A 115,343-nucleotide genomic window follows, 5' to 3' on the forward strand; every position below is an offset into this window, starting at 1 on the left:
CTCCCCCACCCTCCGCGCACAAGCCTGATTGACAGCACACATCCGCAGGTTTACGTTAACGTAAAGGTCATAGCCAATCCGCATAGAACCATCTCCAAGAATAAAACAGGAACGCTGCCCATGAGTTACCCCAGCCTGAACTTCGCCCTGGGCGAAACCATCGACATGCTGCGCGACCAGTTGCAATCCTTCGTCGCCGCAGAGCTTGCCCCTCGCGCTGCGCAGATCGACAAGGACAACCTGTTCCCCGCCGACATGTGGCGCAAATTCGGTGAGATGGGCGTGCTCGGCATCACGGTCAGCGAGGAATACGGTGGCGCAGGCCTGGGTTATCTGGCGCATGTCGTGGCGATGGAAGAAATCAGCCGTGGCTCGGCATCGGTGGCGCTCTCCTACGGCGCACACTCCAACCTGTGCGTGAATCAGATCAACCGCAATGGCAGCCCGGCACAGAAAGCCCGATACCTGCCCAAGCTGATCAGCGGCGAGCACGTTGGCGCGCTGGCCATGAGCGAACCCAATGCAGGCTCGGACGTGGTATCGATGAAGCTGCGCGCCGACAAGCGCGGCGATCACTACGTACTCAACGGCAGCAAGACCTGGATCACCAACGGGCCTGACGCCAACACCTATGTGATCTACGCCAAGACCGACCTGGAAAAGGCAGCCCATGGCATCAGCGCGTTTATCGTCGAACGCGATTGGAAGGGCTTCTCGCGCGGCAGCAAGTTCGACAAGCTGGGCATGCGCGGCTCAAATACCTGCGAGCTGTTTTTCGATGACGTCGAGGTGCCCGAAGAGAATCTGCTGGGCGTGCTTGATGGTGGTGTCAGGGTCCTGATGAGCGGCCTCGATTATGAACGCGTCGTGCTCTCTGGCGGGCCGACCGGAATCATGCAGGCCTGTATGGACGTGGTGGTGCCCTACATTCACGACCGCAAGCAGTTTGGCCAGAGCATCGGCGAGTTCCAGCTGATTCAGGGCAAGGTCGCAGACATGTATACCCAGCTCAACGCCAGCCGCGCCTACCTGTACGCCGTCGCCCAGGCCTGTGATCGTGGCGAGACCACGCGCAAGGACGCAGCGGGCGTGATCCTCTACAGCGCCGAACGCGCCACGCAGATGGCGCTGGATGCCATCCAGATTCTGGGCGGCAATGGCTACATCAACGAGTTCCCGGCCGGTCGATTGTTGCGCGACGCCAAACTCTACGAGATCGGTGCAGGCACCAGCGAGATCCGGCGCATGCTCATCGGTCGCGAACTGTTCAACGAAACCCGTTGATTGCGGAGCTACCATGACCATTCTGCAGACTCGCATCAACGCCCGCTCGCCGGAATTTGCCCTTAATCGCACCGCGCTGCTCAAGCAGGTCGAAGAGCTCCGTATGTTGCTGAGCATCGTTCGCCAAGGCGGCGGGCCCAAGGCCCAGGAGCGCCATACGTCACGAGGCAAGTTGCTGCCCCGCGAGCGTATCAACCGTTTACTGGACAGCGGATCACCGTTTCTGGAGATCGGCCAACTGGCCGCCCATGAGGTGTATGGCGAAGAGGTTCCGGCCGCCGGGGTAATTGCCGGTATCGGCCGGGTCGAGGGCGTCGAATGCATGATCATCGCCAACGACGCGACGGTCAAAGGTGGCTCCTATTACCCGCTGACCGTCAAAAAGCACCTGCGCGCGCAGACCATCGCCCAGCAAAACCGCCTGCCGTGCATTTACCTGGTGGACTCCGGTGGTGCCAACCTGCCGCGCCAGGACGAAGTGTTTCCGGACCGCGAACACTTCGGGCGCATCTTCTTCAATCAAGCCAACATGAGCGCACAAGGCATTCCCCAGATTGCCGTGGTCATGGGTTCCTGTACCGCAGGCGGGGCCTATGTTCCAGCCATGGCCGACGAAGCGATCATGGTGCGCCAGCAAGCCACCATCTTCCTCGCAGGCCCGCCACTGGTAAAAGCCGCCACCGGCGAAATAGTCAGCGCTGAAGACTTGGGCGGTGCGGATGTGCATTGCCGCACCTCCGGGGTGGCCGACCACTATGCCGACAGTGACGAGCACGCGCTGGCATTGGCGCGACGCAGCATTGCCAATCTGAACTGGCGCAAACAAGGCCAGTTGAACGCTGTCACGCCCATTGCACCGCTGTACGCCAGCGAGGACCTGTACGGCATCATCCCGGCCGACACAAAACAGCCGTTTGACGTACGCGAAGTCATCGCGCGGTTGGTGGATGGCTCGGTACTGGATGAATTCAAGGCGTTGTTTGGCACCACGCTGGTCTGCGGTTTCGCTCGCCTGCATGGCTACCCGATCGCGATTCTGGCCAACAATGGCATCCTGTTCGCAGAGGCCGCCCAGAAAGGCGCGCACTTTATCGAACTGGCCTGCCAGAGAGGAATTCCCCTGCTGTTTCTGCAAAACATCACCGGCTTCATGGTCGGTCAGAAGTATGAAGCCGGGGGTATCGCCAAGCATGGGGCCAAGCTGGTGACCGCCGTGGCTTGCGCGAAGGTGCCGAAGTTCACGGTCATTATCGGCGGCAGTTTCGGTGCAGGAAATTACGGCATGTGTGGCCGCGCCTACGACCCGCGCTTTCTATGGATGTGGCCCAACGCGCGAATCGGCGTGATGGGTGGCGAGCAGGCAGCGGGCGTGCTGGTGCAGGTCAAGTGCGAGCAGGCGGAACGTGCCGGCCAGGCCTTCAGCGCCGAACAGCAGGCCGAGCTCAAGCAGCCGATTCTCGATCAGTACGAGCATCAAGGCCACCCTTATTACTCCAGCGCCCGCCTGTGGGACGACGGAGTCATCGACCCGGCACAAACCCGCGACATTCTTGCGCTGGCCCTGTCCGCCTCGCTCAATGCGCCCATCGAATCTACTACCTTCGGCCTGTTCCGGATGTAAGACGGGAAATGACCATGACGTCGACCTCATTCGCAACCATAGAGTTGATCACCGACCCACGTGGTTTCGCCACGCTGTGGCTGAATCGACCGGACAAGAACAATGCCTTCAATGCGCAGATGATTCGCGAGCTGATCCTCGCACTGGACCAGGTACAAAGTGATGCCAGCCTGCGCTTCCTGCTGGTGCGCGGGCGTGGCAGGCATTTCAGCGCGGGTGCCGATCTGGCCTGGATGCAGCAGGCAGCAGAGCTGGACTACAACACCAATCTGGACGATGCCCGTGAACTGGCAGAGCTGATGTACAGCCTCGCAAAATTGAAAATTCCGACGCTTGCGGTGGTGCAAGGTGCAGCGTTCGGTGGCGCGCTGGGCCTGATCAGTTGCTGCGACATGGCCATTGCGGCAGCGGATGCGCAGTTCTGCCTGTCGGAAGTACGCATCGGCCTGGCTCCAGCGGTTATCAGTCCGTTTGTGGTGCAGGCCATCGGCGAACGTGCGGCGCGGCGCTACGCCCTGACCGCAGAGCGTTTCGATGGCCAGAGAGCGCAGCAGATGGGGCTGATAGCCGAGTGCTACCCGGCTGCCGACCTACAAGCCCGCACACAGGAGTGGGTCGACACCCTGCTGCTCAATAGCCCGCAGGCCATGCGGGTCAGCAAGGAGTTGCTACGCGAAGTCGGCAGCGGCGAACTCACACCTGCATTGCGCCGCTACTGTGAAAGCGCCATCGCGCGCATCCGTACCAGCGCCGAAGGCCAGGAAGGCCTGCGCGCCTTCCTGCAAAAACGCACACCCGGCTGGCAGCCAGACTGCGATCAATCGCCAGCAGCGCTTGCAGCCCGGCAAGAATCACAGAAGGACTCGCAATCATGAGCACTCCCGAGCTGACCACGCTGCTGATCGCCAACCGCGGTGAAATTGCCTGCCGCATCATGCGGACCGCGAAAACCATGGGGCTCTCCACAGTCGCCGTGCACAGTGCCATTGACCGTGACGCACGGCATAGCCATGAGGCTGATATCCGTGTGGATCTTGGAGGCAGCAAGGCAGCAGAAAGCTACCTGGCGATCGACAAGCTTATCGATGCGGCCAGGGCAAGCGGCGCGCAAGCGATTCACCCCGGTTATGGTTTTTTGTCCGAAAATGCCGACTTTGCCCGTGCCATTGAAGAGGCAGGGCTGATTTTCCTCGGCCCACCCGCCTCGGCCATCGACGCCATGGGCAGCAAATCTGCCGCCAAGTCGCTGATGGAGCAGGCTGGAGTGCCGTTGGTACCTGGCTATCACGGCGACGCACAGGACATCGAGACGTTCCGCAGCGCCGCTGAACGCATCGGTTACCCCGTGCTGTTGAAAGCCACGGCAGGCGGTGGCGGTAAAGGCATGAAGGTGGTGGAGCACAGCGGCAAACTGGCCGAAGCGCTGGCCTCCGCTCAACGCGAGGCGCTTTCTTCGTTCGGCGATGCGCGAATGCTGGTGGAGAAATACGTCCTCACTCCGCGCCACGTCGAGATTCAGGTGTTTGCCGACCGCCATGGTCACTGTCTCTACCTCAATGAGCGCGACTGCTCCATTCAGCGCCGACATCAGAAGGTCGTCGAAGAAGCACCTGCGCCCGGCCTGACACCCGAACTGCGCAAGGCCATGGGTGAAGCGGCGGTCAAGGCCGCACAGGCCATCGGTTACGTGGGCGCAGGCACGGTGGAATTCCTGCTGGACGCGCGCGGCGAGTTTTTCTTCATGGAGATGAATACCCGCCTGCAAGTCGAGCACCCGGTGACCGAATACATCACGGGCCTGGATCTGGTGGAATGGCAGATTCGGGTGGCCAGAGGCGAACCACTGCCCATTACTCAAGAACAAGTGCCATTGATCGGCCACGCCATTGAGGTCCGGCTATATGCCGAAGACCCGGCCAACGATTTTCTGCCTGCAACCGGCACGCTGGAGCTCTACAGAGAATCCGCGTCCGGCTCCGGCAGGCGCGTGGACAGCGGCGTTAGCGAGGGCGACAGCATTTCACCCTTCTACGACCCCATGCTCGGCAAGCTGATTGCCTGGGGCGAAAACCGTGAGCAGGCCCGTTTGCGCCTGCTCGGCATGCTGGATGAGTTCGCAGTGGGCGGTGTCAGAACCAACCTGGCATTTTTGCGCAGAATCATCGCCCATCCGGCGTTTGCCGCCGCTGAACTGGACACGGGCTTCATTCCCCGCCATCAGGATCAATTGCTGCCGCAAGCGGGTGAACTGTGTGAGGAACTCTGGCAGGCCGCCGCCGAGGCCTTCAACCAGAGCGAAACGGCACGCGTCGATCAAGCCGACCTGCACTCGCCCTGGGCGGCCAGCACAGGCTTTCGCGCTGGCCTGCCTGCAGAGACGGATCTGCGACTGAGCTGCAATGGTCAAACCCGAACCGTCTACCTGCGCAACAGCAGCGACTCACCGTTCAAACTCAGCAACGAGCATCTGACTGTCGAACATAACGGTGTGCGCCGCTCGCATCTGGCGATACGCCGTGGCAATGCGCTTTACCTCAAATGGCAAGGCGACCTACACACCATCACCCGGCATGACCCCATCGCGCAGGCCGATGCCAGTGATAGCCAGCATGGCGGCCTGACAGCCCCCATGAATGGCAGCATCGTGCGCGTGCTGGTTGAAGTGGGTCAGACGGTCGAGATCGGGGCGCAACTGGTGGTGCTGGAGGCCATGAAGATGGAACACAGCATCCGCGCTGCCAGTGCCGGCGTTGTCACAGCGCTTTACTGCCATGAGGGAGAGATGGTCAACGAAGGCGCAGTACTGGTGGAACTGACCTGACCACCAGCGACGGCCGCACACGAAAACGCCCTGAACAGTCAGGGCGTTTTACGCAGCAGAGAAAGGCTTAGTAGTAAGCGTTTTCTTTCTGCGTATGGTCGGTCACATCGCGAACACCCGACAGCTCGGGAATGCGCTCAAGCAACGTACGCTCGATACCTTCCTTCAACGTGACATCGGCCTGACCGCAACCCTGGCAACCGCCACCGAATTGCAGAACGGCAATGTTTTTCGCTTCTTCTTCAACCACATCGATCAGCGTGACCTGACCACCGTGACTGGCAAGGCCGGGATTGATCTCGGTTTGCAGATAATAATTGATGCGCTCGTTGATCGGGCTGTCGGCGTTGACCATCGGCACCTTGGCGTTTGGTGCCTTGATGGTCAACTGGCCGCCCATGCGATCAGTGGCGTAGTCAACCACGGCATCATCCAGAAACGCTTCGCTGAAACCATCGATCCAGGCGGTGAAGCTCTTCAGGCCGATAGCCTTGTCTTCCGGCTTTTCTTCACCCGGCTTGCAGTAGGCAATGCAGGTTTCAGCGTACTGAGTGCCGGGCTGGGTAATAAATACGCGGATGCCAATGCCCGGGGTGTTCTGCTTTTCCAGCAGATCGGCCAGATAATCGTGGGCGGCATCGGTAATAGTGATAGCGGTCATGAAAATTCCTCGCAGACGTGCCAGCAGTTTACGCCAATCGGCACCGTCACACAAAGTCCTAGTATTTTTGTCAGGTTAATGCCTGCGCCCGGCTGACCGCTCGGCGTCCATCCAGCCAGGCTTTCATCCGGCGGTAAAGGCCCTTCTCGATCCACTCATAACTGACCCAGGCACCGATGGCGATGATCGGCACGCAGAACGCGAACACCACATAGGGGCTGAGGCCAAAGCGTTGCGCCATCAGCAAGCCGCCGTACAGCACCAGAACGTGCAGCAGGTAGACCGAGTACGAGCAGTCGCCCAGTACCTTGAGCAGCCTGTTGCCTTGGAAATACGGTTCCAGCGAGATGCACGATAGTACGATCAAGGCACTCGGCAGGCCCCAGTTGAGCAGACGCTGCTCATTGGTCAGGTGATTGATCGCATACAGCCCTACCGCAATACCCGCCAGCGGCAGCCATAACGCCTGTTTGATCCAGTCACGGCGATAGAGGATGCCGATGCCGATACCCAGCAGGAATTCGTAAATGATGTCATTGCCGTAGAAGCGGCTGATCAGCCCGGTGCGGGCCAGAACCTCACTGACCGCAAACAGCGCTGCGGCAATGATCAGCGGCCGGTGACGCTGTTGAAAGAGGAATACCACCGAGAATAGCAGGTAGAAAAACATCTCATAATTGAGCGTCCAGCCGACGTTAAGCGTCGGGTAAAGGCCATAACCGCCGGGGTTTTCGGAAGGAATGAATACCAGTGACAAGAGGAAGTTCTGCCAGCCGATGACCTGATGCGGGAGCATCGGTGCTGCAATCAGCAACAACAACGCCATGGCGGCGGTATACAGCCAATAGGCCGGAACAATTCGAATCAGACGATGCAGAATGAAGCGCCGTGCAGGCATATCGCTGTTCTGCGTCGACAAAAAGATAACCAGACCACTGATGACAAAGAAGATATCAACGCCGACCGCGCCCTTCGACACAAAGAACTGTCCCACCGGGCCGCTGGCCTTGAAATCGAAAAAAATCTGCATGAAGTGATGACACACCACGACCCACGCTGCGAACGCACGTAGCGCCTGAACTGAAATCAACATCACAAAAAACCTCTACTGCCTGACTTTCAATCATGGGTCGTTTGATAAACCGGCCTATGACGCGCACCATTTCGGACCACCTTTTTGGAAAAAAGATCGCGCGAGATACATTTCGTTCAGGAAGTAAAGATGGCCGCAGGCCATGTTGCACAAGGGCCTGCGGCGTGAAGCCCCGGTTTTTCAGAGGTTCTCGTAGCGATTCATGTCCAGCACACCCGCTTCGCGTGGTTCAGTTTCCTGAACGTAGCGATTCAGATCGTGGAAGTAACTCCAGAACAGTGGATGAGTACGACGGATGCCCCAACGCTGGACGATTTGTTCGAAACTCGCCTGATCCTTGCTCTGCTGCATGGCATCGACAAAGGCCGGCACCTGTGCGACCGGAATATTGAAGATGAAATTCGGATAACTGCTGAGCACGCCCGGGTAGACGGTCAGTGTGTCCAGCCCCGGTATATAGCGATAAGACTCGCCCAGCAGAAACGCGACGTTACTGTGCGCACGGTTGCGCAGCATGCTGTAGATCATGCGTTTGCCGTCGCTGCCCTCGATGCGCAGCATGCTTGCTTCCGGCAATTGATCGATGACTTTCAGGCCCGCCGCCGGGCGTGAGGTCAAACGGCTCAGTGCCTGTTCCGCCTGGGCAAAACTGCTGTCGAGGTTTGGCCGAGAACAATACGCCCCGCTGCAGCGGTTGATCGGATCAGGCGCGGCATTCAGGCTGCCGGAACGCTCGATCAGCTTGAACGCAAAGTCGCGCTGCGCGGCCTTTTCATCGAGTTTGATACCGGTTGGCGTATCGTCGTCGATCTTCTGGTAATCCAGCCACATCTTGATCTTGCCGCCATCCTGATAAAGATCGCTGAGTATGTCTTCCCGGCGATCGGCAGGCATCAGGCGCAGGAAGTTGATTTCGGCACCGTTGCGGATCAAGTCGAAATACAGCCGGGTCTGTGCCTGATGTGAAACGTTGCCATAGACATCGAAGTTCACCGCCAACTGATAATAGGTGCGCTCCAGCAGCGGGTAGTCGAACAGCCACATGGAGTGCGGCACGTCGCCAATCAGCCCTTTATTGACCGACGCACTGTCGAAATGACGGAAAACGGTCAGCAAGGCATTGTCATTGCCTGCCCACAGCGTGCTCCAGCCCGGCGCTGGCATTTTCGCGTAACTGTCGCGGCGCAGGTCTTCATACTCATTGCGCCGGTCGCGGTAGGACAGCCACAGGCTCAGCACGCTGCCCACGTCATCGTTCTGCCCCGGCATGGCCAGCAATGGCGTAGCCTCCCCGCGATACGTCGCATCGTTGATGTAGCGATCGTGCGACGGGTCCTGGAACAGCACCCAGAACTGATCGCGAATCACATCGGTCGCGATCTGCCCGCGACAGACCGGCCCGCGAATGAAGGTGCGGACGAAATACTCGGCATTGTCGAGCATGAACTGATAACGCGCCGCTGCCGGGATCGCTTCAAAGGTCAGAAACGGATTGGCCCGATGGCCAGGGCCATAGCCAGGCAGTGCGTTGACCTTCCAGTCTTTACCATAGAACAACTGCCTGACCCGCATCAGTTTCTGTGGGCTCATGGCATAGGTAATGTGGGTCTTGTGAACGATCACGCCCTGCACAGGGATCAATCGATAATAGAAGTCACTGCCCGGATCATCGTCGGGGCGACGAGTAGCGATCAGGTCCACAGGCTTGCCGCTTGGAGTTCGCGAACGTACCCACTGAAAGAAGTGCCCCGCCTCACCGCCTTCGAAATAGATATGCGCCAGGAACAGGTGCTCGAACAGCCAGCGACCGACCAGCGCCTGATTCGCGCCAGGCTCGTTGAGCTGCGCCTCCCAGGCATTGATCTGCGCGGCCTCGGTGACACTCGGGGTAATGGTCTGCTGCTCCACCGGCGCACCGGCAGCCAGCCAGCGCTGCAGCGTCTGGTATTCGGCATCGGTCAGGCCAGCCACCGCCAGTGGCATGCCTTGTTGCGCATGAGCTGCGGCATAGGCGTTGAATTCGCCGGGCAGCGGGCACACATTTTCGCGATTGATGCCCAGCGCGATCTCGTCCGGAATTTTGCTGTTGGCCGGCAACGGCGCGCTGCGCCCCAGATCGAGCATGCGCGCCATCAGGGCAGCCTGACTGCCCTGGGCCTCCAGCACTGAGTAAAACCCCTTGCCGCGCCAAGCCTCGGTATCACGCGCATCATAAAACAGTCGGGTCGGCGCTACCGCTTCACTACGCTCGCCCTGGTAAACCGGGGTCTTGCTGGCACCACGGCTCACGCCTTCCCCGCTGCCCAGGTTCAACTGGCAGGGAGCATCGTTGCAGGCATGGCAGGCAACGCATTTCTCGGTAAGAATCGGCTGAATATCCTTTACGTAGGAAATAGCCGGGCTTGCGGGTGTGGCTGAGGGTGTCTGGGCCTGTGCAGCACAGCAGATAAAAAGCAAGGCGATGCTTGCCAACAAACGGTGCGGCATATCCCGTAGGCTCTGTCATTAAAAATGGAACAATTCTACTAGGCCGTAATTGCCTCCAACATGAATGATTTTCATGCAAAAGCCGCAGCACCACCAAAACCGTTCCGGTTTGCTATCATCCCGTCCTTTAAAGTATCGACCTTCTCAAGGTAGCCCCCATGTCTGACCGCAGCGCCCGCCATCAAGCCTTTCTTACTGCTCTGAAACAGAGGATTCTGATCCTCGATGGCGGCATGGGCACCATGATTCAGAGCTACAGGCTTGAAGAGCAGGATTATCGGGGCAAGCGCTTCGCCGATTGGCCAAGTGATGTAAAGGGCAACAACGACCTGTTGATCCTGACCCGACCTGACGTGATCGGCGCCATTGAGAAGGCTTATCTGGATGCCGGTGCCGACATCCTCGAAACCAATACCTTCAACGCCACTCAGGTCTCCCAGGCCGATTACGGCATGGAATCGATCGTCTACGAGCTGAACGTCGAAGGTGCACGCCTGGCGCGCAAGGTCGCAGACGCCAAGACACTGGAAACCCCGGACAAACCGCGTTTCGTGGCGGGCGTGCTGGGCCCTACCAGCCGCACCTGTTCGCTATCGCCGGACGTCAACAACCCCGGCTATCGCAATGTGACCTTCGACGAACTGGTCGAGAACTACACCGAAGCGACCAAAGGGCTGATCGAGGGCGGCGCCGACCTGATCCTGATCGAGACCATTTTCGACACCCTCAACGCCAAGGCGGCGATCTTTGCCGTGCAGGGCGTGTTCGAAGAAGTGGGCTTTGAACTGCCAATCATGATCTCCGGGACCATCACCGATGCCTCGGGGCGCACCCTGTCCGGCCAGACCACCGAAGCGTTCTGGAACTCGATCAGTCACGCCAAACCGATCTCGGTCGGCCTGAACTGCGCACTGGGTGCCAGCGAGCTGCGCCCTTACCTGCAAGAGCTGGCCAACAAGGCCAACACCCATGTATCTGCGCACCCCAACGCCGGTCTGCCCAACGCCTTTGGCGAATACGACGAGCTGCCGAGCCAGACGGCGAAGATCATCGAGGAGTTCGCGCAAAGCGGCTTCCTGAACATCGTCGGCGGTTGCTGCGGTACGACGCCAGCGCACATCAAGGCGATTGCCGAGGCTGTTTCGGGCTACGCGCCACGCGAAATTCCGGACATTCCAAAAGCCTGCCGCCTGTCGGGCCTCGAGCCGTTCACCATTGATCGTCAGTCGCTGTTCGTCAACGTCGGCGAGCGCACCAACATCACCGGCTCTGCCCGCTTTGCCCGTCTGATTCGTGAAGACAACTACACCGAAGCGCTGGAAGTCGCCCTGCAGCAGGTCGAAGCCGGTGCCCAGGTGATCGACATCAACATGGACGAAGGGATGCTCGACTCGAAGAAGGCCATGGTGACCTTCCTCAACCTGATCGCAGGCGAGCCGGACATTTCCCGCGTACCGATCATGATCGACTCCTCCAAGTGGGAAGTGATCGAGGCCGGCCTCAAGTGCATCCAGGGCAAGGGCATCGTCAACTCCATCAGCATGAAGGAAGGCGTCGAGCAGTTCATTCATCACGCGCGGCTGTGCAAGCGATACGGCGCGGCCGTGGTGGTCATGGCCTTCGACGAACAGGGTCAGGCCGATACCGAGGCGCGCAAGAAGGAAATCTGCAAGCGCTCCTACGACATTCTGGTCAACGAAGTGGGCTTCCCGCCGGAAGACATCATCTTCGACCCGAACATCTTCGCCATCGCTACCGGTATCGAAGAGCACAATAATTATGCCGTGGACTTCATCAACGCCTGCGCCTACATCCGTGACGAGCTGCCGTATGCCCTGACCTCGGGTGGGGTGTCCAACGTGTCGTTCTCGTTCCGTGGCAACAACCCGGTGCGTGAAGCGATCCACTCGGTGTTCCTGCTGCATGCGATCCGCAATGGCCTGAGTATGGGCATCGTTAACGCCGGGCAGCTGGAAATCTACGACCAGATTCCCGCTGAACTGCGTGACTGCGTCGAAGACGTAGTGCTCAACCGCAATCCCGAGGGCACGGATGCATTGCTGGCAATTGCCGACAAGTTCAAGGGTGATGGCAGCGTCAAGGAGGCCGAAACCGAGGAATGGCGCAGCTGGCCGGTCAATCAGCGTCTGGAACACGCGCTGGTCAAGGGCATCACCACGCACATCGTCCAGGACACCGAAGAGTCGCGCCTGGCATTCACCCGCCCTATCGAAGTGATCGAGGGCCCGCTGATGGCGGGCATGAACGTGGTCGGTGACCTGTTTGGCGCAGGCAAGATGTTCCTGCCTCAGGTGGTCAAGTCCGCGCGCGTGATGAAGCAGGCAGTGGCGCACCTGATTCCGTTCATCGAGCTGGAAAAGGGCGACAAGCCCGAAGCCAAGGGCAAAATCCTGATGGCGACGGTCAAGGGCGACGTACATGACATCGGCAAGAACATCGTCGGCGTAGTACTGGGCTGTAACGGCTACGACATTGTCGACCTGGGCGTGATGGTGCCTGCAGAGAAAATCCTGCAAGTGGCCCGCGACGAGAAATGCGACATCATCGGCCTGTCCGGCCTGATCACGCCGTCACTGGACGAAATGGTCCATGTCGCCAGAGAAATGCAGCGCCAGGACTTCCACCTGCCATTGATGATCGGCGGCGCGACCACATCCAAGGCGCACACGGCGGTGAAGATCGAGCCTAAATACAGCAATGACGCAGTCATCTACGTCACCGATGCTTCCCGAGCGGTCGGCGTCGCGACCCAGTTGCTGTCGAAAGAGCTGAAGCCGGCCTTTATTGAAAAGACCCGTCTGGAATACGTCGAAGTACGTGAGCGCACCTCGGCACGCAGCGCGCGCACCGAGCGTTTGAGTTATGGCGCGGCAGTGGCAAAAAAGCCGCAATTCGACTGGGAAAACTATACCCCTGCCCAGCCGACCTTCACCGGCACGCGGGTACTGCAGGACATCGACCTGAACGTGCTGGCCGAATACATCGACTGGACACCGTTCTTCATCTCCTGGGACCTGGCCGGTAAATACCCGCGCATCCTGACCGACGAAGTGGTCGGTGAAGCGGCCACCGCGCTGTATGCGGACGCCACCCAGATGCTGCGCAAGCTGATCGACGAGAAACTGATCAGCGCCCGTGCAGTATTCGGCTTCTGGCCAGCCAATCAGGTCAACGATGATGATCTGGAGGTCTATGGCGACGACGGCAAGCCGCTGGCGAAGCTGCATCACCTGCGCCAACAGACCATAAAGCCTGACGGCAAGCCGAACTTCTCGCTGGCCGACTTCGTCGCGCCGAAAGACAGTGGCCTGACCGACTACATCGGTGGCTTCATCACCACCGCCGGCATTGGTGCCGAAGAAGTTGCCAAGGCCTATCAGGACAAGGGCGACGACTACAACTCGATCATGGTCAAGGCACTCGCCGACCGTCTGGCCGAAGCCTGTGCCGAATGGCTGCACCAGCAGGTGCGCAAGGAATACTGGGGTTACGCCAAAGACGAGGCGCTGGACAACGAGGCGTTGATCAAGGAGCAGTACATGGGCATTCGTCCGGCTCCCGGCTACCCGGCCTGCCCCGATCACACCGAAAAAGGCACCCTGTTCGCCCTGCTCGACCCGCTGCCGGAAGGCACACCCGAACATACGCCCGGCAAAAGCGGCGTGTTCCTGACCGAGCACTACGCAATGTTCCCGGCTGCGGCCGTCAGCGGCTGGTACTTTGCCCATCCTCAGGCGCAGTACTTTGCGGTAGGCAAGGTGGATAAGGATCAGGTCGAAAGCTACACCGCCCGCAAAGGCCAGGACCTGAGCGTCACCGAGCGCTGGCTGGCACCCAACCTGGGCTACGACGAGTAACGCCTGACCGGTTATCTGCCGCCTGAGTGGTCAGGCGGCAACATGCCTTTCAGCGAAAATGGCGACGCTTCGCCAGAAGCTTCCATATTGAATGCCTGGATATCGAGCCGGTAATGCTCGTCCCGGGCGGCATCCAGAAAGCGCTGCGCATCCTGTGGCTCGACCACGTGAATCACATCAATGATTCGTGTGCCGATCTGTTGCCGGGCCTGCCATTGAGCAGTGTCATAGTGGTGCAAGAGAATGATGGCCCACCCGCCCAGGGTGAAATGCCCTGAAGCCACGACACTCAGGCTGCCATTGAGCTGAGCCCGCAGTGAAAGCGACGTGCCGTTGATCGCACTGAACAGCACGTCCTGCCCCGGCTTGCCGCCGCTCTCGCGCAATGCATCCATCGCACCGAACGCCATTTGCTCGTTGGCAGCCCACACCAGGCGTGTCTGCGGATAGCGATTGAACAGCACGCGCGCCTGCTCGAGCGCGCGATCACGGCGCCAGCCACCCAGCGCAATCTGCCGTAGATGCACCTCTGGGTGCTCTGACAGGGCACGCAGCATGCCTTTTTCACGCAACAGGGAAACGGGCGTGGTGTTGGTCCCGGAAAACGCGAGCATGTCGATGACCTGACCGTCTGCGCCAGGCGCCGCGAGACTGATAAGCCGCTTTGCCGTCAGATAGCCGCCCTGTTCATCGTTGCCCACCAGGCTGCCGATGAAGTCCGGATAACGCGATGGCAGATCACCGAGAATCCGAATCTGGTCCTCGGTCAGCGTATTGTTGACGGCAAACAGCTTGACCCCGCTGCCCACGGACATGCGCAGGACTTCAGGGGCGATATTCAACTCATTGGAAAACAACAGGTAATCCGGGCGCTCATCCCCTTGCAGCGCCGCTCGCGCCAGATCGAGCAACTTGCGGGTGTCGCGCTCGGTATAGAGTATTTTCAGTGACATGCCGGTGGTGTCGGCAGCCGTCTGCATGACCCGGGAGTAACTCTGCCAATAGCCATCGGATGGTGCGCCGGGGTTCAGAAATACCACCGAGGCGGCATGTGTCGCCCCGCCCCAGAGACAACTGCACAGTAACAGCCAGCCAGCATGTAACGCCTTCATATCAACGAACCTTGAAGCAGCAGGGATTTAGCACTACGAGCGTGTTATCGGCTGCGGCAGCAAGGTTCTGGAGACTCCGGCAGATTCTTTATCAGCCCTTCACTGGCTGCTGGCCCAGAACATCGCTGCGCCTACCGCCAGAATGACAATGAATAAAATGGCCCAGGTGTCCACGGATCTGCCTGGCTTGGCTACTTTCGGGTGCTTGCTCATCGCATCGCCTCTTGTCGGTCTTGTGGGTGATTGCACATGAATAGGAGTGTTCCGACACCTGCTCGGCATCGGTCAACGTTCAGTTAAGTCGAGTCTTGCCCACACGGCAAGCAGGGATATGCACGGACGGGGTTTTGCTTATCGCTTTTAGTGATTTGCATATATATAAACATCACTTTTATCGATATCTGCAAACTGCTATCGTCGCCTTCGCTCCCGACGGAGTGCGCGGCCGTGCGCGCAGAATTGACCAGATGAAGCAGGCTACCGCGAGTGACGGGCGTGTGCCCGGACTGACGCCACTGCCCTGCTTCATGACGAAGCCTGAGAACAGGACCTATATGTACGTATACGACGATTACGATCAGAAGATCATCGAGGACCGCGTCAAGCAGTTCCGGGATCAGACCCGACGCTACCTGGCCGGGGAACTGAGCGAAGAAGAGTTTCGACCGTTGCGCCTGCAAAACGGTCTTTATGTCCAGCGCTTCGCGCCCATGTTGCGTGTGGCGGTTCCATACGGCCAGCTGACCTCGCGTCAGGCGCGCATGATGGCCAAAATTGCCCGTGACTACGACAAGGGCTACGCGCATATCAGTACCCGCCAGAACGTACAGTTCAACTGGCCTGCGCTTGAAGATGTACCGGATATTCTCGCTGAACTGGCGACCGTGCAGATGCACGCTATCCAGACCAGTGGCAACTGCCTGCGCAACGTCACCACCGACCAGTTTGCCGGTGTGGCGGCAGACGAACTGGTAGATCCGCGCCCATGGTGCGAGATCGTCCGTCAGTGGACCACCTTCCACCCCGAATTCGCTTACCTGCCGCGCAAGTTCAAGATCGCAATCAACGGCTCGACCAGTGATCGCGCCGCCATCGAAGTGCATGACATCGGTCTTGAGCCGTTGCGCAATGAAGCCGGCGAGCTGGGTTTCCGCGTACTGGTGGGTGGCGGCCTTGGCCGTACGCCGGTTGTCGGTGCCTTCATCAATGAATTCCTGCCATGGCAGGACCTGCTGAGTTATCTCGACGCTATCCTGCGGGTCTACAACCGTTATGGCCGTCGCGACAACAAGTACAAGGCGCGGATCAAGATTCTGGTCAAGGCACTGACGCCTGAGGTTTTTGCCGCCAAGGTAGACGCCGAAATGGCTCACTTGCGTGGCGGTCAGACCACCCTGACCGAAGCCGAAGTGCAGCGCGTTTCCCGGCACTTCGTCGACCCGCAATACAAGGCTCTCAGCGACCAGCACGCCGAACTGGCAGCTCTGGACGCTCAGCACCCAGGCTTCGCTCGCTGGCGTCAACGCAATGTGCTGGCCCACAAAAAGCCTGGCTACATTGCTGTGACCCTGTCGCTCAAGCCAACCGGCGTTGCGCCGGGCGACGTGACCGACAAGCAGCTGGACGCCATCGCCGATCTGGCCGATCGCTACAGCTTTGGTCAACTGCGCACTTCCCACGAGCAGAACATCATCCTGGCTGACGTCGAGCAGGCCGAGCTGTTCAGCCTGTGGAACGAGCTGCGCGACAATGGTTTTGCCACACCGAACATTGGTCTTCTGACCGACATCATCTGCTGCCCTGGCGGTGATTTCTGCTCGCTGGCCAACGCCAAATCGATTCCGATTGCAGAATCCATCCAGCGCCGCTTCGACGATCTGGACTACCTGTTCGATATCGGCGAGCTGGACCTGAACATTTCCGGCTGCATGAACGCTTGCGGCCACCACCATGTCGGCCATATCGGCGTGCTGGGCGTGGATAAGAAAGGTGAAGAGTTCTACCAGGTCTCACTCGGCGGCAGTGCCAGCCGCGATGCGAGCCTCGGCAAGATCCTCGGCCCTTCCTTTGCCCAGGAGGCGATGCCGGACGTGATCGAGAAGCTGATTGACGTCTACGTTGAAAAACGTACCGAAGACGAGCGCTTTATCGACACCTACCAACGTATTGGCATTGACCCTTTCAAGGAGCGCGTCTATGCAGCGAATCATTAAGAACAACGAAGTCATTGATGAAACCTGGCACCTGTTGCCGAAGGAAACCACCTTTGACAGCCTGTCGAACGCTGATGACCTGATCGTGCCGCTGGCACTGTGGCGCGAACACGCGCATGCATTGAAGGCACGCGATGGCGGTTTGGGCGTATGGCTGGACAGTGATGAAGAAGCCGAAGAGATTGGCGCAGATGTGGACCAGTTTCAGGTCATCGCCCTGAACTTTCCGGCTTTCACTGACGGTCGTAGCTTCTCGAATGCGCGCCTGTTGCGTGATCGTTTTGGCTACAAGGGCGAATTGCGCGCCATCGGCGACGTGTTGCGCGATCAGTTGTTCTACATGCGCCGCTGTGGCTTCGATGCGTTCGCGGTACGTGCCGACAAGGATCCGTACGAGGCGCTGGAAGGCTTGAAGGACTTCTCGGTCACCTATCAGGCTGCAACCGACGAGCCGCTGCCGCTGTTCCGGCGCCGCTGATTCAGGTGACCTGCATTATCGTCTCTGTGCTCACTTGAGATGACTATCATGCCTGCGCTAAGCGTAGGCATGCAGTTCGTGGTTCTGTGGTGTCAGGTGATTGGCGTTCGGCTCAGATTCTCGTTCCCACGCTCCGCGTGGTAATGCCTTTCGTGACGCTCTGCGTCACACGCTTGTCCTGTGAGGTCAGGTGGATTGTGTTCGACTCAGGTCACCTTTGCGCCCTTACGGCGCCTCACTTTGAGGGACCAAAGTAAGCAAAGTCCTCGCTCCTGTTTCCGGCCCGACTTCGTCGGGTTCCTTCGCCCTGTCACTGATCCGGGGGCCGCCGCAACGGGCCATCCTTGGCCCGGTGCGGCTTGCTCGGCGTCCTGCCTCGCATCCCCCGGATCAGCGTCAGGACTCAGCCGTCACTAACGTCGCACTCTGCGTCGTCAGTGCCATCGCGGTTGAAAAGCACTTTAAAGCAGGTGGCTAAAGCACGAAAGCAGGTGGCTAAGACACGGCTTAGATACTAATGACGATCGTGCCGACGCTCCGCGTCGGCATGCAGTTCGTGACGCTTTGCGTCACACAGCGGTTCTGTGATATCGGGTAACTTGAGGCTCGACTCAGGCCACCTTGTCATTTACACCTACCAGAACCGCTGCTGAGTCAAACGTCCCCACCACTTAGCAGCCAGTTGATCCGCCGAGGTGGCTGCAGCCATCCCCATGCGTTCCTGAAGGCTTTTGCGTTGCACGTAGTGCAGGTGGAACACGTCTGCATCCTTGGCGCGCTCGGCCAGGTACTCGTCGCTGGTCTTTAGTTCATCGACCAGCAGCTTGTCGACCGCAGCCATGCCGAGCCATACCTCGCCCGTGGCCACTTCGTCGATGGACAATTGCGGGCGGTAGCTGGCAACGAAGTTCTTGAACAGGTCGTGGGTGATGTCCAGGTCCTGCTGGAATTTCTCGCGACCCTTCTCGGTGTTTTCGCCAAACACCGTCAGGGTGCGTTTGTATTCACCCGCGGTCAGCACTTCAAAATCGATGTCGTGCTTCTTCAGCAAGCGATTGACGTTGGGCAACTGCGCAACAACGCCGATGGACCCGAGAATGGCGAACGGTGCGCTGATGATCTTGTTGCCGATGCAGGCCATCATGTACCCGCCACTGGCCGCAACCTTGTCGATGCATACGGTCAGTGGAATACCGGCCTGCCGAATGCGTGCCAGTTGCGAGGACGCCAGACCATAGCTGTGCACCATGCCGCCACCGCTTTCCAGACGCAGGACCACTTCGTCCTTGTCGGTGGCCAGCGTCAGCAGAGCGGTAATTTCATGACGCATGCTTTCAGTAGCCGAGGCCTTGATGTCACCGTCGAAATCCAGCACATAGACACGGGCTTTTGGCTCTGCCTGCTTCTTTTCTTTTTTCAGGGCCTTGCCCTGCTCTTTGCGCAGTGCCTTGAGGCGCTCCTTGTCGAGCAAGGATTGCTCAAGCCGCTCACGCAGGCCTTTATAGAAGTCATTGAGCCGGGTGACCTGGAGCTGCCCCGCCATTTTGCGACGTCCCTTGCCACGCATGGACGCAATGGCAACCAGCACCACCACGATGGCGATTACCAGCGTCACGGTTTTAGCCAGAAAACTTGCGTAATCGACAACGAAATCCACGAATATCCCTCATTTGCGTCAGGCCCTTACCAATCAAGGGCCCCAATGAATGCAGCATACCGACGCCCTGTGCGACGCACCAGCTATCGAGCCGTTACAAACCATTAAAACGGTGATTTCAAACGAGCGTATGTTTTTTCATTGACAGTCGCCCGGCATCCCTCATAACCTCGACCCACCTTCAACGTACCGAGACGACACGGACGTGGGCAGCATCTACCTGATACGACATGGCCAGGCCTCATTTGGTGCAGACGATTACGACGTACTGTCGCCTATGGGTGTTCGTCAGTCACAGGTGCTGGGTGCTCACCTCGCGCAGTCGGGCATGACCTTTGACCGGTGTGTATCGGGTGAGCTTCTGCGCCAGAAAGACACCGCACAGCATGTGCTGGGCCAGTACACCGAAGCCGGTATCGAAACGCCTCCCGTGCAGCTCGACAGCGCTTTCGATGAATTCGACGCTGAAGGCGTGATAAGGGCGTTGATACCCGCGATGCTTGTCGATGAGCCGCAAGCGCTGGATATTCTGCGCGACGTCGCTGGCAATCCCGCAGGGTTTCACCGGTTGTTCAACCTGATCACCAAACGCTGGCTGAGTGGCGAGCACGACACGCCGGGGCTGCAAAGCTGGCAAGGTTTCGTGGACCGCGTCAAGGCAGGCCTGGACAGAATTCTTCTGGACGCAGGTCCACATGAGCGCATTGCCGTGTTCACGTCCGGCGGCACCATTACTGCCCTGCTCCACCTTGTTACCGGAATGCCTGCAGCAAAGGCACTGGAGCTGCACTGGCATATCGTCAACACTTCGCTGCATCAGCTCAAATTCAAAGGCAACGACGTTACCCTGGCTTCCTTCAACGGTTACACACACTTGCAACTGCTGAAGACGCCGGAGCTCATTACCTATCGCTGAGCCCGGCCAATCGCGTCCTTGCGGACGCAAGTACTCACCACAAAAGGATCAAGACATGACCTCAGTAGCAGACGCCGTACAAACCATGAAGAACAAGTTCAACCCGGCTGCTGCTGCCGGTCTGGACCTGGTCTTCGGTTTCAATATTACCGACGAAGACAAACACTACGCCCTGATCGTCAAGGACAGCACCTGCGAATTGCAGGAAGGCGAAAACCCGGACGCCAACGTGACCCTGGTCATGGACAGCGAAACCCTCAAGGGCATTGTCACCGGCGAAACCGATGGCATGCAGGCGTTCATGGGCGGCAAGCTGCGCGCCGAAGGCGACATGATGCTGGCCATGAAGCTCAGCGAACTGTTCCCGGTTTAAACACCTGGCGCTTTGCAGGTAGCACCACCAAAAAACCGAAGCCCCGCCGGCTTCGGTTTTTTTGTCTGTGCCGTTCTGTACAAAGCAGCAATCAGAGCCGCTGATTGCCCGGCAACACGCTAGTCTATAACGCTGCCGCGAGCTTGCTCGCGAATCAGACGATCATTAGATTAGTCAATAGTTTTAGCTGACCATAATAAACACAAGGTATACGTATGGCACCGACTGACCAGTCCACCGGGATTCGCAGCGGCGAAGAACTGGACGCCTCCCTGATAGATCCGTACCTGAAGGCGCATCTGGCGGATCTGCATGGCACCCCGGCGATCAGTCAGTTCCCCGGAGGCGCATCTAACCTGACCTACCTGATTCAGTACCCCGAGCGCGAGTTGGTGCTGCGGCGCCCACCGTTCGGACACAAGGCGCGATCGGCACATGACATGGGTCGTGAATACCGCATTCTCAACCAGCTCAGGAATGCCTTCCCCTATTGCCCGCAAGCGTACCTGCACTGCACGGATGAATCGGTAATCGGCTCGGAGTTTTACGTGATGCAGCGCGTCAAGGGCATCATCCTGCGCTCTGACCTGCCGCCCGAGCTGGCGCTTGATGCACGACAGACCGAAGACCTGTGCAAGAGCTTCATCAACAAGCTGGTGGACTTGCACCGCGTTGACTTCCATGCGTGCGGCCTGGGTGATCTGGGCAAGCCCCAGGGTTACGTGCAGCGGCAGATTTCGGGCTGGACCGAGCGTTATGAAAAAGCGCGAACCCCGGACGCCCCGGCATGGCAGCAGGTCCAGGCCTGGCTGGCAGACAAAATGCCCGCCGACTCGCCCATCTCCAGCATCGTGCATAACGACTATCGCTTCGACAATGTGATCCTCGATCCTGACAACCCGATGAACATCATCGGCGTGCTGGACTGGGAACTGACCACGCTCGGTGATCCGCTGATGGACCTGGGCAATACCCTCGCCTACTGGGTCCAGGCTGACGACCCGCTACCGGTTCAGTTGACGCGCCGCCAGCCGAGCAATGCGCCCGGCATGCTGACGCGCCAGGCGTTCGTCGACTATTACGCCGAGCGTTCGGGCATCCATATCGACAATTTCGACTTCTACTACACCTACGGCCTGTTTCGTCTGGCCGGTATCGTGCAACAGATTTACTACCGGTTTTTCCATGGACAGACTCAGGACAAGCGCTTTGCCCGGTTCATTGACATGAACAGGCTGCTGGAGCAGATGAGCCTGAATGTGATCACCAAATCCAGCCTTTGACCGCTAACGCCAAGACAAGGAAACGACATGTCCAGAACCCAGCTTTTCGACCTTGATGGCAAGGTTGCTTTTGTTTCAGGTGCCAGCCGGGGAATCGGTGAAGCCATTGCCAGGCTGCTCGCTCAGCAAGGCGCACATGTTGTTGTGTCGAGCCGCAAGCTCGACGGGTGTCAGGCGGTTGCCGACGCCATCATCAGCGAGGGCGGCAAGGCAACGGCGATTGCCTGCCATATCGGCGAGATGGAGCAGATAACCAGCGTTTTCGCCCAGATTCGCGAGCAATTCGGACGCCTGGATATACTGGTCAACAACGCCGCCACCAACCCGCAGTTCTGCAATGTGCTGGACACCGACCTCAGCGCGTTTCAAAAGACCATCGACGTGAATATTCGCGGCTATTTCTTCATGTCGGTAGAAGCCGGCAAGCTGATGCGCGAAGGCGGCGGTGGCAGCATCATCAATGTTGCATCCATCAATGCGGTGTCGCCAGGTGCCTATCAAGGTGTCTATTCAATGACCAAGGCGGCGGTGGTCAACATGACCAAGGTGTTCGCCAAGGAATGCGCCGAGTTCGGAATTCGCTGCAACGCTCTGCTGCCGGGTCTCACAGATACCCGATTTGCATCGGCGCTGGTCAAGAACGATGCGATTCTCAATATGGCTCTGGCGCAGATTCCGCTGAAACGCGTCGCAGCGCCCAGCGAAATGGCTGGCGCGGTCTTGTATCTGGCGAGCGCAGCATCCAGCTACACCACCGGCGTAGCGCTTAATGTAGACGGCGGATTTTTATCTTGATGGCTTGAACTGACTGCCACGCCGAAAAATGAATTAATTTTCCATATTTTAAATTTATGGAATATATTTTCCGCATAACAACAATCCTCTCTGGAGAATGTCATGCGGGAATCCCCTTCTACGTCGCAGGCGCAACTGGGCATCGGGCTGATCGGCACCGGTTTCATGGGCCGTGCCCACGCCCTGGCCTTCGGCAATGCCAATGCCTCCCTTGATCTGCCGGCACGCATTCGGCTGACCGCCCTTGCGGATGCGGACAGCGTCAGGGCCGAGCAGTGCGCCAGCGCCTGGGGCTTCGATCACAGCCACGCTGACTGGCAGCACCTGATCAGTGATCCGCAGGTGCAGATCGTGGCGATCACGACACCCAATCACCTGCACTTCCCCATGGCCATGGCCGCCATCGCTGCAGGCAAGGCGGTGTATTGCGAAAAACCGCTGGCGGTAAGCCTCGCCCAGGCCGACGAAATGCGCCGTAGCGCCAAGGCCGCCGGGGTTGTTACTCAGGTTGGCTACAACTACCAGCACAACCCGATGATCGGCCTTGCCAGGGAAATGATCGACGCGGGCGAACTGGGCGATATCGTCAGCTTTCAGGGCGAGTTCAGCGAGGACTTCATGGCTAGTCCGTCTTCCCCGTGGTCGTGGCGTTGCGAAGCGGCCCATGCGGGCGGCGCGCTGGCCGATCTGGGCAGTCACTTGCTGGCGATGGCTCGCCATTTGCTGGGCGATGTCGAAGCGGTCTGCGCAGACTCCAGCACCGTACACCGCCAACGCCCTGCGAGTAACGGAAGCCCGGAAATGCGTAGCATCGCAGTGGATGACCAGACCCACGCACTGCTGCGTTTTGCCAATGGTGCGCGCGGAACGTTCAGTAGCAGTTGGCTGAAACACGGCTACAAAAACCACCTGAGTTTCGAAATCAGCGGCACCAAGGGCACACTGGCATTCGATCAGGAGCGCCTTAACGAACTGCGCATCTATCGCACTGGCGCAGCTGGGCGCGATGGTTTTCAACGTCTTCTGGCAGGTCCTGCGCAACCCGGTTACGCGGCGTTCTGCCCGGCTCCGGGTCACCAGCTGGGTTACAACGAACTCAAGGCACTTGAGGTACAGGCACTGATTCTTGCGGTATGCGGCAAGGGCAGCCGTGGTCCGGACTTCGAAGAAGCCTGGCAGATCGAGCGTCTGGCGGCTGCCATTCGCCTCGCTGCCGCCGAACAGCGCTGGGTCGCGCTCAGCGATATCTGACTTCCTGCAACGCTTGGCAAGGGGGTAGAATGCGCCACGTTCAGGCAGCCATTCTGCCCCCTCCCGCCTCTCCTATAAGCACGCTTGCCACCATGCCTTTTGAACTCAGCGTCGACCTGACCACCCTCGCCATTCTTGCTGTCGTTGCGTTCATCGCGGGTTTTATAGACGCCATCGCCGGTGGCGGCGGACTGCTTACCACACCCGCCCTGATGACGGCCGGTCTGCCACCGCATCTGGTGCTGGGCACCAACAAGCTCAGTTCTACGTTCGGTTCGGCAACCGCCAGTTTCACGTTCTATCGCCGCAAACTGTTTCACCCCAGGCAGTGGATACACGCAGTGGTTGGCACCGCGGTGGGTGCCGCAGTTGGCGCGGTCATTGCTCATTACCTGCCCGCCGAATGGCTGAACCAGATGTTGCCGGTCATTGTCTTCGGTTGCGGGCTGTACTTGCTGTTTGGCGGCACGCCCAAGGCACCATTGGACAGCAACGCGCCGATCAAAAAGAAATGGCAACTGCCACAAGGGCTGGGGCTGGGCTTCTATGACGGTGTTGCAGGGCCGGGTACCGGTGCCTTCTGGACGGTCAGCACGCTGCTGCTCTACCCGGTGGATCTGGTCAAGGCCAGCGGTGTGGCACGCAGCATGAATTTCGTCAGCAATGCCGTGGCACTTTCGGTGTTCATATTTTCCGGCCAGGTGGACTACATCATCGGCCTGAGCATGGGCCTTGCGGTAATGCTGGGTGCCTACTTCGGCGCAGGCACTGCAATCAAGGGCGGTGCCAAGTTCATCCGCCCTGTGTTCATCACCGTGGTATTGGGCCTGACCGTGCGCCTAGCCTGGCAGCACTGGTTCGGGGGCGCCTGAGCGCTCGGCCAGATACGCCTCGATAAGATAGCGGGCGATAGAGCGGTTGGCCGGTAACGGCGGCAAGTCATCGACATGAAACCAGCGTGCGTCTTCGATTTCTTCCACCTGGGGCACTATGTCACCGCTGTCATATTCGGCATGGAAGCCAAGCATCATCGAATGCGGAAACGGCCAGCACTGGCTGCCCATGTATTTCAGGTTCTTGATGCGCACCTGCACTTCTTCCATCACTTCGCGGTGCACGCAGTCTTCGGCAGACTCGCCCGGCTCTACAAACCCGGCCAGCGCGCTGTACATGCCGCTGACAAAACGTGGTGAGCGGGCCAGCAGTATTTCATCACCCCGCGTAACCAGCACAATCATGCTCGGGGAAATACGCGGGTACAGACGCAGGTTGTCGTGCTCGCAGAACATCGCCCGCTCTCCACGGATCTGCACCGTCGCACGACCACAGGCCCCGCAAAAGCGATGTTCTCTGGCCCAGGTGCTGACTTGCGCGGCGTAGCCGAGCATCTGGAAGACCGCAAAATCACCTTCCAGCATGAACTGACGCAAGCCTTGCCACGAACAGCCCTCGACCGCAACCGAGCGTTCAAGCACCAGCAGGTAGACAGGCTCACCCTCAAAATAGCCGATGCCGTGCTCGCTCTGCACTGGCAAATCCAGCCCCGCCAGCCAGCCTCTGGGGAACATGACCCCGTTGCTATCCAGCAAAAACCCCTGATCGCTCTGGACCACAGCCAAACCACCATCGGCCTCGACATCCAGAACTGCAGTTGTCCAACGCTCCGGGCGCGCCATGGAAAAACTCCTTTGCTCAGAATCGAGCTCTATCATGAATCAATTATCGAAGACCGGCTTGTGCTTGTTCATCTGCGCAACCATCGCCAGCTTCAGGTCAGGTGATTGCAGCATGGCTGCGTTCCAGATGGCAACGTGTTCCAGGCCGTCCTCCACTCGGTGATCGCGCATGTAGCTGATCATTTGCTTGGTGCCTTCAATGGCGATGGGTGATTTTCCGGCTATCTCCCCGGCCACCGCGAAGACGCCCTGCAACAGACCTTCCAGGTCATCGAAGGTGCGATTGACCAGACCGATCCTCTGCGCCTCTTCAGCACCGACAGTACGCCCGGTATAAGCCATTTCGCGCAGCACGCCATCGCCGATGATCCGCGGCAGACGTTGCAGGGTGCCTACATCCGCCGCCATGCCCATGTCGATCTCGCGAATGGCAAACTGGACGTCGGCGGAGGCGTAACGCATGTCACAGGCCGAAATCAGGTCGATGGCACCGCCCAGGCAATAGCCTTGAATGGCAGCCAGAACCGGCTTCCGGCAATTGGCCACTGCAGTGAACGAAGCCTGCATGTCGCGGATCTTGCGCCTCAACAGCCGGGCATTGCGACCTGGATCCTTGCCCATCTGGTTGGCAACCGAAGCCAGCAATGCCAGATCGATACCCGAGGAAAAATGTTTACCCGCGCCACTCAGTACCACTACCCGTACTTCATCATTGCGCTCGATCCAGTCGAATATGCCGATTATTTCGGTCCAGAACGCCTCGCTCATTGCATTGAGCTTTTCGGGCCGGTTGATCTGTACGTGAGCAATGCTGTCAGCCAGCTCGACCCGGAAACTTTGATAATCGGTCACGACGTGATCCTCAGGGCATGTTGAGTGTTCAGGCGCTGGACTATAACAACAGCTGCGTAATCATCGTAACCGGGCTTAAGTGACATTTGCCGGACCGTCCGCCAGCCACTCTTCTATATTCACTGTACCCGCTACCGTTAAATAGTGTGAACGGTCAGAATGCCGGGAGGTCCAGTAATCAGTGATAGCAAAACCTATATGGGTTATTAGAGGGCGATACTTGAATACGTCAAAAGCGGCAACCGGTATTGAAGGTCTGGATGACATCCTTGCGGGTGGTCTTTCACGCAGTCATGTTTTTCTCCTTGAAGGAGAACCCGGAACCGGCAAGACAACCGTGGCACTGCAGTTCCTGCAGGCAGGCGCAGCAGCGGGTGAAATATCGCTGTACATCACCCTGTCGGAGACTGAAAGCGAGCTACGCTCGGGTGCTGCCTCACATGGCTGGGAGCTTGACGAGCAAATCAATATCTTCGAGCTGACGCCGCCTGAAAGCCTGCTTGATGCGGACCACCATCAAAGCCTGCTGTACTCCTCGGATCTGGAGCTGGGCGAAGCGACGCGGCAGATATTCGAGGTTGTCGAGCGGGTCAAACCCTCTCGCGTGGTGATCGACAGCCTCTCGGAAATTCGTCTTCTGGCGCAAAGTTCATTGCGCTACAGACGCCAGATTCTGGCGATCAAACATTACTTCACGCGTTATAACGCGACGGTATTGCTGCTCGATGACCTGACCACCGAAGCGCTGGATAAAACCGTACACAGTGTCGCCCACGGGGTTATCCGTCTCGAAGCGCTGACACCTACCTATGGTGCCGAGCGCAGACGGTTGAAGATCGTCAAATACCGCGGCCAGAAGTACCGCGGCGGTTTCCACGACTTCAACATCGCCGAGAACGGCATCCATGTATTCCCACGCCTGGTAGCGGCCGAACACCGTACCAATTACGCCCGCACTCAGGTCAGCAGTGGCATCACGGAGCTGGACGATCTGCTGGGCGGCGGTATTGAAGGCGGCTCCAGCACGCTGATTCTAGGCCCTGCCGGGACCGGAAAATCGCTCATTTCGCTGGTTTTCGCGGTGCAGGCAGTGGCACGTGGCGAGCGCGTGGGGCTGTTCATATTCGACGAAGAAATGGGCCTGCTGTTCGAACGCATGCTCAAGCTCGGCATTGACCTGCGGGCGCTTCAGGAGACCGGCAATCTGGTGGTCGAGCAGATCGACGCGGCAGAGCTTTCTCCTGGCGAATTTGCGCATCGCGTAAGGCGTGCAGTGGACCGCAAGCAGATAAAAACGGTGATCATCGACAGCATCAATGGTTATCAGGCGGCAATGCCGGAAGAGAGCGCGCTGGTTCTGCACATGCATGAGCTTCTGCTCTACCTCAACCGCCAGGGTGCGTCGACCTTCATGACCGTTGCACAACACGGGCTGGTCGGCGACATGCGCTCACCGGTCGACATAACCTACCTTGCCGACAGCGTTATTCTGTTGCGTTACTTCGAAGCCTTGGGTCAGGTGCGTCGCGCGATATCCATCATCAAGAAGCGCACGGGCACTCACGAGTCCACTATTCGTGAATACCGCATCAGTGCCAGCGGTCTGAAGATCGGTGAGCCGCTTGAAGCCTTTCAGGGCGTACTGCGCGGAGTGCCTTCATACTTTGGCGACAAGAAACCGCTGCTTGAGGATGACGACCTGTGAGTATTCCAGGACTGTTGTCGGAGCGCGCAATCATTCTGGCGCCGAGAGGTCGAGACAGTCAGATCGCTATGCGGATCCTCGATGAGGCCGGCTACCTGGCAACGGTGGCCCAGGACTTGTTCGAACTGGTCAAAGAGTTGAGCGCGGGCGCAGGCCTGGCAATCATCGCCGATGAGGCGTTGCGTAATAGTGACATTAAACCGCTGCTGGACCTCATCGGTCGCCAGCCGGCGTGGTCGGATCTGCCTATCGTCCTGATGACTCATCATGGTGGCCCGGATCATAATCCGTCTGCACGGATGGGTAATCTGCTGGGCAATGTGACCTTTCTCGAGCGCCCCTTTCATCCTGTGACACTGGTCAGCCTGGTCGTCACGGCTGTGCGCGGTCGCAGGCGTCAGTATGAAGCGCGGGCACGCATGGAGGACCTGCACGAAAGTGAAGGCCGTCTGCAGAATGCGCTGAAGGCCGGCAGGCTGGGCTCGTGGTTGCTGGAAGCGGAATACCTCAAACTGACTTGTTCGGATATTACTAAAAGTCATTATGGCCGCAACGAGCAGGACACGTTCAATTACGAAGACTGGCTCGCCGCTGTGTATTTCGAAGATCAGCCCAGAATGCAGTCGGCGCTTCAGCGCAGCCTGGACACCGGTGTCGATCTGATCATCGAATACCGCAACGTCTGGCCGGATGGCTCACTCAGTTGGGTCGATGTGCGCGCTCGCGCCATTCGCGGCAAGAACGGTCTGGTCAGCTCTCTGGCGGGTGTGACCTCGGACATCACCGAGCGCAAGCAAGCCGAGTCGCAATTGCGACGCCTCAATGAAACACTCGAGCAACAGGTTGAAGAACGCACCTCGCAGTTACGCCATAAGGAAGACATTCTTCGTCAGTCACAGAAAATGGAAGCAGTCGGCCAATTGACCGGCGGCATTGCTCATGACTTCAACAACATGCTGACCGGTATCATCGGCAGCCTGGAATTAATAAGAAGACGGTTGGCGCGGGGCAATATCGAGGACCTCAACAGCCTGATCGACCTGGGTGTGACCTCGGCGAACCGTGCAGCTGCACTTACCCACCGCCTGCTGGCATTCTCGCGGCGCCAGTCACTGGACTCCAAGCCGGTGGAGATGAACCGTCTGGTCAATGCCATGGACGAATTGCTGCAGCGCAGTGTCAACGAAAGCATACATTTGCAACTGCGCATGGCCAGCGATCTGTGGACCGCAGAAGCGGACCCAAACCAACTGGAGAGCGCCCTGCTCAACCTGGTGCTCAATGCCCGCGATGCAATGCCCGACGGCGGCACGCTGGTGGTCGAGACCTTCAATCAGCAGTTGGACAGGTCGTTTACCAATGCCCATGAGAACTTGCTGCCCGGTGATTACGTGGTGCTGAGCGTCAGTGACAATGGCTGCGGCATGCCGGAAACAGTGATCAGCCGTGCGTTTGACCCGTTCTTTACCACCAAGCCTATCGGTCAGGGCACCGGCCTTGGCCTGTCAATGATCTATGGTTTCAGCAAACAGTCGCATGGTCATGTTTCAATCAAGAGTGAAGTAGGCCAGGGCACCACGGTACAGCTGTTCCTGCCGCGCTTTAAGGGGCTTGCAGATGAAGCCGAGCAGAGTTTCCAGAGCAATGCCGTTTACGCCGAAAATGGCGAAACCGTGCTGATCGTCGAAGACGACCCGGCTGTCCGGACGCTGGTCAGTGAGGTACTGAGCGAGTTGGGTTACACCTTCATCGAGGCCGGCGAAGCACTGGACGCCGTGCCGATACTGGAATCAGGCCAGCGTATTGATCTGCTGATCAGCGATGTAGGGCTGCCGGGCATGAATGGCCGGCAGCTTGCAGAAATCGCCAGGCAGCTGCGACCGGAACTCAAAGTGTTGTTCATCACCGGTTATGCAGAGCATGCCGCCGTCCGCGGAGGCTTTCTGGATAACGGTATGCAACTGATTACCAAACCCTTTGCGTTCGACCACCTGACCTCGAAAGTGCGGGAAATGATAGAAGCCTGAGAAACGCTCAGGCTGTGCATGACTCCGACCTGTAAGACGGCCTGCTCACTCGACGGTTAAAGCGCGTTGTCAGGCCAGCAGTTCCTGAATACGCGAATGCAGCGTTTCCATGGTGAACGGTTTGGCGAGAATGGGTGCCTTCAGCGCAATCGGGCTGCCCGAATCGAGTATTTCCGCCGGATAGCCGCTGATGAAGATCACTTTCAACTCCGGTCGAAGCATCACCGCAGGCTCGGCAATCTGTACACCCGAGATACCACCCGGCAGCCGATAATCGGTGATCATCAGGTCAAGGTGGGGTTTGGTCGCCAGAATCTCGAAAGCCTGCTCGCCATTCTCGGCTTTCAGGACACGATAACCCTCTCCAGACAGATAATCGGCCAGAAGCATCAGGATCAGGGGTTCGTCTTCGACGATTAGTACGACGTTTTCTGCATCAGCGCTCATTGAACTGCCTTTGATCTTATAAATAGCTGCCATTACGACCACGGCATGCATGGGAGGTTGCGCCGATGTGTGATTAAACTTGATCGCCAGTGGCTATCATCTACATCGCCAGCGGCTTTCACCTGTATCGACAGCAGCTGTCATCTATAAAGGCAGGCAGATACGAAAGACCGAACCCTTGCCCTCTTCGCTCTCTACCTCGATACGACCGCCGTGAGCCATGACGATCTGATCGGAAATGAACAGCCCCAGGCCAAGCCCGGCAACAGCATGGCTACTCGAAACCCGCTCGAATTGCTGAAAGATGCGCTTCTGGTTTTCAGCCGTGATACCGATGCCCTGATCCCGAACCTCAATGAAGGCCTCACTCTCCCTGCTGTACACATGCACTTCAATCGGTTTGCGCGCACCGTAGCGCAGTGCATTGGTCAACAGATTGGCAACCACTTGCTCGATACGGAACTCGTCCCAGACACCGATCACCGGCTCGTCGGCAAACCGGGTGATCGTCGAATCGGCGGCGGCGATCTGTGCGGCAAAACTTTCCAGCAACTGACTGACCAGTTCGCTCAAGTCAAACGGGCTCGGCCTGATCGACAACTTGCCGGTGCGAATTCTGGAGACATCGAGCATGTCTTCGATCAGGCGGATAAGGCTCTGAATCTGCCGCTCGTCGCGGTCGACCATTGCCCGCAGCTTTTCCATGGTGAACGCCGACGCGTTGTCCTTGGCCAGGTGCAGCTTGCGCAGCTGGGTCTCCAGAATCAGACCGTTGAGCGGCGTACGCACCTCGTGGGAAACGATGGACATGAAGTCATCACGCATACGGATCGCGTGCTCCAGTTCGCCCTGGGTCGACTGCAGACGCTTGAGCAAGGCTTCCTGCTCCTGACGACTGCGCTCCAGCTCTTCGACCTGCAGTTTCATGGCCTTGCGCTGCCGGTACAGATCAACGAAAACATTGACCTTGCTCTTTACCGCATGGATATCCAGCGGCTTGTGCAGGAAGTCCACGGCACCGCTTTCATAGCCCTTGAAAGCATAATTGAGCTCGCGACCGGCAGCACTGACGAAAACGATCGGTATGCTCTTGGTTTTCTCGGTGCTGCGCATCATCTCGGCCAGCTCGAACCCGTTCATCCCAGGCATCTGGACGTCGAGGATGGCCAGCGCGAATTCATGCTGCAACAGCAGAGACAACGCTTCGTCCGCCGAGAGTGCCTTGTAGACGAGTCGATCACCGCGCTTGATCAGCGCCTCGAGGGCCAGCAGGTTTTCCGGCAAATCATCAACGATAAGCAGTTTTGCCTGAATTTCACTTAACATGCGGTTCGTTCCAACTCGACCAGCAAGCGGCCAATATCGTTCAGGGAAAGAAGGTAATCCGGCGAGTGTAACGCCAGGCCCGCCTCGGGCATGGTCGACGCCTGGGCCTGCGAGGGGTCTTGAATCACCGTGAAACCACCATACTTCTTGATCTGCAGCAAACCTTGTGCGCCGTCATTATTGGCGCCGGTCAACAATACGCCAGCCAGTCGCGGACCGTAGGCATCCGCGGCCGAACCGAACAGAATGTCGATACTGGGCCTTGAGTAAAACACCCTGTCTTCCTGACTCAATGACAGTGAAAAGTCAGACTCCACCGAGACGTGGTAACCCGCTGGCGCAACGTACAAAGTGCCCGGCACGATATCTTCCTTGTCATCGGCTTCCTTGACCGGGATAGCCAAGCGATTCTGAAATACATGGGCCAACTGGCTGCGCCGGTCATCCGGCAAATGCAACACCATCAATATAGGCAGACTGAAACCTGGCCGCAGGTTTCTGAATATTTTCAGCAGGGCCTCTACACCACCCGCTGACGCGCCTACGACAATAGCATCGACCACGGGCAACGGGCCGCAGGACAGGTCATCGTCAAAGGTGGTTCTCATAATTTCCGGTAAATCCGCTCGGGTTTCACCAGCGTCTCGAACGCCCCGCCGTACGCAGAGAAATCCAGGGTTTCCTTACTGCCCAGCGCCAGAAAGCCGCGATGACACAGCGAGTCATGAAACAACCCGAACGCCCGGTCCTGAAGTTTTTTGTTGAAGTAAATCAGCACGTTACGACAGGAAATAAATTGCGTTTCGGAGAATACACTATCTGTGGCCAGACTGTGATCGGCAAAAGTGACGTTCTCGCACAGTGTCTTGTCGAAGATCGCGTAATCGTAGGCGGACGTGTAGTAATCGGCGAAATTGCGCTGCCCTCCCGAGTTACGGTAGTTCTCGGTATAAGTGCGCAGGTTATCCATGGAAAAGATGCCCTGCTTGGCCTTTTCCAAAGAGCTGGGATTGATGTCGGTCGCATAAATGATGGTCCGCTCCAGCAGCCCCTCTTCGCGCAATAGAATCGCCGTGGAATAAACCTCCTCACCCGTACTGCAACCGGCAATCCACACCTTGATCGACGGGTAAGTGCGCAGCACCGGCACGACCTCGTTGCGGATCGCCAGAAAGTGCGAAGGGTCACGGAACATCTCACTCACCGGGATGGTGAGAATCTGCAACAGTTGCATGAACACTGCCGGGTCGTGAAGCACCCGCTCCTGCAGGGCCGAGATGGTCGCGCAATCGAACTGGCGCAACGCATGGATCACGCGGCGCTTGATTGACGCACCGGAATAGTCGCGAAAATCGTAGCTGTACTGGAGGTAGATCGCCTCTATCAGCAGGCGCAGCTCGATCTCGATGCTTCGATCAAGGTGCATGATGCCATCCGTTTTTGCGCTCCGGAAAGCGCAAACATTGAGCCCTCATTCAAATGCGCTCCATCTTTGGCAGCCAGACGCGAATCAGTGAGAACAGTCGATCCAGGTCGATGGGCTTGGCCAGGTAATCGTTGGAACCTGCCTGCAGACAACGCTCCTGATCATCTTTCATGGCCTTGGCAGTAACGGCGATGATCGGCAGCTTGCGCCAGCGCGGGTCTTTGCGGATCTCGATGGTCGCTTCGTAACCGTCCATTTCAGGCATCATCACGTCCATCAGGACCAGGTCGATGTCGTCGACCTCATTGAGCTTTGCAATCGCTTCAAGACCATTGCGGGCAATTTCCACCACTGCACCCTTGTGCTCCAGAGCGCTGGTCAGGGCGAAGATGTTACGAACGTCGTCATCGACCACGAGGATCTTGCGCGCTTCAAAGACCTTGTCACGGCTGCGCGCGGTTTTGAGCATCTTTTGCCGCTCGTTGGAGAGTTGCGACTCGACCTTGTGCAGGAACAGCGTGACCTCGTCCAGCAGGCGCTCAGGCGAGCGTGCGCCCTTGATGATGATAGAGCGCGAATATTTCATCAGCTCGGCTTCTTCATCACGGGTCATGTTGCGCCCGGTATAGACAATCACCGGCGGAAAGGCGCAGATGTCTTCCGTGGACATGCGTTTGAGCAATTCATTGCCGAGCATGTCCGGCAGTTTCAAGTCGATGATCATGCAGTCGTAGACATTATCGCGCAGCAGGTCCAGTGCCTCCTGGGCAAAACCTACCGCAGTGATTTCAATATCATCGTCGCCGATCAGGCGTGCAATACTGTCACGTTGCAGCGCATCGTCTTCGACCAGCAGGATGCGCTTGACCTTCTGGGTCAGCTTGGCTTCCAGCTTGGCGAACACATCCTTGAGCTCTTCACGGGTGGTCGGCTTGACGGCGTAGCCAATGGCCCCCATGTGCAGCGCAGCTTCCTGGCGATCCTCGACAGAAATCACATGCACCGGGATGTGTCGGGTAGGTGCCAGCTCCTTGAGACGCTGCAGCACGGTCAGGCCCGAGTGATCCGGCAGGCGCATGTCCAGCAGGATCGCGTCCGGCGTATAACGTGATGCCAGGTTGAAGCCCTCATCCGCGGCATGCGCGACCAGACAGTCGTAACCCAGTTCATGGGCCAGATCGAAGAGGATCTGAGCGAAGCGCACTTCATCTTCGATGACCAGAATGCAGCGCCGCTGGAACGGTGCCTTGTCACGATCATCGGCGAACACAGCCACAGGTGTTTCCACCGGCAGCGGGGCCGACTGCTGGATGACCGGCGCGGCAGGAACCGGCAACGGTGGCGCGGGAGGCGCGAGTACAACCGCAGACTCACTGCCTGGCTCCTGAGAGCCTTGCTCGACATAGCTTTCCGGCAACACCAGACTGAAAATACTGCCCTGCCCTGGCGCGCTGGTGACACTGATGGACCCGCCCAGCAATGCCGCCAGATCACGGGAAATCGACAACCCCAGCCCGGTACCGCCATAACGCCGGTTGGTGGTGCCATCTGCCTGACGGAATGCCTCGAAAATACCCTGCTGATGCTCCTCGGCGATGCCGATGCCCGAGTCGCGCACGATAAACACGATGCCTGCGCCCGGCTGGCGCGAAACGACCATGCTGACAGCGCCCGCCTCGGTGAATTTGATTGCATTGGACAGCAGGTTCTTGAGGATCTGCTCGAGACGCTGGCGATCCGTGAACAGCATGGTTGGCGCGCCTGCCTGGATGTCGACCGTGAACGCCAGCTTCTTCTCGGCGGCCAGCGGCTGGAACATGCTGCGCAGGCCTTCGACAAGGCGAGATACGCTGCTGTTTTCCGGGCGCATTTCGAGCTTGCCAGCTTCAACTTTGGAAATATCCAGAATGTCGTTGATCAGGTTCAACAGATCATTACCCGCCGAATAGATCGACTCGGCAAACTTGACCTGTTCGGCGGTCAGGTTTTCGCCCGGGTTTTCGGCCAGCAGTTTGGCCAGGATCAACGAACTATTGAGCGGCGTACGCAGCTCGTGGGACATATTGGCGAGGAACTCGGACTTGTACTTGCTGGCGCGCTGCAGTTCGTCTGCCCGCGCTTGCAACTCGGCCTGAGCAATATTCAGTTCTTCATTGTTGCGATCCAGTGCATCACGCTGATCGGCCAGCGCCTGACTTTGATCAGCCAGTTGCTCGTTGGTCTGTTCCAGCTCGGCCTGCTGAGTTTCCAGATGTGCCTGAGACTCCTTGAGAATACGCGACTGCTCTTCCAGCTCTTCGTTGGCCGTGCGTAATTCTTCCTGCTGTACCTGCAATTCTTCGTTGAGTTGCTGGGTCTCGGCCAGCACCTCTTGCAGACGCTGGCGATAACGGGCCGCTTCGATCGAGGTGCCGATGTTGTCCGCAATCAGTTCAAGAAACTCTACATCCTGCTCGGTAAGCGGGCGCAAAAAGCCCAGTTCGATCACCCCGTTGACCTGATCGTCATTGCTGGTCGGCACCACTACTATGCTGCGCGGCGAGCCTTCACCCAGACCGGAAGCCACTTTGAAGTAGTTTTCGGGCAGTTCATCCAGCGTGATGATCCGGTCCTGTTGTGCGGCCTGCCCGACAATGCCTTCATCACTGTGAATGGTCTGATCCTGCTGCTCCTGTTCGCGAGAGAAGCCGTAGGAGGCAGCACGCGTCAAGCCGCCGTGATCCTGGCGAATGTAGACAGCCGCCACCGACGCGCCCAGATACTGAGTCAGAAACTGAAGGATGTTTCGACCCAACATATTGAGTGTCAACTGCCCGAGTACCTGTTCGGCCAGTTCGCTCTGACCGTTGCGCAGCCAGGCGACTTTCTGCAGACGCTCGGCATTGATTTCCTGCAGCCTGAGGTTTTCACTGTAGGTGGCCGAAAGCGAGAGCAAATCCCGTCGCCCGATATACGCCAGGATAGCGCTGACAATGACCACGAATATCAGATACAGGCTGACGGAAAGAATGGTACTGCGCGTGACCTCTGCGTTGCGGGTCAAGCGAAGTTGCTGCTCCATTTCGACAGCCTGATCGTACTCGGTGCGGATCTGATCAGTAATTCGTTTGCCGCGTCCGGCCAGCACGGCGGTTTGATAGTCGCCGTTGTTGCGCCGTAGATTGATCATCTCCTGAGCAAACGCATTCCACTCCTGTTGCATCGTGGACAGACGCCTGAAGCGGTCTTGTTGCGTCGGGTTGTCTTCGACCAGACCCTTGAGCCCTTCCAGCTCGGCAACCAGCAAGGGTTTGGCGATTTCATAGGGGTCAAGAAAATGCTGATCACCGGTTAGCAGAAAACCGCGCATGCCGGTTTCCATGTCTATCGACAGTTTCATCGAGCGGTTGGTGTTATTGATCACCCGGTCAGTGTGCTCGACCCACTGTATGGCCGTGAGCAGATAACTGATCAGCAAAATGAAGAAAACGGCGCTCAGTACCCCCACACCCAATGGCAAGCCGACGTTACGCCCCAGCAGTTTTCGAAAGCGTTGCTCATCGACAACAGACGTCCGATTCATGAAATATCCCTGACGAGTGGATCAAAACCGTAGAGTTTGCCGCAAAGCCACGAAAAACACTCTTATTTCTGACATAGAGGATTGAAATTTCACACATAAATCGGCGATAAGCTCACCCACATATCGCGTTCATGACGTAAAGCCGTCAATCACCCTCACAATTCGCAGTATTTGAACGTTGATTGAACTTCCACCCGGTTTTTATTTACTGATACAAGGACTGTATTAACAGTGGGCAGGCCGCCGCTCGGTTACTCTGAGCTGCCGGGAAAGGATGCATGGCATTCCATGCTGTCTGCGCGATCACCATTTTTCAGGTTTAAGGAGTCAACAATGCCGGACACAGCCCGCACCATTCTCGTGGTCGAAGACGACGCCATTGTGCGCATGCTGATTGTCGATGTGCTCGAAGAGCTGGAATACAAGGTACTGGAAGCCGAGGACGCCACTTCAGCCCTGACTTTTGTTGCTGACGACGCCAGGCACATCGACCTGTTGATGACTGATCAGGGGTTGCCCGACATGAAGGGCACCGCACTGGCCAAAAAGGTCATCGAACTGCGGCCTCAATTGCCGGTACTGTTCGCCAGCGGTTACTCCGAAAACATTGAGGTGCCGCCAGGCATGCACTCGATCGGCAAGCCTTTTTCCATCGACCAGTTGCGTGACAAGGTAAAAAGCATCCTTGACTGATATCAAAACTGTTGTCAGTCACACCGACACGCACGCCAGTACACGCGTACTGATCATCGGCTACGTATGGCCAGAGCCACGCTCTTCGGCAGCCAGCGGGCACATGATGCAACTGATTCAATGTTTCCTCGAGCAGGACTGGCAGATTACCTTCGCCAGCCCTGCCACTGAAGGTGAGCATCGGGCCGATCTGGTCAGCCTGGGCATCAAGGAAGTACGCATCGCGCTCAACGACAGCAGTTTTGACCTGTTTGTCAGCGAATTGCAGCCCGATGTCGTTGTTTTTGATCAGTTCATGATTGAAGAGCAGTTTGGCTGGCGCGTCGAGCAGCAATGCCCCGACGCTCTGCGCATTCTGGAAACGTCGGATTTCCAGAGCCTGCGCCATGCACGCCATCAGATCCTGAAGGACTCGCTGAACAGTGATTCGGCGGCTGATCCGGGGGATATTTATGACGCCTCAACGCCTCGGCTTTTCAAGCAGATAGCTTCCAGCGAGCTGGCGCAGCGCGAGGTCGCATCGTTGTATCGCTGCGACCTGAACCTGATGACATCTGACGTTGAAATGGCATTGCTGACCGGTTCCTTTGGGCTGCCCGCCTCGCTGCTGCACTGGTGTCCGCTGATGATTGACGGCGTTCCCGACAGCTTTCGGCCTTTTGCAGAGCGCGCGCACTTCCTCAGCATCGGCAATTTCCGTCACGCCCCCAACTGGGACGCGGTGTTATGGATGAAAACCGCGATCTGGCCGCTTATCCGCCAGCAATTGCCTGAAGCGCAGCTGCATATCTACGGTGCCTACACGCCACCCAAGGCGACCGCGCTGCACAATGGCGCTCAAGGGTTTCATGTGAAGCACTGGGCCGAAGACGCGCTGCAGGTCATGTCATCTGCACGTATTTGTCTTGCGCCGTTGCGTTTCGGTGCCGGCATAAAGGGCAAACTGATGGATGCCATGCTCTGCGGCACTCCGTCAATCACCACTGCGATTGGCGCAGAAGCCATGAGCGGCGGGCTGCCGTGGCCTGGCGTCATTGCCGATAACCCGAAAGACATCGCTGATGCGGCGGTCAGACTTTATAAAGACCAGAACCGCTGGCTAGAGGCGCAGAGCGCCGGGCTGGCGTTGCTGCAGGCGCGTTACCAGCATCGGCAACACTGCACGAGCCTGATCGAGCGTATTCAGACCCTTCGTAACCAGTTGCCCGAGCATCGTCTGGCGAACTTCACCGGCGCCATGCTTCGCCATCATCACCACAAGAGCACCAAGTACATGGCGCAGTGGATCGAAGCCAAGAACCGTAACAAGGCTGAAGATACGGTCTAAGCTGGTTTGCGCAGCAGATAGGTATCCATGATCCACCCCCTGCGGTCGCGCGCTTCGGCGCGCAACAGCTTGATCTGCTCGCACACGTCATCGAGCCTGCCAGACACCAGTATCTCGTCCGCGGTGCCCAGATAAGCACCCCAATAGATATCCAGCCCCTGCCCGAGGTAACGCTCGAATGTGCACTGTGCGTCCAGCATCACCACGACATTGCTGTGCTGCTCAAGCGCAGCCGTCGCCAGGCGTCGCCCTGTGGTGATGTGAATCGACTCACCAATGCGATTGAGCGGTATCCGGTGTTGCGCCACCAGGCTCTGAACACTGGTGATGCCTGGAATTACCTGATACTCGAATGTTTCCCTGCCGCGCGCCAATACGCGATCAAGGATGCGCATGGTGCTGTCATACAGTGACGGATCGCCCCAGACCAGAAACGCGCCGACCTGATCTGCGCCAAGCTCATCGGTCAACAGCCGTTCGAACAATGCAGCGCGCTGCTCGTGCCAACTCTCGATACCCCGCTCGTAGACGTCAGGGTCGCCTTCGCGCCGTGGGTCCTGAACCTGTACCAGACGGTAGCCCTGATGAGTGATATGGCGCTGGCAAAGCTCTTTGCGCAGACGCAGCAACTCATCGTCGACATAGCCCTTGTCGAGGATGAAGATCACATCGGCACGGTTCAGCGCAGCAATGGCCTGCAAGGTGATCTGCTCGGGATCACCGGCCCCCATGCCGATCAGCAGGATCTGTTTCATCGGATAACCACTCCACTGTGGCAAGTCATGTGAGACGCGTGATCGTAGGTGATTTTTGTCAGCGACCGGGCATTGAAGCTGAAAATCAGGCACATTATCGTTCTGGCAACTGCTGAACACGACATAGCCATGAGTAAAACAACAAGAATCGCCGACCCTTCCTACGAACTGATGGACGACCACAACGGGCTGTCGATCATTTATCGCGAGCACGGTTTCCCCTGTCCGCTGGTGCGTTGGCACTTTCACAAGGAATATGAGCTGCATTTGATTGTTGCCAGCTCCGGCAAGGTATTTGTCGGCGATTACATCGGCAATTTCAACCCTGCCAGCCTGTTTCTGACCGGCCCCAACCTGCCGCATAACTGGATCAGCCAGATCGACGAGGGTGAAGTTGTGGCCAAGCGCGACATGCTGGTCAACTTCACCGATGAACTGCTGGAAAGTGGCAATCAGGTGTTTGCCGAACTAAAAACCCTCACCCCGCTGCTGGAACGCGCCCGCTACGGCATCGAATTTCGCTGCAAGCGCACGATTCGTCAGGCCATGAAGCAGATGCAGAAGATTGCCGACTCACGTGGCATCACCCGCCTGGGGCATTTCTTCATTCTTCTCGAGTTGCTGGCCGCCAGCGACGATTATCAGTTGCTCTCCGGCACTGCGGTCGCCCATACCGCGGACGAGCACAGCGTCGATCGCACCAACCGGGCGGTGGATTACATCTTTGCCCACTATGGCCGGGAGCTGCCGCTGGAGGAAGTTGCCGAGTATCTGGGCATGAAGCCAACCTATTTTTCCAGAGTGTTCAAGCAGGCTACAGGCCGATGCTTTGTGGAGTTCGTCAATCGACTGCGCATCAGCAAGTCGTGCGAATTGCTGGCTGATGGCGACAAACCGGTCACTGATGTGTGCTTTGAATCCGGCTTCAACAATATTTCCAACTTCAATCGGCGCTTCCAGCAACTCAAGGGCATGACGCCCTCGCATTATCGCCGCCTGGCCATGCAGCGCCTGACCGAACAAAACCTGTACTGATTCACCCTGCCCTTGCGCCTATCGTCTACGCTGCAGTTGCGGCGAAGCCAGCCTATGGGCGATTCGGCTCTATCGGCCTTTCGTGCGTCAGTGCAAAAAAGTATCAGTCAGAGTGCGGCGCAGGATTTGTCTTTCAGGCCAAACGCCGGTGTAATCAATCCACATCTTCCTCACCTCCGGAAGAGAAAAAAAACAATAACCATCCTTCTACTGCTCACTGGGCGTGGAAGAGGAGTGATCAATGAAGAACTCAGCAAAACTTCTGCTCGCCAGCTCCGTCCTCAGCACCTGTTTCGTGTTCAGTGGCAGCGCCACGGCCGGGACCGTGACCATCGCCACGGTCAACAACAGCGACATGATTCGCATGCAGCGCCTCTCCAAGACTTTCGAAGAAAAACACCCTGACATCAAACTCAACTGGGTTGTGCTTGAAGAGAACGTCCTGCGTCAGCGCCTGACCACCGACATCGCCACCAAAGGCGGTCAGTTCGACGTGTTGACCATCGGCATGTACGAAGCCTCACTCTGGGGCGAGAAAGGCTGGCTGCAGGAAATGAAAGACCTGCCTGCCAGTTATGAACTGGACGATGTATTCCCCTCGGTACGTGACGGCCTGTCGGTGGATGGCAAACTGTTCGCCCTGCCGTTCTATGCTGAAGCATCGATCACTTACTACCGCACCGACCTGTTCAAGGCCGCTGGCCTGACCATGCCCGAGCGCCCTACCTGGACACAGATTGCCGAATTCGCTGGCAAACTGACCGACAAGTCCAAGGAACAGTACGGTATCTGCTTGCGTGGCAAGGCTGGCTGGGGCGAAAACATGGCGCTGATCACCACGCTGGCCAACGCCTTTGGCGGACGCTGGTTCGATGAGAAGTGGACGCCACAGTTCGATCAGCCAGAGTGGAAGAATGCGCTGAACTTCTACGTCAACACCATGAAGCAGTCCGGGCCGCCGGGCGCCTCCAGCAACGGTTTCAACGAGAACCTTGCGCTGTTCAACAGCGGCAAGTGCGCCATCTGGGTCGACGCCAGCGTTGCCGGTTCGTTCGTGACCGACAAGAAGCAGAGCAAAGTGGCCGACAGCGTCGGCTTCACCTACGCCCCGCATGAGGTGACCGACAAGGGCTCGTCGTGGCTGTACTCGTGGTCGCTGGCGATCCCGACCAGCGCCAAGAACACCAAGGACGCTGCCGAGTTCACCCAGTGGGCCACCTCGAAAGAGTACGCCAAACTGGTTGCCGATACCGACGGCGTGTCCAACGTGCCGCCAGGCACCCGTGCCTCGACCTACACCGATGAATACAAGAAAGCCGCACCTTTCGCCAACATCACGCTGGAGTCGCTGAAGAAGGCCAATCCCAAATCGCCAGCGCTCAAACCAGTGCCTTACGTAGGTATTCAACTGGTCACCATTCCTGAGTTCCAGGCCATCGGCACCAGCGTCGGTCAGCAGTTCTCCGCAGCGCTCATAGGCCAGTCCACTGTGGATCAAGCCTTGCAGAATGCGCAAACAGCGACTGCGCGTGACATGAAACGAGCGGGTTACCCGAAAGAGAAGAAAGAGTAACCGTCCTGTACCAGGGTGAAGGCGAACGCTTTCACCCTGCCGCTAACCTGCGCAACAACTCTGGTGCAATCCGGTTCGGAGCTCCCCATGAATACCTCAGCCTCCCCTGAACGCACGGACCTGTCCGGCGAACAGCAACCGCTCAAAAGCCGTCGATTCAAGCCGGGCTGGTTTCTGGTCAGTCCTTCAGTGGCACTTCTGCTGGTGTGGATGATCGTGCCACTGGGCATGACCATTTATTTCTCTCTGATCCGCTACAACCTGCTCTCCCCCGGCGAAAACGAATTCGTCGGGCTGGAGAACTTCCAGTATTTCGTCACCGACAGCGGCTTTCTGCCCGGTGCCGGTAACACCTTGCTGCTGGTCGGCAGCGTGCTGGCCATCAGTGTGATCCTCGGCGTGCTGATCTCGGCGCTGCTCGAGGCCAGTGAGTTTTTCGGCCGTGGCATCGTTCGCGTACTGCTGATCTCGCCCTTCTTCATCATGCCCACGGTCAGCGCGCTGATCTGGAAAAACCTGATTTTCCATCCGGTGTCCGGCGTACTCGCGGCAGTGTGGAAGTTCTTCGGCGCGCAGCCCATCGACTGGTTTGCCCATTACCCGATGCTGTCGATCATCATCATCGTGTCCTGGCAGTGGCTGCCGTTCGCGATTCTGATCCTGATGACCGCCATGCAGTCGCTGGATCAGGAACAGAAAGAAGCAGCGCGTCTGGATGGAGCCGGCCCCATCGCGATCTTCTGGCACCTGACCCTGCCGCACCTGGCACGTCCGATTGCCGTGGTGGTCATGATCGAGACGATCTTCCTGCTCTCGGTGTTCGCTGAAATCTTCACCACCACCAATGGCGGACCCGGCTTTGCCTCGACCAACCTGGCATATCTGATCTACATACAGGCGCTGCTGCAGTTCGACGTCGGCATGGCCTCGGCGGGCGGACTGATCGCGGTAGTAATCGCCAACATCGCGGCGATCATCCTGATCCGGATGATCGGCAAAAACCTCACCGACAAGTCATGAGGACCTTGCCATGATGACCCTCAAACAATCACGCCGCCTGCAAAGCCTGCTGCTCGGGAGCCTGTCCTGGCTGATCGCTGCGCTGGTGTTTTTTCCGATCTTCTGGATGGTGCTGACCAGCTTCAAGACCGAGATCGACGCATTTGCGACGCCGCCGCAATTGTTCTTTACCCCGACGCTGGAAAACTACCTGCACATTCAGGAACGCAGCGATTACTTTCACTTTGCCTGGAACTCGGTGCTGATTTCCTTCAGCGCCACCGCCCTGGCCATGCTGATCGCCATTCCTGCGGCGTATTCCATGGCGTTCTTCGAAACCAAACGCACCAAAAGCACCCTGCTTTGGATGCTCTCGACCAAGATGCTGCCGCCAGTGGGCGTGCTGATGCCGATCTACCTGCTGGCCAAGACCTTTGGCCTGCTGGATTCGCGGCTGGCGCTGATCATCATCTACACGCTGATCAACCTGCCGATCGTGGTCTGGATGATCTACACCTATTTCAAGGATATTCCCGGCGAGATCCTCGAGGCCTCAAGGCTGGACGGTGCCAGCACCCGCCAGGAGATCTTTCGCGTGCTGATGCCGATCTGCAAGGGCGGGCTGGCTTCCACAGCACTGCTATCGCTGATCCTGTGCTGGAACGAAGCGTTCTGGTCACTGAACCTGACCTCGTCCGCAGCAGCACCGTTGACGGCACTGATCGCCTCCTACTCCAGTCCCGAAGGGCTGTTCTGGGCCAAGCTGTCGGCGGTCTCGACCCTGGCGTGTGCGCCCATCCTGATTTTCGGCTGGATCAGTCAGAAACAACTGGTTCGCGGCCTGTCGTTCGGCGCTGTCAAATAGCCCGACCCCAAGAACAAGAAGGAATCCAACATGGCTAACCTGAGCATCCGCAACCTGCAAAAAGGCTTTGATGGTCATCAAATCATCAAGGGTATCGATCTGGACGTGAATGACCGCGAGTTCGTGGTCTTCGTCGGGCCTTCGGGCTGCGGCAAATCCACCCTGCTGCGACTCATCGCCGGGCTGGAGGAAGTCACCTCGGGGACCATCGAACTCGATGGCCGCGACATTACCCAGGTCACGCCGGCCAAGCGCGATCTGGCGATGGTGTTCCAGACCTACGCGCTTTACCCGCACATGACGGTAGGCAAGAACCTGTCATTCGCACTGGACCTGGCGGGTGGCGACAAGGCCGAGATCAAAAAGAAGGTCGATGAAGCCGCGCGTATTCTGGAGCTCGGCCCGTTGCTGGAACGCAAGCCCAAGCAGTTGTCCGGCGGTCAGCGCCAACGTGTTGCGATTGGTCGGGCCATCGTGCGCAATCCGAAGATTTTTCTCTTCGACGAACCACTGTCCAACCTCGACGCCGCGTTGCGCGTGCAAACCCGCCTGGAGCTGTCGCGCCTGCACAAAGAGCTGCAGGCCACGATGATTTATGTGACCCACGATCAGGTTGAGGCCATGACCCTGGCCGACAAGGTGGTGGTGCTCAACGGCGGCAAGGTCGAGCAGGTCGGCTCGCCGCTGGAGCTTTATCACCACCCTGCCAATCTGTTTGTCGCAGGCTTTCTCGGCACGCCAAAAATGGGCTTCCTCAAGGGCAAGATCAGTCGAGTGGACAACGCCAGCTGTGAAGTCGAACTGGACGCCGGAACCCGCATCAGCCTGCCGGTCAACGGCGCAGGGTTGAGTGTCGGAGCACCGGTAACGCTGGGCATTCGCCCGGAACACCTGAATCTTGCCCAGAACAGCGATTGCCAGTTGCAGGTTATCGCCGATGTCAGCGAACGCCTTGGCAGCGATACCTATTGCCATGTGCGTACCCGCTCGGGCGAGGCGCTGACCATGCGTATTCGTGGCGACCTGGCCAGCCAGTACGGCGAGACGCTGAACCTGCACCTGGACAGTGCCCAATGCCACCTGTTCGACGCTCAAGGTCTGGTGATTGCCAAAGCCTTGCAGACTGTCGCCGCCTGAGTTCCGGAGAGCCCTTCATGAAACTGAGCAAAAACAATCTGTCCCGACTGGACGCCGACATTGCCCTGCCCGCCTACACCGTCGAAAGCACCCGTCAGGGCATTGCCCATATCGGCGTTGGCGGCTTCCATCGGGCGCATCAGGCGTTTTACACCGATGCACTGATGAACAGCGGCGAAGGCTTTGAATGGAGCATCTGCGGCGTCGGTCTGCGCCCTGAAGACAAAGCCGTACGTGACGCACTGGCGCAGCAGGACTATCTATACACGCTCTACGAACTGGGCGACACGCCAGATACCGAAACCCGCGTCATTGCCTCGATCAGCGGCATGCTGCTGGCCGAAGACAGTCCGCAGGCGTTGATCGACAAGCTGTCCAGCCCGGACATCCGCATCGTCTCGCTGACCATCACCGAAGGCGGCTATTGCATCGACGACAGCAATGGCCAGTTCATGGCGCATCTGCCACAGATCCAGCACGACCTGGCAAACCCGGATCAGCCCAGGACGGTATTCGGCTTCCTCTGCGCCGCACTGGCGCGCCGCCGCGCCGAAGGTACGCCAGCCTTTACCCTGATGTCCTGCGATAACCTGCCGCACAATGGCGCAGTCACTCGCAAGGCGTTGCTGGCGTTTGCCACCTTGCGCAATGCCGATCTGCATGACTGGATCAAAGACAACGTCAGCTTCCCCAACGCAATGGTCGACCGCATCACACCCATGACCAGCGCTGCTCACCGACTAAAGCTGGCGGACGAAAAGCACATCGACGACGCCTGGCCGGTGGTCTGCGAACCGTTCGTGCAATGGGTGCTGGAAGACAAGTTCGTCAACGGTCGCCCGGCCTGGGAAAAGGTCGGCGTGCAGTTCACCGATGATGTAACGCCCTATGAGGAAATGAAGATCAAGCTGCTCAACGGCAGCCACCTTGCCCTGACCTATCTGGGCTTCCTCAAGGGTTATCGTTTTGTCCACGAAACCATGAATGACCCGCTGTTCGTGCGCTACATCCGCGCTTACATGGACCTCGACGTCACGCCGCAGCTGGCGTCGGTGCCGGGCATCGACCTGGAAGGCTATAAAGACACACTGATCGAGCGCTTTTCCAACCAGGCGATCGCCGATCAGCTGGAACGGGTCTGTTCGGACGGTTCGTCCAAATTTCCCAAGTTCACTATTCCGACGATCAATCGTCTGATCGTCGATCAGGGTAATTTCGAACGTGCCTCGCTGGTGGTCGCCGCGTGGGCGCTGTATCTGAAGGGTGTCGACGAGAACGGCACGACCTACAAAATTCCCGACCCACGCGCCGAGTTCTGTCAGGCACTGGTGGCCGACGACGCGCTGATTACCCAGCGGCTGTTGCAGGTTGAGGAAATATTTGGCGTTGCCATTCCGAAATCAGCCGAGTTCGTCGCAGCGTTCGAGCAGAACATCAATGACCTGCGCACGCTGGGCGTCAGTGGCACGCTGGAAAAACTTCTGGCCAACCGCCTTTGAGGTGCGCCCATGTTTCTTGGAATTGACTGCGGCACCCAAGGCACCAAGGTGCTGGTGCTCGATACCGAACGCGGTACTGTACTGGGCGAGGGTTCGGCCTCGCATAGCCTGATCAGCGACCATAACGGCCGCCGCGAGCAGGACGTCGGGCAATGGCTGAACGCGCTGCAACAGGCCACCCGCGATGCTTTGGCGCAATCGGGTGTGTCGGGACAGCAGATTCTCGGCATCGGCGTATCGGGCCAGCAACATGGTCTGGTGCTACTCGATGCTCAAGGTGAGGTGCTGCGCCCGGCCAAACTGTGGTGCGACACTGAATCGGCCCCGGAAAACCAGCGCTTGCTGGATTACCTGGGCGGCGCGCAGGGTTCTCTGCAACGCCTTGGCCTGGTCATTGCGCCGGGCTATACCGTGTCCAAACTGCTGTGGACCAAGGAGCAGTACCCGCAGCTGTTTGAGCGCATAGACAAGGTGCTGCTGCCCCACGACTACCTCAACTATTGGCTGACCGGCCGCTGCTGCACTGAATTCGGAGATGCATCGGGCACCGGTTATTTCAATGTGCGCACCCGTGAATGGGACCTGCCGCTGCTCGCGCACATCGACCCGAGCGGCCGTCTGGGCAAGGCGCTGCCGCAATTGGTGCAAGCACACGAAGCGGTTGGCGTGCTGCGTCCTGAAATCGCCCGATTGCTGGACCTGAACCCCGCCGCACTGGTGTCCAGTGGTGGCGGCGACAACATGATGGGCGCCATTGGCACGGGCAATATCCAGCCGGGTCTGATCACCATGAGCCTGGGCTCGTCAGGCACTGTCTATGCCTACGCCGATGAGGCGCGGGTCAGCGAACATGAATCGGTCGCTACCTTCTGCTCGTCCTCCGGTGGCTGGTTGCCATTGATCTGCACCATGAACCTGACCAATGCGACCACGGCGATTCGTGAGTTGTTCGCTCTGGATATCGCCGGGTTCAACCAGGCCGTCGCCCAGGCTCCGATAGGGGCCGAAGGCGTGCTGATATTGCCTTTTCTGAACGGCGAACGTGTGCCCGCCCTGCCCGATGCCACCGGCAGCATCGTCGGCCTGGACAGCACCAATCTGACCCAGGCCAACCTGTCCCGCGCCGTGGTCGAAGGCACCACCTTCGGTCTTCGCTACGGATTGGACCTGCTGCGCGACAGCGGCATCAAAAGCGAGAAAATCCGCCTGATTGGCGGCGGTTCCAAAAGTGCAGTATGGCGGCAGATCGTGGCGGACATCATGGACACTCCGGTGATCTGCACCGACCACGCAGAAGCCGCAGCGCTGGGCGCGGCCATTCAGGCCGCCTGGTGCTGGTCGCATGCCCACGGCAAGGCTGAAGACCTGCAGCAACTGTGCGAACGCTGTGTGAGCCTCGATCAAAGCAGTGAGACGCACCCCGTGGTGCATAATGTGGCCGCCTATCAGCAGGTCTATCAGCGTTATCAGGCGCAACTGCGCAAGGTTTGAACCGTTTTTTCATGGAGCACTTATGTTTCTGGTTTGTGGCGAAGCACTGTTCGATATTTTCACCCGCGCTGATGACAGCGGTTCCCTGAACAGATTGGGGTTCGATGCGATTGCTGGCGGCTCGCCGTTCAACGTTGCGATCGGACTGCGCCGTCTGGGTGTGGAAGCCAGCTTTCTTGCCGGGCTGTCCACCGATTACCTGGGTCGTCGGCTGCGTGCCGTGCTGGAAAAGGAAACGGTCAATACCGATCACCTGATCGACTTCGACGCGCCCACGACACTGGCCATGGTCGCCGTGAGCAGCGATGGCTCGCCGACTTACAGCTTTCGCGGCGACGGCTGCGCGGACCGGCAGTTGCGCCTTGAACATCTGCCGGAACTCGATGCGCAGGTACGCGGCATTCACGTCGGCTCGTTTTCGCTGGTGGTGCAGCCGATTGCCGACACACTGCTGGCGCTGGTCGCCCGCGAAAGTGCGACGCGCCTGATTTCACTGGACCCCAACGTGCGCCTCAACCCGGCACCGGACATTCAGCGCTGGCGCAGCCAGGTCGCTACGTTCGCCGAACATGCGCACCTGATCAAGGTCAGTGACGAAGACCTGCACCTGTTGTACCCGGACAGCGATCCACAAAAAATCGCCGAAGGCTGGCTCGGCAAGCGTACGCAACTGGTCATCGTCACCCGCGGCACGCAAGGTGCCAGCGTCTTTACCCGGCAGCATGGTACTTGGTCAGTGCCGGCAAAAACGGTGGTCACCGCCGATACCGTCGGGGCCGGGGATACTTTTCAGGCGGCGCTACTGACCTTCCTCAGCGAGCGTCAGCTCGATACGCCACAAGGCTTATCGACGCTGTCACGGGAAACACTGGACGAGATGCTGAATTTTGCCGTCGGCGCAGCGGCGCTGACCTGCACAAAGGTCGGGCCGGATCTGCCGTATCGGCATCAGTTGGGGTGATTCAGTTTTCGACGAGAAACAAAAACAGCGGTACATCCGCAACATGTAACGCATGAAATAAAGTCTTCGTGAGCAAGCTCACTCCCACATTCCGAACCTGTTCCAAGCGGGAGAAGTTTCAGGATTCACTCCCATTTGGAAAGCATTCCATTTGTGGGAGTGAGCTTGCTCACGAAAGAGCCATTACAGTCGCCAAACAAGCAACTGAACCCACTGCCTGGTCAAGCCAACATGCCGGCCTTGATACCTCTGATGCGGGTGTTGATGTCATCCGCAACGTTGTTCTGCTTGTCCTTGAGCGCGTCCTGGACTTTCTGGTCAATGGCCAGTTGGTCCTGAGGTGCCATGGCGTCGTAGTCTTTCTGGGTGACGCCCGTCAGCTTCTCGCGCACTTTCTCTTCGGCTGTCTGCTTCAGAGAGTCCATGAACTTCTGTTCTACCGAACCCGTCGATGCAGTGTCAGTGGTGCTGGTGGCGCTGGCCACTGAACCGATGACACCGTTGTCGCGATCAGCCGTCTTTTCCGACAGTGACGAATCACCGGCAGACTTGAGGTTGATCATCATCCGCGCGAAGGATTCGTTGTAACCGCTGTTGTCCTGCTTGCTGTCTTGCGATGTTGAATTGCTGACCGGCGTGGTAACCGGTGCCGAGCCTGATGTCAGGCCAGCGGCGGCAACCGAGCTGAATGCGTCCTGAGACACCTCATCTACGGTTTTGCGCCCAACTACAGCCCGGGAAACAAGCTGCTCAAGCGCACTCGTGCCAATAATCATCTTTCACCTCCTGAGGAACCTGTTGCGCAGGTTCAACAGCAAGTCCAGTGCCAAGTGCGCAATAAATTTATAACCTACTGATTTTTATAACTTAAATTTAGACGCTCAGGATCAGCACTGTCAAAAAAACCCATACATTCTGCCGTTTGCGGCAAACATTCACCGACACAGGCTGCTTTCAGCCTGCCGCACGACCGGTATTGACGTTCAGCAGCTCAATCGGCAACGGTTCAGAGAAGTAGTAACCCTGCGCCTGGGTCGCGCCGATCTCGCGCAGCAGCTCGAGTGTTTCCAGATCTTCGACACCTTCGGCGACGACGTTCAGATCAAGGGATTCGGCCATGCGCACGATGGCCCGCACGATGGCCCGGCTGCGTACGCTGGAGGCCAGTCCGAAGATAAACGACTTGTCGATTTTCAAGCCGCTGAAATGGTATTGATGCACATAGCTGAGCGAAGAAAACCCCGCGCCAAAATCGTCCAGCATGACCGACATGCCCTGCTCGGCCAGTTGCTTCATTGACAGGCGTGCCTGCTCGGGGTCGGCCACCAGAGCCCCCTCTGTAAGCTCCAGACACAGACGCCAGGGCGCAACATTCTGTTCAGCTAGCATCGCCAGCACTTCTGCAGCGAATGCCGGACGGGTGATGCTGTAGCTGGAGCAGTTCACATGCACTGGCGGCCAGTGGCCGTTCTCGGGTTGGGCCAGGATGTTCACTACACATTTGAGCATGTAGATATCCAGACGACCAATCAGGCGCAACCCCTCCAGCGCGGGCAAAAAGCTTTCCGGCCCGACGATCCGTCCATCCGGCATGCGCCAGCGGATCAGGGCTTCAAACGCCAGCAACTCTCCGGTCCTGACACAGATGACCGGCTGAAAATAGGGGATCAGTTGATCGCTACGCTTCAGGGCCGTGCGCAACGCACCCTCTTGTTCGACCTGATCCGAAACCTCCCGACGCAGAGCCTGATTGAACACCGCGAAACTGTCGCGCCCGCCATTTTTGACCCGGTACATGGCGGTGTCGGCATCGCGCAAGAGATCAGCCGGCTCCTGATGAAAGCGGCTGTCGGCACCCACCACGCCAATACTGCAGGAAGAAAAGACGCTGTGATCGTCGATCACGAACGGCTGCTCGAACGCGGCCAGGATCCGCTGAGCGATGTCCGTACCGGTCTGCAACGGCGTATCGATGCTCAGCACCGCAAATTCGTCACCTCCAAGCCTGGCCAGCAGATCCCCTTCACGCATGCAACTGCGCAGCCGCTCGGCGGCCTGCACCAGGAGGATATCGCCGCAGTGGTGGCCAAGGCTGTCATTGATCATCTTGAAGCGATCCAGATCGATGAACATGACAATCAGCTGCTGGCCGTGCACGCAAAAGTCCTGCCACGCCTGTTTCAGGCGATGTTGCAAGTGACTGCGGTTGGGCAACCCGGTCAACGAGTCGTGGGAGTTTTCATGCTGCAACCTGGCGTTGGCCTGGTCCAGCTCCCGGGTCCGGTCGCGAACCCGGGCTTCCAGGAGCACATTGGCGGTATGGATCGCTTCTGCCGCGCTGCGGCGGGACAGTGCCGTGTCGATGTGGCGAGAGACAAAGGTCAGCAGTTCCTGATCACGCAAGGTATAGCTGACATCCTTCGAATAGCTTTGCACCACCAGAACGCCGCGCACTTGCTCGCCATCGAACAACGGAATGCCCAGCCAGGAAGAAGAACGACCGGTATTTTTTTGCACCTCGATTTCGCCGAGGCTTTCCAGCCTGCGGGCATCGTCGTAATCGATCAGACAGGGTCGCCGCTGGCCTATCACATACTCGGTAAAGCCACGCTGCCCACGCCGTGAACGTGGCGGCGTGTGCTGGTATTCGTCGATGTAATAAGGAAAGGTCACTTCGCCCGTGGCGCTGTCGTAAAGGGCGATGTAGAAATTGAGCGCTACCAGCAGCTCGCCGACAATCATGTGCAGGCTGCGAAACAGCTCATTCATGTCGCCGGGCTGGCTGGAAAGCTCGGCAATCTGGAACAGGGCACTCTGCAAATGCTCGGCGCGTTCACGGTCGCGCACTTCCTGGCGCAGGGCGTCGTTGGCTGCCGAAAGCTGTTGCGTGCGCAGTGCCACGATCTGCTCCAGGTCGGTACGCCGCAACAGCCGGTCCAAGGCCATCGCCACATGCCGCGACACCACGGAAAACAACGCGCGATCCTGAGCACTGTAGACGCGGGACACGTCATAGACCTGCATCGCGACCATGCCGAATACTTCGTCCGAGGCGTTTTTCAAGGGCGCGCCCATCCAGAACTCCGGCAGACGCCCCACACAGAAAAAACGACCTTCGGCTTTTGCGCGCTCGATACAGGCAGCTTCCAGAAACAAAGGTTGCCCGGTGCTCAAGACATACCCGGTGAGCGACATTCTATCGGCGTCGATGAATTCGAACGTCTCGTGCCCCATCGCTTCGTCATCGAAACGATCGATGTAATACGGGTAAGTGATTTTGCGGCTTTGTCGGTCATACAGCGCGACGTAGAAGTTCTCGGCATCGATCAGCGCACTCAACTGCTCATGAATACCCTGCAGAAAAGCCCCGCGATCCAGCGTGGAACTGGCCAGCAGGCTGATTTCATAGAGCACCCGCTGGGTGTTCTGCGCCCGGATCAACGCAGCGGTCTGCAACAGTGAGCCCAGCCTGGCAGCGAGTTCCACCAGCACGGGATGGTCTTTTTCGGCCATTGGCGCCAGCACCCAGCCCAGCACGCCCTCGCCCTGCCCTGCGATTCTGCGATGGAGCTGCAATTGAGCACAGTATGCGTCGAAGTCTTCAGCAGCGATGTGCGCAGGCCAGACGACTGCAGGGTCGCCCTGCCCAAGCAGACATTTCAGCTCGCCTGCAGCGTAGGCCGCCCAGGCGATATCCGGTATCTGTTCCCGTGCAGCGCTCAAAAGTGCGTCGATGGGCGCGTGACTGGCGAATCTGTCATGGTTGGCAGCCAACGTGGTGTCTGGACTGAACGCTACGCTCGGGCATATACCCGTGGCCAGATGTGAGACTGTCATGGAAACACCAGATGCATGAGCCGACGGCGGTCATCCTTAAAAACCATGACCAAAGGTAACAAGTGTGCTGCCGCATTGTTGCAAAGTTCATACCTTTTTGGCAGACCCTTTGCCTGTCAGATGACATCCATGTGACGTAGGGCACTACCCGGCTGCCATACGGGTCAGATTCAGGTGTTTCGCGACCGGCAAGGCAAATGAGCAGAGCTCGGCTATGCTTGCTCGCGGCGTTACACATCCCCCCACTGAACAGGTGACAGTCATGGTCAAGACTTACAGTTACGCAGCGCAGTCTGCTCAGGAAGTGCTCAAACCGTATCAGTTCGAACGCCGCTCACCCGGTGCCGAAGACGTTCAGATCGACATTCTCTACTGCGGCGTTTGTCACTCGGACCTGCATACCGCACGCAATGAGTGGCACAACACACTCTATCCTTCGGTTCCAGGCCACGAAATCGTTGGCCGGGTAACGGCAGTCGGTGCAGACGTCAAACATTTCAAGGTCGGCGACCTCGCGGGTGTCGGCTGCATGGTCGACAGCTGCCAGCAATGTACACCCTGCGCAGAGGGTGACGAGCAATATTGCGAGAGCGGCTTCACAGGCACCTACAACGGCCCGGTATTTGGCGGCGAGAACACCTTCGGCGGCTACTCCGACAAGATCGTGGTCAAGGAGAAGTTCGTCCTGCGCATCTCTCACGGCACCAATCTGGCCGCTGTTGCGCCGCTGTTGTGCGCAGGTATCACCACGTACTCGCCATTGCGCCACTGGAAAGTCGGCCCCGGCAAAAAAGTGGGCATTGTCGGGCTCGGAGGGCTCGGCCACATGGGCGTCAAGATCGCCCACGCCATGGGCGCTCATGTGGTGCTGTTCACCACATCGCCCGACAAGCGTGAAGACGGCTTGCGGCTGGGTGCCGACGAAGTTGTTGTATCCAAAGATGCGGCACAGATGGCAGCCCAGACCAATAGCCTGGACTTCATCCTCAATACAGTCGCAGCACCGCATGATCTGGATGCATTTCTGTCCCTTCTCAAGCGTGACGGCACCATGACGCTGGTCGGCGCACCGGCAGAACCGCACCCGTCACCGGCAGTCTTCAATTTGATCTTCAAACGCCGCAGTCTGGCAGGGTCGTTGATCGGCGGCATTCAGGAAACCCAGGAAATGCTGGATTTCTGTGCTGAACACGGCATCGTTTCAGACATTGAAATGATCGCCATGCAGGACATCAACGAGGCTTACGAGCGGATGCTCAAAGGCGACGTGAAATATCGTTTTGTCATCGACATGGCCAGCCTCAAGCAGGAAATTCCTGCTGACTCAAACGCCGCATGATGCGGGTTGAATGCATCTGAAGAGCCTAGCGCTGCCAAGGACGGCTGCGCGCACAGACATGCCGTACGTCGCAAGGCATGAACTGACTACAGACAATAACCCACTGATACTCATACTCACTGTAAATGTCGGCAGCGGCTTGAAGTCGGCAATTGCGCCTGGCTGGCGCTGGCATGAGCTTGTCCCGGCCAGAAAAATGAACTATTTATTACATTTTAGTGACTATTACTGACTGCTTTTGGGTCTCAAGTTCACGAAGTCCTTGCAGATACTCATGTCAACGGACGTTTTAACAGGTGAACGAATCATGAAACAACGAGCGACAGTCATCTGCAAACGCGACGGTCAGGTCCTCTACGTACGCAAACCAAAGTCGCGCTGGGCATTGCCTGGTGGCAAGATCGAGGCCGGTGAAACGCCTGCTCAGGCCGCCATGCGTGAATTGTGCGAGGAAACAGGCCTGACAAACCTTGATCTGCTCTATCTCGAGGTCTATGAGAAAGATCAGGTTACTCACTACGTATTCACTACGCAGGTCCCGGCCTCAAGCGAGCCTTCGCCGCAGAATGAGATTGCCGCCTGCAAATGGCTGGCTCCGAAGAAACTCGCAGACTTGAAGGCCAGCAGTGCGACCAAGACCATCGTCAAGTCGTATGCCCAGCGGGCCTGAGAGCATCTGGCGCAACGCCAAAGGGTGATCAGCCAGATCAGGTTGAACGGTCAGGCCTGAAGCTGTTCTGAGAGAGCAGACGGTTTATTACCTTCATCCCCGTCTCAGGAGATCCCCTATGACTCAGACCGCCCTGGTTGTTGGCGCAAGTGGCATTGTCGGCAGTGCAATCACACAGTTGTTACTGGAAAACGATTGGCAGGTTGCCGCCCTCTCCCGTAGCCCTTCAGCGCGGCCCGGCGTAATTCCGGTGGCTGCAGACCTGCAGAACCCGGAGTCCGTCAGTGCGGCCCTGGCTGATTTGAAGCCCACCCACGTTTTCATCACCACATGGTCGCGTCAGGCCACTGAAGCAGAGAACATTCGCGTCAATGCTGCAATGGTGCGCAATGTGCTGGACGCTGTGCGGCCCGCTGGCAGCGTGAAACATGTCGCGCTGGTCACCGGGCTCAAACATTACCTTGGCCCGTTCGAAGCCTACGGCAAAGGCACGCTGCCACAGACTCCGTTCAGGGAAACGCAAGCGCGCCTGGATATCGAGAACTTCTATTATGCGCAAGAAGATGAAGTCTTCGCTGCCGCCGAGAAAGACGGTTTTACCTGGAGCGTCCATCGCCCGCACACCGTGACAGGTGTCGCCGTCGGCAACGCGATGAACATGGCGACCACCCTCGCCGTCTATGCCTCGATCTGCAAGGCAACCGGCCGACCTTTCGTGTTCCCGGGCTCACGTGTGCAGTGGGACAGCCTGACCGACATGACCGATGCACGTCAGTTGGCCCATCAGCAATTGTGGGCCGCCACGACGCCTGCTGCGGCCAATCAGGCGTTCAATATCACCAATGGCGACGTATTCCGCTGGAGCTGGATGTGGGGGCAGATCGCCGAGTACTTCGGCCTGCAGCCCGCCGATTTTCCGAGCGAGCCAGCCCCGCTGGAAACGCAGATGGCCGATGATCAGGCTGCCTGGACCGATATTGTCCGCGAGCATCAACTCAAGGAAAGCGATATCAGCCGCCTGATTTCGCCGTGGCACACCGACGCCGACCTGGGTCGCCCGATCGAAGTGGTTACGGATATGTCGAAAAGTCGCAAACTGGGCTTCACGGCTTTTCAGGCGAGTGACGACGCGTTTTTCGAAGTATTTGAAAAGCTGCGCCGTGACCGACTGATTCCCTGAAGCTGCTTGTGCTCTTGTGTCAACGCTTTGCGTTGGCACAAGAGCGGGCACTTGCTTCGGGTGAGACAGACGCAACAAAAAAGGGTCAACCTCTCGGTTGACCCTTTTTTTACCGCCCAGCAGAGCGGATTTTATCTGGTAGGCGCGATTGGACTCGAACCAACGACCCCCACCATGTCAAGGTGGTGCTCTAACCAACTGAGCTACGTGCCTGCTGTGGGTCGGCATTCTACGGATATTCGAATGCCTGTCAAATTCTTTTTTGCAGTAACTCTCTGAATACATGAATTTTTTAGACCCTGCATCAGAGATCAGTTCTGATCAGGCGGCGCCAGAAACCTCACCCTCGCCTCCAAAATGCTGATAAAGCGACGTCCTTGCGCATCCAGCTTTGCACTTGAGAATCTTACTAAACCCTACCTAGCAACTTTACTAGTTTCATTCTTCGCCGGGCAGCTCTAACCTGAATGAATTAAAAACACTTCGAACGTCCAAAGCAGGTATTTATGTTCGAGCACCTTTAATATTTATCAAACCAGTCAGGCGAGCCAGATGATAATTTACATACAACAATTGGTAGGCGAAAAATTCCAACTAGACGTAGAAAGCAGTGACACGATCGACAACGTTAAAAGCAAGATACGGGACGAGAAGAATATATCGCCTCAAAAACAACGACTTATATTTGCAGGCAAGCAACTGGAAGATGGACGAACGCTGGCTGATTACAACATCCAGAAAGAAGCTACGCTGCAGTTGGTCTTGAAACTCGGAATTGGGCCGCTGTAAAGCCTATGAATTGAGTCGTCAGAAGCTCATGTGCCTTCGCTCCTGAAAAACCAGGCCTGCAAAAGACAGCCTGAAACAAAAAAGGGCCAGCCTTTCGGCTGACCCTTTTCTTACCGCCCAGCAGAGCGGATTTTATCTGGTAGGCGCGATTGGACTCGAACCAACGACCCCCACCATGTCAAGGTGGTGCTCTAACCAACTGAGCTACGTGCCTGCTGTGGGTCGGCATTCTACGGATATCCAGATACCTGTCAACCTATTTTTTCTCTAAGCCTATGAATTACAGCGTTTTTTACCCGTTGACGGGAAGTGACTCTTTTTGCCTGTTGCTGGCAGAGCTTTTGGTTCTCGGGTACGATCGCCACATCGTCAAGAATATTAAACGGAGTCTCAGGATGGCAAATACGCCCTATCCGCAGTCCTACTATGCCGCTTCAGCCAATGCAGCCCCGGAACGCCCGGCGTTGCAGGGTGAAGTCGAGACCGACGTATGCGTCATCGGCGCTGGCTATACAGGCCTGTCGAGTGCGCTGTTCCTGCTGGAGAATGGATTCCGGGTCACGGTGCTGGAAGCGGCAAAAGTCGGCTTTGGCGCGTCTGGGCGTAATGGTGGGCAGATCGTCAATAGCTACAGCCGTGACATTGATGTGATCGAGCGAACCGTCGGGCCAAACCAGGCGCAGTTGCTGGGGCAGATGGCCTTTGAGGGCGCATCCATCATTCGCGATCGGGTTTCCCGCTACGGTATTCAGTGCGACCTGAAGGATGGCGGTGTATTTGCAGCGCTGACAGGCAAGCAACTGGCGCATCTGGAAGCCCAACAACGACTGTGGGAGCGTTACGGCCACACCGGCCTTGAGCTGATGGACAAGCGCCGGATCAACGAAGTCGTTGCCTGTGATCAATACATCGGCGGGCTGCTGGACATGACCGGCGGCCATATTCACCCGCTCAATCTGGCGCTGGGTGAAGCGGCTGCGGTCGAAACCCTGGGCGGCACGATTTACGAGCAGTCGGCGGCCATTCGCATCGAGCGCGGTGCCAACCCTGTGGTCCATACCGCGCAAGGCAAGGTCCGCGCGAAATTCATCATCGTGGCTGGCAACGCCTATCTGGGCAACCTGGTTCCGGAACTGGCTGCCAAGTCGATGCCTTGTGGTACTCAGGTGATCACCACAGAGCCGCTGAGTGATGAACTGGCTAAAACACTTCTGCCGCAGGATTACTGCGTCGAGGATTGCAATTACCTGCTGGATTACTACCGCCTCAGCGCCGACAAACGCCTGATCTTCGGCGGCGGCGTGGTCTACGGTGCCAGAGATCCGGCCAACATCGAAGCCATCATCCGGCCGAAGATGCTCAAGGCATTTCCACAACTCAAGGATGTGAAGATCGACTACGCATGGACCGGCAACTTCCTGCTGACCTTGTCTCGCCTGCCCCAGGTTGGCAGACTTGGCGACAACATCTATTACTCGCAGGGCTGCAGTGGACATGGCGTGACTTATACGCATCTGGCGGGCAAGGTTCTGGCCGAGGCGTTGCGCGGTCAGGCAGAGCGCTTTGATGCGTTCGCCGACCTGCCCCACTATCCTTTCCCCGGCGGACAGATGCTGCGCACCCCGCTTACCGCGTTGGGCGCCTGGTATTACAGCCTGCGTGACCGGCTGGGTTTTTAACTTCGCTGACAGTAAAACGGCACCTTATCGGTGCCGTTTTTGTTTGTGCCGCGTTTATTTCATTTAACGCCGCGTGCCAGCGTTCGTTTCGCCTCGCCCGCCGCCTGCTCCTGTCCGGACTTCGATAAAGCTTCAGCAGCCTGCAACCAGCGCTGCTGATCGACATTGGCGGGCAGCTGCCGGGGCGACTGAACCAGCACCGCCCAACTGCCGGCCTCTTTCCACGCCGATGTGAAGCTGCTGAAACTCATTGAATAGCGACGATCCATGCCCGCATTCAACAACACGGTCTCCTTTACCCGGTTGTAACCGATCAACACGGCATAACGCGGGCCTTTCCACAGTGCAGAACCCTGGGCAAAGCGCAGCATGACCGGATAGCCCGCCGACACCTGAGTCAGCAGGTCCTGTAATTGGCCATCAAGCGGATAGACCATGAAGCCGTATTCCCGCGCAACCTTCTGAATATTCTGTTCGAGGCGGTCTTCGGCACCTGGCAGTTGCAGCGGCTTGTCGAGCAAGCCGGGCGTGGTCTGTACCTGTTGGTTGGCCAGCATGCTTGCCAGCACCATTGGCCCGCTCTGGTAGGCGTTACCCCGGAAGAACGGCACCGACGTCAGTTCGACCCGGTCCGGAAGGCGTTTCATCTCGGGCGTGACCATTGAAGAACAGCCGACAAGACCCATGAGCAAGGCTAAAACCAGCCATGAACGTAATGCACCGGCAGTACCGGAATAGAAAGAGACCGACAAGATGTTCACTCGCTTCAACTGATGCCGGGCAACCCACGACCCGGCCTGGACACCGATCATAGAGCTCTGGGGGTTCAGGGTATAGTCAGGCACTGCGGCTCATCGGGCCGAATGGAGAAAATAGTTCATAGCCATGCGCCACTGGTCAATTAACCGAAACACGCCCCGTACTAGACTGTCAGTTATCAAGACCGCAACAAAAGCAGGAATGTGGAGGCACTTATGAGCCTGGAACTGACAATCGTGATGCTGCTCGCTTCGTGGCTTGCCGTAGCCAGCGCCATGCTGTGGGGCGTGATGCGCATATCCCGTCGCCATCACCAGCCGCGCAGTGCAGCGCTACCTGCGGCAAAACGGCCGAGCCTGGTAAAGGCTGTCAAAGTACCCGCTGCTGTGGCCAGCTGATAGTTCGTTGTGCCGCTCGGATACAGTTGTCGGCAGTGAAAATGCAAAAAGGTCGACCCGGTTTACCCGGGTCGACCTTTTTTTCAGCCTGGCCTGCTATCAGTGCGCGGACACCTGAGCAGCCGCCTTTTTGCGTCTTGCTCTGCGTACCAGCATGTTCAGGCCTTCAATGGCTGCCGAGAAGGTCATGGCAGCGTAGATGTAGCCCTTGGGCACATGAGCGCCAAAGCCTTCGGCGATCAGCGTCATACCGATCATGATCAGGAAGCCCAGGGCCAGCATGACCACCGTCGGGTTTTCGTTGATGAACTTCGCCAGCGTGTTTGCAGCGACAAGCATCACGACGACGGCAGTGATTACAGCAATGACCATGATCGGCAAGTGTTCGGTCATGCCCACGGCAGTGATGATACTGTCGATGGAGAACACCAGATCCAGCATAAGGATCTGCACGATGGCCGCGCTCATGCTCAATGCCACGACCGAACCCAGGGCTTTTTCTTCCTCGGTCTTGACGTCCATGCTGTGGTGAATTTCCGTCGTCGCTTTCCAGACCAGAAACAGGCCACCGGCGATCAGGATCATGTCCTTCCACGAGAACGCCTGACCGAACACCTCGAATACCGGCTCTGTCAGTTGCACGATGTACGCCACGGTGCTGAGCAAGCCCAGGCGCATCACCAGCGCCATACCGATACCCAGTTTGCGCGCCTTTTCTCGTTGGTGCTCAGGGAGCTTGTTGGTGATGATCGAGATGAAGATCAGGTTATCGATACCCAATACGACTTCCATGACCACCAGTGTTGCCAGCGCGATCCAGGCTGCCGGACTTGTTGCGAGTTCCAATAGGTATTCCATAGATCACTGCCCTGCCTGAGCCAATATTAGTTGTAAGTCAGATTTATTTATCGGTCTTGCTTTCGGTTTCAGCCGAGCTTTGTGGTGGCTGCTGCACCGAAAGTTCCTGTTTTGCCTCATCAATCGCCTTGGTTGCGGCTTGATGGGTTTCGTCAATCGCCTGTTTTGCAGTGTCGGCTGCAGCATTCACCACATGCTTGGTGGATGACTCTATCTGATCGCATCCTGCCATTACCAGCAGCGAGCAGCCCAGCAGTGCGGCGTAAAGGGGTTTATTCATGGCTTCCTCGGTAAGCAAGGCTGGGCGACGTGTTCAGCCCGGCGTTGGAAACGGATTCTAGACATTTTGAAACATACGGAAAATTCGATTTTATAAGGCTTATACTTCGGTTTTACCGAATCGGCAGAAATCATGCTCAATTACCGTCAGCTTCATTACTTCTGGGTGGTAGCCAAAACCGGGAGCATCGTGCGCGCCTGCGAGCAGTTGAATCTCACCGCGCAGACCGTCAGCGGGCAGATCAGCCTGCTGGAGGCGTCCCTGGGTGTCGATCTGTTCCAGCGCGTAGGCCGGCAACTTGAAATGACTGAAGCGGGTCGCCTGGCCCTGCCTTACGCCGAACAGATGTTTCAGTTGGGCAATGATCTGGAAAACCTGCTGCGCTCGCAGCCCGATGAACAGCAATTGCTGCTGCGCATCGGCGTGGCTGACGTGGTACCCAAGTCCATCGTGTACCGGCTGATTGCCCCGACCATGAACCTCAGTGAGTCCATTCGCATCACCTGCCGGGAAGACAAACTGGAAAGGCTGCTGGCAGACCTGGCAATCCAGCGTCTGGACCTGGTGATCTCCGACAGCCCCATGCCGCAGCACCTGGATATCAAGGGCTACAGCCAGAAACTGGGAGAATGCGGGGTCAGCTTCTTTGCGACCCGTGAAGTGGCAGAACGTATCGGAAGTGGCTTTCCGCAGTGCATGCACGGTGCGCCGCTGTTGATTCCAGGCCAGGAAACCGTCGTTCGCGGCAGGCTGATGCGCTGGTTTGCCGAACAGAGCATCCAGCCGCGTATCATCGGCGAGTTTGATGACAGCGCGTTGATGAAGGCGTTTGGCAAATCCGGCAGCGGTGTCTTTGTTGCGCCCAGCGTCATCGCCGATGAGGTGCAGAGCCAGTATGGCGTACAAGTGATAGGCCACACCGATGCGGTGACCGAATCATTCTACGCCATCACCGTGGAGCGCAAGGTCAAACACCCCGGCGTTGTCGCCATCGCCGAAAGCGCACGAAACCAGCTGTTTACCGACGCAGGTTAGGCGGTAAGCGGGCCGGGATCACGTCTGATCAGCAGCACTGCCAGCACAATCGCAAGAACGATAATGCCAGCGGCGGCGAAACCGACGTTACCCAGACCGAGATGATCAATGACCCTGCCGCCGATCATCGCACCGATGCCGATGCCAAGGTTTGCTCCGGCGATGTTCAGTGACGCAGCGAACGCAGGTGCTTGCGGTGCGGCCTTGATCAACCGGACATGGCTGACCAGAAACAAGGCGGCCTGGGTGATACCCCATATTGCCAGCGCGACTGGTAAGGCGAACACCGAATGAATGCTGGGCACCACAGCGACCATGCCGACTACCATGAAGGCGCAGAATACCAGGCTGGCAATCAGCGGATGCCGGTCAACCATGCGCCCGCCCAGCGAGTTTCCGAGCAAGCCGACCGCGCCAAACCCCATCAGGCACCAGCCCACCAGGCTGCCGTCGAACCCGGCGAGACGCTCCAGCATGTCCGCCAGATAGGTGTAGGCGGTGAACATGCCGCTGAATACCAGTACCGACAGCAGCACATGCCCCTGCATCATCCGGCTGCGCAAAATGCCGAACTGGTTGAGGATCGACACCGGGTTTTTCTTCGCCGCCGTCCGTGGCAGATAGACCGCCAGCAACAGTGCCTTGGCAAATGCCAGGCCGGCGAGCACCAGAAACGCACTGCGCCAGCCGAAAGCATCGGAAATCAGGGTGCCGATGGGAATGCCGAACACAGTGGCGCAAACGATGCCGAAACCGATTCTGGCAATCGCCCGACCAGCGAACTGCGGCCCGACGATGTCCACGGCGGTCTCACTGGCCAGTGCCCAGAACACCGGCAGCCCCAACGCAGGAATCAGCCGCGCCAGCCCCATCACGGCAATATTGGGTGCCAGCGCTGCCAGTACATTTGAAAAGCCGAACAGCACAAGGATGCTGATAAACAGACGCTTGCGCTCGAAACGCGAGAAGTAGGCAGTCAGAAAGGGACCGAAAGCTGCAACCGTGAATGCGAACAGGGTGACCAGCAGCCCCGCTTGCGAAACCGTGACATCCAGATCGCGGGCAACCGCAGGCAAAAGACCGACAATGACGAATTCTGTGGTCAGCACGGTAAAACCGGCGGCCGACAACAGAAGTATGGGCAACAACATGAATACTCCAGAACAACACTACAGCCCGAAAAACAGGGCTGACACCCCAACAACTCTCGTTGCCACGCTCCGCGTGGTAATACATTTCGTGACGCTCTGCGTCAGCCAATGCATGCCAATGCGGAGCATTGGCACGATAGTCAGTTGGATTTGCGCATAACGGCGAGGGACGAGAACATCAGCGAGGCTTCAGCCCCGCACGTTTCAGAATCAGAACTTGCCCATGAAGTCACGCTTGCCGATTTCAACGCCGTTATGGCGCAGCAGGTCGTAAGCGGTGGTGACGTGGAAGAAGAACTGCGGCAAGGCATAGCTGAGCAGATAAGCCTGACCGTTCAGACGCTTTTCCTTTTCGGTGCCGGGGCGCAGGACGATTTCGATACCCTCCTTGCCGTCGACCTGTTCGGGCGTGATGCTGCCGATGAACGCGAGCGTCTTGGCAAGCAGTGCCTGCAGTTCGGCGAAGGTGGTTTCGGTGTCATCGTATTGCGGGATCTCGACGCCTGCCAGGCGGGCCGAAGCACCCTTGGCAAAATCGACGGCAATCTGCACCTGACGGGTAAAAGGCAACATGTCCGGGAACAGACGCGCCTGCAGCAGCGCTGGCGGCTGGATTTTCTTCTCGGTCGCGTAGGCTTCAGCCTTGGTCAGAACATCGCTCAGCGCATTGAGCATTTGCTGAAAGACAGGAATGGAAGCGGCGTACAGGGAGATAGACATGACATATCCTGATTGAGAAAGGCGCAATTATAGACCCACCTGACGGCAAACACCGTGACACTTTTCAGCGACCCTGCAGATCAGCGCAACAGACACTGGCAATAATGTGCGCCACGCCCTACGCTGATCCACCGCCATCACTCAGGGAAGCGTCATGTCCATTGAATCGCCCTCCTCCGAATCCTCCCCGAATGCCGAGGCCCTGCAACTCAACAGCACTGAAGTGCGTGTTCTGGGCTGCCTGATCGAGAAACAGGCGACCAACCCGGAAACCTACCCGCTGACCCTTAATGCACTGGTGCTTGCCTGCAACCAGAAGACCAGTCGCGATCCGGTCATGAACCTGACTCAAGGCCAGGTCGGTCAGAGCCTGCGCGCTCTTGAGAGCCGAGGCCTGACGCGTCTGGTGATGGGCAGTCGCGCTGATCGCTGGGAGCACCGGGTCGACAAGGCCGTTGAGCTGGTCCCTGCGCAGGTGATACTGACCGGCCTGTTGCTGCTGCGCGGCCCGCAGACCGTCAGCGAACTGCTCACGCGCAGTCACCGCATGCACGATTTTGAGGACAGCGAGCAACTCGTCCATCAACTGGAACGGCTCATCGCCAGAGGCCTGGCGATGCTCGTACCCCGTCAGTCCGGCCAACGGGAAGATCGTTACATGCACCTGCTGGGCGATCCGGAGGATCTGCAGGAGCTGCTTGCAGCCCGTCAGCAAGCGCCTGAGCGTAACGCAGCAAACCCTGCTGCAAGCCAGCGTCTTGATGAGCTGGAAGCACGCGTCGCAGCCCTTGAAGAGCGTCTTGCCAGACTGGAGTGATGCCCGGCCCCGTCCGACTCTGTGTGCAGGCCACCACTAGCCGGCTCTGGCGAACGCCGCAGCCTGTTGATACTGCTCATCGGTCGGGCGGACGCCGGTATACAGCACAAACTGCTCCAGTGCCTGGATCGCCGCGACTTCATCGCCGCTCACGACGCGCTTGCCCAGGCGGCGGGCAGCCTGGATCAGCGGCGTTTCGGCCGGGGTGGCCACCACATCGAAAATCGTCTCGGCCGCATCGATGGCCTGCAAGTCAAACGACAACTCGTCAGCCTGGGCACCTTGCATGCCTAGCGGCGTGACGTTGACCAGCAAAGGTGGTCGCACGCTTCCCAGCTCCGCCTGCCAGCGAAAGCCACACGCCTCGGCCAGGCGTCGACCGGCCTGCTCATTGCGGGCCACGATCAGCCCATCGGTGAAACCCGCATCGCGCAACGCGAACGCAACCGCCTTGGCCATGCCCCCGCTGCCGCGCAGGGCAAATGCGCTACGAGGGACGGCGTGGCTCTCCATGAGTTGCGCAACCGCGATGTAATCCGTGTTGAACGCCTTCAAATGCCCGTCGGTGTTGACGATGGTATTGATCGACTGGATGGCGGCGGCGGAAGCATCAAGTTCGTCGACCAGTTCAATGCAGGCTTCCTTGAATGGCATCGAAACCGCACTGCCACGTATCCCCAGCGACCGGATACCCGCCACGGCAGCGGCAAGGTCATTGGGTGAGAAGGTCTTGTAATAGAAGTTAAGGCCCAACTGCTGATAAAGATGATTGTGGAAACGCACACCAAAGTTGCCGGGACGGGCGGCCATGGACATGCACAACAATGTGTCTCTGTTTGCAGTAATGGGCATACGGGTTTCCTCCAGACGGTAATGGCTTGAATATTCGATAAAAGCGTATGCTACGCACCAGTGAACGCGAGGACACGCGCCGCACACCTTACATAAAATTTACTCAGCACTTTCGCAGATTCTTACAATTTCGATGTCATAGTGTTATCCCGTGGCAGTGCTTGAGAGTGATGCAGGCGCGCGACAACGGGTTGAGAGCGAGGAACAATCATGATTCGTCAAATCCCCAAGATCGCCTTGTTTGTAGGTGCCCTGGCCCTTGCTGGCCAGGCGAATGCTGACCGTGGCTGGGGTGGCCCTGCCGTGGTAGGTGCTATCGTAGGCGCTGCCGTTGTCGGGGCGGCGGTATCTTCAAGTCGCGATAGAACCGTGTACGTAGAGCGCGAGCCGGTTTATGTGCAACAACAGCCGGTCTACTACGCACCACCACCGGTCTATTATCAGCCGGCCCCGGTCTACCAGGTTGTCGAGCGCTACCCACCGCCTCCACCGCCAGGCTACTACCATCGCTACGGGCCACCACCAGGCCCGGGCTATTACTACGGCCCGCCACGCGGCCGCTGGTAACCGAACAAAAAACCCGCCTCTTCAGGCGGGTTTTTCATTGCTGTGCTCACACTATCGCCTGCCAATGCAATGTGCCCGACCCTCGTTGTTATCAATGACCACTATTGAGAGTGTCGATTTCTACCTTTCCCGATCGGCCTCTACAGTAGCGGCATGGATTGAGGAGGCAGTTATGACCAAGGTACACATCATGTCCGTCGTCGGCAGTGCAGTTCCAGCGCCGCTCAGAGAGCGAGGTCTGCTGGCCTGCTGGTACCTGATTCAGGATGGCGAGCCGGTCAGCGGCCCTCTGGCGTCTTTGCCTGTCGCCGAAGAGTTGTCCCGGCAAATGCAGTGCCAGCCCCTCAACAGCTGATTTTTTCTGCGAACCTCGTGCGTTGCTCCGCACATCCCCTTGCCCGCCTCTTTGAAGGCGGGCTTTTTTTGAGCCAGGGAAAGCAGACGATCCGCCTCAGCCGCGCTCGGCCATAGCGGCATTGACCTGACAACGATGCGCCAGCTTCTGCAGGCGCTTTTCCAGTGCCATGAACACCACACGATCGGTACGACCACTGTCGAGTTCATCGATCAGGTCATTGGCAACCTGACGCAACTCGTGAGCCAGCACCACGCGATCATCGTTCAGGTCCTGTTTGTGAGACTCGAACAAACGATGCAGGTAATCCTGCAACGTGTATTTCAAGCTGTGCCGGTCAGTGGCGCGTAGATGCGTCAGATTGAGACTGATACGGCCCTGCAATTCGCTCAATTCGCCACACAGATACTGCATGCGCCGGGCATAGCCTACTTCGCGGTCGCGTATCTGCTTGCGCGCCTGCTCCGCTTCCTGCTTGCGCTGAATGGCGGGTACAGCCACGGCAACCATCAAGCCCACGATCAGGCCGATGGCCTGCATCCAGCCTGCCCAGTCACTGGGGCGCGATGTAAAGCCGACACCCAGCAGCAGGATGACAACCAGCGAAGCGATGATCACCAGTACCGCGTAATCCTTGCTGACAAACCCCTTGAGCATTGCATGACTCCTTGAATCGGTGACCTGAATGGCATGGAATGCTAATCGGTGCAGGCCTTTCACACCACGACTATTCAATTGTGGTTCGGTTTTAAACAGCTTTGAAAGCAAAAAGCCACTTAACCGCAACTTAACGAAATCCCATTTCCTGCATTTATTAATGAAACGCCCTACGACACCCATCGACATACCGCAAAGTCTGCTCATAAAATGCAGCGTTTTGACGCGATCCCTTCCATTACCACCTTTATCGAGTGAGCCTTGCTCTTGAAAATTCGTCTGTCTCTTCTGGGCCTATTATTTGTACTTACCGGCCCGGCGCTTTCCACTACCACGCTGGCAAACGAATCCGCTGTTCTGAATCGTGATCCTTCCAATCTGCACCTCGCCTCAGGCAGCGCAATGGTCATCGACCTGCAAACCGACAAGGTCCTGTACTCCAGCAACCCGGACGTGATTGTGCCAATTGCCTCGGTCACCAAACTGATGACCGCGATGGTAGTCCTTGATGCCAAACAATCGATGGACGAAGTCATACCGGTCAATATCTCCCAGACCCCGGAAATGAAAGGTGTGTTCTCCCGGGTTAAACTCGGCAGCGAAATGAACCGCCGCGACATGTTGCTGATCACCCTGATGTCATCGGAAAACCGCGCGGCGGCGAGCCTGGCGCACAGCTATCCCGGTGGTTATCCCGCGTTCATTCTGGCGATGAATGCCAAGGCCAAGGCGCTGGGCATGAAACATACCGCCTATGTCGAACCTACCGGCCTGTCGGTTTACAACGTATCGACCGCACGCGACCTCACCAAGCTGGTGATGGCGGCACGCAAATACCCGATGCTCAGTGAACTGAGCACCACCGAGCAAAAGACGGTGACGTTCCGCAAACCGACCTACACCCTGGGTTTCAGCAACACCGACCACCTGGTGCGCAAGGACAACTGGGATATCAAGCTGACCAAGACCGGTTTTACCAATCAGGCCGGCCACTGCCTTGTGCTGCTGACCAGCATGGCTAATCGTCCTGTGTCCGTGGTTATTCTGGATGCGTTCGGCAAGTACACCCACTTCGCCGACGCCAGCCGTATACGCAAGTGGATGGAAACCGGCCAGAGCGGCCCGGCACCTGAAGTTGCCCTGCAGTACAAGAAAGAAAAGAATCTGGTCATGAGACAGACCGGTATTCAAGCCAAGGACTAACGCGTACGTGCAACAAAAAAAACGGTCGCGATGCTTGCACATCGCGACCGTTTTTATTTACCCGTTGCGCACTCAGTTGTACTGAGTGACCAGCTTGGTATTCAGGTAAGCCTCAATGGCCTCGGTGCCGCCCTCGGAACCGTAACCGGAATCCTTGATCCCGCCGAACGGGACTTCCGGCAAGCCGATGCCCTGATGGTTGATCGACAGCATGCCCGCCTCAATGTAAGTACTCAGCGCCTGAGCGGTCTTCATCGAGGTCGTGAACGCGTAGGACGCCAACCCGAACGGCACCCGGTTGGATTCGGCAATCGCCTCTTCAACGGTGTCGAACGGCACCAGCAGCGCAACCGGCCCGAAGGGTTCTTCGTTCATGATGCGCATTTGCGGTGTCAGGCCACTCAATACGGTTGGCTCGAAGAAATAGCCCGGCCCCTCGACAGCCTTGCCTCCGGCAGACAAGGTAGCGCCGCCACGCACAGCATCTTCAATCAGATCGACCAGCGCAGGAATACGTCGCTCGTTGGCTACCGGCCCCATGGTGGTGCCCGCCTCAAGACCGTTGCCGACCTTGATCTCGCGGGTCAGGCCCACAAATCTCTCGGTGAACGCAGCAAGCACCTTGCGTTGTACCAGAATCCGCGTCGGCGATACGCAGACCTGCCCGGCGTTGCGGAACTTCGCGGTGGCCAGCACGCGCGCAGCGAGGTCGATATCAGCGTCATCGAACACCAGCGCCGGCGCATGACCACCCAGTTCCATGGTTGCCCGCTTCATGTGCTTGCCAGCCAATGCGGCCAGTTGCTTGCCGACCGGCGTAGAGCCAGTGAACGTGACCTTGCGAATGACCGGATGCGGGATCAGGTAGCCGGAAATTTCTGCCGGATCACCGTAGACCAGACCGATGACGCCAGCCGGCACACCGGCATCGGCGAAAGCGCGAATCAGCTCGGCAGGCGACGCTGGCGTTTCTTCCGGGGCCTTGACGATGATCGAGCAGCCCGCAGCCAGTGCCGAGGACAACTTGCGCACCACCTGGTTGATCGGGAAATTCCAAGGAGTGAACGCAGCGACCGGGCCGACCGGCTCCTTGATGACCTTCTGCTCAATGGCCACGCCGCGGGAAGGCACGATACGGCCATAGCTGCGACGCCCTTCCTCGGCCAGCCAGTCGATGACATCAGCGGCAGACAGGGTTTCCATGCGCGCCTCGGCCAAGGGCTTGCCCTGCTCCTGGGTCATGATCCGGGCAATGTTGTCGGCACGCTCGCGAATCAGGTTCGCGGCTTTCTGCATCAGCTTGTAGCGATCATAGGCCGAGGTCGCGCGCCAGGTGGCAAAGCCACGCTCGGCCGCCGCCAGGGCTTCGTCAAGGTCGGTGATACCGGCATGCGCCACACTGCCCAGCGACTGGCCGGTTGCAGGATCTATGACCGGAATGGAACGGCCATCGCGGCTCGCGCGCCATTGGCCATCGATATAAAGCTGTACGTCTGGATACATGAAAAATCTCCATAGGTAGTTGGAAAAACCGGCGTGGCTGAGCGATCAGATTCGCTGTTCGGCCTCGGCCATCGGTAAAGGGGCGTCTATATCGTGCTCGCCGCCCATGGCCTCGTATTTCTTGCGCAGGGCCCTGAGGTCCTTCTGCGTGAGGCCGTCGAGGTTCAGCAACGAGTTCTGCGCATCCTTGGTCACGCGCAACAGCTCGTCGACTTTCAGGTGCAGGACATCGTTGTCACGGTTCTGCGTGTTCTGGATCAAGAACACCATAAGGAAGGTAATGATGGTAGTCGACGTATTGATGATCAACTGCCAGGTATCGTTGTAGTGAAACCACGGACCAGTGAATGCCCAGAGGCAGATCAGCACGACGGCTGAAGCAAAGGTGGCCGGGCTGCCCGCCCATTTTGAAAGGGATTGGGAAAATCTGGAGAACTTCATCAACAACTGCCTGAACACGGGGTGTCTTACATGGACACCGCTAGCGCCTTGAAATTTCCTGCAACAGGTCGACCTGTTCAGCTGACTGACAGACTTTAACGCCTATTCAAACCTGGGAGGACGTGTGTCCGCCCTTCTCACCGGGCGATGCTTCGCGGCTGAAATAACGTGCCTGATGCTTCAGAAACGGCACCCGCCAAGGCACCGTTTCAACCGCGCAAACGTTTCATGAATTTACAGAATCGGCTTGCCGCCCGTCACTGCATAACGCGAGCCGGAGATGTAGCTGGCTTCATCCGAGGCCAGCAGCACGTAGATGGGCGACACTTCCACCGGCTGACCTGGACGGCCCAGCGGAGTCTCGCTACCGAAGCTTTTCACATCTTCGTCGGTCATGGTCGCCGGGATCAACGGGGTCCAGATCGGACCTGGAGCAACGCTGTTCACGCGGATGCCCTTCTCGCCCAGCAACTGCGCCAGACCACCGGTGAAGTTGGCGATTGCGCCCTTGGTGGTTGCGTAGGCCAGCAACGTCGGCTTGGGCATGTCCGAATTGACCGAACTGGTATTGATGATCGAGCCACCCCGCGGCATATGCGGAACCGCAGCCTTGCAGATGCGAAACATCGCCGTGATGTTGATATCGAAGGTTTTGACCCATTCTTCGTCGGAGATTTCGTCCAGCGTTTCATGCGTCATCTGGAACGCAGCGTTGTTGACCAGCACATCGATGCGACCAAACTCTGCAACGGTCTTGCTCACGATGTCTTCGCATTGCTGCTTCTGTGCCAGGTCGCCCGGCAACAGCAGGCATTTACGGCCCGCCTCTTCGACCCAGCGCTTGGTTTCTTGCGCGTCTTCATGCTCGTTCAAGTAGGAGATCGCGACCTGCGCGCCTTCACGTGCAAAAGCGATCGCGACTGCGCGGCCAATGCCGCTGTCGGCGCCGGTGATCAGCGCGATCTTGCCCTGCAGGCGTCCGGAGCCCTTGTAGCTCTTTTCACCGCAATCGGGATAGGGGTCCATCTTGCCCTGCATGCCTGGAACATCTTGTGGCTGGCTGGCAAATGGCGGCTTGGGGTATTCTTCGTTCATCTGAATAAATCTCGTTGAATAAAATGTTCTGACTGAAACGCTGACGCCCTTGTCGATCGCCTGTGGCAGATACGACAAGGGCTCTCAGGCAAGGCCTGGTCAACTGCGCTTATCACGCACCTGGCTTGAGCACGACCTTGGTCCAGCCTTCATCACGCGCATCGAAGTGCTTGTAGGCGTCAGGGCCTTCTTCAAGCTTCAGGCGATGGGAAATGATCTGCGACGGCTTGGCGCGACCGTGGTGGATCAGCTCGGCAAGGCGACGGTTGTAAGCCTTGACGTTGGCCTGGCCGGTGCGAATCTGCTGGCCTTTGAACCAGAACGAACCGAAATCGAAGGCCATCTTGCCTTCCTTCGCGAGGTCGCTTTTGGCGCCCGGGTCCTGCGGCACGAAAACACCCACGACGCCGATTCCACCTGTCGCCTTGGTCGAGGCAACGAGATTGTTCATGGTGACGTGGTTGGCCTCGTGACCATGACGGTCGCAGCACTGATAACCGACGCACTCACAGCCACGGTCGGTGCCTTTGCCATCGGTCAGATTGAGGATCTGATCCACTGCGCCCTGCTCCAGCGAGTTGATCGGCGTCGCGCCCATCTTCGCCGCGAGTGCCAGACGATCTGGATGGTTGTCGACCACGAACACCTGCGAGGCGCCCTTGATCATCGCCGAGTGGGCAGCCATCAGGCCGACCGGACCGGCACCATAGATGGCAACGCTTTCGCCAGGCAGCAGCCCGGCCAGTTCGGTGGCATGCCAACCGGTAGGAAAGATGTCCGAGAGCATGACGTAATCCTCTTCACGCTCGGCGGCATCTTCGGGCAACAGCAGGCAGTTGAAGTCGGCATACGGCACACGCAACAGCTCGGCCTGGCCACCTTCGTGATCGCCCATGTCAGCAAAGCCGTAAGCCGCACCCGCGCTGCCCGGGTTGGCGGTCAGGCAATAACCGGTCAGGCCCTTCTCACAGTTTTCGCAAAAGCCGCAGCCAATATTGAACGGCAGGCACACCCAGTCGCCCACTTTGATGCGGTCGACGCCGGCGCCGACTTCGATCACCTGGCCGAGGTTCTCATGGCCGAAAATGCGCCCGGTCTCGAAAGACGTGCGGCCTTCGTACATGTGCAGGTCCGAGCCACAGATGTTGGTGGAGGTCACTCGGACAAGAGCATCTGTTGGCTTCTGGATCTTCGCATCCGGTACGTTTTTGACACTGACGTCACGCGGACCGCCATAGACGATGGCTTTCATGTTCTGAGTCTCCTTAGGTGAAAAATTCGGTAGGGCTTTTTAAGGCTCACCGAATATCTGTCACGACCAGAAGACGCCTGTTCAAAGTGATTGCCTTCATACCTGACGAGTGGTCATTGATGAGCGCGAGCCAGAGCGGTTCGTGCGTATTGATCCGGGAATATGAGATGAGTCCCGGCCCCTGTATTCACTGCAAAGAAAGCATTTGCACGTCCAATCTTATGGTATACCATCATACGAAATACAAAAGTACTCACTCCGGGGGTCGTTCATGAGTTTTGAAATTCGCAAGATCGTCAATTACACCGAAGAAACCTTCATTGAAGGCGGCAAGGCCACCGACAAACCGGTCACCATGATTGGCCTGGCGGTGGTGATCAAGAACCCGTGGCTGGGCCGCGGATTCGTCGAAGACCTGAAACCGGAGATTCGTGCCAACTGCTCGGATCTGGGTGAACTGATGGTCAAGCGCCTCACTGATGCGATTGGCGGTGCAGATAAAATCGAGGCCTATGGCAAGGCTGCGGTGGTCGGCGCGGACGGCGAAATCGAACACGCTTCAGCAGTGATCCATACCCTGCGCTTTGGCAACCACTACCGCGAAGCGGTCAAGGCCAAGAGCTACCTGAGCTTTACCAACAAGCGCGGTGGCCCAGGCACGTCCATCCAGATTCCGATGATGCACAAGGATGATGAAGGCCTGCGCTCGCACTACATCACGCTGGAGATGCACATCGAAGATTCGCCGCGTGCCGACGAAATCATCGTAGTCCTTGGTGCCGCCAACGGTGGACGCCTGCACCCGCGAATCGGCAATCGTTATATCGACCTGGAAGAACTGGCGGCCGAAAAGGCCCAGTAACTCATGAAGGGCTCGTCGCCCGATCACCTTTGTCATCTGCGCAGGAGCGGTCCATGATTCAGCTCACCGCTGAACACACCCAGGCGGGTACCAGCTATCTGGCTACCGGCCAAGGTCACCCCGTGGTGTTGATTCACGGGGTGGGCCTGAACAAGGAAATGTGGGGCGGCCAGATCGTTGGCCTGGCCACGCATTATCAGGTAATCGCTTATGACATGCTCGGCCATGGCGCCAGCCCGCGTCCGGACCCGGACACTGGCCTTCCGGGCTATGCCGAGCAACTGCGTGAGTTACTGGAGCATTTGCAACTGCCTCAGGCGACGGTCGTCGGTTTCTCGATGGGCGGGCTGGTGGCAAGGGCGTTCGCGCTGGAGTTTCCACAGCATCTCGCCGGGTTGGTGATTCTCAACAGCGTGTTCAACCGCAGCCCTGAACAGCGTGCAGGCGTCATTGCGCGCACCAGCCAGGCAGCCGAGCACGGGCCGGACGCCAACGCAGGCGAGGCTTTGTCACGCTGGTTCAGCCGTGAGTATCAGGCGGCCAACCCGGCACAGATTGCGGCCATTCGGCAGAATCTGGCCAGTAACGATCCGCAAGGCTACCTGACTACCTACAAGCTGTTTGCTACTCAGGATATGTACCGCGCCGAAGATCTGGGCGATATTCGCGCACCGACCCTGATTGCCACTGGCGAACTTGACCCTGGATCAACACCGGAAATGGCCCGCGAACTGGCCATGCGCATCAGCGGTGCCGAAGTCGCGATACTGCCCGATCAACGCCATATGATGCCGGTTGAGTCGCCGCGCCTGGTCAACCAGGTGTTGCTCGACTTCTTTGAAAAAACCGGTCTCGACAAATTGGCGACTGCCCACAACTCGATCAAGGGGATAGTTGCATGAGCCTTACCCGCTTTCAGATGTGCATCGACGGTCAGTGGGTCGATGCGTTGTCCGGCAAGACTTTCGACAGCCTCAACCCGGCGCTGGCTGAACCGTGGGCGCAACTGCCCGACGCCGACGAAGCCGATGTCGAACGGGCCGTGCAGTCCGCTCAGAAAGCCTTCGAGGGCCCGGCGTGGCGTGGCCTTACCGCCACGGCACGCGGCAAGCTGCTGCGCAAACTGGGCGACCTGATTGCCGAAAACAAAGAGCAATTGGCGCAGCTGGAAAGCCGCGACAATGGCAAGCTGATTCGCGAAACCCGCGGTCAGGTCAGCTACCTGCCGGAGTTCTTTCATTACACCGCCGGGCTGGCTGACAAGCTCGAGGGCGGCACCCTGCCCCTCGACAAACCGGACCTGTTCGCCTACACCGTGCATGAACCGATGGGCGTGGTCGCCGGAATCATTCCGTGGAACAGCCCGTTGTACCTGACCGCCATCAAGCTGGCCCCGGCGCTGGCGGCGGGCAATACCATCGTCCTCAAGCCATCGGAACACGCCTCGGCCACCGTGCTTGAGCTGGCGCGTCTGGCGCTTGAAGCGGGTATCCCGCCCGGCGTGGTCAACGTCATCACCGGTTACGGCCCGACCACAGGCGCGGCCCTGACCCGCCACCCGCTGGTGCGCAAGATTGCCTTTACCGGTGGCGCGGCCACGGCTCGCCACGTGGTGCGCAGCAGCGCCGAGAATTTCGCCAAACTGTCACTGGAGCTCGGCGGAAAATCACCGAATATCATTTTCGCCGACGCCGATCTGGACAGCGCCATCAATGGTGCAGTCGCAGGCATCTATGCGGCGTCCGGGCAAAGCTGTGTGTCCGGCTCGCGACTGCTGGTGCAGGCCGAAATCTACGATGAATTCGTCGAACGCTTGGCCGAGCGCGCCAGTCGTATCAGGATCGGCAATCCGCAGGATGAAACCACCGAAATGGGTCCGATGGCCACGGCCCAGCAACTGGCCGTGGTAGAAGGTCTGGTGGCGGACGCCCTGGCCGAAGGTGCACGCCTGCGTCTGGGCGGCAAGCGCCCGAAGCTGGACAGCAAAGGCTGGTTCTATGAACCTACGCTGTTCGAATGCGACCGCAACTCGATGAAAATCATGCAGGAAGAAGTGTTCGGCCCGGTGGCCTCGGTAATTCGCTTCAAGGACGAAGCCGAAGCGCTGGCCATTGCCAACGACTCACAGTTCGGCCTCGCCGCCGGAATCTGGACTCGTGACCTGGGCCGCGCGCATCGGCTGGCGCGGGATATTCGCTCAGGTATCATCTGGGTCAATACCTATCGTGCCGTGTCAGCTATGGCGCCTATCGGCGGTTTCAAAAACAGCGGCTACGGCCGCGAGAGCGGGATAGACTCCGTACTGGCCTACACCGAATTGAAAACGGTGTGGATCAACCTTTCGCAGGCGCCCATGCCTGATCCATTTGTCATGCGTTAACGAGGCCGCTGCGATGATCGAACCGAGTATCTACAAAGAAGTCATGGCGTCATTCCCTTCAGGCGTCACAATTGTTACCACGCTGGACCCCGAGGGCAATCTGGTCGGTATCACCGCCAGTGCGTTCAGCGCGCTGTCCATCGACCCGGCGCTGGTGCTGTTCTGCCCCAACTACGCATCGGACACTTACCCGGTGCTGCGCGACAGCAAAAAATTCGCCATCCACTTGCTGTCTGCCGACCAGCAGGTCGAAGCCTACGCGTTCGCCAGCAAGGGCAAGGACAAGACCAAAGGCATCGAGTGGCACTTGAGCGAGCTGGGTAACCCGCTGCTGGGCAAGGCAACGGCTATCATTGAATGCGAGCTTTGGCGCGAATACGACGGTGGCGATCATGCAATCATTGTCGGCGCAGTAAAAAATCTGATCTTGCCGGCGGTCCCGGTCACACCGATGATTTATCACCGAGGCAAGATGGGCGCGCTGCCAGCCATCGTCTGAGGCTGCGCCGGGCGGTTTTGGTGGTTGCAGGCATCGGCGTGATAAACTCGGCCGCGACCCGGGTCATGCGTCCGGGCCATGCAGCAGCCCGCGTGGTTCGTGGGCTGCCGACATGAGCGAGACTTTGTTTCCAGCCACGGTTTCCAGTCACGTTTTTACTTTGACAGCCCCATTCCGAGCACACCCGATGAAACGCCTGCCACTCGATGACACCTTCAAGGTCAACCGCAACCCCGTCACCCTGCGGGAGATTGTGCTGGACAAGCTGCGCAGCGCGATCATGAATTTTCAGCTGCTGCCGGGCGATCGTCTGGTCGAGCGTGATCTGTGTGACCGTCTGGGCGTCAGCCGCACCTCGGTACGCGAGGCGCTGCGCCATCTGGAATCCGAAGGCTTGGTCGAGTTCGCCGATGCCAAGGGCCCGCGCGTTGCCATTATCACCCTGGCAGACGCGTGCGATATCTACGAGCTACGGTGCGTACTGGAGGGCCTGATTGTTCAGCTGTTCACCCTGCGCGCCAAGCCCAAGGACATTCGCGCCCTGGAAAAAGCCCTGGAGGAAAATCGCCAGGCGCTCAAGGAAGGCGAGCTGCAGCAAGTGATCGATTCGGTTCAGGGTTTCTATGACGTGCTACTGGAAGGCTCCGGTAATCACGTCGCCGCAACACAGCTGCGTCAGTTGCAGGCGCGCATCAGCTACTTGCGCGCCACCTCGGTCTCCCAGGAAAACCGCCGCGGTGCGAGCAACAAGGAAATGGAACTGATGGTCGAGGCCATCAAGAGCGGCGACCCGATGGCCGCGCATCAGGCTTCGGTCGATCACGTGCGCAATGCCGCACGCGTAGCACTGGAATATTTGAAATCCAAGCAGGACGAAGACACCAAAGTCCGCGAAATCATCGCGCCCGTGGCACTCAAAGAACCCCGCATAGGGCGCTGACATGGTCACACCGCGCTTCTGCCCTCAATGCGGATGTGCTGACCTGGCTCAGCGCGTCCCCGAAGGCGATACGCACATGCGGTTGATATGCGGCGGTTGTCAGTACATTCATTACGTCAACCCGAAGATCATTGCCGGCTGCATCATCGAGCAGGAAGGCAAATATCTGCTGTGCCAACGCGCCATACCGCCGCGCCCCGGCACCTGGACACTGCCTGCCGGGTTCATGGAAAGCGGCGAAACCACCGAGCAGGCCGCGCTGCGTGAGGTCTGGGAAGAAACCGGGGTGCGTGCCGAAATCGTCTCGCCCTATTCCATCTTCAGCGTGCCGCGGATCAGCGAAGTCTACATCGTGTTCCGTGCCATCGCCCTGGAAGTCACCGGCCAGTTCGGCCCGGAAACCCTGGACTACCAATTCTTCGCCCCTGAAGACATCCCGTGGGACAGCATCTATTACCCCGCCATCCGCCAGATACTGGAACGCTATATCGAAGAGCGTCAGGCGGGGGTGTATGGCATCTACATCGGCAACGACGACACCGGCAAGGTGCATTTTATTCGTTAAGCACAGCTCCAGGCGAAGCAGTCCGGGCCGCACCTGGATTTTGCCTGCTGCTCAAGGCTGCCCCTCGACTATCACGATTTCGGCCTTGGCTGCGCCCTGCCGATGGCTCATGGCGTTCTGGTATTGCGGCGAGTGATAGCAGGCAACCGCCTGCTCGTACGACTCGAATTCGATAATCACCGTGCGTTGTGGCGTCTCACGCCCCTCCAGCGCTTCGGAACGCCCGCCCCTCGCCAGAAATTTGCCACCAAACAGCACGAACGCTGCCGGAGCACGCTGTGTGTATTCACTGTACTGCTGAGGGTCGGTTACATCGACGTGTGCAATCCAATAGGCCTTCATCGTGATCTCACTGTTTCAATGATGGGGAATCTGTGAAATATTCTGTCTTATGGTATACCACGATTCATCTACCCATAAAACCGGGATACTGAACATGGCATTCGACAGCATCGAAGACATCATTGAAGACTACCGCCTGGGCAAGTTGGTTTTGCTGGTTGATGACGAAGACCGGGAAAACGAAGGCGATCTGCTATTGGCTGCCGATTGCTGTTCGCCACAGGCCATCAGCTTCATGGCCCGCGAAGCGCGCGGTCTGATCTGCCTGACGCTGACCGACGAACACTGCCAGCGTCTGGGCCTGGAACAGATGGTACCCAGCAACGGCAGCGTATTCGCCACCGCGTTCACGGTGTCCATCGAAGCGACCACAGGTGTGACGACCGGCATCAGCGCGGCAGATCGTGCGCGTACCGTTCAGGCTGCCGTCAACCCGCACGCAGTACCGGAAGATCTGGTGCAGCCGGGCCATATCTTCCCGTTGCGCGCACGTGACGGCGGCGTCCTGACCCGTGCCGGGCATACCGAAGCGGGCTGCGACCTGGCCCGGCTGGCCGGTTTCACGCCAGCGTCGGTCATCGTTGAAGTCATGAATGATGACGGCAGCATGGCCAGAAGACCTGACCTGGAAGTGTTTGCCAAAAAGCACGGCATCCGCATCGGCACCATCGCCGACCTGATCCATTACCGCCTGAGCACCGAACACACCATCGTCAGGATTGGCGAGCGCGAACTGCCGACCGTACACGGCACCTTCCGTCTGTTCAGCTACGAAGACCGCATCGAAGGTGGCGTGCACATGGCCATGGTGATGGGTGACATCCGCCGTGACGCCGCCACGCTGGTGCGCGTGCATGTTGTCGACCCGCTGCGCGACCTGGTCGGTGCCGAATACAACGGCCCCGCCAACTGGACGCTTTGGGCCGCCCTGCAACGTATCGCTGAAGAAGGTCACGGCGTGGTGGTGGTGCTCGCCAATCACGAATCCTCCCAAGCGCTGCTGGAGCGCATTCCACAGCTCACCCAGCCGCCACGCCAATACACGCGCTCGCAATCACGTATTTATTCCGAGGTCGGTACGGGCGCACAGATCTTGCAGGATCTGGGTGTCGGCAAGCTGCGCCACCTCGGCCCGCCACTGAAATACGCAGGCTTGACTGGCTACGATCTGGAAGTGATTGAAAATATTCCGTTTCCCGGCTGACCGACAAAAGTACCGCGGGCACGCCCCACTGCCTGCGCTCGGCAGCCGCATGGGTTTACCGTAAAAACATCCGATGAAGGCATTTTGACAGGGCAAAACGCTTGCAGAAAGTTTGGAATACCATAATATGACATTCCATAAACACACGAATTGGTCAGGCGCGCCCGGCAAGGGACAGCATTAATAACAGCACCTGACCTGTACCAGGTTTCAAGGCCCATTGGACCTACTGCTCCCGATTACGCGGGCAAGAAAAGCCCGCTCAAAACACAACAAATGAGGGCGTGAAAATGGTGTTGAACAAACGTGCAGCAGCAGTTCTGGCGGCCGGCGTGCTGGCTCTCTCGAGTGTCGCCGCGAGCGCCGCCGAGAGCGTCAACTTCGTGAGCTGGGGCGGTTCCACCCAGGACTTCCAGAAAGAAGCCTGGGCAGCTCCGTTCAGCAAGGCCAGCGGGATCACGGTCGTACAGGACGGTCCCACTGACTACGGCAAACTCAAGGCCATGGTCGAAAGCGGTAACGTACAGTGGGACGTTGTCGATGTCGAAGCCGACTTTGCCCTGCGTGCCGCCAGCGAAGGCCTGCTGGAGCCTCTGGACTTCAACACCATCAAACGCGACGAGATCGACAAGCGCTTTGTCACCGACCACGGTGCCGGTTCGTTCTTCTTCTCCTTCGTGCTCGGCTACAACGAAAGCAAAGTGGGCGCCAAACCACCCGTCGACTGGGCCGCCATGTTCGACACCAAAACCTACCCCGGCAAACGCTCGCTGTATAAGTGGCCAAGCCCTGGCGTGCTTGAACTGGCTCTGCTGGCCGACGGCGTAGCACCTGACAAGCTCTACCCGCTGGACCTCGACCGCGCCTTCAAGAAACTCGACACCATCAAGAAGGACATCGTCTGGTGGGGCGGCGGCGCGCAGTCACAACAACTGCTGGCCTCTGGCGAAGTGTCGATGGGCCAGATGTGGAACGGCCGGGTCTATGCCCTGCAACAGGACGGCGCACCGGTGGGTGTGAGCTGGAAACAAAACCTGGTCATGGCTGATTTTCTGGTCGTGCCAAAAGGCGCAAAAAACAAGGATGCCGCGATGAAGTTCATCGCCAATGCAACCAGCGCCAAAGGCCAGGCAGACTTCTCCAACCTCAGTGCCTATGCCCCGGTAAACACTCAGAGCGTTGCACGCCTGGACTCAACACTGGCACCTAACCTGCCGACCGCCCATGTTGCCGATCAAATCACTCTCGACTTCGCATACTGGGCCAAAAATGGCGCGGACATTGCGACACGGTGGAACGAATGGCTGGTCAAGTAAAAATGACAGCGGTCGCTCCTCGTCAACCCATCCCGGCCGGTGGTGCTCCGCGCACCGCCGGCGCGGCACACGACAAGGCGACGAGCATGCAGCGATCCCCTTCCCTCGCTCAGCGCTGGCGTGGCAGCCGCAATCTGCTTCCGGCGCTGATCTTTCTCGGACTGTTTTTCTTCGCTCCGCTGATCGGCCTGCTGCTGCGCGGCGTGCTTGAGCCGGTGCCGGGCCTTGGCAACTACGAACAACTGTTCGCCAACTCGGCCTACTCGCGAGTGCTGCTCAATACCTTTTCCGTCGCTGGTCTGGTGACCTTGTTCAGCCTGCTGCTGGGCTTCCCGCTGGCCTGGGTCATCACCCTCGTACCGCGTGGCTGGGGACGCTGGATTCTGAACATTGTGCTGTTGTCGATGTGGACCAGTCTGCTGGCACGCACCTACTCGTGGCTGGTGCTGTTGCAGGCGTCCGGGGTGGTCAACAAGGCGCTGATGGCGATGGGCATTATCGATCAGCCACTGGAGATGGTGCACAACCTGACCGGTGTGGTGATCGGCATGAGCTACATCATGATTCCGTTCATTGTCCTGCCGTTGCAGGCGACCATGCAGGCCATCGATCCGATGGTGTTGCAGGCCAGTTCGATCTGCGGTGCCAGCCCATGGACCAACTTTTTCAGGGTATTCCTGCCGCTGTGCCGTCCGGGGCTGTTTTCCGGGGGCCTGATGGTGTTTGTCATGTCGCTCGGTTACTACGTTACCCCGGCGCTGCTGGGTGGCGCGCAGAACATGATGCTGCCCGAATTCATCGTCCAGCAGGTGCAGTCGTTCCTCAACTGGGGGCTGGCCAGTGCCGCCGCTGCGTTGCTGGTGCTGATTACGCTGGTACTGTTCTACTTCTACCTGAAGCTCCAGCCGGAATCCCCGGTCGGTGCCAGTAACGCGAGGTAAACCGCCATGCTCCTGACACCCAATGCCATGAGCCCCGGCCTGCGTACGGGTCTGTACCTGACCACTGGCCTGATCGCGCTGTTTCTGCTGCTGCCGATCCTGTTCATCGTCCTGCTGTCATTCGGTTCATCGCAGTGGCTGGTATTTCCGCCACCCGGCTGGACACTGAAGTGGTATCAGCAGTTTTTCTCCAACCCGGACTGGATGGCGGCCGCCATGTCGAGCTTCAAGGTCGCGACTCTGACCACCATTGCCTCGGTGGCGCTGGGCCTGCCCACCGCTTTCGCGCTGGTGCGCGGCCGTTTCCCCGGGCGCGATTTTCTATACGGCGTCTTCACCTTGCCGATGATCGTGCCGCTGGTGATTATCGCTGTTGCCGTGTACGCCCTGTTTCTCAAGCTCGGTTACACCGGCACGTTGTTTTCCTTCGTCGTCAGCCATGTGATCGTCGCCTTGCCGTTCACCATCATCTCGATCATCAACTCGCTGAAACTGTTCGACCAGTCCATTGAAGATGCCGCGGTAATCTGTGGCGCGTCACGCCTGCAGGCGATCTACAAAGTGACCTTTCCCGGCATCCGTCCGGGCATGATGGCCGGCGCGCTGTTCGCGTTTCTGGTCTCGTGGGACGAAGTGGTGCTGAGCGTGATGATGGCCAGCCCGACCCTGCAAACCCTTCCCGTAAAAATGTGGACCACCCTGCGTCAGGACATGACGCCGGTCATCGCTGTTGCCTCAACGCTGCTGATCGCCCTGTCGGTGCTGATCATGTTCATCGCCGCGACCCTGCGTCGCCGCAACGAAGCCAGGAGTACTTCATGAGTGCCGTGATCAAAGACCCCGCCCATCAGGATCAGAAAACGCTGGTCAGCCTGTGCAACCTGAACAAGCACTACGGTGACTTTGCCGCTGTCGACAACATTTCCCTGGATATTCAGGACGGCGAATTCCTGACCTTTCTCGGCTCCAGTGGCTCGGGCAAAAGCACCACGCTGTCAATGCTCGCCGGTTTCGAGACGCCCAGCTCGGGCGAGATTCTGGTCAGCGGCAAATCGCTGGTCAATGTGCCACCGCACAAGCGCGACATCGGCATGGTGTTTCAACGCTACTCGCTGTTTCCGCACCTGTCGGTACGCGACAACATTGCTTTTCCGCTGGCGATCCGCAAGTTGCCTGCGGCTGAGCGCGAGAAGAAAGTCGATGCGATGCTCAAACTCGTCCAGCTGGAAGAGTTTGCTCACCGCCGCCCTTCGCAACTGTCCGGTGGCCAGCAGCAACGAGTCGCCATTGCCAGAGCGCTGGTCTACGAGCCACGCATCCTGCTGATGGACGAGCCGCTGGGCGCACTGGACAAGAAGCTGCGTGAAGACCTGCAGGACGAACTGCGTCAGTTGCATCGTCGGCTGGGCATCACCATCGTCTATGTGACTCATGATCAGGAAGAAGCCATGCGCCTGTCCCAGCGCATCGCGATTTTCAGCCACGGCAAAATCGTCGGTCTGGGTTCGGGTTATGACCTGTATCAGGACCCGCCAAATGCCTTCGTTGCGTCGTTTCTCGGCAACTCGAACTTCCTCAGGCTCAAGGTACAGGGCAACGCCGTGGCAACGTTCGAGGGCAGCACACTGGCGATTCGCCTGACCGCAGGGCTGAAGACCGATCAGGACGTACTGCTGATGGTGCGCCCGGAGAAAGCCCAGGCGCTGAGCGTTGAGCAGGCTGCTGGCATACCACTTGAAGCAGGCTGGAACGAGGTGAGTGCCAAGGTCACTGAAGTGCTTTTTCTCGGCGAAAGCCAGACCTGTTCGGTGGTCACCACAGGCGGCACTGCCATGACTGTCAAAGCGCTTTCAGCGACCGGCATGCTGCTCCGGGCTGGCGACCCGGTGCGGGTGCGCTGGGCCGCTGCCGACGCGTGTATCTACACCGAATGGACGGACAGCGACCTGAACAAGGCAGCGGGGGCGCACTGACGCCGGTAGGCACGCGTCAGTGGTTCGCCGGTGACGGATGCAAAGCGAGGTAGTCACGCAGAAACTCCACCGTGACGCGGACCTTGGCCGAACTCATCAGCGGTGAGGTATGAACCGCCCAGATGTCCGCGTCCTGGCGGTATTCCGGCAGCACCTGAATCAACCGGCCTTCGGCCAGATCAGTACGTACATCCCAAAGCGAACGCAGCAACACGCCGCGCCCGTCCAGGCACCACTGGCGGGCGATTTCGCCGTGGTTGCTGGAAAGGCTGCCGGTCACCTTGACGGTTTCAGCGCCTTGCGGCCCGTTGAGATGCCAGATGCCGAACGGCCGGTCGCGCTCCTTGATCACCAGGCAATCATGGTTGGCCAGCTCACCGATGCTCAGTGGCGCCCCGTGATGTTTCAGGTAAGCGGGGCTTGCGCACAACACGCGCCAGTTACTGGCCAGGTGCCTTGCACGCAGATGCGGGGCAATTTCGTTGCCGACGCGGATGTCCAGGTCGACGCCCTCCTCGATCAGGTCGACCAGCCGGTCCTGAATATCCAGACGTATATCCAGCTTCGGATAAAGCGCCGCCAGCTCTGACAAGGCAGGCGCTACGAAACGGCGACCGAAGCCCTGGCTGCTGACCACTCGCAGCAAGCCACTGGGCTCGCCGTGCAGCGCGGCAACTTCGTCGCCCATCTGCTGCACCGACTCCAGAAGGCCCTTGGCCCACTCATAGACTCGCTCGCCGTCTTCAGTGATCGATACTTGCCGCGTTGAGCGGTGCAACAGCACCACGCCCATATTCTGCTCCAGCAGTTTGACCCGCTTGCTGACATAAGCAGCGGACATGCCCAGCTCATTGGCGGCACCCACGAAGCTCGAGCGTCGAGCAACGTGGATGAACACGTTCAGGTCATCAAGGTTTGGATAATTCACGATTCGTGTTTTCTCAATCCATTAATCAACTGATTATCTTTATATCATGTGCTTATAGCATGGATGGCCTGTGTGACTCATCCCTGACAAACCGCCCGACAAGAGTGCCCGACATGCACAACAAGAAACTGCGTATTGCTGCCATCGCCGGTGACGGCATCGGCCTTGAAGTACTGCCCGAAGGCGTACGTGTGGTTCAGGCTGCCGCCGCGAAGCACGGTCTGGAGCTGGAGTTCGAATACTTCGAATGGGCCAGCTGCGATTACTACCTGAAGCACGGCAAGATGATGCCGGACGACTGGTTTGAACAGCTCAAAGGCTTCGATTCGATCTTTTTCGGTGCCGTGGGCTGGCCGGAAAAAGTGCCAGACCACATCTCCCTCTGGGGCTCACTGCTCAAGTTTCGCCGCGAGTTCGACCAGTACGCCAACATCCGTCCGGTGCGGCTGTTTCCCGGCGTGCCCTGCCCGCTGGCCAATCGCGAACCGGGCGACATTGATTTCATCGTGGTGCGGGAAAATACCGAAGGCGAATACTCGTCGCTGGGCGGGATCATGTTTGAAAACACCGAAAACGAGTTCGTGTTGCAGGAATCCGTGTTCACCCGTCGCGGTGTCGACCGTATTCTCAGGTTCGCTTTCGAGATGGCCAGCAAACGCGAGCGCAAGCACGTAACGTCCGCGACCAAATCCAACGGCATGGCGATCAGCATGCCCTATTGGGACAAGCGCACCGAGGCGATGGCCAGTCAGTACCCGGACATCAGCTGGGACAAGCAACACATCGATATTCTGTGCGCGCGCTTCGTGCTGCAACCCGAGCGCTTCGACGTGGTGGTGGCATCCAACCTGTTCGGTGACATCCTCAGCGACCTCGGCCCGGCGTGTGCTGGCACCATCGGCATTGCGCCGTCGGCCAACCTCAACCCGGAGCGTAATTTCCCCTCGCTGTTCGAACCGGTGCACGGCTCGGCACCCGACATCTTCGGCAAGAACATCGCCAACCCGATTGCGATGATCTGGTCCGGCGCGCTGATGCTGGAATTCCTCGGCCAGGGCGATGAACGCTTCGCAGCGGCTCATGACGAGATCATCACCGCTATCGAGCAAGTGATTGCCAGTGGCGACGTCACACCGGACCTGGGCGGCAAGTGTTCGACCCAGGAAGTGGGTGCAGCGATTGCCGGACGGGTATCTGCCGCGCAGTAACTGCCGACGTTACCTCATCCGGCTTGCGGCGGTCTGGCCTGTTCTTCCAGCAACTCCACGAAGCGAGTCAGGCTGCGCGATACGGTGCCTCGACGCCAGATCAGCCAGGTGTGCAGGTAACGAAACTTTTCGGACAACGGCCAGACACTGACTGTGGCACAACCGGGCATGCTTTCCAGCATGCTGCGTGGCATCAGCGCCAACCCGGCACCGGCGCTGACGCAGGCCAGCATGCCGTGGTAAGACTCCATTTCGTGGATCTTGCCCGGCACTGCGGCGTCCTCGGTAAACCAGCGTTCGAAGTGGTGCCGGTACGAGCAGTTGGCACGAAACGCGTAGATGCTTTCACCGCTCACATCCCGCCCGCGCTTGACCGGCGCATGGTTGAGTGGCGCGATGATGACCATTTCCTCTTCGAATACCGGCACACCCTCGAGCGATGGATGCAGCACCGGCCCGTCGACAAACGCAGCAACCAGGCGCCCGGCAAGCACACCGTCGATCATGGTGCCGGACGGCCCGGTGGACAGGTCCAGTTCGACCTTGGCGTTTTGCTGGTTGTAGACCGCCAGCAGCGCAGGAATCCTCACGGCCGCCGTGCTTTCCAGCGAGCCCAGTGAAAAAGGCCCTTGTGGTTCTTCGCCGGAAACCGCCAGCCGCGCTTCCTGTACCAGGTCCAGTATGCGCCGCGTGTAATCGAGAAAATTCCAGCCGGCAGGCGACAGTCGCAAACGGTGTTTTTCGCGAATGAACAGGTCTACGCCCAGATCCTGCTCCAGCTGTTTGATACGCGTCGTCAGGTTCGAGGGCACGCGATGAATATGCTGCGCAGCGGCGCTGATGCTGCCGTGTTCAGCCACCGCCTTGAACATCTCCAGCTGAACCAGATCCATTTCATTCTCCAATCATGAACGATACGCTCATTATTATTCAGTTTTAGAAAGCATTGCACGCCTATATTCTGGTCCCACTTCCCACCTCAACAGGATGGCGCAATGACTACTGTCACCAGCAATACCCACGCAATCTCGATCAACCCCGCCTCAGGCGAACAGATCGGCCACTACGCCTTCGAATCCGCCGCCACGCTGGATCGCAGCCTGTCGCGTGCGGCTGCCGGTTTTACAGGCTGGAAGCGCACGCCCGTCCAGCAACGTGCGCAACTGATCATCGCCATGGGCCAGGCCCTGCGCGATGACGCCGAAAACATTGCACAGATGATCAGCCGGGAAATGGGCAAGCCCGTGGCGCAGGCCAGGGGCGAAGTCGAGAAATGCGCGCAGTTATGCGATTGGTATGCGGCGCAAGGCCCGGCAATGCTGGTTGCCGAAGCGACTCAGGTCGAGCATGACAAGGCACGCATCGAGTACCGTCCGCTGGGCCCTGTTCTCGCGGTGATGCCGTGGAATTTCCCGATCTGGCAAGTCTTGCGCGGCGCAATTCCAACATTACTGGCGGGTAATACCTACGTGCTCAAGCATGCACCCAACGTTATGGGTTGCGCTTACCTGATGCTGGAAGCTTTCAAGCGTGCCGGTTTTCCGGAGGGCGTATTTGAAGTCATTAACGTGACTGCCGAGGGCGTCTCGAAGGCCATTGCCGATCCGCGCATTGCAGCCGTCACGCTGACCGGCAGTGTTCGCGCGGGCCAGGCCATTGGTGCTCAGGCCGGTGCGGCACTGAAGAAGTGCGTGCTGGAGCTGGGCGGTTCCGACCCGTTCATCGTGCTCAATGACGCGGACCTGGATCAGGCTGTGAAAGCGGCTGTCATCGGTCGTTTCCAGAACACCGGGCAGGTCTGTGCGGCGGCCAAGCGGTTGATCATCGAGCAAGGTGTGGTCGAGGAATTCACGCGCAGGTTCGTTGAGCAGACTCGCCAGTTGGTGATCGGCGATCCGTTGTCCAGCGAGACCTACATTGGTCCGATGGCACGCTTTGATCTGCGCGATGAACTGGATGCTCAGGTTCAGGACACTCTTGCCGAAGGCGCGACGCTGTTGCTGGGCGGCAAGAAGGCTGATGGCCAAGGCAACTACTACGAGCCGACCGTACTGGGCGACGTGACCGACCAGATGACTTCCTTCAGACAGGAGCTGTTCGGCCCGGTAGCATCGATCATTACCGCCCGCGACGCGCAGCACGCTCTGGAGCTGGCCAATGACAGCGAATTCGGCCTGACCGCGACGGTCTACACGCGTGATCTGCAGTTGGCAGAACGCATGACCGAAGAACTGGAAACCGGCGGTGTGTTCATCAACGGCTACAGCGCTTCAGACCCACGCGTGACGTTTGGCGGCGTTAAGAAAAGCGGCTTTGGCCGTGAACTCTCGCACTTCGGTGTACGCGAGTTCTGCAATGCACAGACCGTATGGCGGGATCGTCACTGAGGGTTGGGAAAATGCCCTCTTGACCATGCTGGAGCGTGAGGAACGATGGGTGTCTGGAAAACACCATCGTGCCAATGCTCCGCGTTGGCATGCATTGGGTGACGCTCCGCGTCACAGATCTGCAGCCTGGCTCGATATCGAGCGCAAATAAGTATCAGGCTTTGGTGCCGCCTGTTTCTCAGGCCGGATTGATTGATGCACCATGGCTGCAATGTGACGCAGAGCGTCACGAAATGCATTACCACGCGGAGCGTGGGAACGAGCATTATCGGGGGTGTCAGCCCTGTTTTTCGGGCTTTTCAAGTCTGGAGTGACGATGAGCGCTCTGCGTCCAGTCTTCGCAACAGCGCAGAGTGATCATTCGTCGCCCGTTTCCACCACCGCAGGCTCACCAATCGTATAGAAATGCCCGCCCGCCACGTAATGAAGGCTGCGCCATTTCGGGTCGGCCTTTTCGAATGCCCAGTGCCCGTCGTTGAACACACGGGTGTCAGCCCAGGCGCCGATGACTTCGCCAATGAACAGGTCGTAGGTCTGTTGATTGTGCGGCTCCGGGATGACCTTGCAGATCAGCCAGGCAGAGCAACCGACAACCAGCGGCGTGACATGATCTTCAATCAGAAACAGGTCGACATTGGCTTTATCAAGCTTGTCCGGGGTGAAGACCTTGCTCTGAGTGCCGACGTCGAAGGTCATCTGCAATTGATCCAGATTGGGCACCTGCAACGCAAAATAACCACTCTTCTCCACCAGCTCGCGGGTTTTGGTCATCTTGTCGATCACCAGTGTCACCTTCGGCGGCGAGAAGTCCAGCGCACAGGCCCAGGCCGCAGCCATGACGTTGTGAGTGCCTTCATGACTGGAGGACACCAGCACAGTCGGGCCGTGATTGAGCAGACGGTAGGCTTTTTCCAGCTCGACAGGACGAATGTGATTGTCCACTTGAAACCCTCGAAAACATGATTCGTACCGCTACCGGCAGAGCAGCGAAATAAGGCATTCTGCGTACGCCAGCCGTACTGCATGGTGTGGCTGCACACGAACCCTCTCACGACTCATAAGGCATCGGATTGAGCAGCATAGACAGCCAGAACCCCAAAGTGTTCGCCCTGGTACTGGCGGCAGGCCGAAGCAGGCGTTTTGGTGGCGATAAACGACAGGCTGCATTGCCCTGTGGACGTACCTTGCTGACCGCAAGTCTTGAAAACGCTGGAAGAGAATTCAGCAACGTGGGGCTGGTACTGCGTGCCGACGATGACGCTGAAGCACTGGGTATTCCCGCACACGTAACAATCATCCGCAGCGAACATGCCGACCTGGGCATGGGCCACAGTCTCGCCAGCGGCATTGCCGTCGCAATGGAATCCGCTGCCGAGGCCGTCGCCATTCTGCTTGCAGATATGCCCTGGATAAAGCCGCAGACCCTGCGTGACCTGGCCGCAATGTCCAGTCCTCAGCGCATTGCCGTACCAATGCATGGCGGCCAGCGCGGCCATCCGGTGATCATTGGTCGGCAGTTCTGGCCGGCACTGCTGACGCTGAAAGGCGATCAGGGCGCTAAAGCCCTGATCATGAACAACCCGGAGGTGTGTGACGTACTGAATTGCGATGACCCTGGCATTCTGCGCGACGCCGACACTCCGTCAGCGCTGGCGCAAGCCTGTGCGCAATACCTTAAACCTCGGCACGACTGACACCGTTGGCCACGCGCAGGATGTCAGCCATCACCGCAATGGCGATTTCGGAAGGCGTCTTGCTGCCCAGGTTCAGGCCGATGGGGGCATGGATTCTCTCCAGCACCCTGGCATCCAGCCCGCCGATCCGGCCCAGACGCTCCAGACGTTTGCTGCTGGTGCGCATCGAGCCCATCGCGCCTATGTAGAACGCCTCGGTGCGTACGGCTTCGAGCATGCTCAGATCGTCCAGTTTCGGATCATGGGTCAACGCCAGTACCGCCGTCGAACTGTGACAGCCACCTTCGGCAATGAACACCGCAGGCAATACACCGCGCACCTCGACACCCGGCATCGAAAACCCTGAGGTGACCTCGACACGCGGGTCACAGACGATGACTTCATAGCCCATCGCGACGGCAAAACTGGCGCAGAACTCCGCCACCGGCGATAGCCCGGCAAGCAGCACGCGATACACCGCCCCCATACGAATGCTGATGCGTTCGCCGTCCACCTGCACCCGCGCCTCGCCCATCGTTGCAGGCCCGATTTCTCTCTGCCCACCGCCCAACTGCACGTGCCTGCTGACCAGCTCACGTCCAGCGAGCGCCTGCTCGATAGCCCCCAGATGTGCATCGGCTTGCGGGCTAGGTGCAATGAACTCGATCAACACATCCAGCACACCACCGCACGGCAAGGCCCGCGTTGGCACAAAACCGCCGTCGCCGTAGCGGACCACCTGATTAACCGGCTGAAACTGCCCTGCAGCGACCCGTTCGAGAAAGTCCTCCTCCACACAGCCGCCAGACAGGGAACCGCGATGCTCACCGCTGCTCAGCGCCACCAGCATTGCCCCGGGCCCGCGTGGGGCCGAGCCGAACGTAGAGAGAACCGTGCATAGCCAGACGGCTTTGCCGCCAGCCAGCCAGTCACGAGCCTGTTGCACCACCTGCAAATCGAGCTGTTTCATTGCTACAACCCCGCCATCAGTTTTTCCTTGCTGATCGGCAGGCTGCGCACCCGTTTGCCGGTCGCGTGATACACCGCATTGGCCACGGCAGCTGCAAGCCCGGTCACACCGATTTCGCCGATACCCCGCGCACCGAACTCACCCAGGTTGTAGTCCGGATAATCGAGCAGCAAGACGTCGATATCCGGCTGATCCGCATGCACCGGCACGACGTACTCGGCATAGTTGTTATTGACCGGCATGCCACTGCGCGGGTCATATTCACCGGCTTCGAACAACGCCATGCCGATGCCCATCACGATTGCGCCTTCCACCTGATTGCGTGCTGCCAGCGGGTTGACCACTTTGCCCACGTCAATGGCACTGACCACCCGCGAGACGCGCAGGCTGGAAATGCCCGGATCCCAGCGCACTTCGACGAAATGCACACCGAACGAGCGGAAGGAATACTTGCCCGCCTCCGGCATGCCGCTTTGAAAATTACCCTCAGCGCGCGACAGGCGCTGCCCCTTCAGCACGTCGACAAAGCTGGCGCGCTGTTCGCCGATCACCAGTTGCCCGTTTTCGACCTTGATCGACTCGGCGTCCTGCCCGGCGAACACCGCATCCTTGCTGACAGCGTACTGGCGCAACTTCTGCAACGCTTCACGCGTGGCCCCGGCAATCGCCGGCATTACGCTGGCGGTCACCCATGAACCACCGGAAACGGGGCCGGCCGGAAATGACGAACTGCCCAGCTCCACTTCAACACGCTCAACGGGAATGCCGGTCAACTGGCTGACAGTCTGCGCCACGATGGTGTATGTGCCGGTGCCAATGTCCTGCAAGCCACATTGGGCCAGTGCCGTACCGTCGGAACGCAGGATGACCCGCGCATCGGTGGGCACCTGATAGGCTTCCCAGTTACAGGCACCCATGCCGTAACCAATGATTTCATCACCTTCACGCATCGAGCCGATATCGGCCTTGCGCGCGTGCCAGCCGAATCGCTCGGCGGCTTTGTCGATGGCTTCCGGCAAGTGATTGCTGGACCACGGCAAGCCGACGCTCTGATCCTTGTCGGCCAGGTTCAGCTTGCGAAATGCCAGCGGGTCCATGCCACTGGCCAACGCCATCTCATCAATGGCCGACTCCAACGCAAACAGTCCTGGTGCCGCACCCGGCGCGCGCATGGAAGTCGGCGTACCCCGGTTGATGGAGCTGATCTTGTGGCTGACCAGCACGTTGTCGCAGGCATACAGGCTTTTGGTCACGCCACCGCAGTTTTCGGTGTAATCATCCAGCATCGACGTGTTGTTGAACGACTCGTGACGGATCGACACCAGCTTGCCGCTGGCATCGGTGGCCAGACGCAAGCGCTGGCGGGTCTCCGGACGATGGCCCACGGTGGTAAACATCTGCGCGCGTGGCAACACCAGTTGCACCGGGCGACCGGTAACCCTGGCCGCGGCGCAGGCTGCCACGGAGTGCGGCCATGGCCACAGCTTGCCGCCAAAGCCCGAGCCTATGAACGGTGCGCGCACTTCAACGCGGTCGGGCGAAAGGTCGAAAACGTTGGCAAGCAGGTTGCGGTGGTTGACCACGCCCTGAGTGCTTTCGTAAACAAACAGCTTACCGTCCTGCCACCACGCCGTGCTGGCGTGCATCTCCATCGGGTTATGCACTTCAACCGGCGTGGTGTAAGTCTGATCGACTTTGACTTTTGCACTGTCAAACGCGCTGTCCGGCTTACCCCGGTTGTGCCCGGCACCGCCATCACGGGCACCATTGACCCGCATGCCTTCGTCAAGGTCCTTGACCGCCGGGCGCTCGTCATACTCGACCGTCACGCGGTGGGCAGCCGCCCTCGCCTGCTCGAAGCTTTCGGCCACCACCAGAGCGACAAACTGGCCAGGGTAATAGACCCGGTCATCCTCGAACGGCAGGCGATGCTCGTCCGCCTTGCTCGCCGAAAGCATCTTGGCGAAGCTCAGCTTGGTGTTCGGAGTACGGTGCAAAGCAGGAAAATTGCCATGATGGAAGATATCGACAACACCAGGCATCGCCTTGGCCTGCTGATCCTTTACGGCAACCACGCGCCCGTTGGCAATGGTGCTGTAGACGCCATAGGCATACAGCATCTTGCCCATCGGATGGTCTGCGGCATAGCGCGCCTGACCACTGACTTTCTTGCCGCCGTCGATACGACGCTGCGGCACACCAATGATGTTTTCGCTCATGAGAGATTCCTAGGCCGTGAGGTCACGAAGATTGCGGACAATGACCTGCTGACCCAGCGGGATCTTGAAGGCGTTATGTTCATAGGCCCGGGAGCACTTCATCGCCAGCGCTGCGACCCGCGCAAAGGTGTCCATGTCAGCACGCTGACCGATCAGTGCACGTTCAGCCTCCACGGCCCGCCACGGCTTGGTACCCACGCCACCCAGCGCGATACGCGCATCGGTGATTCGCCTGCCGTCCATCACCAGAATCACTGCACTGGACGCCAGGGCAAACTGGTAAGAGGTACGGTCGCGCAGCTTGAGATAAGAAGAACGACCGCCTGCCAGCGGCGCATCCAGCGTCACGTGGGTGATCAGTTCGTGGGCCGCCAGCGCAGTTTCACGTTGCGGCGTATCACCGGGCAGCAGATGAAAGTCGGCAAAAGGAATATCTCGCGAACCATTGGCGCCCTGAACGGTAACCTGCCCGCCGATGGCCGCCATGCCGACGCACATGTCCGAAGGATGCGTTGCAATGCAGTGATCGCTGGTGCCCAGCACCGCATGCACACTGCGGTTCATGCCGCCGATAGCCGCACAACCGGAGCCCGGCTGGCGCTTGTTACAGGCTGAAATACCATCGCGAAAATACGGGCAGCGCACCCGCTGCATGACATTGCCGGCGGTGGTGGCCTTGTTGCGCAACTGGGTAGAAGCACCCGCCAGAATCGCTTCGGCCAACACCGGATAGCGCTGCTGTACCAGTGAATGTTTGGCCAGATCAGTGTTACTCACCAGCGCGCCGATGCGCAGACGCCCATCGGGCAGCGACTCGACCTGTTTCAGCGGCAGATGATTGATGTCCACCAGTTGCTGCGGTTGCATCACATCCAGCTTGACCAGATCAAGCAACGTGGTGCCACCTGCCAGATAGAAGCGCTGCCCCTCACCCGATGCAGTGCTGAATGCCTGCGCGGGCGATGCAGCCCGAGCGTAATCGAACGTTCGCATCAGGCAGCCCCTCCCATCTTCGAACGCGCAGACTGCACGGCCGACAGAATGTTCTTGTAGGCACCGCAGCGGCAGATATTGCCGCTCATGGCCTCTCTGACGCTGGCATCATCGGAAGGGATGTTCGGATCCTGGAGAATCGCGACCGCGCTCATGATCTGCCCGGAGGTGCAATAACCGCATTGATAGGCGTCGTGTTCCCAGAAGGCTTCCTGTACCGGGTGCAGCTTGCCGTTCTCGGCCAGGCCTTCGATGGTTGTGATGCTGTCGCCCTGATGCTGGACGGCAATGGACAAGCAGGAATTGATCGCCACGCCATTGACCAACAGCGTGCAAGCACCGCACTGGCCATGGTCGCAGCCTTTTTTGGTGCCCGTCAGTTGCAGGCGGTCACGCAGCACGTCGAGCAGAACGGCGTTGGCCGGCACGTTCAGGGTATGAACCTGGCCATTGACCTTCAACTGGATGCGCTGCTCGCCCGCTGCAGGCGCGTCACTGTCTTCGATTACAGGAGCCGCCGGGGCTGCCTGCAGCATGCCGTCGGAGGGTATCCAGGTAGACAGCGTGGCCGCAGCAAGGCCGGAAGCACCGAACTTCAAAAAGTTTCGGCGCGAAGGCTGCACGGCACTGCTGTCCACAGCAGAATCCTTGTGCTTTTTGGGTTCACTCATCAGGGTCACTCGGTAATAGCCGACGCTGCTGTAAAGCGCCGGGCGTTATTGTGTGGTCAGCCGCCTGGGCGTACTCCTGCTCAACGGCGTGCTGCCTTGATCTTTCATCGGGCTTTCATGGGTGATCAGAGCCAAAACGCTATCACCGGTTAAGTGTTTAACTGGCCAGCGCTGGTAAAGTTCCAACTGTTTGACGGGCGTCTGTATCCGGAGATTGCAGCCACCACACACCACAGTCGTGTATTGACACTAGCAGGTGGTCGGGATGCTGATTAGCCAGGCAAATCCACACACCCTTGTGAAACTGGCTCATGAATGCCGTGCGGCAGTTAAAAATGTGCGCGGGCGACGGGGTCCGGCGGATTGCCACATTCTGGCAAGCGGCTAAAGACCCGCGCATAAACGACGATATAGATGGGGGGCAGGCTGTGAAGCGTCTAAATCAAGGCATTCGCGCCCGATTTGATGATGGCATCTCGCAACCGAGGTGCACATTATGCGAAAATGCCGCGTCTTTGCCGGTATGCCACCGTGGGAATGTCGCAGCACGCGTGCATTAAATTGCACATCAGGCGTGCCTCCATGCCCCGATGCGGCGTCTCAGACTCCGTGAACAGGCTGACCAGGTGTGTTTTCTGGAGGATGCCGAGGGGTGATATTCCCGGGCGTCGCCGCACACCAACAGAGCAAATGTCACTCATGACGCTGAATCCAATGATGATAAGAAGTCAGCGCAGCAGGACATAAATTGAGGTCTCGAGCGGTATTATATTGGCCTTGTATGTCCACCTCTAGTCCCTGTGGGTGCGAGCGTTTGTCGCAGGCTTCGATGCATGTGACAGGCCGTTTCTTCAGGAGTAGTCGGCGGATGGCGTTTATCAGATGGATGACAGAATGTTTAAAAAAGTGAACACGGCCCTGCTGGGTCTGGCCATTTCCATGGGCCTGATGCCCGTGCAGGCGGCTGAAACCAAGAAAGTCGACGTATTGCTCGTCGGCGGCGGCATCATGAGTGCAACACTTGCGGTCTGGCTCAACGAGCTGGAGCCGAGCTGGTCGATGGAAATGGTCGAGCGCCTCGATGGCGTGGCCGAAGAAAGCTCCAACGGCTGGAACAACGCCGGTACCGGCCACTCGGCCCTGGCCGAGCTGAACTACACCCCGGAAGACAAGAACGGCAACGTTGATATCTCCAAGGCCATCGAGATCAACGAAGCGTTCCAGATTTCCCGTCAGTTCTGGTCGTGGCAGGTCAAGACCGGCGTTCTGAAGAACCCGCGTTCGTTCATCAACTCCACGCCGCACATGAGCTTCGTGTGGGGCGACAACAACATCCAGTTCCTGCGCAAGCGTTACGCAGCATTGCAGGCCAGTCCGCTGTTCAGCGGCATGCAGTACTCCGAAGACCACGAGCAGATCAAGAAGTGGGTTCCATTGATGATGGAAGGTCGTGACCCGGCGCAGAAGCTGGCCGTGACCTGGAGCCCGATTGGCACCGACGTCAACTTCGGCGAGATCACCCGCCAGTTCGTCGCCAATCTGAAAGCCAAGCAGAATTTCAATCTGCAGTTGTCGAGCGAAGTCGAAGACATCAATCACAACGACGACGGCACCTGGCGCGTCAAGTACAAGAACCTGAAAGACGGTACTGTCACCGAGACCGACACCAAGTTCCTGTTCATCGGCGCTGGCGGTGCTGCCCTGCACCTTCTGCAGGAATCCGGTATTCCTGAAGCCAAGGAATACGGCGGCTTCCCGGTCGGCGGTTCGTGGCTTGTCACCGACAACCAGACTCTGGCCATGCAGCACATGGGCAAGGCCTACGGTATCGCGTCGACTGGCGCGCCACCCATGTCGGTTCCGCACCTGGACACCCGTGTTCTGGATGGCAAGCGCGTAATCCTGTTTGGCCCGTTCGCAACGTTCTCGACCAAGTTCCTGAAAAACGGCTCCTACTTCGACCTGCTGACCAGCACCACCACGCATAACGTGTGGCCGATGACTCGCGTTGGTATCGAACAGTACCCGCTGATCGAATACCTCGCCGGTCAGGTGATGATGTCTGACGACGATCGCTTCGCTGCTCTGCAGCAGTACTTCCCGAACGCCAAGAAAGAAGACTGGCGCCTGATGCAAGCCGGTCAGCGCGTACAGATCATCAAGCGTGACGAAGAAAAAGGCGGCGTTCTGAAGCTGGGTACCGAAATCGTTGCTTCCAAGGACGGCTCCATCGCCGGTCTGCTGGGCGCATCGCCAGGTGCTTCGACTGCAGCGCCGATCATGCTGGGCGTGCTTGAGAAAGTCTTCAAGGACAAGGTAGCGACTCCGGAATGGCAGGCAAAACTGCACCAGATCGTGCCTAGCTACGGCACCAAGCTGAACAACAACCCGGATCGCGTTGCCGAGGAATGGGCTTACACAGCCGAAGTCCTGCAGCTGACTCCACCGCCGCCGGTGAACAAGACAGGTAATGCTCCAACACCTGCACCTGCTGCCCAGCCAGCGAAAAGCAATCCAGCCAGTGACATGGCGCTCTAAGGCTTTCACAGCTTGAAGCAAAGCCCCACCAGACATTGTCTGGCGGGGCTTTTTTGTAATTGGCACCTGCTGGCCGAAAAAACAGTTAAAACCACGCATCCTCTTGGCACCTGTTATGGTGGCAAGCTTCCTACACTCTCTGGCTTGCATCAGCAGGGCTGCCTTATTCAGGTCTCCACGCCGCACCTTCGCGGCAACCTCGCATTTCTTGCGCTGTCCACCCGGGCCGCTGGCCGTTCAAAGTCTTGTTGCGGCTGACAAAAACCTGTCCGAATCGCTCTTTGTGCCTGACGACTGCATGTCGTACCAAGGCGGCGGCAGGCTGTTTCCGGTTGAAATACCCTATGGAGTTCACGCAAATGATCGAGCCCATTCTGGATGCAAGTCCTGATGCAGCGCTTGAAGCTGCGCTCGCCGAGTGTGCCAGTGAACCGATTCGGGTCCCCGGCGCAATTCAGCCCCATGGCGTATTACTCAGCGTTGCAGGCAACCCGCTGTGTATCGAGCAAGTCAGCGCCAACTGCGCAAACGAGCTTGGGCTGGACAGCGAAGCGTTGCTGGGCAGGCCTCTGTCAGTGCTGTTATCGCCCGAGCAGGCGACGATTATCGAAAATGCGTACCACCACCCTGCTATCCCACACATTGATCCGATACGACTGACGCTGGGAAGCGCTCACTACAGTGCTTCGCTGCACCGTAGCGATGACGTGCTGATTATCGAACTGGAACCCTTCGTCGAAGCCGGCCACGAACAGTCCAGAATCATTACCCGTGTGTTGCGCAACCTGCAGGCAGCGACCACGCTGGAAACGCTGTTCGATATCAGTGTTCACGAGATTCAGGCACTTACCGGTTATGACCGGGTGATGATTTACCGGTTCGAGCCCGAGGGGCATGGCAAAGTCGTTGCCCAGGCGTTGACCGGGCTGCTGCCCAGTTACAGTGGTTTGAACTTCCCGGGCTCGGATATTCCTGCCCAGGCGCGAGAGCTGTATCGTCTGAACTGGATTCGGGTGATTCCGGATGCAACCTACGTTCCGGTCCCCCTGATACCGACACTGCGACCCGCAACAGGCCAGCCACTCGATCTGGGCTTCTCGACGCTGCGTAGCGTGTCCCCTGTTCACTGCGAATACCTCAAGAACATGGGCGTGCGCTCATCGATGAGCATCTCGCTGCTGGACGGCGGCGAACTCTGGGGCCTCATTGCCTGCGGGCATCCTGAACCGCTGCTGGTGCCCAGAGAGCTGCGCGATGCCTGTGCAATGATCGGGCAACTGTTGTCGGTGAAAATTTCCGCAATTGTCGCAGCGGATATCCGGCGCGAACGGGAAGAGAAAGTTGCCCTGCTCGGGCAACTGGCAGATGCAATGAGTCGTGCCGACCATGACATCCTCGACGGGCTGGTGAGCCGACCCGAGCTGCTTCAGTCCTTGACGCTGGCAGACGGCGCCGCGGTTCTGATTGACGACCGGGTTCACCTGTTCGGCGTGTGCCCTGCCACCGAGCAGGTGCAAGCGCTGTACCTCTGGATTCGGGACACAGGCCTGGCACGCCAGCAGTCGGCGCAGCGCGCGACAGGCTTGCAGGGGCTGGGCGTTTTTCATACCAACGCCATGCACAAGGAGTATCCCGAAAGCGCCGCCTATAGAGACGTCGCGAGCGGCGTCATAGCCTTTACATTGCCCAAGCCGATTGATAACGCGGTCATGTGGTTTCGTGCCCAACTCACCTCGACAATGAACTGGAGCGGTAACCCGGCCCATCATGTGAGTACCAGCCCGGAGGGCTCCGCACCCCATCGCCTGCACCCAAGACAGTCTTTCGACGTATGGGAACAGCAGGTAACAGGCATCGCCAGCCCCTGGTCGCGGGGCGATCTTTATGGTGCCGAAGACATACGCCGCTCAGCGCTGGAGAACGACCTTGAGCGCCAGGTCCAGCGCGAAAAGGAGGCGGTGCGTTTGCGCGATGAACTGGTCGCGGTGGTGTCCCATGACCTGCGCAACCCGATGTCGATCATCATCATGCAGTGCGGCATGATGCAGCGATGGGCAGTCGGCGATACGCACGCTGAAAACCGCAACATCCGACGCGCACTGGGCACCATCGAGAAAGCGACAACCCGCATGAACAGTCTTCTTGAAGACTTGCTCGATACCGCACAGATAGAAGCGGGCCGTTATCAGCTTTCGCGCTTGCCGCTGGGTGTCACCAGCCTGCTTGAAGAGGCGTGCAGCCTTCTGGTCATGCTGACCACTGAAAAGAATATCGAGCTCAATTGCACCGCCGCGCAGGGCCTGGTCATCAATGCGGATCCGGAGCGAATCTTTCAGGTGCTTTCCAATCTGGTCGGCAACGCCATCAAGTTCACCCCCAAAGGTGGCCGAATCAACATCGATGCGGTCGCCAGTGAAAATGAAGTCCTGTTCAAGGTCAGTGATGACGGGATAGGTATCCCGGCGGAACACTTGCCCTATATTTTCCAGCGCTATTGGTCTGTCAAGGAAGGCAACCCGCGAGGCAACGGCCTGGGTCTTTATATATGTCAGGGTATTATCACCGCCCACGGTGGGCGCTTGTGGGCCGAAAGCTCACTCGATTCGGGAAGTGTGTTTTCCTTCACGCTGCCTATGCATCAGGGTCAGGATATCGTTGGTGAGGCGACGTTTTTAAAACAGAGCGGCACGACTCATCGACTGGCGCAATCGATCTCCAGCAAACTGGAGCGCCAGCAACTGGAAGATCGCCTGACCCGCGCGGGGCTGCTGAACGAACTGAACCATCGGGTCAAAAACACCCTGGCAACCGTTCAGGCCATCGCCTCTCTCACGGTCAACAGCTCTGCCTCACTGGAGTCCTTTCGCAAAAGCTTCGATGCACGTCTGTTCGCACTGAGCCAGGCGCATGATGCACTGGCGCGGGCAGAGTGGATATCCACGGAACTGGTCGACCTGATCGAGCAGCTTCAAGCGGTAAACGCAGGGACGTACAAGATCAGCTTCACAGGCGATCCGGTCACTCTGGAGCCGCGTTTTTCATTGACGCTCTCAATGGTTCTGCACGAACTGATGACTAACGCGGTGCAGCATGGTGCACTTTCATCAGCGGCAGGTCAGGTGACGGTGAGCTCCACCCTGAATGCCGGGCACAACCCTCCTACGCTGAAGATTGAATGGAAGGAAACGGGCGGCGCGCCCGTTGCCGCAAGCACAGTGAAAGGCTTTGGCTTTCGCTTGATACGCCGCAGTATCGAGCGGGAACTCAAAGGCAAGGCCGACATTCGGTTCGCCAGCACAGGCATCATCTGGTCGATGCTGATCCCCTGGCCAGACAAACCGGAAAGCAGCTTATGAGTTCAGAATCAGACGACCAGACCTCGCTCCCCAAAGTGCTGCTGGTCGAGGACGAAACAATGCTCGCAATGCTCATGGAAATGATGCTTGAGGACCTGGGGTTCGCTACCGCTTACCACGCCAGTTCGCTTGGCGAAGGCATTGAATACGCGCGCAACGGCGACTACGACCTGGCCATTCTGGATATCAATATCATCGGCGGTAACTCATTCCCGATCGCAGCGGCCATTGCCCATCGCGGCATACCTTTCATGTTTTGCTCCGGGTATGGGCGACTGGGCATTCCCGAGGTATGGGTTGACCGGCGCTGCGTCGCCAAACCGTTCAGTGCAGAGCAGTTGAATGAGGCCTTGAGCGAACTGCTTCAGGCCTGACCAGGTCCGCTCTCAATCAGCCTGTTATCGGCTGGCGAAGGTTTACGCTCGCGGTAAGTCGCCGCCACCACCAGCACCAGCAACACCGCGAGCAACACGGCGGACGACCCTACCGTGCCGAAATCCAGCCCGCCCTTCTCGTAGGGCTTGGTCAGCACATCGCCCAACGTCGCCCCGAATGGCCTCGTCAGCACAAAGGCGATCCAGAAAAGCATGATCGAGGACAGTCTGGTGGTGAAATGCAGGACAACGACCAACGCTATCGCAGAACCGATCAGCACCGCACCTCCGGCAAAGCCGAGCCCCGAGTCGTCGGCCAGATAATCGCCGAGCGCTGTGCCCAGCGTGTTGGAGATGAGAATCGCGAACCAGTAAAAAAGCTCACCTTTCAGCGTCGATACTCTGTCTACCGACAACGATTTCTCGCTGACATACCACGCGCAAAAAATGGCCATCAGCAGGGTAATCAGGATTGCAGAACCCGTTGCGTAGCCAAGCCCGAGTGTTCGGTCCATGAAGTCCGACATCGTGGTGCCTGCGGTACTGGTGGAAAGAATGACCAACCAGTAAAGCATCGGGTGATAACGTTTTGCGGCAAGCTGTGTCACGAGCGTGGCTACAAACAGACTTATCAGTATCAGAGAGCTGATCGCATACCCGACATCAAGCGTCATCGACAATAAGTCGCCCGCCGTTTCGCCAAGTGTGGTCGCGCAGATCTTCATGATCCAGAACGCCAGGGTTATCTGGGGCAGTTTGTTCATTGTGTCTACCTGGATGATCAATGGAGGCGTGTTTCGCAGAGCGCGAATGTCGCCATGATCAGGCTCCAGATGTTTGAAATGTGTGAGGCCGAAATGAAAAACTGATTGAAGCAGGCAGGGACTCGCATAAAAAACAGGCCGGGTTGCCCCAGCCTGTTCACATCACGAAGCGATCGTGGTTTCCTCTGGGCCGGGCCACTCACTGTCCGGCACATCATAGATGTCGCCGTTCTCGACGCCGTCGATCTCGTACTGGGTCAGGTAGTCCCTGAGGTGATCGGAGAAGCGGTCAACGCGCGTTTCCTGCTTGCCCTCCTCGATCAGACCGGGAATCAGCAACGCCAGAGCGCCCACGCCGGCTGCGGCAATACCAAGGCTGCCAGCGAGCAGCGGCAAGGCACGGACCACGCTGCCCGTCAGTTGCAGAACGCCCGCAGCGCCTTCAGCTGCAGATGCCAGACCTGCCATAGCGCCGAGAGATCCGGCAGTGATGCTCATGCCACCGGCAACCAGCTCGCCTCTTCTGATCGACTTCACTCCATCAAAGATGCCGTAAGCACCCGCAGCCACACCGGCAAGTCCACCGAGCCCCTTCGCGGCGTTTTCCAGTTTCGACAGGTTAGTCGTGATGTCCTTGTAAACGTCCGGCTCCAGTACGTCCTTGATGTCCTTGAACATGGTCGTGACGTTCTTGATGCCGCCCTCGACCAGCAACGTTGCGCTTTGTACCGAACCGGTAGTGATGTCGACGATTTGCCGATCAGTCAGGGCCCCCGCGCCATTTGCGCCTTTGGCGATGGTGATACCGGCCATGAACAGGCCGCTGACACCATGCAGGACTCCGGCACCGGAAGCGGCCTTTATCGACGAGTTATCGCTGAACAGGCCCAGCTCGGAAATGGACTTGGTGCCCTGACGCAGCAAATCCCAATTGCCCCTGAAAACGCCAAGAATCTGGTCAGACGTAGCGGGTTTGCCATCGGCATTCATCAGCAGTTCGGGGTTGCTCTTGCTGATCTCGTCGATCAGTGCCTTGACCTTCTCCTCATCCAGCGCTTCACTGCCTTCCTTGCCGAACGCTTTTTTCAGGTCCTCGAAGCTGGCATCGTTGAAGACGTTCTCCTGAGCAATCGCGGTGTAGTTCTCTGTCAGCTTGTCGTCGTATTTACCCGTGAACTCTGGGTTCAGCGCGGCGTTGTACATCGCCACTTCCATGCTGAACTGGCTGGTCGCCACTTCAAAGCTTTCAGTTTTCAACAGCTCTTTGAGGCGCTCACCGGACACCAGCGATTTTTCATAGAAGGCCTCGAAATCCTTGTTATGCGAGGATTTCTGCACTGCTTCCTGAATTTCGCCCGGTTTGCTGAAACCCAGCGCGCCCTGAACGCTTTGCGCCGAGCTGTAGAACTGAGCAAGCGCTGTCTGCTGGTCGGTCTTGCCATCCTTGGTATTGGCGTCCCACAGCTTGTCCAGCGCAGCACCGGTCTTGATATCGTTGTCGTAAGTACTTTGCAGCGCGCGCTTGAGCCCGTCGCTGCCCTCCAGCACCTTGTTTGCCTCGCTGGTGGCATTCTCGTTATAGAACTTGACTACTGCGGCATCCTTTTCAAGCATCGCTACATGTTTGTTGACATCATCGAGGAGCTTCTGCGCATCGGGATGACTGCGTACATTGTTGGCGATCTGGACCTTGGATTTGTCGTCCTTCCACATCCCGGCACCGCTGCCCTGCACGATCAGACTCTGTGCAGCCTTGAGTTCCTGAAGTACGGCAGCCTTCTGCTCTGCGCTGTAATTTTGCGGGTTATCGAACACATCCTTGTTGAGCGGGTCGGTGTTGACCTTGTCCAGCAGATTGCCTTCGGCAACGGCTTCCAGCAATGTACCTACCGCCCCGACGTCCTTCGGCGAAGCCGTCTTGATGAAGGCCTGAATGTCACCGCGGCTGGCCTTGCCATCTGTGCCCTGCTCCAGGGGACTCTTCGCATTGTCGAGCAACGCAAAGGCACCGGGTTGCGACCAGAAGTCCAACGCCTCCTTGACCTCATCACTCAACTGAGGGTTTTTCTCTTTGTAGGCTGTCAGTGCTTCAGCGTTGAAATCCGAAGAGCCGGTCTTGCCTTTGATCGCGTCATAATTTTCGTCGATGATCGCCGCATATCTGGCGATCTGCTTTGAAGCCTCATCGGCGTCAGGGTTGGCCTTGAGAAAGTCCTTGTAACTACCGATCTCCTCGGTCTTTTTCAGCTCGGGCAGCGCGGCGAAGCCCAGCTTGCCAAAATCCTGCAACCGTCCGGCCTCGGTGCCATGCTTTGCCTCGGCGCCCTTGGTGAAGCCATCAATGCTGCTGTTGAACACCTGGCCACCTGACTGAGCCTCGCCCTTCTCGTTGTACAGGGTCACCCGGTCAAGCACCTGGGCCGCACGAAACGCGGCATTGGCATCTTTTTCGAAATCGCCGACCCGCTCCTTGAGCATGTCCTTGACGCCGCTCTGGTTGCCCAGATTCTTCAACAACGGATTAGCGTCGATGATCTCTTCGGCCGAACGCTTGTCATCCTTGGGCAACTCCCACAAAAAACCGAGTTTCTCGGCCTGTTCACGTGCTTCCTTGTTGTCACCCGCTGATGACACATTGGTCATCTCGCCCTTGAGGCTTGCAAACCCGTCCTTGCCAAAGTCCTGCAGGCGACCGGCTTCAGTACCGTTCTTCGCCTCGCCACTCTTGGTGAAACCGTTAATGCTACCGTTCGCTACATCGCTACCGACAATCCGCACGCCGTTGCCATCGAACTGTTCGATGTGAGCCAGCACCTGGGTCGCGCGATAGGCTGCGTCGGCATCGCGCTCGAAATCGCCGACCTGCTCCTTGAGCATGTCCTTGACGTCACTCTGGTTACCCAGATTTTTCAACAACGGGTCACTGTCGATTATGGCCTGCGCGTCGCGCTCGTCACCTTTCGGTCGCTCCCACTGAATGCCCAGTTTCTCGGCCTGCTCACGGATGGCAGGGTCGTCAGCCGGGGATCGCACCTCATGCAGTTTGCCTTTCAGACTGGAAAAACCGAACTTGCCGAAATCCTTCAAACGACCAGCTTCGCTGCCATGCTTCGCGTCGCTGCTGCTGGTATACCCGTCGATGCGATTATTGCCGATGTCGTTGCTGGCCAGACGGTTACCATTGGCGTCAAAGGTCTCAATGTGTTCAAGCAGTTGCACAGCCCGGAATGCGGCGCTCGCATCCTTGGTGTAATCGCCCACCTGAGCGATCAGGTTCTCTTTGGCTTCGCCACGGTCGCCTCGTCCGCCCAGACTTTTGAGCAACGGGTTGTCGTCAATGATTTCCTGTGCAGAGCGCTTGTCATCTGAAGGTAACTCCCACTGGATACCGGCATCCCTGGACTGCTGCACGGCCTGCTCCCAGGCCTTGGCGTCTACCGGGTCTTTTGGCTTTTCAGTGGTGATTTTGCTGACGGAGGTCATTGTCTTTATCCTTCCATTGGTCACCAGAAAAATCACAGCGACAACTGCTGCCCGCGCAAAAGAGCGAGCTGCGCCATGAGTCAGACTGGTGCGAGCTGGGCCTGACTAAAAGGCAGAGGCACGGGACCTGATCAAAGACCAGGCATCCGCTATCACACGCGATTAAATCGAACTTGCGTTAAGAAGGGATGACACAGACCGGAAAGTTACCTCGAACAGTTATCTCAGCGACCTCATTACGCAACGCGTTACGGGTAACAAGACGGTTTACTTCTGATGACACGCTGACAAGCCATACAGCTTGAAGGCAGGGTCAATACAGCACATTGCCGGTTTTTCGCATGAATATCTCAACCGTCCAGGGCCCGAAGTCGTCGAACTCACCGAGACGCTTTATGAGGGTTGTAGAAAATTATCGCTCAGTCGACAGACGGTACTCGGGTTGACCGGCAAATGATGTCCATTACTACGGGCGTGGTTTATGCATGGCTAACTAAACGGTCACATCAGCTAATTAAGATTCAGCGTCCCACCCGAACAGGCGCGTCAAGCTCACCGAGCTGACGTTACGGGATGTAAGCAGATCAAAAAAACCGTTTACAGATCAATACCTCATGCTCCTGCAAGGTGCGGTAGCACGGCTGTTACTTCTGATACAGGTCTAAGCATGGATTTTGAAACAGGCGGCCCGGGTACAACGGTCGATATCAGAACACGTGACGCTCTCCAGGGGCAGGAAGCTATCCGCTTCGGCTCTTTTGTGCTGCACCCGCAGCAGCAGCTGTTGTTCAGGCACTCGCAGCAGGTACCGCTGGGCAGTCGCGCCATGTCTCTGCTGGTGGCATTCGCAACACGCCCCGGCGAACTGCTGGAAAAGGCCGAATTGCTGGCACTGGCCTGGCCAAAGGCAGTGGTGGAAGAATGCAACCTGCGCGCGCAGATCGTGACGTTGCGCAGAGCGCTGGAAGAGCAGGACGATTTCACTTATATCGTCACCGTGCCAGGCAGGGGTTATCGATTCAGCGCACCGGTGAGCGTGCAACCAGCAACCGCTCCTGCACTACCTGCACCTGCAAAGGACACATTTGCTGCGGCACCGGCGATAAAGCGCCAGGTGCTTGGCCGTGACGCGCTGATCCGGCAGCTGCATGAACTGACGCTGGAGCGTCGCTTGCTGACCTTGACAGGTCCTGGCGGCGTGGGCAAGACCACCGTGGCGCTGGCGCTGGCTGATAGCCTGGCTGCACATGCCTCGTTGAGCACCGCGTTCGTCGACCTTACACCGGTCAGCTGCGCTCAGCCTGTCGTGGGCAGGATTGCCTTCGCCCTGGGTTTAAGCACTGAAAACGAACAGCCGCTGCGTGACATCCCGCCCTCACTGGCAAAGCGGCCGCAATTGCTGGTACTGGACAACTGCGAGCATGTACTTGATGAAACCGCCTCTGCCGTAGAAACATTATTGGCCAATGCCCCACTGTGCTGCGTAGTGGTCACCAGCCGTGAGCCCTTACGCGTACAAGGCGAATGGGTGCATGAACTCAGCCCCCTGCAAGTACCGGACGAAAACCAGACTATCAGCGCCGAGACTGCCATTGCCTACTCGGGTGTGGAACTGTTTGTCACACGTGCCCGAGAGCAGGACCCCGCATTTGTGTTGACTGACAGCGATACCGGAGCGGTCGCAGCCATCTGCCGCAAACTGGACGGCAATCCGTTGGCAATCGAGCTGGCCGCTGCACGCGTCAGGACATTCGGCATTGCCGATCTGGTCGGGCTGCTGGACGGGAGTTTTCGCTTGCAGATGACCGGACTGCGCACCGCGTTACCGCGTCAGCGTTCGCTAAGCGCCACGCTGGACTGGACCTACGGCATGCTCACCGGGCACGAGCAGGCACTCCTGCGTCAACTGTCCATTTTCAATGGCTCGTTCACGCTTGATGGCGTCATGGCAATCGTCAATATCGGCTTGCCGGATGTACGCATGACGCTACCGATGCTGGAAAGCCTGCTCGAAAAATCCCTGCTCGGAACCTTTGACCACAGCCAGGGCAAGCGCTTTCGACTGTTGGAAACCACGCGTCTGTATGCTCATGACAAGCTCGTTCAGCTCGATGATGTGCCGCGTTTGTGCCGCGCCCACGCCCAGTGGGCACTGCGCCTGCTCAACCAGGCCAGAATCGATCTCGATCAGCTGACACAAGACGTCTGGACCCAACGCTACGCCGCAGAGATCGACACCATTCGCGCAGCACTGACCTGGGCCTTTTCGGCCGCGGGTGATCGACAACTTGGTGTAGAACTGACCCTGAGCAGCTCACCCCTGTGGCTCAGGCTGTCGCTGGTGCGCGAGTACCAGGACTGGGTCAGCCTCGGTACACCGCGTCACGTCGAAGAAAAGGCGCAGATGGATCGTCGTCAGCGTATGCGCTTGTTGACCATGTCCGGCAGTATTTTGATGCTTACCTACGGCGCCGGGCAGAAAATGCGCGAGGTCTGGCAACAGGTCAGTGAGGATGCCGAAGTGCTCAACGACTCCGAGTATCGCCTGCGCGCTTTGTGGGGCCAATGGAACGACCACACCTGTAGCAACAGGCACCGCGAGGCTCAAGAGGTAGCCTTGCGATTCCTCGCGCTGGGCAAGGATTACAGAATCGCCGACTGCCAGTTGCTGGGCAGGCGAATGCGCGCCACCAGCGCGTTTTACATGGGCGATATGAAAACCGCCGGGCAGGCGATCGAAGAAGCTCTGGGCGCTTCAAGGTCTGCTTCGTCACATATCATCGACATGCATTTCGACCAGCGAATTGCCGCACAATCATTGCGTGCCCAGGTACAGTTGCTGGTTGGCAATACCGGCCAGGCGATGGTTGCCCTGGACACCAACGTGAAGCAGGCCATTGCCCTGAGTCACCCCGCAACGCTCTGGTATACCCTGGCCATCAGTGCGATACCCGCAACGCTGATTGCAGGCACGCTGCACAAGACACGTCACTTTCTGGATGTGCTTAAAAAAAGCAGCGAACGGCAACCGCTGCATATCTGGCGTCAGTTGACCAGTTGCTACGAGAGTATCCTGCTGATCCGTGAAGGCAACCCGGCAGCAGGCGTGCCATTGCTGGGAGAAGCCCTTCAACAGCTGCGCAACCATGTGGAAACGCCGCTGTGTTCGATGCTGCACACCGAGTACGTATCAGGTCTGGCCGCACTGCGGCTTGAACCCCTTGCGCTGGAAACGCTGGATGAAATTCACATCAACGCTGTTGAACACCATGATCGTTGGTATTTGCCGGAGATCATGAGAGTCAAGGCACAGCTGATGCTCAGTCAGCCACACACTCATGCGCTGGAAGAGGTACGCAAGATGCTGACCCAGGCGCTGGACATCGCTCGGCAGGACGGTACACATTTCTGGGCCTGGCGCATCAACGCAGACCTCAACCGCCTGAAAATCGCGCCCGGTACACCAGCCCCTCGCCATTGCCCGGCGGTACATTGAAATACGGCGTCAGGCGTCAGATCAGCCGCTGCGCCACCAGCGCATCGGCCACTGCCTGAAACGTATTTTCCGGCACCGGATCACCAGCTACGCTGCGCCGGGCGATCATTTCGGCGAGACTTGCGTCGGGCCAGCGGGCAATGCCCAGCGACAAGGCCTCTGCCAGCAAGGTGCTCGAATCCTGTGACGAGGCACGACAGACCACTATCGGCACCGGTGTCTCACCGCGCACATAGCGTACGCCCACCACCCAACCTCCGCTGTCGCCAATCATCAAGGAGGCGCGCCCCAACCCAAGCTTTGTGGCCAGTGCCTGCATTTCGCGACGCTGACGCTGGCGTTCGCGCTTGATCATGGGGTCGCCATCAATATCTTTGCGCTCGCGTTTCTGCTCGCTATGGCTCATTTTCATTTCACGGCCGAACAGCCAGCGTTGCATCAGCACGTCTACCGCGCCGACCAGCAGAAACGCTGCAAGCACGGTGAATACCAGTGGTTTGAGGACCAGATAGAACGTCGACTCGATACAGCCTTCGCCGCATCGCGATGACTCCATCAGGGCCTGAAGCGCCTGGCGGCCGACGACGTAGAATGCCAGTGCCAGTAACACAACCTTGACCAGTCCCTTCAAAAACTCGATCAGGTTGCGCACGGCGAAAATGCGCTTGAAACCCTCGGTCGGGTTGATACGTTTGATATCCGGCTGAATCGGCTCGATCGAAAACACCACGCCGCGCATGGTCACGATGTTGGTCAGGATCACCGCGCCGACAGTCACGGCTACCACTGGCACTGTAATGCCGATGACAATCTGCTCGGCGTGATCGAGCAGCCGTGGCCAGACCTCTGCAAACGGCTCGATATAGATCAGTGCGCTCAGATCTATCAGTGCCTCGACCTGCGCACGTGCCTTGGGCAGCAGCACCGAGATGCACAAGGTACACAGCAGGATGACCATGCCCGACACCAGGTCCTGGCTCTTGGCAACCTGCCCCTTCTTGCGAGCGTCGCGCAGCTTCTTGTCCGAGGCCGGCTGGCTTTTTTCCTCGCTCGACTCACTCATCCCGGGCCCTCGCTGGCCAGCGTTTTCAGAACCTCGACCGTTCCTCGAAATTGCGCCAGCTGGTCAATCATGACCGGAATCAGAAACCCGATATAAACCACCATCAACACCGCAAAAAACAGGTTCTTGACCGGCAATGAAAGGTCAAAAATATGCAGGCTGGGTGCCATGCGCGACAGGTACGCGAGCATTAGATCAGTGATCAGCATCGCAATCAGCAAGGGCGCGACCATCAGCACACCAATGCGCATCACCTGGTCGAGAATGGCCAGAATGGAGGTCAGGGCAGCGCTGCTGAACAACGGCGTGAACTCGGTGACTGGCCAGAGCTGATAGCTGTGGTAGTAACCATCGACCATCAGAATAAAGCCGCCCGACATGAAAAACAGTGTAATGAGCATGACGGTCAGCAGCGTGGCCATCACGCTCGCTTCCCCCTGCCCCAAAGGGTCGACCAGCTGCTCCATGGTCGAACCCCGTTGCAGGTCGATCAGTTCGCCAGCCACCTCGGCAGCCCAGAACGGTATGCCGAACAACAGGCCGATCAGCAGCCCGATCAGCAACTCCTTGATCATCAGCCCCGCGAGGAAAAAACCGCTGTGCTCGGGCATAGAAGTGAACGCCGAGAACACCGGCAAGATCATCGGCACCGAGATCGCCACTGCCACGCAGCCACGAATCATGCCGGTCAGGCCCAGACGATTGAATGCCGGGGTAATGATCACCACACCCATCGCCCGCGAAGCTGCCAGCGATGCGGAACTGATCACCGGATAAGCGATTTCGATGAACGCATTGGTCAGATCAGCGCCCATGACGACTCATCGGGTCCACAAGGGAAAGTTGTCCAGCACCTGATTGCCCAGCTCTGCCACCTGCCCGGCCAGCAACGGCCCGACAAACACGATCACCAGCAATACCGCTACCAGCTTGACCACTTGCGGCAGTGTCTGGTCCTGGATCTGGGTCAGTGCCTGTAACAGGCCCACACTGAGGCCGACGACAATGGCCACGATCAACGCCGGAGCGGAGAGCAGCAAGACAGTCATCAGCGCCTTGTTCATCAGCGAGAGAAAAACATCCTGGCCCACGGCGTCAGCCTCCGTAGCTCAGGATCAGACCGTGCATCAGTCTTGACCAGCCACTGAGCGCCACAAACAGAAAAATCTTCAACGGGATTGAAATCAAGGTGGGCGAGACCATCGACATGCCCATCGCCATGAGCACATTGGAGACCAACAGGTCGACGACCAGAAACGGGATATAGAGCAGAAAACCGATCTCGAAGGCACGGGTCAGTTCAGAACTGACGAACGCCGGAATCAGCACGACAAGATCGTCATCGCGCAGATCGGCTCGCGCCTCGGGCGACCATATGGTTTCGGTGGCCTGGACGAAAAAACCGCGTTCGCTTTCATTGGCGAACTTCGAAAGGTGCGCCTGTAATGGCGGGCGCAAGGCGCTGCCGAGTTCCTCCAGTTGCTGGACATTCTGCAGGCTCAGATCGCGGCCTTGCACCTCCCGGTACATGTCGCCGATCAGCGGCGTGGTCACGTACACCGACAGAATCAGCGCAATGCCGTAAAGCACCAGATTGGGCGGCGTCTGCTGCACGCCCAGCGCATTGCGGATCAGAAACAGCACCACGGATATCTTCATGAATCCCGTCAGCGTCACGACGGCCAGAGGAATCAAACCGATAGTAGCGACGACCAGAATGATTTCGATCAGGTTCGGCTGGTAACCGTTCATGAGGCAGTGAAACCCAGCAGTCGCACACCCAGACCGTCGCCGATACTCACCAACTCGCCACGGCCTATACGGCGGCCATTGACCATCAGGTCCACCTCATCGTGCCTCGAACCGGCCAGCGGCAACAGGCTGCCCGGCGCCATCTCGCGAAGTTGCGCCAGCGTCAGTTCAACGCTGCCCAGTTGGCAGACCAGCGTAAGCGGCAGCTCATCCAGCGAAGTATCCAGATCGGAACCGTCGGTCATTTCACTCATCGAATCGTTCCTGTTGAAAGTGTGGGAAACATAATGGGGACTGACGGTGCGCAGAGGACCCAGCCATTCGAGGGTTTCACCCTGGTGCCTGGCAACCGTCTGGTAGCGCTTGCCCAGCCGCAGCAGCACCTGCGTGTCGGCCAGGGTGTCGAGCATGACCACATCGCCCGGCACCAGACTGTGCAGCTCTGTGGTGGTTAATGGCGCCTGTCCGGCCTCGACACTCAACGTGAGCACCAATGCATCAAGCGGCTGCGGTCTTGTAACGGCGTTACGGTCGAGCAGCGCGATGACGTGCCGGGCGCTGTCAGCATTCAAATGTATTTCCAGCGTCTGTGCCTGCCCCTCATCAGGCCGCACTTCCAACGCGAGCCTGAGTGGATTTTCGAGCGGATGTGCAGGCCACGGGAGCACCTGAACAGGCTCGCCCGATAATGCTTCCAGAGGCTCGATCCAGCTCAGCCAGGCCTGCTCCAGTAACAAGGTGTCGGTCTGGGTATCGACTGACGCACCTGGCAGCCAGCCCAGCCCTGACAGCTCGAAAAGACGCGACGGAACGACAAGTTCGAGGTAGACCTGTCCGAACCTGATGGCCACCCTCACCGGTCGGCGACACTCGCCACCTGCGCTGGCCAAGCTCACGTGCATGGGGCGCTGCCCAAGAACGATCCGCCACGGTGCTGTCTGGCGATGCAACAGGTTATGCAAACTCAGCAGATCAGCATCGAACCGGGCAAGCCGGCTTCGGACTGAACCAATACCTGGAGGCGAAGGCATTGGCTGTACGCACACCGTCATCGCTCGTCTCCAGGTGGGGATCCTTTGACGGGCAGGTCTGCCTGATCGGCCTCATCGCGCTGCTCACTGGCCCGCGCATCGTTGCGCATGCGCTGTTCGACGAGGTTCTGCCAGGCTCGGGACTTTTTCAGCTGTTCAAGGTGCGCCTGCCTGAGCCGCTTGCGTGCCTGCTCTTCAGTCTCAAGGTTCAACACCGCATTATCGGCATCGGCCTGCAATGCCTTGCGTTCGTCATGCAGTTGCTTCAAGCGCTCCTGAACGACCTTCCACTCGCTGACCGACAGGCCCTCGCTGAGCTGGCCGACCGCCTGCTCGGCCTCCTGAGCCAGTTGTTCCCGGTGCAGGCGTAACTTTTCCCGAGCCTGATCCAGCTCGGTGTGGCTATCACGGCAGCGCTCCCGTTGAGCGCCAAGATGAGCGGCAGCGCGCTGCTCACGCAACAGACGCAAGGCTTGCAGGCTATACAGGTCGGCCTTCTTCATCGTTTTTTTCCATAGCAAAGACCAATCGGCGTCGAGTCGTAGAGTGAAGCAGGAGCCGAATCGAAAAACGGGCTCATGCCAGCACCTTGCGCAGGCGGGCCAGAGTTTGCGCAAGGCTGTCATGTTCGGAGGGCGGCTGACGCAGAAATGCCTCAATCAGCGAATGGCGGGCAATGGCCTCGTCGGCTATCGGGTCACTGCCAGCCGCGTACTCACCCACCTGAATCAACAGTTCGATTTCCTGACGACGGGCAATCAACTCACGCAGCCGTGATGCCAGTTGCCTGTGTTCGGCAGTCGCAATGTGGTCCATCAAGCGGCTGCGACTGCGTAAAACATCGATTGCCGGAAAGTGATCGCGCTGCGCCAGTTCGGCGCTCAGCACGATATGGCCATCAAGAATTGAGCGAGTCTCCTCGGCCACCGGGTCCATGGCCGCATCACCTTCGGTCAACACGGTGTAAAGCGCCGTGATGCTGCCCTGCGGGCCAGGGCCGGCGCGCTCCAGCAGGCGCGGCAATGCCGAGAAAAAAGAAGGCGGATAACCGCGCCGGGTCGGCGGCTCCCCCACTGCCAGACCAATTTCGCGCTGGGCACGGGCAAAACGGGTCAGGCTGTCCATCAACAAGAGCACATTGCGCCCCTGATCACGGTGATACTCAGCCAGAGTGGTCGCTACGTAAGCCGCCCTGACCCGTTCGGCGGCGGGCCGGTCGGAGGTGGCAACCACCGCCACGGTACGTGCCCGGGCCGTGGCGTCGAGTTGCCCTTCAAGCAGTTCGCGTACTTCACGGCCACGCTCGCCAATCAGCCCGATGACGATCACGTCGGCATCGCTATTGCGAACGATACTCGCCAACAAGGAAGACTTGCCCACCCCCGGCTCACCGAAAATACCCATGCGTTGCCCCTGGCCAAGGGTCAGCAGGCTGTCGATAGCTCGTATGCCCAATGACAGTGGCTTGACGATTCGCTGGCGGCTGAAGGGCGCCGGAGGTTCTGCATGCAATGGATAATGCTGCATCCCGAGCGTGGCAGTCGGCGCAGGTCCGTCGAGAAACTCGCCCATAGGGCTGATCACACGACCCAGCAAGGCATCACCAACCTGCACGCCGAGCGCCTGGCCTGTGGCGATGATCTGGGTGCGCGTCGAAAGGCCCTCCATCGAGCCGATAGGCGACAGGATCGCGTCATCTTCATCGAAGCCGATAACTTCCGCCGACAGCTCTCGGCCGTTACCCGGATCGCGCAGCACACATAACTCTCCAATGCCTACGCCGGCGACGCTGGCGCGCAGCAACACGCCACGAATACTGCGCAGCGTCCCACGCATGGGCCTGGGCTGGGCGAATTGCAAGCGCAAACCGAGGTTGGGCAGCAGCGTCGTCAGGGCCTCAGTCATCGCGAATCACCTTCTGCCAGCGGCAACAGCGCACGGCGCAGATTATCCAGCTGGGCCTCCAGCCCGAGCTCCACGGACCCCGCCGGGCCATCCAGCCGCGCCTGCCCTGCATCAAGCTGATCATCGCCTTCGATACTCAGCGAATGCAGGGGCAGCGGCGCGTGGGCCAGGTGCTGGCGCAGACCTTCGACTTCAGCTCCGGGCACATGCAGAGTCAACGCCTGATCCTGACGAAACGCTGCCAACGCCTGCGCAGTACAGCGCAACAGCCGCTCGCGCTCGTCAATCTCTCCCAGTACCTGTCGGGCGATACCCAGTGCCAGTTCAGCCAGCGAGGTTTCCAGCCCGGCAAGGTAGCGGTCGACATCGACGCTGGTCTGTGCCAGCAATGCAGCGGCCCGTTCGGCGCCCTCCTGTCTGGCATGCTCGAAGCCTTCGGCGCGAGCCTGTTCGAGCCATTGCGCGCTGTTTTCCCGCACGCAACGTGCCTCTTCATGTGCGGCTTCGATGAAGGCAAATCCGTCGATCCAGCGAGCGGCATCGGCAGCACGCAACACCCGGGAGCCTGGTCGGGTTGGCAGATCACTCATGGCTGCTGATCTCCGTCAGGTGTCGAGCAACGGTTTGCACCACCGTCACCTGTTTTGCATCATCTTGTGCAGCGTGCACAGGTTCAGCCAGCCGCAGCCGCAACCAGGCCTGCAGTTGTGCAGGACAGGACTGCAGCCAGGCGGCCACACAGGCAGCGCCATCGCGATCGATGGCCTGGAGCAACTCGGCAGGTGCACGCAATA

The 115,343-nt window shown here is 58.4% G+C and carries 99 protein-coding genes and 2 tRNA genes (1 of these 101 running past the window's edge); 54 read left to right on the forward strand and 47 right to left on the reverse strand.

What is annotated here, in order from left to right:
• The first annotated feature begins 120 nt into the window (after positions 1-120).
• From RYB09_RS14570 to RYB09_RS14585, 4 genes are read left to right on the forward strand one after another with little or no spacing between them, the layout of a single operon-like run.
• Positions 121-1,284 (forward strand): isovaleryl-CoA dehydrogenase, encoded by a 1,164-nt coding sequence (locus RYB09_RS14570; protein ID WP_316889044.1) that lies wholly within the window; start codon positions 121-123, stop codon positions 1,282-1,284.
• A gap of 13 nt (positions 1,285-1,297) precedes the next feature.
• A complete protein-coding gene (locus RYB09_RS14575; RefSeq protein WP_122259040.1) occupies positions 1,298-2,905 on the forward strand; it encodes a carboxyl transferase domain-containing protein in 1,608 nt (535 codons plus the stop codon).
• Positions 2,906-2,919: 14 nt separating this feature from the next.
• Entirely contained in the window at positions 2,920-3,780 is an 861-nt protein-coding gene (locus tag RYB09_RS14580) for a gamma-carboxygeranoyl-CoA hydratase (RefSeq protein WP_316889047.1), read from the forward strand.
• Positions 3,777-5,726, forward strand: coding sequence for an acetyl/propionyl/methylcrotonyl-CoA carboxylase subunit alpha (locus RYB09_RS14585; protein ID WP_316889048.1), 1,950 nt, complete (start codon positions 3,777-3,779; stop codon positions 5,724-5,726). The genes RYB09_RS14580 and RYB09_RS14585 overlap by 4 nt, the downstream gene beginning before the upstream one ends.
• Before the next feature lie 67 nt (positions 5,727-5,793).
• Here the strand turns inward: RYB09_RS14585 and nfuA are convergent, their stop codons facing one another.
• From nfuA to RYB09_RS14600, 3 genes are all read right to left on the reverse strand, one after another.
• Positions 5,794-6,387 (reverse strand): Fe-S biogenesis protein NfuA, encoded by a 594-nt coding sequence (gene nfuA / locus RYB09_RS14590; protein ID WP_002553665.1) that lies wholly within the window; start codon positions 6,385-6,387, stop codon positions 5,794-5,796.
• Between the two features lie 70 nt (positions 6,388-6,457).
• Positions 6,458-7,480, reverse strand: a complete 1,023-nt coding sequence (locus tag RYB09_RS14595; protein ID WP_316889049.1) for an acyltransferase — start codon at positions 7,478-7,480, stop codon at positions 6,458-6,460.
• Between the two features lie 180 nt (positions 7,481-7,660).
• Entirely contained in the window at positions 7,661-9,793 is a 2,133-nt protein-coding gene (locus tag RYB09_RS14600; RefSeq protein WP_316889198.1) for a fatty acid cis/trans isomerase, read from the reverse strand.
• A gap of 332 nt (positions 9,794-10,125) precedes the next feature.
• On the opposite strand from RYB09_RS14600, the gene metH reads away from it, so the two are divergent.
• Complete coding sequence (metH, locus tag RYB09_RS14605; protein WP_058409384.1) at positions 10,126-13,845, forward strand: methionine synthase; 3,720 nt, start codon at positions 10,126-10,128, stop codon at positions 13,843-13,845.
• An 11-nt stretch (positions 13,846-13,856) separates the two neighbouring features.
• On the opposite strand, the gene RYB09_RS14610 is transcribed toward metH, so the two are convergent.
• Positions 13,857-14,957: an ABC transporter substrate-binding protein gene (locus tag RYB09_RS14610; RefSeq protein ID WP_058409385.1), complete on the reverse strand. Its 1,101-nt coding sequence runs from the start codon at positions 14,955-14,957 to the stop codon at positions 13,857-13,859.
• Between the two features lie 554 nt (positions 14,958-15,511).
• Between RYB09_RS14610 and RYB09_RS14615 the strand changes: the two genes are divergently transcribed.
• A complete protein-coding gene (locus tag RYB09_RS14615; RefSeq protein WP_058401568.1) occupies positions 15,512-17,170 on the forward strand; it encodes a nitrite/sulfite reductase in 1,659 nt (552 codons plus the stop codon).
• The gene (locus RYB09_RS14620; protein ID WP_054988720.1) at positions 17,154-17,648 is read left to right on the forward strand and encodes a DUF934 domain-containing protein; all 495 of its coding nucleotides are present in this window, start codon (positions 17,154-17,156) and stop codon (positions 17,646-17,648) included. Before RYB09_RS14615 ends, RYB09_RS14620 begins: the two co-directional genes overlap by 17 nt.
• 634 nt (positions 17,649-18,282) lie before the next feature.
• Here RYB09_RS14620 and sohB read toward each other — a convergent pair.
• A complete protein-coding gene (gene sohB, locus RYB09_RS14625) occupies positions 18,283-19,305 on the reverse strand; it encodes a protease SohB (protein WP_316889052.1) in 1,023 nt (340 codons plus the stop codon).
• Positions 19,306-19,510: 205 nt separating this feature from the next.
• On the opposite strand from sohB, the gene RYB09_RS14630 reads away from it, so the two are divergent.
• The 6 genes from RYB09_RS14630 (at position 19,511) to RYB09_RS14655 (ending at position 24,795) form a co-directional block, all read left to right on the forward strand.
• Complete coding sequence (locus RYB09_RS14630) at positions 19,511-20,221, forward strand: histidine phosphatase family protein (protein ID WP_316889054.1); 711 nt, start codon at positions 19,511-19,513, stop codon at positions 20,219-20,221.
• A gap of 55 nt (positions 20,222-20,276) precedes the next feature.
• The gene (locus RYB09_RS14635) at positions 20,277-20,594 is read left to right on the forward strand and encodes an SCP2 sterol-binding domain-containing protein (RefSeq protein ID WP_316889055.1); all 318 of its coding nucleotides are present in this window, start codon (positions 20,277-20,279) and stop codon (positions 20,592-20,594) included.
• A gap of 215 nt (positions 20,595-20,809) precedes the next feature.
• Entirely contained in the window at positions 20,810-21,877 is a 1,068-nt protein-coding gene (locus RYB09_RS14640; protein ID WP_316889057.1) for a phosphotransferase family protein, read from the forward strand.
• Between the two features lie 27 nt (positions 21,878-21,904).
• On the forward strand, positions 21,905-22,672 hold the full coding sequence (locus RYB09_RS14645; RefSeq protein WP_005743582.1) for an SDR family oxidoreductase: 768 nt from the start codon (positions 21,905-21,907) through the stop codon (positions 22,670-22,672).
• Between the two features lie 102 nt (positions 22,673-22,774).
• On the forward strand, positions 22,775-23,923 hold the full coding sequence (locus tag RYB09_RS14650) for a Gfo/Idh/MocA family oxidoreductase (protein ID WP_316889059.1): 1,149 nt from the start codon (positions 22,775-22,777) through the stop codon (positions 23,921-23,923).
• Between the two features lie 92 nt (positions 23,924-24,015).
• Positions 24,016-24,795, forward strand: a complete 780-nt coding sequence (locus RYB09_RS14655) for a TSUP family transporter (protein WP_058401471.1) — start codon at positions 24,016-24,018, stop codon at positions 24,793-24,795.
• Here the strand turns inward: RYB09_RS14655 and nudC are convergent.
• Positions 24,763-25,599: an NAD(+) diphosphatase gene (gene nudC, locus RYB09_RS14660; RefSeq protein WP_058407466.1), complete on the reverse strand. Its 837-nt coding sequence runs from the start codon at positions 25,597-25,599 to the stop codon at positions 24,763-24,765. The genes RYB09_RS14655 and nudC overlap by 33 nt on opposite strands.
• A 39-nt stretch (positions 25,600-25,638) precedes the next feature.
• Complete coding sequence (locus RYB09_RS14665) at positions 25,639-26,451, reverse strand: crotonase/enoyl-CoA hydratase family protein (protein ID WP_316889061.1); 813 nt, start codon at positions 26,449-26,451, stop codon at positions 25,639-25,641.
• A 220-nt stretch (positions 26,452-26,671) separates the two neighbouring features.
• Here RYB09_RS14665 and RYB09_RS14670 point away from each other — a divergent pair, with 220 nt between their 5' ends.
• Together RYB09_RS14670 and RYB09_RS14675 are read left to right on the forward strand one after the other, a co-directional pair.
• Positions 26,672-28,156, forward strand: a complete 1,485-nt coding sequence (locus tag RYB09_RS14670) for an ATPase domain-containing protein (RefSeq protein ID WP_316889063.1) — start codon at positions 26,672-26,674, stop codon at positions 28,154-28,156.
• A complete protein-coding gene (locus RYB09_RS14675) occupies positions 28,153-30,183 on the forward strand; it encodes a response regulator (protein ID WP_058407467.1) in 2,031 nt (676 codons plus the stop codon). The genes RYB09_RS14670 and RYB09_RS14675 overlap by 4 nt, the downstream gene beginning before the upstream one ends.
• Positions 30,184-30,252: 69 nt before the next feature.
• Here the strand turns inward: RYB09_RS14675 and RYB09_RS14680 are convergent, their stop codons facing one another.
• From RYB09_RS14680 to RYB09_RS14700, 5 genes are all read right to left on the reverse strand, one after another.
• A complete protein-coding gene (locus tag RYB09_RS14680; protein WP_054986020.1) occupies positions 30,253-30,630 on the reverse strand; it encodes a response regulator in 378 nt (125 codons plus the stop codon).
• A 144-nt stretch (positions 30,631-30,774) separates the two neighbouring features.
• Positions 30,775-31,956: a hybrid sensor histidine kinase/response regulator gene (locus tag RYB09_RS14685; RefSeq protein ID WP_058401466.1), complete on the reverse strand. Its 1,182-nt coding sequence runs from the start codon at positions 31,954-31,956 to the stop codon at positions 30,775-30,777.
• Positions 31,950-32,564, reverse strand: coding sequence for a chemotaxis protein CheB (locus RYB09_RS14690; RefSeq protein ID WP_002553642.1), 615 nt, complete (start codon positions 32,562-32,564; stop codon positions 31,950-31,952). The genes RYB09_RS14685 and RYB09_RS14690 overlap by 7 nt, the downstream gene beginning before the upstream one ends.
• A complete protein-coding gene (locus RYB09_RS14695) occupies positions 32,561-33,382 on the reverse strand; it encodes a CheR family methyltransferase (protein ID WP_058401465.1) in 822 nt (273 codons plus the stop codon). Before RYB09_RS14695 ends, RYB09_RS14690 begins: the two co-directional genes overlap by 4 nt.
• A 49-nt stretch (positions 33,383-33,431) precedes the next feature.
• Complete coding sequence (locus RYB09_RS14700) at positions 33,432-36,944, reverse strand: response regulator (protein ID WP_230018543.1); 3,513 nt, start codon at positions 36,942-36,944, stop codon at positions 33,432-33,434.
• A 333-nt stretch (positions 36,945-37,277) separates the two neighbouring features.
• On the opposite strand from RYB09_RS14700, the gene RYB09_RS14705 reads away from it, so the two are divergent.
• Complete coding sequence (locus RYB09_RS14705) at positions 37,278-37,637, forward strand: response regulator (protein ID WP_058401463.1); 360 nt, start codon at positions 37,278-37,280, stop codon at positions 37,635-37,637.
• Positions 37,630-38,964, forward strand: a complete 1,335-nt coding sequence (locus tag RYB09_RS14710; protein ID WP_316889070.1) for a glycosyltransferase family 4 protein — start codon at positions 37,630-37,632, stop codon at positions 38,962-38,964. Before RYB09_RS14705 ends, RYB09_RS14710 begins: the two co-directional genes overlap by 8 nt.
• Here RYB09_RS14710 and cobF read toward each other — a convergent pair.
• The gene (gene cobF / locus RYB09_RS14715; protein WP_316889072.1) at positions 38,961-39,719 is read right to left on the reverse strand and encodes a precorrin-6A synthase (deacetylating); all 759 of its coding nucleotides are present in this window, start codon (positions 39,717-39,719) and stop codon (positions 38,961-38,963) included. The genes RYB09_RS14710 and cobF overlap by 4 nt on opposite strands.
• Positions 39,720-39,848: 129 nt before the next feature.
• On the opposite strand from cobF, the gene RYB09_RS14720 reads away from it, so the two are divergent.
• From RYB09_RS14720 to RYB09_RS14755, 8 genes are all read left to right on the forward strand, one after another.
• Positions 39,849-40,754 carry an AraC family transcriptional regulator gene (locus RYB09_RS14720; protein WP_058401567.1) on the forward strand — a complete coding sequence of 302 codons (906 nt, stop codon included), beginning with the start codon at positions 39,849-39,851 and terminating at the stop codon, positions 40,752-40,754.
• Between the two features lie 241 nt (positions 40,755-40,995).
• Positions 40,996-42,327 (forward strand): ABC transporter substrate-binding protein, encoded by a 1,332-nt coding sequence (locus tag RYB09_RS14725; RefSeq protein WP_122281345.1) that lies wholly within the window; start codon positions 40,996-40,998, stop codon positions 42,325-42,327.
• A gap of 87 nt (positions 42,328-42,414) precedes the next feature.
• Positions 42,415-43,347, forward strand: a complete 933-nt coding sequence (locus RYB09_RS14730) for a carbohydrate ABC transporter permease (protein ID WP_002553634.1) — start codon at positions 42,415-42,417, stop codon at positions 43,345-43,347.
• 10 nt (positions 43,348-43,357) lie between these two features.
• Positions 43,358-44,191 carry a carbohydrate ABC transporter permease gene (locus RYB09_RS14735; RefSeq protein ID WP_002553633.1) on the forward strand — a complete coding sequence of 278 codons (834 nt, stop codon included), beginning with the start codon at positions 43,358-43,360 and terminating at the stop codon, positions 44,189-44,191.
• Positions 44,192-44,221: 30 nt separating this feature from the next.
• Positions 44,222-45,328 (forward strand): ABC transporter ATP-binding protein, encoded by a 1,107-nt coding sequence (locus RYB09_RS14740; RefSeq protein ID WP_219171544.1) that lies wholly within the window; start codon positions 44,222-44,224, stop codon positions 45,326-45,328.
• Between the two features lie 17 nt (positions 45,329-45,345).
• Positions 45,346-46,827 (forward strand): mannitol dehydrogenase family protein, encoded by a 1,482-nt coding sequence (locus RYB09_RS14745; protein ID WP_316889075.1) that lies wholly within the window; start codon positions 45,346-45,348, stop codon positions 46,825-46,827.
• Positions 46,828-46,836: 9 nt separating this feature from the next.
• On the forward strand, positions 46,837-48,318 hold the full coding sequence (gene xylB, locus RYB09_RS14750) for a xylulokinase (RefSeq protein WP_316889077.1): 1,482 nt from the start codon (positions 46,837-46,839) through the stop codon (positions 48,316-48,318).
• A gap of 22 nt (positions 48,319-48,340) precedes the next feature.
• Entirely contained in the window at positions 48,341-49,279 is a 939-nt protein-coding gene (locus tag RYB09_RS14755; RefSeq protein WP_316889079.1) for a carbohydrate kinase, read from the forward strand.
• A 221-nt stretch (positions 49,280-49,500) separates the two neighbouring features.
• On the opposite strand, the gene RYB09_RS14760 is transcribed toward RYB09_RS14755, so the two are convergent.
• Together RYB09_RS14760 and RYB09_RS14765 are read right to left on the reverse strand one after the other, a co-directional pair.
• Complete coding sequence (locus tag RYB09_RS14760; protein WP_004665039.1) at positions 49,501-50,055, reverse strand: hypothetical protein; 555 nt, start codon at positions 50,053-50,055, stop codon at positions 49,501-49,503.
• Positions 50,056-50,233: 178 nt separating this feature from the next.
• Positions 50,234-53,116 carry an EAL domain-containing protein gene (locus RYB09_RS14765; RefSeq protein WP_316889081.1) on the reverse strand — a complete coding sequence of 961 codons (2,883 nt, stop codon included), beginning with the start codon at positions 53,114-53,116 and terminating at the stop codon, positions 50,234-50,236.
• Between the two features lie 262 nt (positions 53,117-53,378).
• Between RYB09_RS14765 and RYB09_RS14770 the strand changes: the two genes are divergently transcribed.
• The 3 genes from RYB09_RS14770 to RYB09_RS14780 all read left to right on the forward strand — a co-directional run bounded on the left by RYB09_RS14770 (position 53,379) and on the right by RYB09_RS14780 (position 56,305).
• The gene (locus RYB09_RS14770) at positions 53,379-54,455 is read left to right on the forward strand and encodes an NAD(P)-dependent alcohol dehydrogenase (protein WP_316889083.1); all 1,077 of its coding nucleotides are present in this window, start codon (positions 53,379-53,381) and stop codon (positions 54,453-54,455) included.
• A gap of 307 nt (positions 54,456-54,762) precedes the next feature.
• Complete coding sequence (locus tag RYB09_RS14775) at positions 54,763-55,125, forward strand: NUDIX hydrolase (RefSeq protein ID WP_058407477.1); 363 nt, start codon at positions 54,763-54,765, stop codon at positions 55,123-55,125.
• Between the two features lie 118 nt (positions 55,126-55,243).
• Positions 55,244-56,305, forward strand: coding sequence for an SDR family oxidoreductase (locus RYB09_RS14780; RefSeq protein WP_316889086.1), 1,062 nt, complete (start codon positions 55,244-55,246; stop codon positions 56,303-56,305).
• A 136-nt stretch (positions 56,306-56,441) separates the two neighbouring features.
• On the opposite strand, the gene RYB09_RS14785 is transcribed toward RYB09_RS14780, so the two are convergent.
• Positions 56,442-56,518: transfer RNA gene (locus RYB09_RS14785), tRNA-Val, on the reverse strand.
• 339 nt (positions 56,519-56,857) lie between these two features.
• On the opposite strand from RYB09_RS14785, the gene RYB09_RS14790 reads away from it, so the two are divergent.
• The gene (locus RYB09_RS14790; RefSeq protein ID WP_054098357.1) at positions 56,858-57,094 is read left to right on the forward strand and encodes a ubiquitin-like protein; all 237 of its coding nucleotides are present in this window, start codon (positions 56,858-56,860) and stop codon (positions 57,092-57,094) included.
• A 137-nt stretch (positions 57,095-57,231) separates the two neighbouring features.
• Here RYB09_RS14790 and RYB09_RS14795 read toward each other — a convergent pair.
• Positions 57,232-57,308: transfer RNA gene (locus RYB09_RS14795), tRNA-Val, on the reverse strand.
• Positions 57,309-57,489: 181 nt separating this feature from the next.
• Here RYB09_RS14795 and RYB09_RS14800 point away from each other — a divergent pair.
• Entirely contained in the window at positions 57,490-58,773 is a 1,284-nt protein-coding gene (locus RYB09_RS14800; protein WP_122281350.1) for an NAD(P)/FAD-dependent oxidoreductase, read from the forward strand.
• Positions 58,774-58,832: 59 nt separating this feature from the next.
• Here the strand turns inward: RYB09_RS14800 and RYB09_RS14805 are convergent, their stop codons facing one another.
• Positions 58,833-59,528 (reverse strand): peptidase C39 family protein, encoded by a 696-nt coding sequence (locus RYB09_RS14805; RefSeq protein ID WP_058401566.1) that lies wholly within the window; start codon positions 59,526-59,528, stop codon positions 58,833-58,835.
• A gap of 219 nt (positions 59,529-59,747) precedes the next feature.
• Here RYB09_RS14805 and RYB09_RS14810 point away from each other — a divergent pair, with 219 nt between their 5' ends.
• Positions 59,748-59,930, forward strand: coding sequence for a hypothetical protein (locus RYB09_RS14810; RefSeq protein WP_219171535.1), 183 nt, complete (start codon positions 59,748-59,750; stop codon positions 59,928-59,930).
• A gap of 99 nt (positions 59,931-60,029) precedes the next feature.
• Here RYB09_RS14810 and RYB09_RS14815 read toward each other — a convergent pair whose 3' ends face one another.
• Positions 60,030-60,788 (reverse strand): TerC family protein, encoded by a 759-nt coding sequence (locus RYB09_RS14815; protein ID WP_316889088.1) that lies wholly within the window; start codon positions 60,786-60,788, stop codon positions 60,030-60,032.
• A gap of 43 nt (positions 60,789-60,831) precedes the next feature.
• On the reverse strand, positions 60,832-61,068 hold the full coding sequence (locus RYB09_RS14820; RefSeq protein WP_057422018.1) for a hypothetical protein: 237 nt from the start codon (positions 61,066-61,068) through the stop codon (positions 60,832-60,834).
• 132 nt (positions 61,069-61,200) lie between these two features.
• Between RYB09_RS14820 and nhaR the strand changes: the two genes are divergently transcribed.
• Positions 61,201-62,103 carry a transcriptional activator NhaR gene (gene nhaR / locus RYB09_RS14825; protein ID WP_058401447.1) on the forward strand — a complete coding sequence of 301 codons (903 nt, stop codon included), beginning with the start codon at positions 61,201-61,203 and terminating at the stop codon, positions 62,101-62,103.
• Here the strand turns inward: nhaR and RYB09_RS14830 are convergent.
• Positions 62,100-63,254: an MFS transporter gene (locus RYB09_RS14830; protein ID WP_230018515.1), complete on the reverse strand. Its 1,155-nt coding sequence runs from the start codon at positions 63,252-63,254 to the stop codon at positions 62,100-62,102. The genes nhaR and RYB09_RS14830 overlap by 4 nt on opposite strands.
• Before the next feature lie 210 nt (positions 63,255-63,464).
• On the reverse strand, positions 63,465-63,974 hold the full coding sequence (locus RYB09_RS14835; RefSeq protein WP_002553619.1) for a DUF1993 family protein: 510 nt from the start codon (positions 63,972-63,974) through the stop codon (positions 63,465-63,467).
• A 154-nt stretch (positions 63,975-64,128) separates the two neighbouring features.
• Between RYB09_RS14835 and RYB09_RS14840 the strand changes: the two genes are divergently transcribed.
• Positions 64,129-64,791 carry a YceH family protein gene (locus RYB09_RS14840; RefSeq protein ID WP_219171533.1) on the forward strand — a complete coding sequence of 221 codons (663 nt, stop codon included), beginning with the start codon at positions 64,129-64,131 and terminating at the stop codon, positions 64,789-64,791.
• Positions 64,792-64,827: 36 nt separating this feature from the next.
• Here the strand turns inward: RYB09_RS14840 and RYB09_RS14845 are convergent, their stop codons facing one another.
• On the reverse strand, positions 64,828-65,643 hold the full coding sequence (locus RYB09_RS14845) for a shikimate 5-dehydrogenase (protein WP_219171531.1): 816 nt from the start codon (positions 65,641-65,643) through the stop codon (positions 64,828-64,830).
• 210 nt (positions 65,644-65,853) lie between these two features.
• Here RYB09_RS14845 and RYB09_RS14850 point away from each other — a divergent pair, with 210 nt between their 5' ends.
• Together RYB09_RS14850 and RYB09_RS14855 are read left to right on the forward strand one after the other, a co-directional pair.
• Positions 65,854-66,210, forward strand: coding sequence for a hypothetical protein (locus RYB09_RS14850; protein WP_002553616.1), 357 nt, complete (start codon positions 65,854-65,856; stop codon positions 66,208-66,210).
• A gap of 172 nt (positions 66,211-66,382) precedes the next feature.
• Positions 66,383-66,565, forward strand: a complete 183-nt coding sequence (locus tag RYB09_RS14855; protein ID WP_005743550.1) for a hypothetical protein — start codon at positions 66,383-66,385, stop codon at positions 66,563-66,565.
• A 96-nt stretch (positions 66,566-66,661) separates the two neighbouring features.
• Here the strand turns inward: RYB09_RS14855 and RYB09_RS14860 are convergent, their stop codons facing one another.
• On the reverse strand, positions 66,662-67,222 hold the full coding sequence (locus RYB09_RS14860; protein ID WP_057442399.1) for a hypothetical protein: 561 nt from the start codon (positions 67,220-67,222) through the stop codon (positions 66,662-66,664).
• A 267-nt stretch (positions 67,223-67,489) separates the two neighbouring features.
• Here RYB09_RS14860 and pbpG point away from each other — a divergent pair, with 267 nt between their 5' ends.
• Entirely contained in the window at positions 67,490-68,425 is a 936-nt protein-coding gene (gene pbpG / locus RYB09_RS14865; RefSeq protein WP_002553614.1) for a D-alanyl-D-alanine endopeptidase, read from the forward strand.
• A gap of 72 nt (positions 68,426-68,497) precedes the next feature.
• Here pbpG and RYB09_RS14870 read toward each other — a convergent pair whose 3' ends face one another.
• The 4 genes from RYB09_RS14870 to RYB09_RS14885 all read right to left on the reverse strand — a co-directional run bounded on the left by RYB09_RS14870 (position 68,498) and on the right by RYB09_RS14885 (position 72,716).
• Positions 68,498-69,928, reverse strand: a complete 1,431-nt coding sequence (locus RYB09_RS14870; protein ID WP_316889091.1) for an NAD-dependent succinate-semialdehyde dehydrogenase — start codon at positions 69,926-69,928, stop codon at positions 68,498-68,500.
• Positions 69,929-69,973: 45 nt separating this feature from the next.
• Positions 69,974-70,369 carry a low affinity iron permease family protein gene (locus RYB09_RS14875; protein ID WP_316889093.1) on the reverse strand — a complete coding sequence of 132 codons (396 nt, stop codon included), beginning with the start codon at positions 70,367-70,369 and terminating at the stop codon, positions 69,974-69,976.
• A gap of 234 nt (positions 70,370-70,603) precedes the next feature.
• The gene (locus RYB09_RS14880) at positions 70,604-71,464 is read right to left on the reverse strand and encodes an SDR family oxidoreductase (protein WP_010411343.1); all 861 of its coding nucleotides are present in this window, start codon (positions 71,462-71,464) and stop codon (positions 70,604-70,606) included.
• A gap of 112 nt (positions 71,465-71,576) precedes the next feature.
• Positions 71,577-72,716, reverse strand: coding sequence for a glutathione-independent formaldehyde dehydrogenase (locus RYB09_RS14885; protein WP_003318011.1), 1,140 nt, complete (start codon positions 72,714-72,716; stop codon positions 71,577-71,579).
• Between the two features lie 271 nt (positions 72,717-72,987).
• Here RYB09_RS14885 and RYB09_RS14890 point away from each other — a divergent pair, with 271 nt between their 5' ends.
• From RYB09_RS14890 to RYB09_RS14915, 6 genes are all read left to right on the forward strand, one after another.
• Positions 72,988-73,578, forward strand: coding sequence for an amino acid synthesis family protein (locus RYB09_RS14890; RefSeq protein WP_058407484.1), 591 nt, complete (start codon positions 72,988-72,990; stop codon positions 73,576-73,578).
• A gap of 53 nt (positions 73,579-73,631) precedes the next feature.
• Complete coding sequence (locus tag RYB09_RS14895) at positions 73,632-74,480, forward strand: alpha/beta fold hydrolase (protein WP_219171527.1); 849 nt, start codon at positions 73,632-73,634, stop codon at positions 74,478-74,480.
• Positions 74,477-75,958, forward strand: a complete 1,482-nt coding sequence (locus tag RYB09_RS14900) for an aldehyde dehydrogenase (protein ID WP_230018507.1) — start codon at positions 74,477-74,479, stop codon at positions 75,956-75,958. Before RYB09_RS14895 ends, RYB09_RS14900 begins: the two co-directional genes overlap by 4 nt.
• A 13-nt stretch (positions 75,959-75,971) precedes the next feature.
• The gene (locus RYB09_RS14905; RefSeq protein WP_316889097.1) at positions 75,972-76,457 is read left to right on the forward strand and encodes a flavin reductase family protein; all 486 of its coding nucleotides are present in this window, start codon (positions 75,972-75,974) and stop codon (positions 76,455-76,457) included.
• Positions 76,458-76,644: 187 nt separating this feature from the next.
• Positions 76,645-77,397, forward strand: a complete 753-nt coding sequence (locus RYB09_RS14910) for a GntR family transcriptional regulator (protein WP_002553605.1) — start codon at positions 76,645-76,647, stop codon at positions 77,395-77,397.
• Between the two features lies 1 nt (position 77,398).
• Complete coding sequence (locus RYB09_RS14915; RefSeq protein WP_219171525.1) at positions 77,399-77,962, forward strand: NUDIX hydrolase; 564 nt, start codon at positions 77,399-77,401, stop codon at positions 77,960-77,962.
• Between the two features lie 51 nt (positions 77,963-78,013).
• On the opposite strand, the gene RYB09_RS14920 is transcribed toward RYB09_RS14915, so the two are convergent.
• Complete coding sequence (locus RYB09_RS14920; RefSeq protein ID WP_316889098.1) at positions 78,014-78,304, reverse strand: DUF1330 domain-containing protein; 291 nt, start codon at positions 78,302-78,304, stop codon at positions 78,014-78,016.
• A 94-nt stretch (positions 78,305-78,398) separates the two neighbouring features.
• On the opposite strand from RYB09_RS14920, the gene ribBA reads away from it, so the two are divergent.
• From ribBA to RYB09_RS14945, 5 genes are all read left to right on the forward strand, one after another.
• Positions 78,399-79,508: a bifunctional 3,4-dihydroxy-2-butanone-4-phosphate synthase/GTP cyclohydrolase II gene (gene ribBA / locus RYB09_RS14925; protein ID WP_316889100.1), complete on the forward strand. Its 1,110-nt coding sequence runs from the start codon at positions 78,399-78,401 to the stop codon at positions 79,506-79,508.
• Between the two features lie 290 nt (positions 79,509-79,798).
• The gene (locus RYB09_RS14930) at positions 79,799-80,824 is read left to right on the forward strand and encodes an ABC transporter substrate-binding protein (RefSeq protein WP_005743540.1); all 1,026 of its coding nucleotides are present in this window, start codon (positions 79,799-79,801) and stop codon (positions 80,822-80,824) included.
• Positions 80,809-81,765: an ABC transporter permease gene (locus tag RYB09_RS14935; RefSeq protein WP_316889103.1), complete on the forward strand. Its 957-nt coding sequence runs from the start codon at positions 80,809-80,811 to the stop codon at positions 81,763-81,765. Before RYB09_RS14930 ends, RYB09_RS14935 begins: the two co-directional genes overlap by 16 nt.
• 6 nt (positions 81,766-81,771) lie before the next feature.
• A complete protein-coding gene (locus RYB09_RS14940) occupies positions 81,772-82,587 on the forward strand; it encodes an ABC transporter permease (protein WP_316889105.1) in 816 nt (271 codons plus the stop codon).
• Positions 82,584-83,738 (forward strand): ABC transporter ATP-binding protein, encoded by a 1,155-nt coding sequence (locus RYB09_RS14945; protein ID WP_316889106.1) that lies wholly within the window; start codon positions 82,584-82,586, stop codon positions 83,736-83,738. Before RYB09_RS14940 ends, RYB09_RS14945 begins: the two co-directional genes overlap by 4 nt.
• A 16-nt stretch (positions 83,739-83,754) precedes the next feature.
• Here RYB09_RS14945 and RYB09_RS14950 read toward each other — a convergent pair whose 3' ends face one another.
• A complete protein-coding gene (locus RYB09_RS14950) occupies positions 83,755-84,666 on the reverse strand; it encodes a LysR substrate-binding domain-containing protein (protein WP_316889108.1) in 912 nt (303 codons plus the stop codon).
• Between the two features lie 113 nt (positions 84,667-84,779).
• Between RYB09_RS14950 and RYB09_RS14955 the strand changes: the two genes are divergently transcribed.
• Positions 84,780-85,874, forward strand: coding sequence for a tartrate dehydrogenase (locus tag RYB09_RS14955; RefSeq protein ID WP_316889109.1), 1,095 nt, complete (start codon positions 84,780-84,782; stop codon positions 85,872-85,874).
• 14 nt (positions 85,875-85,888) lie between these two features.
• On the opposite strand, the gene ptrR is transcribed toward RYB09_RS14955, so the two are convergent.
• Positions 85,889-86,767, reverse strand: a complete 879-nt coding sequence (gene ptrR / locus RYB09_RS14960; RefSeq protein ID WP_004658151.1) for a putrescine utilization regulator PtrR — start codon at positions 86,765-86,767, stop codon at positions 85,889-85,891.
• A gap of 102 nt (positions 86,768-86,869) precedes the next feature.
• Between ptrR and RYB09_RS14965 the strand changes: the two genes are divergently transcribed.
• Positions 86,870-88,261 (forward strand): aldehyde dehydrogenase family protein, encoded by a 1,392-nt coding sequence (locus RYB09_RS14965; RefSeq protein WP_058401429.1) that lies wholly within the window; start codon positions 86,870-86,872, stop codon positions 88,259-88,261.
• Positions 88,262-88,618: 357 nt separating this feature from the next.
• Here RYB09_RS14965 and RYB09_RS14970 read toward each other — a convergent pair whose 3' ends face one another.
• Positions 88,619-89,203 carry a flavin reductase family protein gene (locus RYB09_RS14970; protein ID WP_316889112.1) on the reverse strand — a complete coding sequence of 195 codons (585 nt, stop codon included), beginning with the start codon at positions 89,201-89,203 and terminating at the stop codon, positions 88,619-88,621.
• 128 nt (positions 89,204-89,331) lie between these two features.
• Between RYB09_RS14970 and RYB09_RS14975 the strand changes: the two genes are divergently transcribed.
• Complete coding sequence (locus RYB09_RS14975; protein WP_058401427.1) at positions 89,332-89,955, forward strand: NTP transferase domain-containing protein; 624 nt, start codon at positions 89,332-89,334, stop codon at positions 89,953-89,955.
• Here RYB09_RS14975 and RYB09_RS14980 read toward each other — a convergent pair.
• Genes RYB09_RS14980 through RYB09_RS14995 form a run of 4 tightly spaced genes read right to left on the reverse strand, consistent with a single transcriptional unit; the run spans position 89,936 to position 94,787 of the window.
• On the reverse strand, positions 89,936-90,904 hold the full coding sequence (locus RYB09_RS14980; RefSeq protein ID WP_058401426.1) for an XdhC family protein: 969 nt from the start codon (positions 90,902-90,904) through the stop codon (positions 89,936-89,938). The genes RYB09_RS14975 and RYB09_RS14980 overlap by 20 nt on opposite strands.
• A 2-nt stretch (positions 90,905-90,906) precedes the next feature.
• The gene (locus tag RYB09_RS14985) at positions 90,907-93,123 is read right to left on the reverse strand and encodes a xanthine dehydrogenase family protein molybdopterin-binding subunit (protein ID WP_057424258.1); all 2,217 of its coding nucleotides are present in this window, start codon (positions 93,121-93,123) and stop codon (positions 90,907-90,909) included.
• A 9-nt stretch (positions 93,124-93,132) separates the two neighbouring features.
• The gene (locus RYB09_RS14990; RefSeq protein ID WP_316889117.1) at positions 93,133-94,116 is read right to left on the reverse strand and encodes a xanthine dehydrogenase family protein subunit M; all 984 of its coding nucleotides are present in this window, start codon (positions 94,114-94,116) and stop codon (positions 93,133-93,135) included.
• A complete protein-coding gene (locus RYB09_RS14995; protein WP_316889119.1) occupies positions 94,116-94,787 on the reverse strand; it encodes a (2Fe-2S)-binding protein in 672 nt (223 codons plus the stop codon). The genes RYB09_RS14990 and RYB09_RS14995 overlap by 1 nt, the downstream gene beginning before the upstream one ends.
• A gap of 894 nt (positions 94,788-95,681) precedes the next feature.
• Here RYB09_RS14995 and mqo point away from each other — a divergent pair.
• The 3 genes from mqo (at position 95,682) to RYB09_RS15010 (ending at position 101,055) form a co-directional block, all read left to right on the forward strand.
• Entirely contained in the window at positions 95,682-97,325 is a 1,644-nt protein-coding gene (gene mqo, locus RYB09_RS15000) for a malate dehydrogenase (quinone) (RefSeq protein ID WP_058401565.1), read from the forward strand.
• 359 nt (positions 97,326-97,684) lie between these two features.
• On the forward strand, positions 97,685-100,681 hold the full coding sequence (locus RYB09_RS15005; protein ID WP_316889122.1) for an ATP-binding protein: 2,997 nt from the start codon (positions 97,685-97,687) through the stop codon (positions 100,679-100,681).
• Entirely contained in the window at positions 100,678-101,055 is a 378-nt protein-coding gene (locus RYB09_RS15010) for a response regulator (protein WP_057430892.1), read from the forward strand. The genes RYB09_RS15005 and RYB09_RS15010 overlap by 4 nt, the downstream gene beginning before the upstream one ends.
• On the opposite strand, the gene RYB09_RS15015 is transcribed toward RYB09_RS15010, so the two are convergent.
• Entirely contained in the window at positions 101,046-101,819 is a 774-nt protein-coding gene (locus RYB09_RS15015; RefSeq protein ID WP_058407495.1) for a hypothetical protein, read from the reverse strand. The two genes, RYB09_RS15010 and RYB09_RS15015, sit on opposite strands and share 10 nt — an antisense overlap.
• A 162-nt stretch (positions 101,820-101,981) precedes the next feature.
• Positions 101,982-105,302 carry a type III effector HrpK domain-containing protein gene (locus RYB09_RS15020; RefSeq protein ID WP_230018480.1) on the reverse strand — a complete coding sequence of 1,107 codons (3,321 nt, stop codon included), beginning with the start codon at positions 105,300-105,302 and terminating at the stop codon, positions 101,982-101,984.
• 667 nt (positions 105,303-105,969) lie between these two features.
• Here RYB09_RS15020 and RYB09_RS15025 point away from each other — a divergent pair.
• Positions 105,970-108,798, forward strand: coding sequence for an ATP-binding protein (locus tag RYB09_RS15025; protein WP_316889124.1), 2,829 nt, complete (start codon positions 105,970-105,972; stop codon positions 108,796-108,798).
• 16 nt (positions 108,799-108,814) lie between these two features.
• Here RYB09_RS15025 and RYB09_RS15030 read toward each other — a convergent pair whose 3' ends face one another.
• From RYB09_RS15030 to RYB09_RS15070, 9 genes are all read right to left on the reverse strand, one after another.
• Positions 108,815-109,861, reverse strand: a complete 1,047-nt coding sequence (locus RYB09_RS15030) for an EscU/YscU/HrcU family type III secretion system export apparatus switch protein (protein ID WP_230018471.1) — start codon at positions 109,859-109,861, stop codon at positions 108,815-108,817.
• On the reverse strand, positions 109,858-110,676 hold the full coding sequence (sctT, locus tag RYB09_RS15035; protein ID WP_004643252.1) for a type III secretion system export apparatus subunit SctT: 819 nt from the start codon (positions 110,674-110,676) through the stop codon (positions 109,858-109,860). The genes RYB09_RS15030 and sctT overlap by 4 nt, the downstream gene beginning before the upstream one ends.
• A gap of 6 nt (positions 110,677-110,682) precedes the next feature.
• A complete protein-coding gene (sctS, locus tag RYB09_RS15040) occupies positions 110,683-110,952 on the reverse strand; it encodes a type III secretion system export apparatus subunit SctS (protein WP_002553581.1) in 270 nt (89 codons plus the stop codon).
• Positions 110,953-110,956: 4 nt separating this feature from the next.
• A complete protein-coding gene (gene sctR, locus RYB09_RS15045) occupies positions 110,957-111,613 on the reverse strand; it encodes a type III secretion system export apparatus subunit SctR (RefSeq protein WP_004658168.1) in 657 nt (218 codons plus the stop codon).
• Positions 111,610-112,665 carry a type III secretion system cytoplasmic ring protein SctQ gene (sctQ, locus tag RYB09_RS15050; RefSeq protein WP_122258428.1) on the reverse strand — a complete coding sequence of 352 codons (1,056 nt, stop codon included), beginning with the start codon at positions 112,663-112,665 and terminating at the stop codon, positions 111,610-111,612. Before sctQ ends, sctR begins: the two co-directional genes overlap by 4 nt.
• Positions 112,662-113,147, reverse strand: coding sequence for a hypothetical protein (locus tag RYB09_RS15055; protein ID WP_057401729.1), 486 nt, complete (start codon positions 113,145-113,147; stop codon positions 112,662-112,664). The genes sctQ and RYB09_RS15055 overlap by 4 nt, the downstream gene beginning before the upstream one ends.
• A 73-nt stretch (positions 113,148-113,220) precedes the next feature.
• Positions 113,221-114,549, reverse strand: coding sequence for a FliI/YscN family ATPase (locus tag RYB09_RS15060; RefSeq protein ID WP_122258429.1), 1,329 nt, complete (start codon positions 114,547-114,549; stop codon positions 113,221-113,223).
• Positions 114,546-115,139: a FliH/SctL family protein gene (locus RYB09_RS15065; RefSeq protein ID WP_316889126.1), complete on the reverse strand. Its 594-nt coding sequence runs from the start codon at positions 115,137-115,139 to the stop codon at positions 114,546-114,548. Before RYB09_RS15065 ends, RYB09_RS15060 begins: the two co-directional genes overlap by 4 nt.
• Positions 115,132-115,343 carry the 3' end of a type III secretion protein gene (locus RYB09_RS15070; protein ID WP_316889128.1) on the reverse strand. It continues 409 nt past the right edge of the window, so 212 of the gene's 621 nt are visible here — the last part of the coding sequence; its start codon lies off the right edge, out of view; its stop codon occupies positions 115,132-115,134. The genes RYB09_RS15065 and RYB09_RS15070 overlap by 8 nt, the downstream gene beginning before the upstream one ends.

The organism is Pseudomonas syringae group sp. J254-4 (assembly GCF_032586855.1).
GTDB lineage: Bacteria > Pseudomonadota > Gammaproteobacteria > Pseudomonadales > Pseudomonadaceae > Aquipseudomonas > Aquipseudomonas amygdali.

Coding starts and splice junctions, on each gene's coding strand:
- mqo (WP_058401565.1), top strand. CDS start 95,682: ATGTTTAAAAAAGTGAACACGGCCCTGCTGGGTCTGGCCATTTCCATG.
- RYB09_RS14870 (WP_316889091.1), bottom strand. CDS start 69,928: ATGTATCCAGACGTACAGCTTTATATCGATGGCCAATGGCGCGCGAGC.
- RYB09_RS14740 (WP_219171544.1), top strand. CDS start 44,222: ATGGCTAACCTGAGCATCCGCAACCTGCAAAAAGGCTTTGATGGTCAT.
- sctT (WP_004643252.1), bottom strand. CDS start 110,676: ATGGGCGCTGATCTGACCAATGCGTTCATCGAAATCGCTTATCCGGTG.
- RYB09_RS14730 (WP_002553634.1), top strand. CDS start 42,415: ATGAATACCTCAGCCTCCCCTGAACGCACGGACCTGTCCGGCGAACAG.
- RYB09_RS14900 (WP_230018507.1), top strand. CDS start 74,477: ATGAGCCTTACCCGCTTTCAGATGTGCATCGACGGTCAGTGGGTCGAT.
- RYB09_RS14995 (WP_316889119.1), bottom strand. CDS start 94,787: ATGAGTGAACCCAAAAAGCACAAGGATTCTGCTGTGGACAGCAGTGCC.
- RYB09_RS14690 (WP_002553642.1), bottom strand. CDS start 32,564: ATGAGAACCACCTTTGACGATGACCTGTCCTGCGGCCCGTTGCCCGTG.
- RYB09_RS14635 (WP_316889055.1), top strand. CDS start 20,277: ATGACCTCAGTAGCAGACGCCGTACAAACCATGAAGAACAAGTTCAAC.
- RYB09_RS14990 (WP_316889117.1), bottom strand. CDS start 94,116: ATGCGAACGTTCGATTACGCTCGGGCTGCATCGCCCGCGCAGGCATTC.
- RYB09_RS14650 (WP_316889059.1), top strand. CDS start 22,775: ATGCGGGAATCCCCTTCTACGTCGCAGGCGCAACTGGGCATCGGGCTG.
- RYB09_RS14815 (WP_316889088.1), bottom strand. CDS start 60,788: ATGGAATACCTATTGGAACTCGCAACAAGTCCGGCAGCCTGGATCGCG.
- sctQ (WP_122258428.1), bottom strand. CDS start 112,665: ATGACGGTGTGCGTACAGCCAATGCCTTCGCCTCCAGGTATTGGTTCA.
- RYB09_RS14720 (WP_058401567.1), top strand. CDS start 39,849: ATGAGTAAAACAACAAGAATCGCCGACCCTTCCTACGAACTGATGGAC.
- RYB09_RS14595 (WP_316889049.1), bottom strand. CDS start 7,480: ATGTTGATTTCAGTTCAGGCGCTACGTGCGTTCGCAGCGTGGGTCGTG.
- RYB09_RS14755 (WP_316889079.1), top strand. CDS start 48,341: ATGTTTCTGGTTTGTGGCGAAGCACTGTTCGATATTTTCACCCGCGCT.
- RYB09_RS14745 (WP_316889075.1), top strand. CDS start 45,346: ATGAAACTGAGCAAAAACAATCTGTCCCGACTGGACGCCGACATTGCC.
- RYB09_RS15025 (WP_316889124.1), top strand. CDS start 105,970: ATGGATTTTGAAACAGGCGGCCCGGGTACAACGGTCGATATCAGAACA.
- RYB09_RS15030 (WP_230018471.1), bottom strand. CDS start 109,861: ATGAGTGAGTCGAGCGAGGAAAAAAGCCAGCCGGCCTCGGACAAGAAG.
- ptrR (WP_004658151.1), bottom strand. CDS start 86,767: ATGGATCTGGTTCAGCTGGAGATGTTCAAGGCGGTGGCTGAACACGGC.
- RYB09_RS14855 (WP_005743550.1), top strand. CDS start 66,383: ATGACCAAGGTACACATCATGTCCGTCGTCGGCAGTGCAGTTCCAGCG.
- RYB09_RS14735 (WP_002553633.1), top strand. CDS start 43,358: ATGATGACCCTCAAACAATCACGCCGCCTGCAAAGCCTGCTGCTCGGG.
- RYB09_RS14895 (WP_219171527.1), top strand. CDS start 73,632: ATGATTCAGCTCACCGCTGAACACACCCAGGCGGGTACCAGCTATCTG.
- RYB09_RS14880 (WP_010411343.1), bottom strand. CDS start 71,464: ATGAACGAAGAATACCCCAAGCCGCCATTTGCCAGCCAGCCACAAGAT.
- RYB09_RS15065 (WP_316889126.1), bottom strand. CDS start 115,139: ATGAGTGATCTGCCAACCCGACCAGGCTCCCGGGTGTTGCGTGCTGCC.
- RYB09_RS15020 (WP_230018480.1), bottom strand. CDS start 105,302: ATGACCTCCGTCAGCAAAATCACCACTGAAAAGCCAAAAGACCCGGTA.
- RYB09_RS14935 (WP_316889103.1), top strand. CDS start 80,809: ATGGCTGGTCAAGTAAAAATGACAGCGGTCGCTCCTCGTCAACCCATC.
- RYB09_RS14705 (WP_058401463.1), top strand. CDS start 37,278: ATGCCGGACACAGCCCGCACCATTCTCGTGGTCGAAGACGACGCCATT.
- cobF (WP_316889072.1), bottom strand. CDS start 39,719: ATGAAACAGATCCTGCTGATCGGCATGGGGGCCGGTGATCCCGAGCAG.
- RYB09_RS14910 (WP_002553605.1), top strand. CDS start 76,645: ATGAAACGCCTGCCACTCGATGACACCTTCAAGGTCAACCGCAACCCC.
- ribBA (WP_316889100.1), top strand. CDS start 78,399: ATGGCATTCGACAGCATCGAAGACATCATTGAAGACTACCGCCTGGGC.
- RYB09_RS14850 (WP_002553616.1), top strand. CDS start 65,854: ATGATTCGTCAAATCCCCAAGATCGCCTTGTTTGTAGGTGCCCTGGCC.
- RYB09_RS14800 (WP_122281350.1), top strand. CDS start 57,490: ATGGCAAATACGCCCTATCCGCAGTCCTACTATGCCGCTTCAGCCAAT.
- RYB09_RS14725 (WP_122281345.1), top strand. CDS start 40,996: ATGAAGAACTCAGCAAAACTTCTGCTCGCCAGCTCCGTCCTCAGCACC.
- RYB09_RS15010 (WP_057430892.1), top strand. CDS start 100,678: ATGAGTTCAGAATCAGACGACCAGACCTCGCTCCCCAAAGTGCTGCTG.
- RYB09_RS14920 (WP_316889098.1), bottom strand. CDS start 78,304: ATGAAGGCCTATTGGATTGCACACGTCGATGTAACCGACCCTCAGCAG.
- RYB09_RS15005 (WP_316889122.1), top strand. CDS start 97,685: ATGATCGAGCCCATTCTGGATGCAAGTCCTGATGCAGCGCTTGAAGCT.
- RYB09_RS15055 (WP_057401729.1), bottom strand. CDS start 113,147: ATGAAGAAGGCCGACCTGTATAGCCTGCAAGCCTTGCGTCTGTTGCGT.
- RYB09_RS14965 (WP_058401429.1), top strand. CDS start 86,870: ATGACTACTGTCACCAGCAATACCCACGCAATCTCGATCAACCCCGCC.
- RYB09_RS14845 (WP_219171531.1), bottom strand. CDS start 65,643: ATGCCCATTACTGCAAACAGAGACACATTGTTGTGCATGTCCATGGCC.
- RYB09_RS14860 (WP_057442399.1), bottom strand. CDS start 67,222: ATGCTCAAGGGGTTTGTCAGCAAGGATTACGCGGTACTGGTGATCATC.
- RYB09_RS14775 (WP_058407477.1), top strand. CDS start 54,763: ATGAAACAACGAGCGACAGTCATCTGCAAACGCGACGGTCAGGTCCTC.
- RYB09_RS14655 (WP_058401471.1), top strand. CDS start 24,016: ATGCCTTTTGAACTCAGCGTCGACCTGACCACCCTCGCCATTCTTGCT.
- RYB09_RS14585 (WP_316889048.1), top strand. CDS start 3,777: ATGAGCACTCCCGAGCTGACCACGCTGCTGATCGCCAACCGCGGTGAA.
- RYB09_RS14640 (WP_316889057.1), top strand. CDS start 20,810: ATGGCACCGACTGACCAGTCCACCGGGATTCGCAGCGGCGAAGAACTG.
- RYB09_RS14570 (WP_316889044.1), top strand. CDS start 121: ATGAGTTACCCCAGCCTGAACTTCGCCCTGGGCGAAACCATCGACATG.
- RYB09_RS14575 (WP_122259040.1), top strand. CDS start 1,298: ATGACCATTCTGCAGACTCGCATCAACGCCCGCTCGCCGGAATTTGCC.
- RYB09_RS14985 (WP_057424258.1), bottom strand. CDS start 93,123: ATGAGCGAAAACATCATTGGTGTGCCGCAGCGTCGTATCGACGGCGGC.
- RYB09_RS14980 (WP_058401426.1), bottom strand. CDS start 90,904: ATGAAACAGCTCGATTTGCAGGTGGTGCAACAGGCTCGTGACTGGCTG.
- RYB09_RS14695 (WP_058401465.1), bottom strand. CDS start 33,382: ATGCACCTTGATCGAAGCATCGAGATCGAGCTGCGCCTGCTGATAGAG.
- RYB09_RS14940 (WP_316889105.1), top strand. CDS start 81,772: ATGCTCCTGACACCCAATGCCATGAGCCCCGGCCTGCGTACGGGTCTG.
- RYB09_RS14820 (WP_057422018.1), bottom strand. CDS start 61,068: ATGAATAAACCCCTTTACGCCGCACTGCTGGGCTGCTCGCTGCTGGTA.
- RYB09_RS14885 (WP_003318011.1), bottom strand. CDS start 72,716: ATGAAAGCCATCGTCTATGGCGGTCCGCGTGACGTCAGTGTCAAAAAC.
- RYB09_RS14810 (WP_219171535.1), top strand. CDS start 59,748: ATGAGCCTGGAACTGACAATCGTGATGCTGCTCGCTTCGTGGCTTGCC.
- RYB09_RS14835 (WP_002553619.1), bottom strand. CDS start 63,974: ATGTCTATCTCCCTGTACGCCGCTTCCATTCCTGTCTTTCAGCAAATG.
- RYB09_RS14615 (WP_058401568.1), top strand. CDS start 15,512: ATGTACGTATACGACGATTACGATCAGAAGATCATCGAGGACCGCGTC.
- metH (WP_058409384.1), top strand. CDS start 10,126: ATGTCTGACCGCAGCGCCCGCCATCAAGCCTTTCTTACTGCTCTGAAA.
- RYB09_RS14645 (WP_005743582.1), top strand. CDS start 21,905: ATGTCCAGAACCCAGCTTTTCGACCTTGATGGCAAGGTTGCTTTTGTT.
- RYB09_RS14620 (WP_054988720.1), top strand. CDS start 17,154: ATGCAGCGAATCATTAAGAACAACGAAGTCATTGATGAAACCTGGCAC.
- nudC (WP_058407466.1), bottom strand. CDS start 25,599: ATGGCGCGCCCGGAGCGTTGGACAACTGCAGTTCTGGATGTCGAGGCC.
- RYB09_RS14580 (WP_316889047.1), top strand. CDS start 2,920: ATGACGTCGACCTCATTCGCAACCATAGAGTTGATCACCGACCCACGT.
- RYB09_RS14915 (WP_219171525.1), top strand. CDS start 77,399: ATGGTCACACCGCGCTTCTGCCCTCAATGCGGATGTGCTGACCTGGCT.
- RYB09_RS14610 (WP_058409385.1), bottom strand. CDS start 14,957: ATGAAGGCGTTACATGCTGGCTGGCTGTTACTGTGCAGTTGTCTCTGG.
- RYB09_RS14700 (WP_230018543.1), bottom strand. CDS start 36,944: ATGAATCGGACGTCTGTTGTCGATGAGCAACGCTTTCGAAAACTGCTG.
- RYB09_RS14945 (WP_316889106.1), top strand. CDS start 82,584: ATGAGTGCCGTGATCAAAGACCCCGCCCATCAGGATCAGAAAACGCTG.
- RYB09_RS14830 (WP_230018515.1), bottom strand. CDS start 63,254: ATGTTGTTGCCCATACTTCTGTTGTCGGCCGCCGGTTTTACCGTGCTG.
- RYB09_RS14780 (WP_316889086.1), top strand. CDS start 55,244: ATGACTCAGACCGCCCTGGTTGTTGGCGCAAGTGGCATTGTCGGCAGT.
- RYB09_RS14955 (WP_316889109.1), top strand. CDS start 84,780: ATGCACAACAAGAAACTGCGTATTGCTGCCATCGCCGGTGACGGCATC.
- RYB09_RS14760 (WP_004665039.1), bottom strand. CDS start 50,055: ATGATTATTGGCACGAGTGCGCTTGAGCAGCTTGTTTCCCGGGCTGTA.
- RYB09_RS14930 (WP_005743540.1), top strand. CDS start 79,799: ATGGTGTTGAACAAACGTGCAGCAGCAGTTCTGGCGGCCGGCGTGCTG.
- RYB09_RS15060 (WP_122258429.1), bottom strand. CDS start 114,549: ATGACTGAGGCCCTGACGACGCTGCTGCCCAACCTCGGTTTGCGCTTG.
- RYB09_RS14840 (WP_219171533.1), top strand. CDS start 64,129: ATGTCCATTGAATCGCCCTCCTCCGAATCCTCCCCGAATGCCGAGGCC.
- RYB09_RS14905 (WP_316889097.1), top strand. CDS start 75,972: ATGATCGAACCGAGTATCTACAAAGAAGTCATGGCGTCATTCCCTTCA.
- RYB09_RS14685 (WP_058401466.1), bottom strand. CDS start 31,956: ATGTTAAGTGAAATTCAGGCAAAACTGCTTATCGTTGATGATTTGCCG.
- RYB09_RS15015 (WP_058407495.1), bottom strand. CDS start 101,819: ATGAACAAACTGCCCCAGATAACCCTGGCGTTCTGGATCATGAAGATC.
- nhaR (WP_058401447.1), top strand. CDS start 61,201: ATGCTCAATTACCGTCAGCTTCATTACTTCTGGGTGGTAGCCAAAACC.
- RYB09_RS14790 (WP_054098357.1), top strand. CDS start 56,858: ATGATAATTTACATACAACAATTGGTAGGCGAAAAATTCCAACTAGAC.
- RYB09_RS14890 (WP_058407484.1), top strand. CDS start 72,988: ATGAGTTTTGAAATTCGCAAGATCGTCAATTACACCGAAGAAACCTTC.
- RYB09_RS14765 (WP_316889081.1), bottom strand. CDS start 53,116: ATGACAGTCTCACATCTGGCCACGGGTATATGCCCGAGCGTAGCGTTC.
- RYB09_RS14680 (WP_054986020.1), bottom strand. CDS start 30,630: ATGAGCGCTGATGCAGAAAACGTCGTACTAATCGTCGAAGACGAACCC.
- nfuA (WP_002553665.1), bottom strand. CDS start 6,387: ATGACCGCTATCACTATTACCGATGCCGCCCACGATTATCTGGCCGAT.
- sctR (WP_004658168.1), bottom strand. CDS start 111,613: ATGAACGGTTACCAGCCGAACCTGATCGAAATCATTCTGGTCGTCGCT.
- RYB09_RS14770 (WP_316889083.1), top strand. CDS start 53,379: ATGGTCAAGACTTACAGTTACGCAGCGCAGTCTGCTCAGGAAGTGCTC.
- RYB09_RS14875 (WP_316889093.1), bottom strand. CDS start 70,369: ATGAAGTTCTCCAGATTTTCCCAATCCCTTTCAAAATGGGCGGGCAGC.
- xylB (WP_316889077.1), top strand. CDS start 46,837: ATGTTTCTTGGAATTGACTGCGGCACCCAAGGCACCAAGGTGCTGGTG.